The organism is Mixta theicola, from assembly GCF_002895925.1.
GTDB classification, from domain to species: Bacteria; Pseudomonadota; Gammaproteobacteria; order Enterobacterales; family Enterobacteriaceae; genus Mixta; species Mixta theicola.
The window spans coordinates 1-83,928 of the sequence record NZ_NWUO01000016.1 but is presented as its reverse complement, the minus strand read 5'-3'; the positions used below and the strand labels follow the sequence as shown (position 1 = coordinate 83,928).

Below are 83,928 nucleotides of genomic sequence, written 5' to 3'. Positions count from 1 at the left end.
GGTGCTCTACCAACTGAGCTAATCACCCATCTTTTATCATCTGTCTTACACTGCGGGCCATCTTAAAGATGGTGGGTGATGACGGGCTCGAACCGCCGACCCCCTCCTTGTAAGGGAGGTGCTCTACCAACTGAGCTAATCACCCCCGCTGTGTGGAGTCGCATTATAGGGAGAGTTGGCATCGAGTCAACGCTTTTTAAAACGAAAATGTTTGTTCGTCTTAAAATTAGGCAGCGTGTCGCGCTTTTAGCCGAAACGAGCATCCGGGCGCATGAAAATTCAGCAGCATGCCGCATCAACACCGGGTTTGCCGTTGAGGAATCAGGGGCAGATGATAGAATATGCGCACTTAAACAATGCATGAAAATCATCTTTTCTGTCATTCCGCAGAAAATCTGCGCACTAAGGCAAGCTCAATGAAAATCAAAACCCGTTTCGCGCCCAGTCCGACCGGCTATCTACACGTTGGCGGCGCTCGTACCGCGCTCTATTCCTGGCTGTTTGCTCGTAATCACGGCGGTGAATTTGTCCTGCGCATTGAAGATACCGATTTGGAACGCTCCACGCAGCAGGCCATCGATGCCATTATGGATGGCATGAACTGGCTGAATCTGGACTGGGATGAGGGTCCGTATTATCAGACCAAACGTTTCGATCGCTACAACGCGGTGATTGACGAGATGCTGGAAGCGGGTACGGCCTATAAATGCTACTGCTCTAAAGAACGTCTGGAGCAGCTGCGCGAAACGCAAATGGCGAACGGAGAAAAACCGCGCTACGACGGTCGCTGCCGTGACAGCCATGAACATCATGCTGATAATGAACCGCACGTGGTGCGTTTTTGTAACCCGCAGGAAGGTTCCGTGGTGTTTGACGATCGGATCCGTGGCCCGATCGAATTCAGTAATCAGGAGCTGGACGATCTGATTATTCGTCGTACCGATGGCTCGCCGACCTATAACTTCTGTGTGGTAATCGATGACTGGGATATGGGCATCACCCATGTGATCCGTGGCGAAGACCATATCAATAACACGCCGCGTCAGATTAATATTCTGCAGGCGATCGGCGCGCAGGTGCCGGTGTACGCGCACGTTTCCATGATCCTGGGCGACGATGGGAAAAAGCTCTCCAAGCGTCACGGCGCAGTAGGCGTAATGCAGTATCGTGACGATGGCTATCTGCCGGAAGCGCTACTTAACTATCTGGTGCGTCTGGGCTGGTCCCACGGCGATCAGGAGATTTTCACGATTGAAGAGATGAAACAGCTGTTTTCTCTGGATGCGGTCAGCAAATCCGCCAGCGCTTTCAACACCGAGAAGCTGCAGTGGCTGAACCATCACTACATTAATAGTCTGCCGCCGGAATATGTCGCTACGCATCTGCAATGGCACATTGAGCAGGCGCAAATCGATACCCGTACCGGTCCTGAACTGGCGCAGCTGGTGAAGCTGCTTGGCGAACGTTGTAAAACGCTGAAAGAAATGGCCACCAGCTGCCGCTATTTCTATGAAGACTTCGAGACCTTTGATGCGGATGCAGCGAAAAAACATCTGCGCCCGGTTGCGCGTCAGCCGCTGGAAGCGGTGCGTGATAAACTGGCGGCCATTAGCGACTGGACGGCGGAAAATATTCATCATGCTATTCAGGCGACGGCAGACGAGCTGGAAGTGGGCATGGGCAAGGTGGGGATGCCGCTGCGCGTGGCGGTAACCGGAGCAGGGCAGTCACCGGCGCTGGACGTGACGGTGCAGGCGATCGGCCGTTCCCGTGCCGTGGCGCGTATTGAAAAAGCGCTGACCTTTATTAGCGAGCGTGAAGCTCAGGGCTAAATCCCTTTCGCGAGACATAAAAAAACCGGAAGCATGCTTCCGGTTTTTTTTACTTGCTGTCAATGTCCAGCCGCTGAAGAAGTCCTTTAACACCTTCACGCAGCAGCCATTTTTCCAGGTCTTCCTGTTCTTGCGTTGTCATCTGTTGAACAAAAGAACTCAGCAGCGCGGACAGCGTATTGGATCTTGCCAGATAGGCGCCAGCCGGTTCCGCAGCATGGCGCGTATCGTCCAGAAAGGCCGTTACCCTTTCATCGATTTTTACCACGCGCGCTTTACCACCTTGTACGCCGGGCTTGGGCTTCGTTATCCAGTGCTCGCGCTTAATCCATTTGTTGATTGTCTGACGCGTATAGCCTGTCCGTTGGGCAAGCTCATCCGGCGTTAACCATTCCTCTTTCACGTTTCATTCCCTGTAAACTTAAGCAACAGGCAAATATATTACATGAAAACGTCACGCGATTAACTAACGTAGCTCACTAACGGAAAAGGTTATGTCCACCGCCCGCGGGCAGAGGACAGGTTAGATCAACGTGAAGTTGTGGCGCTTTCTACAGCAGGACGGAAAGCGAGGAAGTAGGCGAGACCGACGAAAACCGCACCGCCAACGCCATTGCCAAGAAAGACGGCGATAAAGTTCGGCACATATTCGGCCCAGCTAAGCTGACCGGCAAAGATCGCCGCCGGAACGATAAACATATTGGCAACCACGTGCTGAAAGCCGATAGCCACAAATGCCATCACCGGGAACCAGGCGCCGAAGATTTTGCCTACCATATCTTTACTGGCGAAGGCCAGCCAGATGGCAAGGCAGACCAGCCAGTTACAGCCGATGCCGGAGATAAAAGCGTGCATAAAATCTGCATTAACTTTTGCAGTGGCGATCGCCACGGTTTTATTCAGGTAATCGCCTTCGGTCATGCCAAGAACATGACCAAAAAACCAGGCAACGGCCACGCTGCCGATAAAGTTAGCGATGGTGACCCAGAACCAATTACGCAGTACGCTGAAGCCGCTTACCTGGCGGGCGAACCAGGCAATAGGTAACGCCAGCATATTGCCGGTCAGCAGCTCGCCACCGGCAAGAATAGTCAGGATCAGGCCAACCGGGAAGACGGCAGCGCCAAGGAAGCCGCCGAAAGAACCCCAGTCCGCTGGCAGCTTATTAATCACGTGTAGATCGAGCAGAAAACCGGTCGCAATAAATGCGCCAGCCATAAAGCCAAGAATTAACAGGGATGAAATGGAGAGACGGCTTTTCGCCACGCCAGACTGAATAGCAATGGCAGCGATTTCTTTAGGTGAATGCAAGGACATAATAGCTCTGGTGTTAGTCAAAAAAGAGGGATGGTGGCTTTCGCTTCTCGTCGGCGGCAGGACGCAGCCAGGGCGGATTCGATCAACCAATAAATTAATTAGCGCGCGAAGTTTTGCATAGCAGATTAACAATAACAAGCAACATTTTATAAATACATTAACGCAAAATTAACAACGGAGCGGATGTTGGCAGGTCCAGCCAGTAATAAATCTTTCCGCAACGGCAACCCACGTGATAGTCAGCAGTCAGAAGCGCATTTTAAGGAAGATTATCTGGTAGTAATGGTCCTGAACGCTGGCGAGGTTAAATCCCGTTTGACGTCTTTTTCAGCGATCAAACACAGTTTTTGAATTTGCCGTTGACACCCTGGAGGCGGTTTCATATCATGCGCTCCGTCAACACGACACGATTATCCGGTATGGGGCTATAGCTCAGCTGGGAGAGCGCTTGCATGGCATGCAAGAGGTCAGCGGTTCGATCCCGCTTAGCTCCACCAAATCTTATCCCAACAGGTTTGGTAACGGTAATCATCTGATGTGGGGGTATAGCTCAGCTGGGAGAGCGCTTGCATGGCATGCAAGAGGTCAGCGGTTCGATCCCGCTTATCTCCACCATTTTCCTTTCGGTTTTACTTTCTCTTTCTTTCCAGTTGTTATTATCTGCTTATCTGCTTATCTGCTTATCTGCTTATCTGCTTATCTGCTTATCTGCTTATCTGCTTATCTGCTTATCTGCTTATCTGCTTATCTGCTTATCGCCGTCTGTTTAAATGCCTTAACCGCGCGCATAAAAAAACCGGGCCAGGCCCGGTTTTTTATCGTAGCTGAGGCGATCAGGAAAGCACCAGCCCGGCAATGGAAGCAGACAACACGCTGACCAGCGTAGAGCCATACAGCAGCTTCAGGCCAAAGCGTGACACCACGTTGCCCTGTTCCTCATGCAAACCTTTGATCGCACCAGCAACGATACCGATAGAAGAGAAGTTAGCAAAAGAGACCAGGAACACTGAAAGAATGCCTTCACCGCGTGGAGAAAGATGTCCGGCAATTTTTTGCAGATCCATCATGGCCACAAACTCATTGGAAACCAGCTTGGTCGCCATAATACTGCCAACCTGCAGCGCTTCGCTGGCAGGTACGCCCATCACCCAGGCGAAGGGGAAGAAGACGTAGCCCAGCACGCCCTGGAAGCTGATGCCGAAAATAGCGTCAAACAGTGCGTTAATTCCGGAAATCAGCGCAATAAAGCCAATCAGCATCGCCGCAACGATAATCGCCACGCGGAAACCGGCAAGAATATATTCGCCCAGCATCTCAAAGAAGCTTTGGTCTTTATGCAGGTCGTTCAGCTGTAAATCTTCTTCGCTATCGATACGATAAGGGTTAATCAATGACAGCACGACAAAGGTACTGAACATATTCAGCACCAGCGCGGCCACCACATATTTAGGCTGCAGCATAGTCATATAGGCCCCCACGATAGACATGGAGACGGTAGACATCGCGGTTGCGGCCATGGTGTACATCCGGCGCTGCGACATCTGACCCAGAATATCCTTATAGGCGATAAAGTTTTCTGACTGTCCCAAAATCAGTGAGCTGACCGCGTTAAAGGATTCCAGCTTGCCCATGCCGTTGACTTTCGACAGTACCGTGCCGATAGCGCGAATAACGATAGGCAGAATGCGAAAATGCTGCAAAATACCAATCAGGGCGGAGATAAAGACGATAGGGCAGAGAACATTCAGGAAGAAGAACGCCAGACCTTTATCATTCATCCCACCGAATACGAAGTTGGTCCCTTCAGCAGCGTATTTCAGCAGATAATCAAACAGGCCGGCAAAGCCTTTCACGAATCCCAGGCCAGCTTCTGAGTTAAGGAAGAACCAGGCAAGCAGAACCTCAATCACCAACAGCTGTATGATAAAACGGACGCGGATACTTTTACGATCGTGGCTTACCAGCAATGCCAGTAACGTAACCACCACCAGCGCCAGAACAAAATGCAAAATGCGGGACATGTATGCTCCAAATTTGAGGCAGGTTATATTTCGCTGCGTATTCTATGTAACACCGAGCGTAAAAACGAGATCAAGTCCACAATATAACAATTGCCTGTCGTACCGCGCATCAGAAAAGTCAGTCCGATCACAACTGTAACACTGATTAAAAAAAACACATCCGTATTGTTAACATTTTCGGGTTGGCCTACAGTTAGTGGGTTGATGTTTTTTAAACAGTTGGCTATTGTGAACAAAAATATAGCCTTTGCTATACTTTATAGCGCGGGCTATCACAGCGATAACGACAACCCTATTTTACCTGGGCTTAACTCCCTTTAAGCTGTAAGGGCAACATAACTTCCAGACAGGATAATGACTATGTTAGAAAGCCGCACCGCGGAACGAGCAGCACGCGGAGCCCGTAAGATAAAGCTGGCTTTGCTGGGGCCGGCTTTTATTGCGGCAATTGGCTATATCGATCCTGGTAACTTTGCCACCAATATTCAGGCGGGCGCATCCTACGGCTATAAGCTGCTGTGGGTGGTGGTATGGGCCAATATTATGGCAACGATTATCCAGCTGATGTCCGCCAAGCTGGGCATCGCCACCGGCAAAAATCTCGCTGAACATATTCGCGATCGCTTTCCGCGCCCGGCAGTTTGGTTTTACTGGGTGCAGGCGGAAATTATCGCCATGGCGACCGATCTGGCAGAGTTTATCGGCGCCGCGCTCGGTTTTAAAATGCTGCTGGGTATCTCGCTGTTACAGGGCGCGGTACTTACCGGCATCGCCACCTTTTTAATTTTAATGCTGCAAAGTCGCGGACAAAAGCCGCTGGAACTGGTTATCGGTGGGCTGCTGCTGTTTGTTGCCGCCGCCTATATCGTTGAGCTGTTCTTTTCCCAGCCGCAAATGAGCGAGCTGGTGCGCGGAATGGCGCTGCCTTCGCTGATGTCGGCTGACGCGGTGTACCTCGCGGCGGGCGTGCTGGGCGCAACCATTATGCCGCACGTGATTTATCTGCACTCTTCCCTGACGCAAAATGGCGGACGCGGCAGCTCGCGCAGTGAGCGTTACTCCTCCACCAAGCTGGACGTGGCGATTGCCATGACCATTGCCGGTTTTGTTAATCTGGCGATGATGGCAACGGCGGCGGCGGCCTTTCATTTCAACGGTCATTTCGGCGTGGCGGATCTCGATCAGGCTTACCTGACGCTGAAGCCTTTGCTGGGCAATGCCGCGGCGTTAGTCTTTGGTCTAAGCCTGGTCGCGGCGGGTCTCTCCTCCACGGTTGTCGGGACGCTGGCGGGGCAGGTAGTGATGCAGGGCTTTATCCACTTTTATATTCCGCTGTGGCTGCGCCGGACTATCACCATGCTGCCTTCTTTTGTGGTCATCATGTTGGGCTGGGATCCCACGCGCATTCTGATCATGAGTCAGGTGCTGTTGAGCTTTGGTATTGCGCTGGCGCTGATACCGCTGCTGGTATTTACCGGCAAGCAGGAGCTGATGGGAGATATGACTAACTCACGTGCCATGCAAATCGCAGGCTGGGTGATTGTCGCGCTGGTAGTCGCACTGAATATTTACCTGCTGATCGGGGAAGCGCTGGGCCCTGGTTGAAACTAAGCGCCGTAACGACGGCGCTTATTTTTTTACAGAACCATCATCGAACCATACTTTACTGGCCGCCCGCTGAAGGGCGGCAGGCGATTAGTCATGGTGATGTTGTTTTTCCCAGCGACGATGTTCATGTTCACGGGCGCGCTCATGATGTCGCCAATCCCGCTCACGCTGCCACTGCTGGCGTTTCCAGTCATGATGGCGTCGCCATTGCTCATGACGCCACCAACGGCCCTGCTGCCACTCATAGCGATCGTGCCACCAGCGCCCGTCGCGCCAGCGTCCGCCATCCCAGTATTGACCGTGGCGATCGCGATCGCCCAGTTGCAGCGTCACGCCTGGAGCCAGGGTAATTGTGGCGCTATCGGCCCGTGCGGTGTGTGTAGCAAAAGGGGATAAGCTTGCCAGCAAAGCGGCAAAAATAATGGCACGTTTCATATTTCTCCTTATCAGTGCGCAAACAGCAGCACTGTGGCGCCAGCATATAAAGAAAGCTCTGGCATAACATCGGCGGGTTTCTGAAAAAGTTAAGGATAATCTGGATTGGGATTTTTCTGGCTGCGCTGCCGCAGCCAGAGGAGAGGTTAACGCAACAGGGACTCAATTTCCTGCAGTTCTTCCGCGCTAAGGCGGCTTTGCTGCAGCATCTGTACCGCATCGTCGATCTGGCTGGTTTTGCTGGCGCCGATCAGCACGCTGGTCATTGCTGGCTGACGCAGCACCCAGGCCAGCGCCATTTGCGCCAGTTTCTGTCCACGGCGTTGCGCGATGGCGTTGAGCTGCTGCACCTTATGCATTTTATCTGCCGTCAGCTGCCCGGCAGTCAGAAAACGGCTGCCGCTGGCGGCGCGGGAATCTTCCGGTATGCCGTGCAGATAGCGATCGGTCAATACGCCGCCGGCCAACGGTGAAAAGGCGATACAGCCTACGCCGACGCGCTGCAGCACATCCAACAGGCCTTCTTCCGGCTGACGCTCAAACAGCGAGTATTTCGGCTGATGGATCAGGCACGGCGTACCCAACTCGCGCAGAATTTTAAACGCTGCCGCCGCCTGCCCGGCGGGATAGTTAGAGATAGCGGCATACAGCGCTTTGCCCTGACGAACCACCTGATCCAGCGCCATCATCGTCTCTTCCAGCGGCGTTTCCGGATCGGGCCGATGGTGATAAAAAATATCGACATATTCCAGCCCCATGCGCTTCAGGCTTTGATCGAGGCTGGAGATCAGATATTTACGCGAACCCCAATCGCCGTACGGCCCATCCCACATGGTGTAGCCCGCTTTGGTCGAGATAATCAGCTCATCGCGCCAGGCGTGAAAATCTTCCCGTAAAATCCGGCCAAAATTTTCCTCCGCCGAACCCGGCGGCGGGCCGTAATTATTGGCCAGATCAAAATGCGTAATGCCGCAGTCAAAGGCGTGACGCAGCAGGGCGCGGCTATTGTCTGTGCGCGTGCTGTCGCCGAAGTTATGCCACAGCCCAAGGGAAATTGCGGGCAGCTTAAGGCCGCTGCGGCCAGAACGACGATACTCCATCTGCTGATAACGCTCAGCGGCGGGTTGATATTGCATGGCGGTTCCCTGAAAAAATAAGGCGTTAAACAGGCAGCTTAGCAGTGTATACGTTTACACAGGAGGAAAGGCGCGGGGCGCATCGCAATTACAGAAAAATCCTCAGGCGTAACGTGCGCTTGCCACATCGTGACATAAGATAACAATATCGTATGTCGACGCGCCGACAGAATAATCGATACTGAAATGACCTGGTTACGCAAGGAGTCTGCTATGTCTGGCTTAACGGTAAGTGATTATCTGCTACAGCGGCTGAATGAAATCGGTATCGATCATCTGTTTGGCGTGCCGGGGGATTTTAATCTGGCGTTTCTCGATCGGGTTATCGCCCATCCGCGTCTGGCATGGGTAGGCTGCGCCAATGAGCTCAACGCCGCCTACGCCGCAGATGGCTACGCGCGTAGCGGTCGTCCCGCCGCGCTGCTGACCACCTTTGGCGTGGGTGAGCTAAGCGCAATTAACGGCATCGCGGGCAGCTACGCGGAATATCTGCCGGTGATCCATATTGTCGGCGCGCCTTCTTTATCTGCGCAGCAGCGCGGCGATCTTATTCATCATTCGCTGGGCGATGGTGATTTCGGCCACTTTTTAAGGATGCAGCGAGAGGTCACGGTGGCCCAGGCGACGCTTACCGCTGAAAACGCCAGCGATGAGATTGATCGGGTCATTCGTGAAACGCTGACGCAACGGCGGCCGGGCTATTTGCTGCTGCCGGTGGATGTCGCCGGCGCGCCGCGCGTGCGCCCGATCGGCCGTTGACTATCCAGTCGCAGCCCGATGCTCAGGCGCTGCAGGCTTTCCGCAGCGCGGCGGAAACGCTGCTTTCAGGCGCGCGCAGCGTATCGCTGCTGGCAGATTTTCTGGCCGATCGCTTTGGCGTACGGCAGCAGCTGGCGCACTGGCTGGAGGCGGTTCCGCTACCGCATGCCACGCTGCTGATGGGAAAAGGCGTGCTGGATGAACAGCGCTACGGCTTTGCCGGAACCTACGCCGGGGAAGGCTGCGCCGCCGGGACGCGTCGGGTGATTGAGCAGGCGGACGTTATTCTCACTATCGGCGTACGGTTCACCGATACCATTACGGTCGGTTTTACCCAGCAAATAGAGGCGGCAAAAACGATCGACGTGCAGCCGTTTAGCGTAACGGTCGCCGGACAGACATTTGATGCGCTGCCGATGTCCAGGGTGATTGAGGAACTACAGCAGCTCTGCCAGCGTTACGCCGCCCGCTGGACGCTGGACCATTGCCAGCCCGCGCCGCTGGTCACGGACGATCGGCCTGGCCTGACGCAAAATGCGTTCTGGCAGGCGATACAGGATTTTCTGCGGCCGGGCGATCTGATTGTGGCGGAGCAGGGCACCGCAGCGTTTGGCGCGGCGGCGCTGCGTCTGCCGTCGGGCGCGAAGCTGGTGGTGCAGCCGCTATGGGGATCTATCGGCTATACTTTGCCGGCGGCCTTCGGCGCTCAAACGGCAGAACCTGAACGGCGGGTGATCCTGATTATTGGCGATGGATCTGCGCAGTTAACGGTACAGGAGCTAAGCTCGATGATGCGCGATAACCTGAACCCGCTAATTTTTATATTAAATAATGACGGCTATACCGTTGAACGCGCGATTAACGGCGCCAGCCAGCGCTATAACGATATTGCCGCCTGGAACTGGACGCAAATACCGCAGGCGCTGAGCACCGCATGTCCGGCCCAAAGCTGGCGCGTGCTGGAGACGGTGCAGCTTACGGAGGTAATGAGGCTGATTGCCGATGCGCGCCGTCTTTCACTGGTTGAAGTGGTGCTGCCGCGTCTCGATATGCCGCCTTTACTGCAGCAGGTCTCCGCCTCGCTGCATCAGCGTAACTCAGCATAATGATTTCAGAAAGATGGTGCTGTTCAGCATCGGCTTTCACGGTTATGGTATCGGGCAATTTGGTAAAGCGCTTTCGTTTTGATGAGCGTTGTTGTTTTACCGGGGGAAATTTATAGTGTCCCGTAGTGAATCGATATAAGCGGAGCAGCAGAATAATGACTAAATACGCTTTGGTGGGTGACGTTGGCGGTACCAACGCGCGCCTGGCGCTGTGTGAAACAGAAACCGGCCTGATTTCTCAGGTAATGACCTATTCCACCTCAGAGCATCGCAGTCTGGAAGAGGTGATTCGTCTGTTTCTGGAAGAACAGCAGCAGGATATAAAAGATGGATGTATCGCCATCGCCTGTCCGATTACCGAAGACTGGGTAGAAATGACCAACCATGACTGGGCGTTCTCTACCAAAGCGCTGAAAGCCAGCCTGGCATTTGACCATCTGGAAATCATTAACGATTTTACCGCAGTTTCTATGGCTATCCCGATGCTGACGGAAAAGGATGTTATCCAGTTTGGCGGCGGTTCAGCGGTAAAAGACAAACCCATCGCCGTTTATGGCGCGGGCACCGGCCTTGGCGTGGCGCATCTGGTCCATGTCGATCGCCGCTGGGTTAGCCTGCCGGGCGAAGGCGGACACGTCGATTTTGCGCCGAACAGCGTGGAGGAAGATCTCATTCTGCGCGTGCTGCGTGAAGAGCTGGGCCACGTTTCGGCAGAGCGCGTCTTGTCAGGCGCCGGTCTGGTTAACCTTTATCGCGCCATTGTTAAATCTGACAAGCGCGAGCCGGAAAACCTGAAGCCAAAAGACGTTTCTGAACGTGCGCTGGCCGATAGCTGCATCGACTGCCGCCGCGCGCTGTCGCTGTTCTGCGTGATTATGGGACGCTTCGGCGGTAACCTGGCGCTCACGTTGGGCACTTTTGGCGGCGTTTATATCGCTGGCGGTATTGTGCCGCGCTTCCTTGAGTTCTTTAAAGCCTCCGGCTTCCGCGCCGCGTTTGAAGACAAGGGCCGCTTCCACGACTACGTGCATGACATTCCGGTATATATGATCAAGCACGATCAGCCAGGGCTGCTGGGCGCCGGCGCGCATCTGCGCCAGACGCTTGGGCGTGTGCTGTAATCCCGCCTCGTTCGCGTTTTAGCCTGCGCTTGCGCAGGCTAAGCTGATCCAGGCTTGCGCGCGTTGGGTTTATATGGCTGGCCGCGCTTATAAACGCATCAGCTGGCGAAAAGCCTTTACTTTACTGCGGCTAACCGGCACCTGAAACTCCAGATCGCGCAGCCGCAAAATATAGGTGTTATTAAACCAGGGTTCGATTTCACGGATCTTGTTCAGGTTTACGCAGTAAGAGCGATGGCAGCGAAAAAACTGGCTTTCCGGTAGCCGACTGCAAAACTCGCTAATTGCCATCGACATCACATACTCCTCGCGTCGCGTATAAACGAAAGTTAGCTTTTCGTGCGCCTCCAGATAATAGATCTCATTAATATCCGTAACGATAATCCGTTCATCCCTGGTCAGATTAACGGTTTGCGCGACCGGATGAAGCGACGAGTTCCCCGGAGCGGCGGGCTGGCGCTGTTGCTGCCAGTGCGCTTCCAGCTTATGCAGCATGCTGATGATACGCGATTCGTGATAGGGCTTAAGGATGTAGTCAAACGCTTCCAGCTCAAAAGCCTGCACCGCGTGTTCTTTCCAGGCGGTGATAAAAACGATTTGCGGCTTATGGGCGAACTTACTGATGTTTTGCGCCAGCAGAACGCCATCCAGCGACGGAATATTAATATCCAGAAAGATCACGTCTGTTTCGCTGTGCTGCAAAAATTTCAGCACGTCGAGGCCGTCATCAAAGCAGGCGACAATATCGATAGTGCTGTGCTGCTTAATCATCCAGCTCAGCTCCTGCTGCGCCAAAAACTCATCTTCCACAATGATGGCTTTCACTTACATCTCTCCTTCAGGCCGTCAGCGACAGCGTTTCTTCCGGCAGTTTGTCACCGTTCTTACTGATGAAAAAGACGATTTCCGTACCCGGATGCAGCTGCGTAATCTGTAGCCCGCCGCCGTACAGCAGCTTAACGCGATGATGGACGTTTAACAGGCCAATCTTATTGCCGGGCATTTCATTACGCTGTACGCGCGCGATAACCTCATCGCTGATGCCGTTTCCCGTATCCCGTACCGCAATACGCACCCGATCGCCGACATCTTCTATCGACAGCGTCACCACGCCCTTACCGCGACAGGGCTGGATACCGTGTACGATAGCGTTTTCCACCAGCGGCTGGATCAGCAGGCTGGGCAGGGTACAGTTTATCTCTTCGTCGATGTGATAAATCATGGTCAGCTTATCGCCAAAGCGCGCCTGCTCAATGGCGATATAATCCTTAACCTGATACAGCTCTTTTTTAATATCGATCGGCTCGTCATCGTTCAGCTCAAGGTTGTAACGTAAATAGCGCGACAGATTAATAATTAGCTGGCGCGCGGTATCAGGATTGAGACGAATAGAAGAGGAGATAGCGTTCAGCGCGTTAAACAGGAAATGCGGGTTAATCTTGCTTTGCAGGGCGCGCAGTTCCGCCTTATTCGCCATTTCCCGCAGCTGTTCGGTGCGCGACACCTCCAGCTGGGTGGAGATAATTTGCGACAGGCCCACCGCCAGCTCCTTCAGCGACCAGGTAATGCGGTGCGCATGACGATAATAGATTTTCAGCGTGCCGGTAACTTCGCCTTTTTCCCACAGTGGAATAACAATCATTGAATGAATATCGCGCGTGCGATAAGCCTCATCGTTATTTTTAATAATAATTTTACCGTAGTTGATCGCCTGACGCGTGGTTGGGCTCAGGGCATCGTCGCCCTGACGATAATGCTGCTCGCCGTAGCCGACATAGGCCAGTATCTGGTGCTTATTGGTAATTGCGACGGCATCGGCGTTAATATCGTTGCGAATAATATTACACACCTGACGCAGCGACTCGCTGTTAACCTGGCGGAACAGCGGCAGGGTTTTGTTGGCAATATCCAGCGCCAGCTTGGCATGACGCGCGGCAACCGCCTCTTTTTCTCCCTCCACGCTTTGCACCAGCAGCACAATCAGGCCAATACTTACGGTGCCGAGAATCATCGGAATCGCAATTTCAGACACAATCTCCAGACCCAGCGCTGGCGGCCTTGCCCAGAGAATAATCAGCAGCATGGTCAGCGATTCGCACAGCATTCCGCCGAGAATGCCGAGCCGCCAGCGCTGTTCCTTCGCCACTTTCAGGTTAATCCAGCCGGAGACCACGCCAGCGATAATGCTGGTAAACAAACAGGGCACCGAAGAGACGCCGTGTATATCGATCAAAAAGCGGTGCAGCCCGGCGATAGTCCCGGTGGCGATGCCCACCCACGGACCAAACAGAATGCCGCCGGACATCACGGCGATGATGCGCACGTTTAGCAGTGAGCCTTCGACATTAACCGCTGACCAGGTGCTGAACAGGGCAAACAGTGAGAAAATCGCGGTTACCGTCAGCAACTCCTGGCGAGAATGCTCATCTTTCTGTAATAGCTGGCGAAAGTGGCGCGTACGCGTCAAAAAGAACAGGCAGATCAGCATCAGGGCGGCGCGATCGAACACCGCCAGCAGCATATCGAATATGGATTGCACAGGCATCTCGTGGCTTAACATAAGAAGTAACATCATAAAAAATGTGGCCTTACAGCGCCACGATCTTCGCATTTTCCGGAACCGCCCTCGACAAAAAAGTTTATTTTTTCTTTCCTGTCGACAAGCGTATCGCTGCCAGGCTATGTTCATTATTCGACCACGTCGGTGGTCAGCGTCGCTCGGACGGTCCGGGCGCTTACGTACTCTCAGAGGATGCTATGGCTGATAACAGCTCGTCTCGTCGTTTTTCTCGTATTGAACGCCTTCCCCCTTATGTTTTTAACATTACCGCTGAGCTGAAAATGGCTGCGCGTCGGCGCGGCGAAGATATTATCGATTTCAGCATGGGTAATCCGGATGGCGCGACGCCGCCGCACATCGTTGAAAAACTGTGCCAGGTCGCGCAGCGTGACGATACGCATGGCTACTCCACTTCGCGCGGGATTCCGCGTCTGCGGCGGGCGATCTCGCGCTGGTACGCCGAGCGTTATGATGTCGAAATCGATCCCGAATCGGAAGCGATTGTCACCATCGGCTCGAAAGAGGGGCTGGCGCATCTGATGCTGGCGACGCTCGATCATGGCGATACCGTGCTGGTGCCGAACCCCAGTTATCCCATCCATATTTACGGTGCGGTGATCGCTGGCGCGCAGGTGCGTTCGGTGCCGCTGGTGGCCGGCGTGGATTTTTTTAACGAGCTGGAAAGGGCGATCAGGGAAAGTTATCCAAAGCCGAAAATGATGATCCTCGGTTTCCCGTCGAATCCTACCTCCCAGTGCGTCGAGCTTGATTTTTTTGAGCGGGTGATTGCGCTGGCGAAGCAATACAACGTGCTGGTGATCCACGATCTGGCCTACGCCGATATTGTTTACGATGGCTGGAAAGCGCCATCTATTATGCAGGTGCCGGGCGCGCGCGACGTTGCGGTTGAGTTTTTCACGCTGTCGAAAAGCTACAACATGGCAGGCTGGCGCATCGGCTTTATGGTCGGCAATAAAGAACTGGTGGCCGCGCTGGCGCGCATTAAAAGCTATCACGATTACGGCACCTTTACGCCGCTGCAGGTGGCGGCAATTGCCGCGCTGGAAGGCGATCAGCAGTGCGTGCGCGATATTGCGGAGCAGTATAAACGTCGCCGCGACGTGCTGGTAAAAGGGCTACATGAGGCAGGCTGGATGGTCGAGTTACCGAAGGCTTCCATGTACGTCTGGGCAAAAATCCCTGACCACTATGCTCATCTGGGATCGCTGGAATTTGCCAAACGGCTGCTGCAGGAAGCGAAGGTGTGCGTCTCTCCGGGTATCGGCTTTGGCGACTATGGCGATACGCACGTGCGCTTTGCGCTGATTGAGAATCGCGATCGTATTCGCCAGGCGGTGCGGGGAATTAAAGCGATGTTTCGTGCCGATGGTATTCTGCCGGTCAACGGAAAAAGCAGCGACGCTGCGGAGACGGAGCAAAAAAGCGACGTCTCGCTGGGGTAAAAATAAACCGGGCGACGCATTGCGCCGCCCCATTTTCGCACGCTTACAGCATTAGCATGAAGGTGCCAACCCAGACTAACAGGAAAAAAGAGATTCCCATCAACGCATATTTCACCAGACAACTCCCCTGAGCGGTTATGTCGGTGGCGATCCCAGACCTGCATAACGCGAACAGAATAAGAACAAGGCGTGCTTTCTTTAGCGCGACGCCGTTGCTCCGGATAGTTCTGAATAACTCAGAACAGGATCGCGCGCTAATTTACGCGGATTCGATCGCAAAATAAATAGGTAAGCTCCGAGCCGCAGCCCGGCGGCATCGCCATTATTTCACGTTAATCTCCGGTATTACCGACATGCCCACCCGCAGTTGCGCCAGGCCAGGCTGACTGGCATCCAGGATGATTTTGACCGGCAGGCGCTGTACTACCTTAGTAAAGTTACCCGTGGCGTTATCCGCAGCAATGGCGGAAAAGGTCGCGCCGGTGGCGGGCGCTATGCTGTCAACGTGACCGCGAAAATGCTGGCCGGGCAGCGCATCAACGGTAATCTCTACCGCCTGGCCGGGCTGAACCTTGCCCAGCTGGGTTTCCAGATAGTTGGCGACAATATAGCTTTGATCCAGCGGCACCAGCGCCAGCAGGCGGCTACCGGCGGAGACATAGGCGCCCTGACGCAGCGCGCGCTGGCCAACCATACCGTTTACCGGTGCCACAATGCGCGTATAGGAAAGGTTTAGCTGCGCCTGATCGATCGTCGCTTTAGCTGCGGCGATATCCGCCTCCGCCTGCTTCTGGCTGGCCAGTAAAATGCCCGTCTCTTTTTCCGCTGCCAGCACCGCGGCCTGGTTTTGCTCAACCTGTGCCGCGGCGGAACGCATGGTGGAGCTGGCCTTCTGCTGTTCGTCGGCGGTGGCGGTGCCGCTCTGCAACAGGCGGCGATAGCGCTCGGCGTTTTGCCCGGCATAGCTTAACGTCGCCTGGCTGGCATTTACTGCCGCTTTATTTTGCGCAATCACCGCCTGTTGCTGCTCACGCTGGGCAATAATGCTGGCAAGCTTCGCCTCGCTCAGCTGCAGGTTCGCTTTCGCGCTCTCCAGCGCAACGCGGTAGTCGCGGTCATCCAGCGTGGCGAGTAGATCGCCCGCTTTTACCTGCTGGTTATCACGCACCATGACCTGGCTGATATAGCCGGAGATTTTCGGTGCGACCAGCGTATAGTCCGCGGTTACCCATGCGTCATCGGTGCGATAATCCGCCCGCATCATGCTGGACCAGATAAAGCAGGCGATAGCCAGTAAGACAATTAACAGCACCGCCAGCAGGCCGGTACGTTTAGCAGGAGTTAAAGACATCGTTAAATTCCCGGTTTTGTTATCACAGGTTGTTGTAATAAAGTTTGCGGCGGCCAGACGCGCTTCGGCAGCCAGGCGGTAAGCAGGATCAGCAGCAGTGCAAAGGCGATCAGCAACAGGTAGCTATCGCTGATGCTTAATATCTGCGCCTGATGCTTAACCAGCGTGGAAAAATGCGCGATATTTTCCGTAGAGCTGATGCTGCCGTCCGGCAGCAGCGGTGCGGAGGCGCTGGCTTCGCTGGCCGAACCGGCACGCATCAGCCAGCTGCGGTTGGCGGCGCCGTCCAGCAATATGTGCGAGTGAAACTGCTCGCGATGGCTGATAAACCACTCCACCAGCGTACCGGCCGCCACGCTGGAAAAACCGCGCACGGTATTAAACATCGCCGAAGCAAACGGGCCTTCCGGCGGCAACACCACCGACGTCGCGCTCATCAACACCGGCAAAATCATCATCGGCTGACCAAAGGCCTGCATTATCTGGATCAGCCAAAAGTTCTGGCGCGCCCAGTCGCTGGTGAGCTGCGATCCCATCAGGCAGGAGCTGGCCAGCAGCAGGGCACCGCAGGAGAGCACCCAGCGACAGTCGATCCAGCGCAGGTTCAGCAGCATGGCGATAAAAGGGGCAATCAGCAGCTGTGGCGCGCCAATCATTAATGCTAACGGCGCAAACTGCGCGGTGCGAAAACCTTCCACCTGCGAAAAGTAAGCCGACGGCAGCGCCGATCCGGAGAGCGCCACCAGCAGCACGCCCGCCAGCGTAAGCAAACCGTGCGTCAGATTAGGACGTGACAGCATCTGCAGGCGAAACAGCGGCAGCGGATGAAACCATTCATTAATAAAAAAGACCACCAGCAGCGCCACGCTCGCCAGCAGCATGGCGCTAATCAGTGGCGAATTCAGCCAGTCGAGGCGTTCACCGTGATTTAACACCAAAATCAGCAGCGCAATGCCGCTACAGCCGGTCAGCATGCCAAACAGATCCATCTGCCGAAAACGCTCAAAGCGCACCGGATCCTGCGGAATACCCCAGCCAATCAGCAGGATGGCGATCAGCATTGCCGGGATAATTTGCCAAAAGACAAAGGCCCAGCCCACGCTGTCGGTCCAGAACGCGGCAAGGGTGGCGGCCATATTCGGGCCAAAGGTGGCGGTTAGCGCATAGGCGCTCAGCCCGTAAAGCTTTAGCGGCGGCGGTAAGAAGCGCAGGGCAACCGTCATCAGCAACGGCGGCAGCGCGCCGCCAAAAATCCCCTGCAGCACGCGCAGCGCCAGAAACAGCGGATAGTGCGTAACAAAGGGCAGCAGCGCCGCCGTCAGGCCAAAGCCGAACGCCACGCCAAGCGCGAAGCGACGCAGCGATAGCGTGACGGCAAACCAGGGCGCTATCATCATCGCGGCGACTTCCGCCGCCTGGTAGCCAGCAATAAGCCAGCTCCCCTGGTCGTTACTGATGCCCAGCGCGGCGCGAATATCGGCCAGCGCAATATCGGTGACGCGATCGTTAAGCCCGGAGGCGAGGGCGGCAATCAGCACTCCGATCAGCCCCAGCGCCAGACGCAGGGTAAAAGGATGGGGAGCCGGTGCAGCGGCAGGCTGACCGTTCATAGCAGATACTCCATAGCGTTTTTTTATTATGGTGTTGTGTATTGTGATGCGATACAGCAAGCGCGGATCTTACATGGCGATTAAATGTATTGCAATGCGGTACAGGGTGGGAAAGCGAGATAAAACGCGTTACAGTATCGGCGCCCTTCATGGAAAGAGAACAGTAAGTTCATGTCTGAAAAACCGCATCATCGTGATGATGAGAAAACGGGCGGCATCCAGGTGATTGCACGCGCGGCGAAAATCCTTAACGCCTTAGGCGAACAGCCGGGCGGCATGAGCCTGGGAGAAATCGCGCAGGCGGTGGATTTACCTCGCTCAACGGTTCAGCGTATTGTGGCGGCGCTGGACGCGACCCAATGGTGCGTAGCCACGGCGCCGGCGGCGTGCGCCTTGGGCCAGCGCTGCTGCGTTTGATCTCCAGCGTTCATACGGACGTGGTTGAGGTCGCCCGTCCTTCGCTGCAGGCGCTGAGCGATGCCACGGGAGAAACCGTTTCGCTGGCCCGCGCCAGCGGCACCCAGCTGGCGATCGTACATTTTATCGTCGCCGATCGTGAACTGCGCGTAGTGCCGAGGATGGGGCTTAATCTGCCGCTTTTCAGCACGTCGGGCGGACGGGCCTTGCTGGCGCTGGAGAGCGATGACGACGTCCGGGCGCTGGTCGGCGAATCCTGGGATGCGATTACCGAAAACACCATTAAAACGCTGCCGGAACTGCTGCGGCAGTTAAAAGAGATCCGCAAAAGCGGCATCTCTTTCGATCGCGGTGAAACCTTAGAAGGGATCTCTACGATGGGCGTCGCGCTGGATACGTTGCTGGGACGCTTTGCCGTTTCGCTACTGGTGCCGACGGGGCGCTTTCATAAGAATGAAGCGCTCTATCGCGATGAAATACTAAGATGTAAAGAAGCGATGACGCGTGAAATTGGTAAACATCTGGCGCATGACTGAGGAATAAACAGAATGACAACCTTGCTGGTCGCAATAGATAACTCGAATCACTCGCGTAAAGTCGTTTCCCTGGCGACGGAGCAGGCGCGGGCGTTAAAGGCACAGGTCCTGGTGCTGTGCTGCATCGATCCCGCTTACGCTACCTGCGGTGAGCCGCTGGATATTACCGCAGGCGAAGATCCGGCTGATTTTGGCGCCGCGCTGGATGAGCAAAATACGGCGGAGTTGGTGATACGTCATGCGCTGGCCCAGCTGCTGGGCGCGGGGATAGCCGCGCGCGGGCGCGTGGTGGCGGGCGAATCGGCGGAAACCATTGTGGCGCAAGCCGCCGCGCTGGATGCCCAAATGATTATTATGGGACGACGCCATCTTTCGCCGCTTAATCGTCTGCTGAAAGGTTCCGTTAGCGCTGCGGTTATCGAGCGCGCGCATTGTCCGGTATTGGTGGACGTTCGCGCGCAATAGCGGAATTAACAGGAACAAAATTTTGCAGCATTTTCTTTTTATCAGCGCTCTGTTGCTGGCGGCGCTGATATTGACATTAACCGGATTGTACCGGCAAAAACGGCTTTCAGGGCGACGGGCTCTGTTGCTGGCAACGGTATCAGCGCTTATTTTTGGCGGTTGGCTGGGCTACCGCTACGTTGTGTTACCGCAAGCCCGCCTGCAGGCGCAGATTGATACGGCGCAGCAGCAGCTGACGCGTTTACAAGGCTATCGTATTTTGCAGCAGCAGGAGCCGGCGCTGTGGCGGCAGTTAAACGCTGAATTAACGGCGCAGCTGCGTGCCGGTGTCAGTCCATCGTTGGCCTTCGGCCATTTACGCGCCATGCTGACCGATCTGCTGAATCAGCGCATCGGGCGCGCCGGTGATGCCGCAATCAATAGCTATATCGCCGTGTCGCTACAGCAAATGGAAAGCCTGCGCGCTCGCAATGTACAACTCTGTTTTCGCTTTCTTTTTCCGCAGGTTAACGGCGGCGTCAATTTAATTAAGGTGCTGCCGGAAAATCTGATTCAGCAAGACAGGCAAGCCATTGAACAACTGTTACAGGACAGCACGGGATCGGAGCGAGCGGTAAATCTTCCCGCTGCGCATCAACATTTAAGCACTATCGTGCAGCAGCTATATGCTTCGTGGGGCAACGATCTGCGTTGGCTTAATGCGCCCGCGGATGCGCATGTGAATCGGCAAAAAATGTGCGATATGACAATCGATCTTTATCGCGCCATCCTCGCACTTCCTCCCACGCAATCGGCCAACGTTTTGCGTATGATGCTCAGCGCTAACGCCGGATAAGCGATAAAAAAAGCCCGCATCAAGCGGGCAATAACAGTTAATTTATTGTTATTTATAGTGGCAAATCTGGTGTTTGGCACAGACATCATGGCGTCTGAAAAGATAATCGCACTTAACGGGCAACGGCACTAAACGTTAGATTGAATCAATTCAATTGATAAAACCATCCATCGAACGTCGCGCTTTAAGCGACATTCCGATTGTGCCTTTGTTGTTGCCTGTTAAGATGCCGCACCAGCATAAGGAAGAGAGATGAAGAGTAAAATTTACGGCGTCCTGGCGCTGTTTTTATTAGCGGGCTGTACGGCCAGCAAACCAGGCGCTTTCGAACGTGTGGATGAAGATCCTGTTTCGCATACGGTGCAGTATCGTTACCATCCGCAGAAAGTGAACAAAGATGCGCTGAAGCTTGATGTGGCTAATTATTGTCACGCCCAGGGCTTTGATTTGGTTGAAGCATTACCTCCGCAGGATAGCCATATCCCAGGGTTAATCACGGCCTGGTATCAATGTAATTTCGCCATAAAAAGCTAATAAAGAAAAGGGCGAGAATATTCTCGCCCAATTTTTCCTGCCTTATTTTTATTATATTGCTGTGTGCAGGCTTTGCCCGCCAGGTATGTTGCTGTGACCTACCTGTTTAGAATCTGTTTTACCATCCGCGATGATGATGCCAGCCATTATGATAACCGCGATCGTGATGCCATCCCGGCCCGCGATCGTGAGCAATTATACAACCGCTTAGCATACTCACAATGGCCAGAACAAAAGCGCTTTTTATCATTATCCGCATGATCAACTCTCTTAATGCCTTTAATGAAGCTTACTGTAAAGGCTAAAAGTGAAGAAATAACGGCACTAATGTAGAGTTTAATAATTAAATATTTGCAAATATTTCAACGAATTTAAGAGTAGAAGAAAAGGGCCGCGCAAAAATATAGGAATGGACTGAATGGTTAGCCATAATAGCAGGAATTATCCTAAAGGCAATAGCCTCGATATTCTCATTCTCATTTACCGTCCAGTTATTCCGCTGTTTTACCGCAGGCGTTTTTCCTGGTGAAGGCTATTTCCAGATTTGTACGGGGAATTGCTGAAAATATGAAGCGAACCTTCCAGCGGATAAGCAGTGAGCCCGGAGAGGCTGTCTGGACGAATATACAGGTAAGTATTGACTGAAGGAGGTTAATAACAAACGTAATAACCTCGCGTTGGGCAAAACCGGTAAATAAAGCGAAAGTTAACGCTGCGCGCGCCAACGTGGCGCGATAAATCTGGAACGTATCGCACGCGATTAAATAACGTCGCTCGCCCGCTGACGATCGTTATCACGTTTTTATCTATAACGCATTGAGCGCTTTGGCAAAGCTGATAGAGTTGATCCGCTGAATTGTTACTGCATATGCAGGCAAAACCTGATTTTCTGGCTTGTGCCGGAGATCGGGTTTTTTATTTTGAGGGACGCATGAAGATCGCCAAGGTGCTTAATAACAACGTAGTGGTCGTTCTGGATGAACATCAGTGCGAACAGGTGATCATGGGACGTGGTCTGGGTTTCCAGAAGCGGGTCGGCGACAGCGTTGACGACAGCAAAATCGAAAAAATTTTTGCGCGTCAAAATGATGCGCTGGTGGCGCGGTTAACGGAGCTGTTAAGTCAAATTCCGCCGGAGGTGTTGACCGCCTGCGATCGTATTACTGAGCTGGCGCGTCAGCGTCTTGGTAAGCTGCAGGAAAATCTCTGTATCGCCCTTATCGATCACTGCCATTTTGCTATTGTGCGTCATAACGGCAATATTCCTTTACCTAACGCGCTGCTATGGGAAATTAAGCGGCTGTATCCTAAAGAATTTGGTCTCGGTCTGGAGGCGCTGGAAATTATTCATCAGCGGCTTGGCGTGACGCTGCCGGAAGATGAGGCGGGATTTATTGCTTTGCATCTGGTTAACGCCCAGCTTAACGGCGAAATGCCGGAGGTGATGCATATTACCCGCGTTATGCAGGAGATCCTGCATATTGTTAAATATCAGCTTCATCTGGAATATGACTGGCAATCGCTCAGCTACCAGCGCTTTATTACTCACCTGAAATTTTTCGCGCAACGCATGCTGGGGCGCTGTGTAGTGGCGGATGATGAGATGATGCTTTATCTCTCAATAAAGGATAATTATCCGCAGGCATGGCGCTGCGCTGAGAAGATTGAACAGCATTTAACCCGGCAATATCAGAGCGCGTTAACTAACGAAGAAAAAATGTTTCTCGCTATTCATATCGAACGCGTGCGCAAAGAGAGCCAGCAGCCGATCGCACACTAAATGCATCATCTGGATTGTTACTGCTGCGGCAGGCAAAACCTGAAATCAGGCCTCAATAAGAAGGGCTGCTTTCAGGTTTTTTTTTCAGCTATATGCTGCCGCCGGGCAGCCGCCATAAAAGGATTGAATATGTCGTATCAACAGTTAGCCAGGGATATTATTAGCGGAGTGGGTGGGCGCGCCAATATTATTAGCGTCATGCATTGTGCCACCCGGCTGCGGTTTAAATTAAAAGACCTTACGCTTGCGGAAAGCGAACGGCTTAAAACCCATCCGGGCATCATTATGGTGGTGGTCAGCGGCGGTCAGTTTCAGGTAGTAATCGGCAATCATGTGCATGATGTCTATAAGGAAATTTGTCTGCAAAACGGTTCAGGCGAGGATGCCGTCCCCGTGGCGAAAGCGGAAAAGTCAGGCAATCTTTTTAATCGCCTTATCGATATTATTTCCGCTATTTTTACCCCGTTCCTTGGGGTAATGGCAGGCTCCGGGATCCTGAAAGGCCTGCTGGCGCTGTGCGTGGCGTGCGGCTGGCTGACCACCGACAGCGGGACATACCAAATTTGGTACGTCGCCAGCGACGCGCTGTTTTATTTCTTCCCGCTGGTATTAGGCTATACCGCCGGTAAGAAATTTGGCGGCAGCCCGTTTCTTACCATGGCCATTGGCGGCGCGCTAACACATCCGCTGATGATCCAGGCGTTTCAGAGCAGTACCCAGCCCGATGCGGTCCTCGTCGGTTTCCTTGGGATCCCGGTTACCTTCCTTAATTACAGTTCATCGGTAATCCCGATTATTTTTGCCGCGTGGATAAGCTGCTGGCTGGAAAAACAGTGCGGCAAGGTTCTGCCCGCGGTTATCAAAAATTTCTTTACGCCGCTGATCTGTCTGATGATCACCGTGCCGCTGACGTTTCTGCTTATTGGGCCGGCGGCAACCTGGCTAAGTCAGGGGCTGGCCTACGGCTATCAGGCTATTTATCTCTTCGCGCCCTGGCTTGCCGGTCTGGTGATTGGCGGTATCTGGCAGGTTTGCGTCATATTCGGCCTGCACTGGGGGCTGGTGCCTTTGATGATGAATAACCTGGCGGTGCTGGGCCACGATACGCTGGTGCCGCTGATATTGCCGGCGGTAATGGGGCAGGTGGGTGCCAGCCTGGGCGTAATGCTGCGTACCCGCGATCCGCAGTTAAAAGTTCTGGCGGGTTCAGGCGCTACCGCGGGCGTTTTTGGCATTACCGAACCGGCGGTCTACGGCGTGACGCTACCGAATCGCCGCCCCTTTATTTTTGGCTGCGTCGGCGGCGCATTGGGCGGTGCCGTAAGCGGATTGAGCAGCGCCAGCGTTTATTCTTTCGGCCTTGCCAGTATCTTCAGCCTGGCGCAGTTTATTCCGCCAGCCGGGATGGATATTAGCGTTTGGGGCGCCGCGCTGGGCACACTGTTGGCGCTGCTGGTCGGCTGTATATTAACGCTGATTGCCGGTCTGCCGACGATCGAGACCGCCACTGTGGCGGGCGTGGCATCTTCGGCGAATGCCGCTGCGTCTTGGTTACCGACCGCTGTTGAAAACGACGATACGCTGTTTGCTCCGCTAAGCGGGAAACTGCTGGCGCTGGAAAAGGTTGCGGATACCACCTTTGCCAGCGGGCTGCTGGGTGCCGGCGCGGCGATTATACCGCACGATAACTACGTGCTGGCGCCGTTTCACGGCGAAGTCGCCTCGCTGTTTGCGACCCGCCACGCCATTGGCCTGCTGAGTCACAGTGGCATAGAGCTATTAATTCATGTCGGTATTGATACCGTCAAACTGAACGGACAGCACTTTACCGCTCACGTAAAGCCGGGCGATACCATCCAGCCGGGCGATCTTTTACTTGAGTTCGATCGCCAGGCGATCAAAAACGCCGGTTTCGATCTCACAACGCCAGTGATTATCAGCAACAGCGAAGATTATGCTGCCGTTGTTACGCTGGCCAGCGGCGAACTTATCCACCCAGGCGCGCCTTTTCTTGGCGTGCAACGTAATACAAAGGAGTCAGTATGAAACGGTTTCCGGATAATTTCTTATGGGGCGGCGCAGTGGCTGCTAATCAGGTTGAAGGCGCATGGCGGCAGGAGGGCAAAGGCTTATCAACCTCGGATGTTCAGCCGCAGGGGATCTTCGGACCGGTTGTGGAGCGCAGCGCTGGCGACGCCTCTCTGAAGGATATCGCCATCGACTTTTATCAACGGTATCCGCAGGACATCGCGTTATTTGCCGAGATGGGTTTTAGCTGCCTGCGCGTTTCCATCGCCTGGACCCGCATCTTCCCGCAGGGCGATGAAACGCAGCCCAATGAGGCCGGGCTGGCTTACTATGACCGGCTGTTTGATGAACTGGCGCAGCACCATATCCAGCCGATGGTTACCTTATCCCACTATGAAATGCCGCTGGGGCTGGTGCAAAACTACGGCGGCTGGGGAAATCGCCAGCTGATTGACTTTTTTCTGCGCTATGCCCGCACCGTTTTCCAGCGCTATCAACACAAAGTGAAGCTGTGGCTGACTTTTAATGAAATCAATATGTCGCTGCATGCGCCTTTTACCGGCGTAGGCTTGCCTGGCGACAGCAGCGAAGCCCTGATTTATCAGGCGATTCATCATCAGCTGGTGGCCAGCGCGCTGGCGGTAAAGGCGTGCCATGAACTTATCCCGGATGCGCAAATCGGCAATATGCTGCTGGGCGGCCTGATGTATCCGCTGACCTGTAAGCCGGAGGACGTTTTTGAAACGTTGCAGCAAAATCGCAGCTGGCAATTTTTTGGCGATGTGCAGTGCCGCGGCGCCTGGCCGGGCTATATGCTGCGTCACCTGCGTGAGCAGGGCATCGAACTGGATATTACCGATGAAGATCGCGTTGCGCTGCGTGAAACCGTTGATTTTATCTCTTTCAGCTATTACATGAGCGGCTGCGTCACGGCGGATGAAACGCTGAATCAGCAGGCGCGCGGCAATGTGCTCAGCATGGTGCCGAATCCGCATTTGCCCAGCTCTGAATGGGGCTGGCAGATCGATCCTGTTGGCCTGCGCACGCTGCTGAATATGCTGTGGGATCGCTACCAGAAGCCGCTATTTATTGTAGAAAATGGGCTGGGCGCGAAAGACAGTCCGCAGGCTGACGGCACCATTGAGGATGACTATCGCATCAGCTATCTGAACGATCATTTACTGCAGGTGGCAGAAGCGCTGAAGGATGGCGTTGAGATTATGGGCTATACCAGCTGGGGACCGATCGACCTCATCAGCGCCTCGAAAGCGGAAATCTCTAAGCGCTATGGCTTTATCTATGTCGATCGTCATGATAATGGCGAAGGCAGCCTGGCGCGCAGCCGCAAAAAAAGCTTTTACTGGTATCAGCAGGTGATTGCTACCCAGGGCGACAGCCTGAAACCATGATTATTTTGCCTGGCGGGTAAACCGCAGGACACCAATTTCCGCTACAGTTTATGCACTAAACCCGTAGCGAAAAGGAGCCATAATGAACTGGCAGGTGGAGCGCGTTTTACCCATTGCGGCCGAGCTGGGCGAATGCCCGCTGTGGTCAACCGCAGAGCAGGCGCTGTGGTTTGTTGATATTCTGGCCCCGGCGATTCACCGCTTCGATCCTAAAAGCGGTGAACACCGGGTTTTTCCACAGCAGGAGGAGGTGGGCTGCATCGGTTTGCGCCGTGAAGGCGGGCTGGTAGCGGCGATGCGCAGCGGCGTCTGGTTTATTGACCCGCAGGGAAAGCCGGAGCGTAAGGTGGCCGATAACCCCGGCGAAGCCAGTAAAAGCCGCTTCAACGACGGACGCGTCGATCCCTTTGGCCGTTTCTGGTGCGGCAGCCTGTGGGAGCCTCAGGATCGTAACGGCGCTAAGCTCTGCCGTCTTGATAAAAATTTACAGCTGCAGGTTATCGATGAAGATATAAAAATTTCCAACGGCCTGGCATTTTCTCCCGACAGACGCTGGATTTACCACAGCGACACGCCAAACCACATTATCTGGCGTTATCCGCTCGATCCTGTAACCGGTGAGAACGGTAAGCGCGAGCTCTTTCGTCGGTTCAGCGATGGGCTGATGCCGGACGGTGCAGCGGTGGATGCGGAAGGCTTTTATTGGTCAGCGCTGTTTGATGGCGGGCGTATTGTGCGCATCGATCCGAACACGGCCGAGATCGTTGATGAAATCCCCGTGCCGGTGCGCTGGCCGACGATGGTCGCCTTTGGCGGCGACGATTTGAAAACGCTGTATATCACGTCCAGCCGTGAAAACCGTACCGCAGAAGAACTGGCGCAATATCCGTGGTCGGGAAGCGTATTTGCGGTGCGGATGCCGGTTGCCGGTCAGCCTGAACCGCTGTTTGGTTAAAACCGTCCGGGCGGCCTGTGGCGCGCCCGAAACCTGAACGTAAGCCTGCCGGGCGCAGTGCTGCTCGCCCGGCAGGAGGATTAACTGCGCTGTAATATCTGCGGTATGCTGCGCGCCCGGTGCGGCATGCGAATGATTAACGACATCACCAGTGAGATAACCAGCAACGTCATAATCAGGCTGAATGTCACGGTAAAGCCGCCAAACAGCGAGGCGATAAGCGAACCCAGCACGCTGCCGATGCCAAAGCCCAGGTAAATTACGCCATAGTTTTTAGTCAGATTGTTCAGGCCAAAGAAATCGCTGACCAGCGAAGGATAAACGGTAATGGTGCCGCCAAAGCTAAAGGCGATACAGGCAACGGAAATAAAGAAGGTGGTTTCATTCATCCGGGTAAACAGCAAAATAGCCATGCCTGCCAGTGAAACTATCTGCGCCAGCGTAATAACCCGGATGCGCGCTATTTTATCTGACAGCACGCCTAAAATCAGGCGACCGCTCAGGTTAGCGACGGCGATGATAGTCACCGCGTTGGCTGCGGTTTGCGTACTGAGATGTACCATACCCTCACCAATATCTTTCGCTACGCCAATCACGTACAGGCCGCTCATGCAGGCCGTTAAAAACATCAGCGCCAGCATCCAGTACTGCGGCATACGCATCGATTCCGCCAAAGTGTAATCGCGTGCGGCAGTCGCTTCATTACCCTGGGAAAGGTGTTGCTGTGGTGCATCCGTCATCAGCAGCGCGCCCAGAATAACCATGCTCATGGCCAGGGCGCCCCAGATTAAAAACGTATTTTCCAGGCTAAAATGCGCCAGCAGGCTGCTGCAAATAAATTTAAAGCCGAGGCTGCCCAGCCCGTAAGCGCCGATAGCGCAGGCAGAGATGACGCCTTTACGCTCCGGAAACCATTTTACGCAGTTGGATAAGGTCATCAGATAGCCTGCGCCATCCGCCAGGCCTACCAGCACGCCTGCGCTTAGCCACAGCATCAGCAGTGAATTGGCCTGTGCCGTAAGGTAAAAGCCTACTGCCAGCAGCAGACCGGCGCCGATGGCGACGTTGCGTACGCCAAAACGTTCCTGCAGCTTACCGGCCACCGATGATGACAGCGCCAGTCCGAGACTGAGTAAGCCAAAAGAGAAGGCCACCTGGCTAACCGGCGCATCCAGTTTTTGCGACAGCTGCCCGTTAAACAGGCTCCAGGTATAAACTGAGCCGAGTGCAAACTGAGTGATAATGGTGCCGAGTAGCGTTAACCAGCGAACTGAATCTGGAGCGGGTGAGAGGTTTGTTCTGCTCATTATCTTCTCCCTGAGGGAATGCCTGAATTAGCCTGATAATAGAGCCGGTGCGTCTTATGCCGGGGCAAATTGCCATGAATAGCCAGCAACAGGGAATAAACTGCCTGTTTAACGGCATAAACGGCATTGCATTAATAAATACGGTGTTAAGCCGATCCAGATAAAACTGACGCAGCGCGTGGTTCAGCTGCTGGCGACGCGGATCTGGATAAGGGTTCAGCCAGCTAACAATAACAGGCTGACAGAGAAGAAAAGCGCGTTTATCCCTCTCCCGTGGCGTCGCGTTGCTGCCCAACTGCGGCAGAAGAGGGGCATTAAGGCAGCCGGTCATCGGATTCGACGGTGTTTACGGGTTCGCATACGTTGCCGAAATAAAACTAATAAGCCAGTGCCAGCGAGCAAATAAATCGCATTAAGCCACGCCTGATGGCTCTTTTTTCGCAATTTTACCGGTAAATCGCAAGCAAACAACAATAAGCGTTGCAATATATTTCACTGCCGAGACGGTTTCTACAGGAAACTATTATTTGTGCCAGACTTAGTTTTTACATAAGAGGAGGAAATATGAAAGACCGAGCATATGAATCCACTACCAAAGAGGATGAGATTTGTTGTCTTATCGGTCGTGCTGTTATTGAACTGAGTGATGCCACTCAGCCCTTGAACAAATCGACCCTCTCGCTGAAGCTGCTTTCTATGGCAGATGGCGAAGGCGATGATGACCGAGTACTGCTTTACTGGCTTGCAAGGAAAGCGATAAACCAGCCGCATCAGGTGGTTAATCTGAGCGCCTTCCGTCAGGCGCGTTAAGCTAAAGCGGCAGGCATGGAGGCCTGCCATAGTTTTGCCAGCGGCCGTGCATGAACAAAACCGCTAACGGACTGGTATAGAGTCGATTGCTTGCAGGGTAGCGCTTACATTGTCTAAACAGACGCTTCGGAAAGACTAACGTTACAGTAGAAAACTTAGTTAACAGGCTTACTATGTTACGGTTGATATAGCGGGTAATTGCTTTCATGGCCGTGCCCATTGGTTCTGTCAGCCAACTACCATAGTGATGAGCAGATCGCATTGCTCAGTCATTAAATGTATCGCCGCTAATACTGCTTTGAGATGCTACAACGCAGGCTGAAGTTACTTTAGACAGGTTGCCGGAAGCTGAAGTTAGTGTCTGCCGTGGAATCAGATAAGCTAAAAGAGAGACTGGCTGTCAATGTTTGTTACCGTCAGATATTGAGTAAAAAAAATTTCTTGCCCGGTCTGCGGCTATTTAATAGCAATTATCCTGTTTCCTTTCATTCTTCGATATTTTCAGTTCTTTTCCTGATATTCTGGCTCTAAAATTTAAAAGATTGTTATCAATTATATGAAAAATAAACTGTATTGATTTAAATCATCTTTAGTTTACTTCAGTAATAAATTGCCAGTGCTTCATATTCCTGAGAAATATACTTCTGTTTAATGAATATAAAATAGCCTGTTACTCCATCGCTTCAGAATATATTTCTGCTAATGGCTGGTGGAAACTTCTTAATTATTATCTTAATTCAGATCTATGATCTGAGTATTTGATTGAAATTGGCATGTTGCTCTATTATCGCGAGTGAAGGATTGTTGTCCGATAAATACCACGCAGCGATAAACAGAGGGATGGTCATATGGCTGTTAGCTTCCAGAGTGAGGTGCCGAAGGCACGTATTAATTTAAAACTTGACCTGCATACGGGCGGGGCGAGCAAGAAAACCGAATTACCGCTGAAGTTACTCGTTGCCGGTGATTTCAGTAACGGGCAGGAAACCGCACCGTTATCCGAGCGCGATAAAGTAAATATTAATAAAAATAATTTTGATAGTGTTCTTTCTGAATATTCTCCAGAAGTTAATCTCACCGTTGAAAATACCCTGGCCGGTGATGGCAGTGAAGAAAATATCAGACTGACCTTCCGGGATATGAAGGATTTCACGCCGGAACAGGTGGCACGCCAGATCCCTCAACTCAAAGCGATGCTTGCGATGCGCAATCTTCTTCGCGACCTGAAGGCCAATCTGCTGGATAACCAGGCTTTTCGAAAAGAGCTGGAAAAAATTCTGCTTGACCCTGCCCTCAGCGCTGAGCTGCGCAGCGAGCTGTCTGCTCTGGCACCAAAACAGCCATAACAGTTGCGATGTTTTAACGGATTAAATAAGGAATGTTCATGTCTGTAAAAAATGAAAATGCTGCTGCCGGAGAAAGCGTGGCGCTGGATCGCCCGGTAGCGGGCGGTGTGTATGCCTCCCTGTTTGAAAAAATTAACCTTAACCCGGTTTCAACGCTGAGCGCGCTGGATATCTGGCAGGATGCGCAGGCGATATTCAGGCGCAAACCGATGCGATGCGTTTGCAGTCCAGTAAAGCGATGGCCATTAACAGCGTGGATGGAGAAATAGTGCTTAATGCGGCTCAGGGGATCACTCTGATGAGCACGGGGGGCGCTTATATAAAAATTAAAGATGGTTCGGTGGAAATTGGTGCACCAGGAAAAATAGATTTGAAAAGTGTGAATATCCTGTGGGGAGGGACTGCTTCACTTGAACAGGCGCTAAAGCCTGCAACAGTAGCCGATCCACAGTATCAGTTTCCGGTGAGCGGCGGATTTCAGGTAGTAGATTCGGTGACCCAGAAACCTAAATCCTGGGTAGCCTACCGGATAGAGACGCCAGAGGGCAAGACGATACGCGGCAGAACCGATGAAAATGGTTATACACAAAAACACCACGGTATTGATCCGCAAAATATTAAATTCTTTTTTGAGTAATTAAGGTGACCAGGTATGGCGAAAAATGAAAAGGCGAATGCTGAATGCCAGCTGAATAAAGCAGATAATAATATCACTAAGGTTTGCCACGAATCAGGATTGCTTTATTTCCGCCCGGAAACCGAAGAGATTATTGTTGTACCACCACAGGACGCCGGGGATTTTGAGTCTCATTGTCTGGATATGCTGGGGCGAGTTGATGAATTCCATCAGGCCAATCATGCTTATTCCGCCGCACTAGAAAAGTATGGGCAGCAAAGACAACAACCAGGTACGAATATTGATTCGCCGGCTGCAGAGGTGGTCGCTGCGGAAAATACACTGGAAAAAAAGCGTGAAGCATTACTGGAAAAACTCAAAGATGGTGAAACCGGCAATATGGGATACCAGGATGTGGTTGAGCTATTACCGTTGCTCGATACCCGTCGCCGGGGAGCGGGGAACCAGCGACTGGGGCGTCGCTACGCTTACGCCAGCCAGCGCTATTATTCAGAACGTTCCGGCGGCCGCTCGCAGGCTGGCGCCAGAAAGAAATGGCGTACTGTTTCGCTGAGTAATAGAGAAACCTCGACCGGTAAGGAGAGTATCTATTCTGTTGACAGTCACGGTCGCAGGAAAATTGACACTCAGAAACTAAAGGAACAGTTAACTAAAGATCTCCTGCCGACAATAAAAGTTGAACTTAAGGACTACGTTAATCTGGATGATTATAATCTGGATAAAACATTATTTGACTGGGCGGAAAGCTGGAATGAAAGCCTGAATGGTAGCCATACTTTTGATAACGGCGTTGAAGTCTCGGGCGCAGCGCAGTTTATGCGCTATATCTCCAATGTGGGCGCAGAAGCAGAATTTAACCCTAATGAGGGGAGCGCTAAAATTAAGGGGGAGGCAAAAGCGTCTGTGTCTGTCGCATCAGGTATTGGTCGTGCCGTCTTTTATATTCCGGACAGGCTGGGCTGGGATTTAAGCTACCTTCCCGGGGATGCCAGTACCAGCCTGGTGCAGGCGGGTTTTAATATGGGTGTGATACGAATATATATTGAAAATCAGCTTATTGGCTTTGTTGGCGCTTCCGCACAGATAGAAGCTCAGCTTCAGATAATGGTTAAAGATGATGAGCAACAAATTGTAGCCGGCCAACCCCGTGGGCGCCTGCCTCGTTTTCAGGAGCGGCAGGAGGGCAGCAGTGGTCAGTTTTATCTGCAGATGAAAAAGGAAGATGAAGGGGCTTCGGTTTCTGCTGAGGTCTTTGCCGGCGCCAGAGTGGAATACTCGCTTAAGGGAGCCATCCAGTGGCTGAAGCCCACGCAGCCCCCGGCGACAGGTAGTGTTGTGGTTCCTAAAACGGTGGGTGAGTTTACCGACTTTGCGACGATTGGTGCCAGCATTGCCGGTCTGGCAGGGATTGGCGCAGGGGCGAAATTTTTATGTACTTTTATCAACGGTAAATTCTGCTTTAAGGTTGCCGCCAGCTTATGTTGTGGCGCCGGGGCTAAAGGCGCATTTATCTGCGAGGTTGGAGTGAAATCCCTGCTGGAGTTTGGTAGCTGGCTGGCCTATCAGCTATTTGCCCTGGATTATCGCTTTTTTGACCTGGTGATGAAGGCGGCATTTGAAACCTTTACGCGCTTGTGCGTGATGCAATTATCCGATTTAGCTAAAGACATATATGAGAAATACAGTAAACTTAAGTCGGATTTTTTGACTGTGGCAATTGATTTTAGACAATTCATTGTCAATATTATAGATGAAAGTCAGAAGAACATTGAAGCATCCCAAAAGCGTAATCAGTTAGCAAAAAGTATTATTACCAATCCAGAGCGGCTATTAATCTATACTCCAGAGGCTAAGGGGATATTACTCTATCTGCTAACCCGCCACGGTAAGTGGGACCATGTTGATTTGGATAACCGTGGCAGTATGGGGCTGGATATCTATTCCGAACGTAAAGAGGCGATTATTCAGGTACTAAACAGTATTCAGACCCGGCGCGAATGGCTTAAGGTGATGTGCCACCGCAGTAAAGATGGTTCCAATCTGGCTCAGGGAGGTTCGGAGCAGCAGGTAGTGGTGGAGCAGGAGCGGCAGTTGCGTGAGTTTCTCCAGGAGGGCTTTAATCGCGATCGGGATATGAATCGAAAAGCGGCTGAACTATTGGTGGCGCAAATCTATCGCCGCCTGAAAACCGAGCAGGAACTCTCATGGGGCTATGCGTTGGCGATGAATAACACTGCCTGGTATAACCTGAACCGTGCACCAAATCCTCACTTTCCGCAGCGCGGTGAGTTTGGCCCCCGTGAAGCAACCATGACGCAATTAGTTTAAGGAGATAATAATGAATAAATATGGAATCTGGTTACTGGCCCCGTTACTGATAAGCGCCTGTGATAACCCCACCTCAGCAACGCCGGCGGTAGTACCTGAACAGCGTCAACAACACAGCGCTGAACTACAGAATATGATTCGCCAGGTTAAAAATAATCTGGTGTTTGTGGAAGGCGGTGATTTTCTGATGGGCGATTTCGGTAAGGAATATGGCCCCGAAAAGCTCCGGTACGACACCAATCATGACAGCAAACCGCTGCATAAAGTTACGCTAAGCAGCTACTCCATCAGTAAATATAAAACCACCAATCAGGAATATCAGTCTTACCTGAAACTGAATGGTTTACAGTTAAAAAAATCGGATAACTTTCTGATCCAGGAAAGCTGGGATGACCTTAATAAACTGCCTGATACACCAGCGCATATAGACTGGTACGATGCAGAGAAATATTGTGCCTGGCTGGGCAAGGTCAGCGGTCTGCCATTTGCGCTACCGACTGAAGCCCAGTGGGAGTACGCAGCGCGAAGTCGTGGTCAGTTTATTATTGTTGGAACTAACAGTGGTGTGCTGGAGATGGATGGGATTCAGCGAGGTATAAATATATCTGGCTCCTGGGATCGTGAAGAGTTTGCAAGAAAAATGGGGTTAAAGAGTGGAATAGCGACTGCATTACCAGTAGACAACTATCCGCCTAACCCGTTAGGTATTTACGATATGGCGGGTAATGGTTATGACTGGATTAATGACTGGTACGATCCAGATTATTATAAATATTCAACAGCTGTTGATCCTTGGGCCCAGAAAAACCCGTGTATAAGAGCCGTGAGGGAATTTATGATACTGAAGCGAAGTATACAAAAGTAATACGTGGTGCAGATTTTTCTGGGCCTTTTAAGGGATTAACCATCGCCAGACACAGCAGTAAACCGGATACTGGTGTGACAGGTGATAAAACAGTCCGTTGCGTAGTTAACAGCCCGCAACCGGTAAAGTAACGAATCAGGAAAAATGATGAAAAAAAGGAATTTACTGTTAATAGCGCCTTTACTGATAAGCGCCTGTGATAACGCCACCTCAGCGACGTCAGCGGTAGTGCCTGAACAGCGTCAACAACACAGCGCTGAACTGCAAAATATGATTCGCCAGGTTAAAAATAATCTGGTGTTTGTGGAGGGCGGTAATTTTCTGATGGGCGACTTCGGTAAGAAATACGGCCCGGAGAAAATACAGCTTGATACTGAAAAAGACAGCAAACCGCTGCATAAAATTACGCTAAGCAGCTACTCCATCAGTAAATATAAAACCACCAATCAGGAATATCAGTTTTATCTGAAGCTGAATGGTTTACAGTTAAAAAAAGAGGATAATTCACTGAGTCAAAAGCTGTCAGATGCGCTAAATAAACTGCCGGATACACCAGCGCATATAGACTGGTACGATGCGGAGAAATACTGTGCCTGGCTGGGCAAGGTCAGTGGTCTGCCATTTGCGCTACCGACTGAAGCCCAGTGGGAGTACGCAGCGCGAAGTCGCGGCCAGTTTTTTATTGTTGGAACTAACAGTGGTGTGCTGGAGATGGATGGGATTCAGCGAGGTATAAATATATCTGGCTCCTGGGATCGTGAAGAGTTTGCAAGAAAAATGGGGCTTAGTTCAGGGATATATACCGCATTGCCGGTAGACCGCTATCCGCCTAACCCGCTGGGTATTTACGATATGGCGGGTAATGGTTATGACTGGATTAATGACTGGTACGATCCTGATTATTATAAAAACTCCCCTGCTGAAAACCCCGCAGGGCCGGAAAAGCCAGCATATAAAGATTATGAAGGGAATTATACAAAGGTAATACGTGGCGCAGATATTTCTGGACCTTTTAAGGGATTAACCATCGCCAGATATAGCAGTAAACCGGATACTGATGTGACAGGTGATAAAACAGTCCGTTGCGTAGTTAACAGTCCGCAACCGGTAAAGTAAAGAATCAGGAAAAATGATGAAAAAAAGGAATTTACTGTTAATAGCGCCTTTACTGATAAGCGCCTGTGATAACACCACCTTACATTAATCCTGCGAAATTAATGGACACGCAACTTGAGTAATGAATGTTATTCTCTGGAACTTGCCGGAAAATAATGTTATTTCCGGAAAAGGTTGAAAGCTAAATGAGATGATTAATTCTCTTTGCTCTGTTTTGTGATTTTAATTAGATTGATTTTTTTTGATAAAATAGTTATCAGTTTGACTAATGGAAACTTCTATTCTGGTAATGTTGGCGTTATTTTTTATTATGAAGAGGATGAAATATGCCCGGAGTTATTCGAGTTGGTGATACGACATCGAGTGGTGGAAAAGTTTTACAAGGGAGTAGCAACGTTAAATTTCAGGGGAAAGAGGTATCCTGCATTGGTGATAGAGTGTTATGTCCTGTCCATGGAGTAACGTCTATTGCTGAAGGCGATGAATGCTCAAAGATTAATGGTAAACCCATTGCCCTTCACGGGCATCGTTGCGGCTGCGGTTGTTCACTGATTACATCACTTCCCAATGCCGGAAGGCGTTAGTTATGCCCGTTGAATTAAATAAAATACCGGAGAGAATACGTCTCCCTGAACCGCCCTCCGTGTTCCGGTGGCTTATTGCCATTGTGCTAATTACCGTACTGGGGGGATATTGTCGCTTTATCTATGGCCGGAGAGAATGTCCACTCACTCCGCCTGGTTCTGGTTTTGCATCCTTGCGATGCCGCTTTCCATTGGTTTAATCTGTTATTCTTTTCGGCTAAGAGCTTATGAAAATGAACGCGATCGCGCGGACTACTGGAATCATCTTCATCAGGAGCAGCACAATATACAGGTGGAGAGAGGACAGCGCTCGGCAGGAGTTCTGGGGAAAGCCTATATCACCCCAATTGCCTGTAATAAACTGGCTTCCGCACTGTTAAGCTATGGCAGCCAGTTACAGTCTACGTATTTTGCGCATCTTCAGCGCATGCTCACAACGGCTCGGCTTGAGCCTTCAGCTACCCATGTCTCGAAAGAAAGTTACAGCATAAGGTTAACCGGATATATGACTCAGCTTCTTCGTATGCTGGAGCCAGATTTGTCTGCGTTGCCTGATGATGGACTGTCTGTTCGTCTCCGGCATGATGGTTCTCTGGATAATGCGCAGATAGCACAGATCTGGCGGGATATATTTCCTGCAGCGTATGTCATTGATGAGCTTGTGGCAGAGGCAGAAGGCGATGGCATGATGTGGCTTGATTCCTGGCTTGATCGGCGTGGGACAACGCTGATGCTTTCTGTTGAAATCAATCTGTTTATGGAGCCCCGGGATTATCAATCTGAGTCGGTATCGGCGCTGTTGCTGGCCTCATCGGATTGGCTTGCTCAACACAAGGTTAAACCTGAAGCGGTACGTTTTCGCCCTCATCCGGGGATGGGCTTTCCCTCCTCTGAAATTAAAGGCCTGGAAACGCATGAACATGCCCATCTGCCGCCCACCGTCCGGGTTACCTTTATGGGGCTTTATGGAGTGGAGTCGCCACTGCCGACGCACTATATCGATGATATTACTCAGCGCCGGGAAGGGCATGAAGCCACGGCAGATTTTCTTGATATCTTTAACCATCGGCTGATTGCCCAGTTCTATCGTATCTGGCGGAAGTATTCTTATCCCGCGACGTTCCAGGAAGGGGGAAAAGACAAAACCTCACAGTACCTGCTGGGACTGGCGGGGCTTGGAATCGACGGCTGTGCTGAAAATATCGCCACGCCGGTATCACGCTTTCTGGCACTGTTGCCGGTGATGCTGCTGCCGGGGCGTACTGCCGAAGGGATGGTATCGCTGGTACGCCTGCTGGCCCCGGGAACGCAGGCGAAAATATGGCACCACGATAAACGTCGTATACCGCTGAAAAAGCCGCTGACTCTGCATGTTCGCCAGCCCGCCACGCTGAAAGGCTTACCCGTCATGGGGGCATATGCGACGGATGTGAACAGCCAGGTGCTGATGCAGCTGACAACTTCTGACCCGGATGAGGCTCAGGGCTGGCTGCCCGGAGGCGATCTCCATTCTGATTTAATGGCGTTGCTGCACGTTTATCTGGGGGTCCGTCTGGATGTTCGTCTGCAGCTCTGTGTGGAGCGCGGTCTGTTACCCGATGCAACCATGAGCACTACTCCACGACCCGACGGCGTTCAACTGGGACGTACGGCGATAATGCGTCCACTCAATCCGGCTAACACAACGAAACGCCTTAAAACCATAACCATCAATCTGGGGCGCTATGAGCGCGTTCAGGAGAACATTCACCTCAGGGAGACTGATGAAGATGGCGATTACCGCTGGTAAAACCACCATGCTTGCTCTGGCGTCGGGCATCGCGATGATGCTGGCAGGCTGTGGCCTGACCCAGAAAGTCACAGATAGCACTGTCGCTGTGACCAAAGCCATTTTTTATAAGCAGGTGAAAACCCTGCACCTTGATATTCACGCCCGTGAGGCAGTCAATAACAACGCTGGTGGCGTGGCCCTGTCCACGGTGGTACGTATTTATCAGCTGAAAGACAGGAAAAGTATCGACAGCACCGACTATCTGTCACTGTTTGCTGATGACAGTCAGGTGATTAAAGCCGATCTGGTGGCAGAGAAGGATATTCGTCTGCAGCCTGGAGGAGCGGTAACGGTAGATATGCCGATGGACGAAAGCGCGCAGTATGTGGCGGTCGCCGGGATGTTTATGTCACCGGACCAGGTGAACAATACCTGGAAGGTGGTGCTTGCTCGCCAGGATCTCAATCCAAATAAGGCTCGGGTTGTTGAGGCAGGTAACAACCGCCTGACGCTGAAATCGTTAAAGGATGAATGAGATGCCACGTCCGTCACTCTATGAAACCCTCTACGGCAACTTCACCGGTAGCCTCGACCTCAACAAGGTCAGCGAACAAAACCAGGTCATCCTTTCTGTGCTCGATAACATGCAGCGCATCCTCAACTGCCGCGCCGGCACGCTGGCCCATCTGCCGGACTATGGCCTGCCGGATATGACCAAAATCCTGCAGGAAATGCCGGGGACCGCCCATCAACTGCTGGATACGCTGTCGTCCGTTTTACTGAAGTATGAGCCACGGCTGAAGAGCATTAAAGTGGTGCTGCTGGAGCAGACGCAGCCGGGTGAGCTGCATTACGCCATTGATGCGGAGCTGAAAGGCCTGGGATTGGTGCGTTACGGCACGGAATTTATGCCAGAAGGGCATGTTCTGCTGCGCCATCTGAAGCAGCAGCAATATATTGAGCATTCGACAACGTACTGACATCAGAAAGCATGAGAACGGGCAGATATTATACAGAAATGATGACAGGGAAGATTAATAAGTCCCGTATTCAGCTAGCAGAAATGCGTCATTTGTACATAAAGATGTAGATGATGAGGCGGAAGCCATCCCGGCGCTCTACGTAGCCTTCACCCGTGCAACTCGTGATTGACTGGTGACATGCTATCGGGAAAACAGCATTAGTCGCCACCTGGCGCACTTTGCAAAAATGGACTTGCAGGAGCTTCAATAGAGTGAACAGTCATAACAAGCTAAAAACGGGCGGCGATCCGCGTGCGCTGTCGGATTATGCCGCCCTGCGCAATGAACTGGCTAAGCTTTCGCATCCGGCACGCCCGGATATGGACTGGGGCCGCGTGGAGCAACTGAGCCTGGCACTGTTTCGCCAGAACGGCGTTGAACTGCAGACGGTATCCTGGTACACGCTGGCGCGCACTCGCCTCGCCGGAATCGCAGGTCTTAATGAAGGGCTGGCGATTCTGGACGCGTTGCTGACGCATCAGTGGGGGATGTTCTGGCCGCAGCCAGTCCATGCGCGGATGGAAATTCTTGCCGGATTCAGCCAGCGCCTGCAGGCGGTAATGCGTACGCTGACTCTGCAATATGCCGACCTGCCGCTGGTCTATCAGGCAGAACAGCATCTGAACGCTCTGCGTGATGTGCTGCAGCGTCTGGAACTAAAAAATGCCAGCCGGGTGGGGGAATTATGCACCTTTATGCACAATGCCGCGGCAAGGCTTGAAAATAGGGATGGAAATAACAGCGATAGTTCTGCTGTCGTTCTGCCAGCCTTATTTGCTGGGCCAACCGTCCCAGAGTTCGCCACACATTCTGAACCACTGATTTATATTGCGCGTGACGAGCCGGCGCCGCGCGTTGCTACCGTGCTGCCATCTGATACCAGACGCCCGTGGCGAACTTTTGCGGCCGGTATGCTGACTATGCTGGTAACGGGGGCCGTCGGTCTGTGGGGCTGGCAGAAAATGTATCCGATGCCAGGTAGCCCGGTGCCGGTGGCCGCAAATGAAACCTCCCTGACGGAACTGGGGCAGCTTCCGCCGTTGTGGCGACAGAACTATGGTTTTGCGCTGGCCGCCAGGGCTGAGCCTGCAAAGACAGAGAAACTGAAAGCGCAGTGGCAGCATCATATCAACGGGAACGCCCTGCCGCCTGAAGCGCTTTCCGGCTGGCAACAGGGGATGGAAGGGCTACAGGAGCTCACCCGTCGTCTGAACGCACTTGATGAGCGTAGAGGTAAGTACCTGACCGGTTCTGAACTGAAGACGATGGTATTTACCATAACGCAGAACTTCGGGCGTACGGTGCCCGTTGAGGAGCAATTGTATCAGCTGAGTCAGGCCGAAAGCGGAACACCGCTGCCGGCGGCGTTGCTGTTGCAGACGGATAGACATTTTAATCAGCTGCTGAACCGTTACGCTCTGATAAAACAGCAGGCAGAAACGCCGTGACTGATTTTTTTGCCATTGGTTTACCCACAATTTACCCAGACAAAATTAACGAACTATGGCGAACGGCAGATTAACGGGAAGCTTGCTACGGGTGGAGTTTGGCGAACTTTAGCGGAAGGTGGCGAATGATAGAATGGCGTCCCCTGCAGGAATCGAACCTACAACTAGCCCTTAGGAGGGGCTCGTTATATCCATTTAACTAAGGGGACGGCGGCGGGCAGTATAGCGCACTTTGTTTAACAGATTAACCACTTACCCGCCTGACTGCTTATTCTGTCAGCAACTTTGTCATTTACGCTGGCTTTTTTGCGCTTTTTTTTGCTCCGTTTTCGCCTGTGCGTTTTTTTCAGAACTCATATCGTTGCGAATTTGCGCATGGCTGATTAGCGCAAAAATAAAGGTCCCGCCGATAATATTGCCCGCCAGCGTTGGCAATGCGAATGGCCAGATAAACTCCTGCCACGGCAGCGCGCCGGTGAACACCAGATACCAGACCTCTACCGAGCCCACCACGATATGCGATAAATCCCCTAACGCTACCAGCCAGGTCATCAGGATAATCACCAGGATTTTAGCGTCACCTGCGGAGGGAAACATCCAGACCATTGTGGCGATAATCCAGCCGGCAATAATGGCGTTAGCAAACATCGTCGCAGGCGGGTTCGCCATCACTTTTTCACTGATATGGGTAAAGGCAAGGCGCGTGGCGTCATCAAAAACAGGCATATGGGCAAAGGCTAACGCCCCCAAACCGGTGCCGATCAGGTTCCCCAGCAGCACCATGCCCCAAAGGCGCAGCAGCAGCAGGAAATTGCCGCCGGTCGGCTTGTGCATCACCGGCAGCACTGCGGTAACGGTGTTTTCCGTAAACAGCTGCTGGCGCGCCATAATGACAATAATAAAGCCAAAGGTATAACCCAGATTCTCCAGCAAAAACGCGCCCGGCACATCGCCCAGATGCGCCTGAAAAATGCCCTTCGCCATAAGCGAAGCGCCCATAGAAAGCCCGGCGGCAATGGCTGACCACAGCAGCGCTATGCTGTCGCGTTCCAGCTCTTTTTCACCATCCTGGCGTATCTGTTCATGAATCGCCGCCGCGCGTGACGGCAACTGTTTCTCATCAATTTCAATCTCTTCGCCCTGATCTTTTTCTTCGCTTTCCACTTCTGGTTCTTTATTTTTTTGTTGTGATGTCATATTTCCCCCGGCCTTATTAAATGGTGATTTAAGCGTAGCCAGTTTTCAGTTAAGTAAAATGTGACTTAAATTTAGAATAAAAGTAACAAAGCTTTAATATCGCGGTTTTTTTCAGCAAAAGAACGAACTTCTGTAGGTTATTTGGTCATATCAGCACTTTCTAAGCGCAAGCACAGACTACGGGGTAATGCTAACTTATGTTATTATCGCGACCCGATCCAATAGCGCGATATATTCCTCTTATGCTGGAAGCCATTAATCTGACCTGCGTTCGCGATGACCGTATTTTGTTCAGCGAGCTTAATTTTACTGTGAATAGCGGTGATATTGTGCAGATTGAAGGGCCCAACGGCGCGGGTAAAACTTCGCTGTTACGTTTGCTGGCTGGCTTGAGCAGCGCTGAACAAGGCGAAGTGCGTTGGCAGGGAGAGCGGCTACAGCAGCAGCGTGAGCAATGGCACCGCAATCTGTTGTTTCTTGGACATCAGCCTGGCGTGAAAAATATTCTGTCGCCGCTGGAAAACCTCACCTTTTACCATGCTGAATGTCACGACGAGCAGCGGTTCGCTGCGCTTGAAGCGGTCGATCTCCTTGGGTTTGAAGAGGTGGCAGTAGCCCAGCTGTCGGCCGGTCAGCAGCGGCGCGTTGCGCTGGCGCGGCTGTGGTTAAGTCAGGCGCCGGTCTGGATTCTGGATGAACCTTTAACGGCGATTGATGTTCATGGCGTTAAAAAGCTTATGACGCTGTTTGTGCAGCATGCGCAACACGGCGGCATGGTGATCCTTACCACGCATCAGCCGTTACCCGCCGCCGCCTGGCCGCTGAGAAAAATTAGCCTGACGGCAGGAGAACGCATCTGATGTTATGGCGCGTTATAAGCCGCGAACTGCGCATTGCGTTTCGCAGCGGGGCGGAAATCATCAACCCGCTGTGGTTTTTTTTAATTGTCATTACGCTGTTTCCGTTGGGAATCGGACCTGAGCCGCAGCTGCTGGCGCGTATTGCGCCGGGCGTGGTGTGGGTGGCCGCCTTGCTCTCATCGCTGCTGGCGCTGGAGCGGCTGTTCCGGGATGACTTTAACGATGGTTCGCTGGAACAGCTGCTGCTGCTGCCGACGCCGCTGCCGGTGACGGTACTGGGAAAAGTTATCGCGCACTGGCTGATCACCGGCCTGCCGCTGCTGCTGCTGTCACCGCTGGCGGCGCTGCTGCTGTCGCTTAATTTTAATGGCTGGTGTGCGCTGGCGCTGACGTTATTACTGGGCACGCCGGTGCTTAGCTTGCTTGGCGCGATCGGCGTGGCGTTAACCGTCGGTCTGCGCCGGGGAGGCGTGCTGCTTAGCCTGCTGGTATTGCCGTTGGCGGTGCCGGTGCTGATTTTTGCCAGTGCCGCCATTGATGCCGCCAGCATGGGGCTGTCCATTAGCGGTTATCTGGCGATCCTGGGCGCCATGCTGGCTGCCAGCCTTTGCCTGGCGCCGTTTGCTACGGCGGCAGCGTTACGTATCAGCCTGCATTAAGACATGGCTATCGATTTATATTTTTACCGTGAGCAATAACAATGTGGAAATGGATACATCAGCTGGCGAAGCCTGAACGGCTTTATCAGTTTAGTGGTCGCCTGGTGCCGGGTTTTGCGCTGCTGGCGACCGTGGCGCTGTTTATCGGCTGGAGCTGGGGATTTGGTTTCGCGCCGGCAGATTATCAGCAGGGAGAGAGCTATCGCATCATCTATATCCACGTGCCGGCCGCAATCTGGTCGATGGGCATCTACAGCGCAATGGCCGTCGCCGCTTTTACCGGCCTGGTGTGGCAGATGAAAATGGCTGATTTAGCCGCGGCCGCGATGGCGCCGGTTGGCGCTATCTTCACCTTTATTGCCCTGATCACCGGATCGGCCTGGGGTAAACCGATGTGGGGCACCTGGTGGATCTGGGACGCGCGGTTAACCTCGGAGCTGGTGCTGCTGTTCCTCTATATGGGCGTTATCGCCCTGTACAACGCCTTTGATGACCGACGTCTCGCCGGGCGCGCCGCCAGTATTTTAATCCTGGTGGGCGTGGTGAATATCCCCATCATTCATTTCTCCGTGCAGTGGTGGAATACCCTGCACCAGGGATCGTCCGGCATGTTACAGCAGGCGATTGCGCCAGAGATGCGCGTACCGCTGCGCTGGTCGATTATCGGTTATCTGTTGTTGTTTATTACCCTGACGCTGATGCGGCTGCGCAATTTGATCTTATTGAGCGAACGTCATCGTCCCTGGGTCGCCGCACTGGTGAATAAAGGAGGACGTTCCGCATGACGCCTGCATTTTCTACCTGGCACGATTTTCTGGCCATGGGCGGCTACGGCTTTTATGTCTGGCTGGCGGTGAGCTTTACGCTACTGTCGCTGGCGGCGCTGGTGGGGCATATCTTATGGCAGCGCCGCCAGCTGTTAAAAAGCGTCCAACAGTATCAGGCGCGTGAACGTCGCATCAGGGCGGCAAAAATGAAACAGGCCGCCAGCGAAGCGGCAGGAGAGTAATGTGAATACCCGTCGTAAAAACCGCCTCTATGTCGTCGTGGCGATTCTGGTTGGCCTGAGCCTGGCAACAGCATTAGTCATGTATGCGCTGCGCTCTAATATCGATCTGTTTTATACCCCCAGCGAAATTCTGTATGGCAAGGGCGAAGCGCATACTCTGCCGGAAGCTGGCCAGCGGCTGCGCGTTGGCGGAATGGTCATGCCCGGCAGCGTTAAGCGAGATGAAAAAACGCTGCGCGTCTCTTTCAAACTGTATGACGCAAAGGGCGTGGTTAACGTCAGCTATGAAGGTATCCTGCCCGATCTGTTCCGGGAAGGGCAGGGCGTGGTGGCGCAGGGCGAACTGCAGGCGGGCAACCTGATTCAGGCGAAAGAAGTGCTGGCGAAGCACGACGAAAAATATACCCCGCCGGAAATCACCGATGCGATGAACAAAAACCATCAGGGAACAGCGGCAGCGCTGCCGCAGGGTGATCGCTCATGATGCCGGAAATAGGCCACTTTCTGCTCTGCCTTGGTCTGGCGCTGGCGCTGCTGCTGAGCCTCTATCCACTGTGGGGCGCAGCGCGTCAGGATGGCAGGCTAATGGGACTGGCGCGACCGCTCGCCTTTGGCTTGTTCTTCTGCGTGGCGGGCAGCTTTTTGCTGCTGGTGAATGCCTTTATCGTTAACGACTTTACCGTGGCCTACGTCGTCAGCAACTCTAACAGCCAGCTGCCGCTTTATTACCGCATCGCCGCCACCTGGGGAGCGCATGAGGGATCGCTGCTGTTATGGGTATTGATGCTCAGCGGCTGGACGCTGGCGGTGGCAATTTTTAGCCGTGGTATGCCGCAGGATGCGATAGCGCGCGTGCTGGCGGTTATGGGTATGATTAACTTCGGCTTTCTGCTGTTTATCATTTTCACTTCCAACCCCTTTGCCCGTACGCTGCCGGATTATCCCATTGACGGCCACGATCTGAATCCGATGCTGCAGGACATTGGACTGATTTTCCATCCGCCGCTGCTCTATATGGGCTACGTCGGTTTTTCCGTCGCCTTTGCTTTTGCTATCGCTTCGCTGATGGCTGGCCGACTGGATACAGCCTGGGCGCGCTGGTCGCGACCGTGGACGTTAGCCGCGTGGCTGTTCCTGACCATTGGCATCGTATTGGGCTCCGCCTGGGCTTATTACGAGCTGGGTTGGGGCGGCTGGTGGTTTTGGGATCCGGTTGAAAACGCCTCCTTTATGCCGTGGCTGGCTGGTACGGCGTTGATTCACTCGCTGGCGGTAACGGAAAAGCGCGGCGCCTTTAAAGCCTGGACCGTACTGCTGGCGATTGCCGCCTTTTCCCTCAGCCTGTTGGGCACGTTTCTGGTGCGCTCCGGCGTGCTGGTTTCGGTGCATGCTTTTGCCTCCGATCCGGCGCGCGGCATGTTTATCCTCGCTTTCCTGGTGATCGTTATCGGCAGCTCGCTGTTGCTGTATGCGGTTAAAGGCGGGCGGGTGCGCAGCCGGGTACAAAACGACTTCTGGTCGCGTGAATCTTTCCTGCTGGGCAACAACGTGCTGTTGATTGCCGGAATGCTGGTGGTGCTGTTGGGAACGCTGCTGCCGCTGGTGCATAAACAGCTGGGGCTGGGCACCATCTCTATCGGCGAACCCTTTTTTAATACTATGTTTACCTGGCTGATGGCGCCCTTTGCGCTGCTGCTGGGCATCGGCCCACTGGTGCGCTGGCGACGCGATGAACCGCAAAAGCTCTGGAAGCGGCTGGCGCTGGCGCTGTTGGCAACGCTGCTGCTGTCGATAATCCTGCCGTGGCTGATGCAGGATCGCATCGAGGCGATGACGGTGGTCGGGCTGATGATGGCGCTGTGGGTGATTATTTTAACGCTGCTGGAGCTGCATGAGCGCGCCACGCATCGCCATAGCCTGCTGCGTGGCCTCAGGCATCTCTCCCGTAGCCACTGGGGCATGGTGCTGGGGCATTTGGGCGTCGCGGTTACGGTGATCGGCATTGCCTTTAGCCAGAATTACAGCGTTGAGCGCGACGTGCGCATGAAAGCGGGCGACAGCGCTGATATTCATCATTATCACTTCGTCTTTCGCGACGTGCGTGAACTGAACGGCCCTAACTACAGCGGCGGCGCGGCGATTATCGATGTCACGCGTGACGGCAGGCCGGAAGCGACGCTGCGGGCGGAAAAGCGCTACTACAGCGTGGCGCGCAGTATGATGACCGAGGCGGCGATCGATGGCGGCCTGACGCGCGATCTGTACGCCGCGCTCGGCGAGGAACTGGACGACGGCTCCTGGGCAGTACGTATTTATTACAAACCTTTTGTGCGCTGGATATGGTACGGCGGCCTGTTTATGGCCTTCGGCGGCCTGCTTTGTCTGCTCGATCCGCGTTATCGCAGCCGTAAAAAAGCGCAACGGGAGCTGATATGAACAAGAAAATTTTTTATATTCCGCTGATCCTGTTTTTGCTGCTGGCGCTGGCGCTGATGTGGCAGCTGACGCGCAACGCCGGCGGTGACGATCCGACGCGGCTGGAATCGGCGTTGATCGGTAAGCCGGTGCCGCTGTTTAAGCTGGAGTCGCTTGAGAGTCCGGGTAAGGTTTACGATCAGGCGGCGCTGGCGGATGGCAAGCCGCTGCTGCTGAACGTCTGGGCGACCTGGTGTCCCACCTGTCGCGCCGAGCATCAGTACCTGAACCGGCTGGCGGAGCAGGGCGTGCGCGTGGTCGGGCTGAATTATAAGGACGATCGCGCAAAAGCGGTGAGCTGGCTAAACACCCTGGGAAACCCTTACGCGCTTAGTCTGTATGACGGCAGCGGCATGCTTGGGCTGGATCTGGGGGTTTATGGCGCGCCGGAAACGTTTCTGATCGACGGGCAGGGGATTATTCGTTATCGCCATGCGGGCGATCTTAACGCGCAGGTCTGGCAGCGGGAAGTTGCGCCGCTGTGGCAAAAATATAGCAGGGAGGCGGCACAATGAAGCAGCTGATAATGTTGCTGGCGGGGCTGTTATTCAGCCTGAGCGCGCTGGCGGCGATCGAAACCTGGCAATTTGATTCTGCCGCTCAGGAGCAGCAGTACCGCGAGCTAACCGCCTCGCTGCGCTGCCCGAAATGTCAAAATAACAGCATTGCCGACTCTAATGCGATGATCGCGGCGGATATGCGCCTGAAGGTTTATCAGCTGCTGAAGCAGGGACAGGACGAAGATCAGATTACGCAATATATGATCGACCGCTACGGCAATTTCGTCACCTATCAGCCGCCGGTTACGCCGTCAACGCTGATCCTGTGGGCGGGTCCGCTGCTGTTTATTATCGCGGGGGCGCTGGTGATTTTTTTACGCAGCCGCCGTCAGCCGGTCGCCGTCGAGCGGCTGGATGCGGATGAGCAACAGCGCCTCGACGCGCTGCTGAAAGATGACAGGAAATCGTCATGACTCTTTTTTGGATAACGCTTACCGGTCTGCTGCTGGCCGCACTGTTGTTACTGTTAACGGCGGGCTGGCGCAGCGACCGCCAGTCGCCTGTCGATCGGGATACGTTAAATAAAATTTTTTACCGGCAGCGGTTAAACGAGCTGGATCAGGATGAGGCGCAGGGCGTTATTGCCGCTCGTCAGCCGATGGTACAGGAGCTGCAGCAAACCCTGCTGACCGATATTCCCACTTCCTCCTCGCCAACGCCGGCGCGTCCGTTAAGCCGCTGGGCGCTGCTGCCTGGCGCGCTGTTGCTGGTGGCTATCAGCCTGGGCTGTTACCTGAAAACCGGCGGTCTGCCGGGCCTGATCGCCTGGCAGCAGGTGCAGGATGATTATCCCACGCTGCGCGCGCGTCTGCTGGACCCGCAGGCGAAGCCGCTGACGCTGGAGGAGCTGGCGCGCCTGGGACTGGGGCTACGCACGGCGCTTCAGCAGGATGGCAGTCAGCTGCATGACTGGCTGATCCTTGGGCGTATCGGCATGGTATTGAATAACCGCGATACCGCCATTGAGGCGTTTCAGCGCGCGTTGCAGCTGGCGCCGGATAACGAAGAGATAAAACTCAGCTATGCTGAAGTGCTGACCCGCTCCAGCGATCCGCAGGATAACCGTGAAGCGCAGGCGATGCTGAACGCCATGCAACGGCACGATCCAGCGAATCTGCGTCTGCTGAGCCTGGTCGCCTTTAATGCTTTTGAGCAGCAACAGTACCCGCGGGCGATTGAAGCCTGGCAAACCATGCTAACGCAGCTGCCGACAAACGACCCGCGGATAGCGCAGGTGCAGCGCAGCATTCAGCAGGCGAAAACCGCCGCCGGGCTGCAAAGCAGCCAGCTGTCCCTCAGCATAACGCTGGCGGCGCCTGTAGAAAAAATGTTACCGCCGGACGGAGTCATGTATATTTCTGTTTCCGATGGTGTTTCACCGGTTCCGGTGGCAGTGAAGAAACTGCCGCTGAGTCATTTTCCGCTATCGCTGACGCTGGATGACAGCAATGCCATGATGCCGGATCGTCTGCTTTCGGCGCAGCATCAGGTTAAAGTTCGCGTGCGCATTGCGCGTGACGGCAGCGCAACTCCCCGGTCCGGCGACTGGTTCGGCGAGAGTGCGTTAACGCCTTTTGATGGTCATCAGCATCTTACTGTTGAAATTAATCAACAGCAGCCCTGAAGCGGTAAGCCATTAATTATACAGGGAGAAAATTATGAACTACCGCCTGTCGGGGTTGGCGCTGGCAAGCATTTTGTTAGCAGGCTGCGCCAGTTCACAACATAGCGATGAACCGCAGGGGCGTTCCGATCCGCTGGAAGGTTTTAACCGCACGATGTTTGATTTCAACTACAACGTGCTGGATCCTTATGTGCTGCGCCCGGTAGCGGTAGCCTGGCGCGACTATTTGCCGGTTCCCGCGCGCACCGGCATCAGTAATTTCCTCGGCAACCTGGATGAGCCGGCGGCTATGGTGAACTCATTCCTGCGCGGCGATCCCTATCGCGGCATGATTCATTTTAACCGTTTCTTCCTGAATACCGTGCTGGGGCTGGGTGGTTTTATCGACGTCGCCGGCATGGCGAACGATAAACTGGCGCGTGAAGAGCCGCCGCGCTTTGGCGGCACGCTGGGCAACTGGGGCGTCGGCTATGGTCCTTATGTGGTGCTGCCGGGCTACGGCAGCGTTACGCCGCGTGAGGATGGCGGTGACTATCTTGATACGTTTTATCCGGTGCTGAGCTGGCTAAGCTGGCCGATGACCGCCGGAAAATGGGTACTGGAAGGCGTGGAAACGCGAGCACAGCTGCTGGATTCCGATGCTATTTTGCGTAACACCAGCGATCCTTACGCCTTCATACGTAACGCTTACTTCCAGCGTCATGACTTCCTGGCCAACGGCGGCAAGCTGAAGCCGGAGGAGAACCCTAACGCCCAGGCGATTCAGGGCGATCTGAATGAGATAGACGCCGAGTAACGGCACAGAAAAAAGGCGGGATATTCCCGCCTTTTTTATAACACTGTTGGTGCATGCGCAGGGCGTCCGGGCCGATCGTAAAGACGCAAAAAACGTCATTCCTGACAGCTCGGCCCGCGCCTTCCCTGGCGCGGGACGCTTTACTCTTCTGCCCGGACGCCCCGCGCCTTAAGTTCGGTGCCATAAAGGCGGGATATTCCCGCCTCTTTAGCTGGCTATCAGAAACGGTAGTTAAAGCTGGCGCCGTACAGCCAGGCTTTGCCCTCTGAATCAAACTCGTAAGGCGTAGCGGTTCCGTTGCGCGCGGTGGCTACCGGATCGATACCCTCATGCACCGTGACTTTCTGGCCGTGCATATAAGAAACGCCAACGTCTACCGACGCGTTTTCATTAAAGGCATACGACGCGCCGGCGCTTAGCCACAGACGATCCTGGTCCGGAATCGAGATGGAGCGTTTGTCGGCCGGAACCGGGCTGTCATCAAAGGCGATACCGGTGCGGAAGGTCCAGTGTTCGTCATAGAAGTAAGTGGTGCCGAGCGCAATGCGGTAGGCATCGCGATAGCTTTCATCCTTATAGAACAGCTCCTGGCTGTTGTTGCCGGTGGCTTTGAGCTCTTGGAACTGGCTCCAGCTGGTGTAGGCCAGGCTATAGTGCACCGCCCACTGCGGAGCGACTTTATGATAGCCTGAGATTTCCCACATTTCCGGCAGGTTCAGGGTCAGCGCGCCCGGAATAGTATTGCCGCTGGTGCCGTAAGGCAGATCCATTCCCAGTCCGCCAATAACCGGATTTAACTGGGCAGGAATCGAGCTTTTGTAGTCGCCGTTAAAGTCGATTTTCACTTCGGAACGGTAGGTCAGGCCGAAGCGGTTGTTTTCATCCACTTCATACAAAATACCGGCGTTCCAGCCGTAGCCCCATTCATCGCCTTTCAGGTGCGCAATCTGCGTATCCGCAGCGGCGGCTGGCAGACCGGCAGCAGGCAGCAGGCCGCCATATTCGCCCATATAGCGTTCAATTTTCGCCCGGGCATACACCGCATCGAAACCGACGCCGAAGCTGAAGTGCTGATTCATGCGCCAGGCGGTGCTGAGGTTAAGGTTAGTGGTCAGCAGATCGGTTTTGCCGCCGAAAGCGCCAGCCGCATAGTCATTATTAAATTCGGTTGCCAGGCCGTAATTAGTGGTTGCGGAAGCGCCCACCCACCACTGATCGTTAATAGGCTGCACGTAATGAACATCAGGTACCCACTGCGTTGGGGCGATATTATTAGCCTTCAGGCTATTACCCGCACCGCTGTCGCCATCAATATTCACGTCGGGATCGATAAATACGGCGCCGATAGAAAACATCGGACGATCCATTAACGCCATCGTCGCTGGGTTACGGCTGGCGGATGCTGCCGTATCGCCCATGGCACCCTCGCCAGAATAAGAACGGCCCAAACCAATCGAGGAGAATTCATTGAGCTGAAAGCCCGCTGCATAAAGATTTGAGGAAGCGATTGCCACTGCAACTGCCAAAGCTGACTTTGCACACAGGTTTTTATGGTTCATGACCACAACCTCATTATGTAATTTTTATAAATTCTGTTACGTCAAGTAACAAGGAGCCGGGGATTGTAGGGGCTGAAATACAACGAACAAATCAGACCAGTGCGCACAGTATAGGTCCGACCTGTGTGAAGGTTGCAATATTGTTTTTTAAATATTTCAAATGCGATCGATAAAATAAGATCCGCTTAACAAAAAACGCCGATTTCCTGAATAGAACCCGGCTTAATCCTGCGCCAGATCAATATTATTCGTGATTGCGTTCACATAATTTAGCGCGGATAAAAAGGCGAGGTAAAATAGCGGGCAGTTAATATTGTCTGGATAAATAACCTGGTGGGAGAAAGCGATGAGTGATGCTTTAAATAAATGTAGCGCTAACGAAACGGCGGCCTGCTGCTGCGTTGATGTCGGCACCGTAATGGATAACAGCGACTGCACGGCCTCCTGGTCACGTCTGTTTGATAACCGTCAGCAGGCAGAAGCGATGCTGGCCTCGCTAACTGAAAAAGCGCGCGGCGTTGAATCTGAACCCTGCCTCATAACCCCAACGTTCACTGATCAGCCTGACGGCGTGCGTCTGGATGTGGATTTTACCTTTAGCTGCCAGGCGGAAACCCTGATTTTCCAGCTCGGCCTGCGCTAAGGCTGCCCGTCGGCGCAGAGAAAACGGCGCCGATTTTTACCGGCTAAACGCTGTGCTCCCGCTCCCATTTCTTCTTTTCGGCAACTGTGTTGCTGCTCTCATTTTCTGGCCGCGCCACTGGCACCCTTTAACAAACCGCTTACACTGTGCAGGTCTGACCTCTTTGGCAATGATGCTGCGGTCGCGGTTAACAGGTGAGAATAATGAGCAGAGCGCTTCCTTTGCTGACGCGTCAGGGCGATCGCATCGCCATTACCCACGGACTTCGCACCCCTTTTGCCCGCCAGGCAACGGCGCTGCATGGTATCCCGGCGGTCGAGCTGGGCAGGATGGTGGTCAGCGAACTGATGGCCCGTAGCGAAATCCCGGCGGAAATCATTGAGCAGCTGGTTTTCGGGCAGGTCATCCAGATGCCCGAAGCGCCCAATATTGCGCGGGAAATTGTCTTAAGCAGCGGGCTTAACGTGCAAATCGATGCCTACAGCGTCAGCCGTGCCTGCGCCACCAGCTTTCAGGCGGTGGCTAACCTGGCGGAAAGCCTGCTGGCCGGCAGCGTAAGCGCCGGTATCGCCGGGGGCGCCGATTCCTCATCCGTTTTACCGATTGGCGTCAGCAAAAAGCTGGGCAGAACGCTGGTCGATCTCAATAAAGCCCGTACCCTGAGTAACAAGCTTAAGCTGTTCAGCCAGCTGCGTCCGCGTGACCTGTTGCCGGTGCCGCCCGCGGTGGCGGAATATTCTACCGGCCTGCGTATGGGCGATACCGCTGAACAGATGGCAAAAAGTCATGCTATCAGTCGCGAACAGCAGGACGCGCTGGCGCATCGCTCCCATCAGCGTGCGGCGCTGGCCTGGCGGGAAGGCAAGTTAACTGATGAAGTGATGACAACCTGGGTGCCGCCCTGGCGGACGGCTCTTCAACAGGATAATAACGTGCGTGAAAACAGCGCCGTTGAGGATTACGCCCGGCTGCGTCCCGCCTTTGACCGTCAACACGGCAGCGTTACGGCGGCCAACAGTACGCCGCTTACCGACGGCGCTGCCGCAGTTATCCTGATGACCGAGTCGCGGGCGCGCCAACTGGGAATTACGCCGCTGGGTTATCTGCGCAGCTACGCCTTTACCGCTACCGATGTCTGGCAGGATATGCTGCTGGGCCCTTCTTACGCTTCGCCGCTGGCGTTGGATCGCGCGGGCGCAACGCTAAACGATCTTACGCTGATTGATATGCATGAGGCGTTTGCCGCGCAAACGCTGGCTAATCTGAAAGTATTTCGTGACGAGCGCTTTGCCCGCGAGGTGCTTAATCGTCCCCAGGCGCTGGGAGAGGTGGACGAAGAAAAATTTAACGTTCTCGGTGGCTCTATCGCCTATGGACATCCTTTTGCCGCAACCGGCGCGCGCATGATTACCCAAACGCTGAATGAGCTGCGGCGGCGTGGCGGCGGTCTGGGTCTGGTCACCGCCTGTGCGGCTGGCGGTCTGGGTGCGGCAATGGTACTGGAGGTTGAATAAGGTCATGGAACAGCAATCCGCATTTCATCTGAGCGTGCGCAGCGACAATGTCGGCGTCATCGTTATTAATGTGCCCAGTGAAAAAATGAATACCCTGAAGGCGGCGTTTATTCAGCAAATTCGGGCGGTGATTAGCCAGGCGCGGCAAAATCCGGCGCTGGCCGGGCTGGTGTTTATTTCGGGTAAGCCGGACTCCTTTATTGCCGGCGCGGATATTAGCATGATTGACCAGTGCCGCAGCGCCGACGAGGCGCGCAAACTGGCCGAACAGGGGCAGCGCGTAATGTCAGAGATCGCGGCGCTGCCGGTGCCGGTGGTGGCCGCGATACACGGTGTCTGCCTTGGCGGCGGACTGGAGCTGGCGCTGGCCTGCGATCGGCGCGTTTGTACGCTGGATGATAAAACCCGGCTTGGGCTGCCGGAAGTGCAGCTGGGCCTGCTGCCCGGCAGCGGCGGCACGCAACGCCTGCCGCGTTTAATTGGCGCGTCACAGGCGTTGAACCTGATTCTTACCGGGAAAACCCTGCGGGCCAAACAGGCGCTGAGGCTGGGGCTGGTTGATGAGGCGGTGCCGCACAGCATTTTGCTGGAGGCGGCGGTTAAGCTGGCGCTGAAAGGTAAAGGTCCACGCCGCCCGCTGCCGCTGCGTGAGCGTTTGCTGAACGGGGCGGCGGGACGCGCCATTCTGTTCCGGCTGGCGGCACGCCAGAGCGAGGCGAAAACGCACGGCAATTATCCGGCCACGCGGCGTATTCTGGAGGCGGTAAGAACCGGGCTGGAACAGGGGATGCGAGCCGGTCTGGAGGCGGAAGCGCTCGCCTTTGGCGAGCTAACCATGACCTCGCAGTCCGCTTCGCTGCGCCAGCTGTTTTTTGCCAGCACCGCGCTGAAAAAAGAGTACGACGCCGAGCCAGTCACGCTGCGCAGCATCGGCGTACTGGGCGGTGGATTGATGGGCGGCGGCATTGCCGCCGTTACCGCGACCAAAGCGGAACTGCCGGTACGTATTAAAGATATTAGCGTGGAAGGGATTAACCATGCGATGAAATATAGCTGGGATCTGCTGAGTAAAAAGATTAAACGCCGTCAGATTATCGCCGCTGGACGGCAGCGGCAGATGGCGCTGATTACCGGCAGCACCAACTATCGTGGCTTTAGCCAACGCGATGTGATTATCGAAGCGGTATTCGAGGATCTCGGCTTAAAACAGCAGATGGTGGCGGAAGTGGAGCAGCACTGCGCTCCACAGACTGTTTTCGCCTCGAATACCTCTTCCTTGCCGATTGCCCAAATCGCCGCGCGGGCGCAGCGCCCGGAAAATATTATCGGCCTGCACTACTTCAGTCCGGTAGATAAAATGCCGCTGGTGGAAGTCATCCCGCATCAAACCACCTCCGCCCGCACCGTCGCCACCACCGTTGCGCTGGCGAAGCGGCAGGGTAAAACGGCGATTGTGGTGGCCGACCGCCCCGGTTTTTACGTTAACCGCATCCTGGCGCCCTATATAAATGAAGCAATGCGCTGTGTGCTGGAAGGCGAGCCCATTGACGCGGTGGATAAAGCGCTGATCAAATTCGGCTTCCCGGTTGGGCCGGTACAGCTGCTGGATGAGGTAGGGATCGATGTGGGCACGAAAATTCTGCCCATTCTGGAACAGGAATATGGTATGCGTTTCGCCGCGCCGGAGGCCTTTGCCGCCGTGCTGAACGACAACCGCAAAGGGCGTAAGAACGGACGCGGTTTTTATCGTTATGACAGCAGTAAAAAGCGGCCCGATAAAACCATCTATTCCCTGCTGCATATTCAGCCGCAGCATCGGCTGGACGGTGCGCTTATCGCTCAACGCTGCGTGATGATGATGCTGAATGAGGCGGCGCGCTGCCTGGAAGAGGGTATCGTACGCAGCCCGCGCGACGGGGATATTGGCGCGGTGTTCGGTATCGGTTTTCCACCTTTCCTCGGCGGCCCTTATCGGTATATGGATAGCCTTGGCGCTGCCAATATGGTTAACACATTAGCCAGCCTGATGCATCAATATGGCGATCGTTTTGCGCCTTGCGAAGCGCTTCGCCAACGCGCTAAGCGCGCTGAAAACTTTTACAATTCATCGCCGGAAATGAATAACCATAATGATTCAGTGGTTTAGGCAGAATGCAATTTTATTGCGGCGGGCGGCAGATCCCGACAATAGCTCGTTTAATAAACAATCGGTTGACTATACTCAAGTCATTAGGTTACAACACAACGTTCATTCGCAGAATGAAGCGTCGGACAGTCTGATGATCCGACGATTTTGTTAAACAACAGCGGTGCTTTATGCAAGTTTTTATCATGCGTCACGGCGACGCTGCACTTGAGGCGGCCAGTGATTCGGTTAGGCCTCTTACCCATTGTGGTTGTGATGAATCACGCCAGATGGCGAGCTGGCTGAACAGTCAGACTCTGGATATTGAACGGGTGCTGGTTAGCCCCTATCTGCGGGCGGAGCAGACGTTAGCCACGGTACGTGAAGCCCTGCGGCTGCCGCAGGAGCAGGAAGTTTTACCTGAGCTGACGCCGGGCGGCGATCCGGCGCTGGTGGCCTGCTATTTACAGACGCTGGCAAAAGAAGGCGTGAAATCCGTGCTGGTTATCTCGCATCTTCCACTGGTTGGCTATCTGGTTTCGGAGCTTTGTCCGCAGGAACCGCCGCCGATGTTTGCCACCTCGGCCATTGCCTGCATTGATTTTGATGCCGATGACGGCGAAGGCGCCTTAAAGTGGCAGATTAGCCCTTCTAAGCTGGCAAAGGCGATGTAGCCTTCTCTGCCGTCAGGGTAACTCTGGCGGTTGCCACTCTTCCACCTCAATCAGCACCAGCAACGCCGCATCGCCACCAAAGGCTTTGGGCGCCTGATGAAACGCCATCACATGGGGATGCTGCGCCAGCCACAGCGGCGTTTGTTGCTTCAGGATATGTTTGCCGTGACCGTGCATCACGCTGGCGCAAAAAATATGTTCGCGACGGCAGGCGGCGATCAGCGCGCCCAGCTCCTGTTTGGCCTGCTGCTGCGTTAACCCATGCAGATCGAGAAAAATTTCCGGTGAATAATCGCCGCGCCGCAGCTTTTTTAGCTCATAGTGGCTGACATTGCTGCGCACATAGCGCACCGGACCTTCCTCCGCCAGCAGCGGCTGAAACTCATCTGAGAAATAGTGGCTGTTATCCGCCTGTTCCGACAGCTGACGCTTCAGCGAAACCTCCGCTTTTTTACGCACCGGCTTATGCATCAGGGTATCCTGCTTCAGCTTGCGGGTGCCGGTCATCAGCTGACGAAACAGCGCTTTATCATCGGCGCTGAGCTGCTCTTTCTTCTTCATAATCTTCAATTTCTGATGGTTGAATGCCGCAGGATGCACGGCCTGCCGGCTACGATAACCCGCATTGTAAACAAAAGTCAGCTTTTTCACCTCGCCGCGCTGAATTCTCGCCCGCTTCATGGCAAACTACCCGCCGTAATTACGGAACGGCCTGTGGAGGGCAACGTGGACAAAATTTTCGTCGATGAGGCAGTGAATGAACTGCATACCATTCAGGACATGCTGCGCTGGGCGGTGAGCCGTTTTGCCGCCGCCAATATCTGGTATGGCCACGGCACGGATAATCCCTGGGACGAAGCTGTTCAGCTGGTTTTGCCAACCCTTTACCTGCCGCTGGATATTCCTGAAGAGATGCGCAATGCGCGCCTGACCTCCAGCGAGCGCCACCGCATCGTTGAGCGCGTCATTCGCCGCGTTAACGAGCGTATTCCGGTTGCCTATCTCACCAATAAATCCTGGTTTTGCGGCCACGAGTTTTATGTCGATGAGCGCGTGCTGGTGCCGCGTTCGCCGATTGGCGAGCTGATTAACAGCCGCTTCGCCGGGCTGGTAAACCGCACGCCGCAGCATATTCTGGATATGTGCACCGGCAGCGGCTGTATCGCCATCGCCTGCGCTTACGCCTTCCCGGAAGCGGAAGTGGACGCGGTGGATCTCTCGCTTGATGCGCTGGCGGTTGCCGAGCAGAATATCGACGAACACGGTATGATTCATCAGGTTACGCCGATCCGCTCCGACCTGTTCCGCGACCTGCCGAAGCTCCGCTACGATCTGATCGTTACCAATCCGCCCTATGTTGACGCGGATGATATGGACGACTTGCCCAGCGAATATCGGCATGAGCCGGAGCTGGGGCTGGCGGCAGGCAGCGACGGCCTGAAGCTGGTGCGCCGTATTCTCGCCTGCGCGCCGAACTATTTGCAGGAAGATGGCGTGCTGATTTGCGAAGTGGGCAACAGCATGGTGCATATGATGGAGCAATATCCTGACGTGCCCTTTACCTGGCTGGAGTTTGATAACGGCGGCGACGGCGTATTTATGCTGACCCGTCAGCAGATTATCGACGCACAGCATCATTTCAAATTCTTCAAAGATTAATCGCACAATAACGGAGCCGAGATGGCAGGCAACACGATTGGACAGATTTTTCGCGTCACCACCTTTGGTGAGTCGCATGGTATTGCGCTGGGCTGTATTGTTGACGGCGTACCGCCGGGCATTCCACTAACCGAAGCGGATTTACAGCGGGATCTTGACCGGCGGCGTCCGGGCACCTCGCGTTATACTACCCAGCGGCGTGAACCGGATCGGGTGCGCATTCTGTCCGGCGTGTTCGAAGGCGTTACCACCGGCACCAGCATTGGGTTACTGATTGAAAATACCGATCAGCGTTCGCAGGATTATGGCGCGATTAAAGATCTGTTTCGTCCGGGCCATGCTGATTATACCTACGAGCAAAAATATGGTCTGCGAGACTATCGCGGCGGCGGACGTTCCTCCGCACGCGAAACGGCGATGCGCGTAGCGGCAGGTGCCATTGCGAAAAAATATCTGCAGATGAAATTTGGCGTTCAGGTTCGCGGTTATCTGGCGCAGATCGGCGATGTCGCCTGTGAGCTGAAAGACTGGAGCCAGGTTGAGCAAAACCCGTTCTTCTGCCCCGATCCCGACAGGCTGGAAGCGCTGGACGAACTGATGCGGGCGCTGAAAAAAGAGGGCGACTCGATTGGCGCGAAGGTCACCGTGGTGGCGGAAAACGTGCCGGTCGGCCTTGGCGAGCCGGTCTTTGACCGTCTCGATGCGGATCTGGCCCATGCGCTGATGAGCATCAATGCGGTTAAAGGGATCGAAATCGGCGACGGTTTCGCCGTGGTTAACCAGCGCGGCAGCCAGCATCGCGATGAGATCCGCGCCAGCGGCTTTCAAAGCAACCACGCGGGCGGCATTCTTGGCGGCATCAGCAGCGGCCAGACGGTAATTGCCCACCTGGCGATGAAACCGACCTCAAGTATCACCGTGCCCGGAAAAACCATTACCCGCACCGGCGAAGAGGTCGAGATGATTACCAAAGGACGTCACGATCCTTGCGTGGGGATCCGCGCGGTGCCGATCGCCGAAGCGATGATGGCGATCGTGCTGATGGACCATCTGCTGCGCCATCGCGCCCAGTGCGCTGACGTTACCACCGCCATTCCCCGCTGGTGATGATGAAAAAAACGCTTCTCATGCTGGCTGCGCTGCTGGCCAGCGCGTCGGCGCTGGCGGCAACGCCGTGGCAACGCATTACCCATCCGATTCCCGGTTCGCCGCAGGCGATTGGCGCGTTTGCCAACGGCTGTATCGTCGGGGCCGAAGCGTTACCGCTTAACGCCCCCTCTTATCAGGTGATGCGCCAGGATCAGCGCCGTTACTTTGGTCATCCCGATCTGATTCTGTTTATCCAGCGTCTGACTACCCAGGTGCATAACCTGGGGCTGGGCCAGGTGCTGATTGGCGATATGGGCATGGCGGCAGGCGGGCGCTTCAGCAGCGGTCACGCCAGCCACCAGAGCGGTCTGGATGTTGATGTCTGGCTGCAGCTGCCGAAAAAACGCTGGACGCCGCAGATGCTGTTGAAGCCGCAGCCGCTTGATTTGGTTCGCGCTGACGGTAAACGCGTCGTGGCGCGCCACTGGCAGCCGGAAATCGACAGCCTGATTAAGCTGGCGGCAAAGGATGAGCAGGTAACGCGTATTTTTGTCAGCCCGGCGATCAAAAAGCAGCTCTGCGCCGATGCCGGCAGCGATCGCGACTGGCTGCGTAAGGTACGCCCGTGGTTTGGCCATCGCGCCCATATGCATGTGCGCCTGCGCTGTCCGCCGGAAAGCCTGGCGTGTCAGGACCAGGCGCCGCCGCCGCCGGGCGATGGCTGCGGCACGGAGCTGGAAAGCTGGTTTGCGCCGAAAAAACCAGGCGCCGGTGCGCCGGTGAAACGCGAACCACCGCCGTTGCCGCCGTCCTGCCAGGCGCTGCTGGATAAACATTTACTTTAGGACGTTGCATGGACTGGTTGGTTGTCACGCCGCAGATAGTAGCGGTGCTGTTTTTCGTTGCTATGCTGGCTGCGTTTATTGATTCGATTGCTGGCGGCGGCGGCCTGCTTACCGTGCCTGCGCTGCTGTCAGTCGGGCTAACGCCTGCTCAGGTGCTGGCGACTAACAAACTGCAGGCGGTCGGCGGATCTTTTTCCGCCAGCCTCTATTTTGTCAGGCGCGGGGCGGTATTGCTGCGCGAACAGCGCCTGAATATCGCGATGACCTTTATCGGCGCGGTCTGCGGTACGCTGCTGGTGCAGCATGTGCGTTCCGACTTTTTGCGGCAGGTATTGCCGCTGCTGATTATCGGCATCGGCCTCTATTTCCTGCTGATGCCGCGATTAGGCGAAGAGGATCGGCAGCGTCGTCTGCACGGCCTGCCGTTTGCGCTGGTGGCGGGCGGCACGGTCGGCTTCTACGATGGCTTCTTCGGGCCGGGGGCCGGCTCCTTTTATGCGCTGGCTTTCGTGACGCTGGCCGGTTTTAATCTGGCGAAATCCACCGCGCACGCCAAAGTGCTTAACTTCACCTCGAACTTTGCCAGCCTGCTGTTTTTTATCATGGGCGGCAAAGTGGTGTGGGGCGTTGGGCTGGTGATGCTGCTGGGATCGATTTGCGGCGCTCGTCTGGGGGCGCGTATGGTACTGTCGCGCGGACAGAAGCTGATCCGTCCGATGGTGGTTATCGTTTCGGTGGTAATGAGCAGTAAGCTGCTGTATGAAGATTACGGCGCGGCCATTGGGCACTGGCTAACGCACCTCTTTTGATAATGCTCGTCAATGCGCACGCTTAATGCGACAATTTGCGCGTTTTTTTCAGCAGACGTTTAGGTATATGAACACAACGCACCAATACCAGGACCTGATTAGCGTATTCGATCGCTGTTTCCAGGATGATTTTCAGACGCGTCTAATTAAAGGCGACGATGAACCTATTTATCTTCCGGCGGATGACGCTTCACCCTGGCATCGCGTGGTGTTTGCTCATGGCTATTACGCCAGCGCGCTGCACGAGATTTCCCACTGGTGTATTGCCGGTGCCGAACGTCGCCAACTGGTTGATTTTGGTTACTGGTATTGCCCGGACGGACGTGATGCCGTCACGCAAAACCAGTTTGAATCCGTAGAGATTAAACCGCAGGCGCTGGAGTGGATGTTCAGCGTCGCGGCGGGCTTTCCCTTCAACGTAAGTTGTGACAATCTCAATGGAGACCATGAGCCGGATCGCATTGCGTTTCAGCGTAAGGTTCATGCTCAGGTAATGCACTATCTTGAAAACGGCATTCCGGCGCGTCCGGCCCGTTTTATCGCTGAGCTACAGCGTTTTTATCACACGCCCCCGCTGACGTCGGCGCAGTTTCCCTGGCCGGAAGATCTGCGCTGAACGGAGGCGCGACTTAATGAGGAATTGAGATGATCGCAGAATTTGAAACGCGTATTCTGGCCCTGATTGACGATATGGTCGAGCATGCCAGCGATGATGAGCTATTTGCCAGTGGCTACCTGCGCGGTCACCTCACTCTGGCGGTAGTGGAGTTGGAAAAGAGCGGCGAGCATACCGCCGAAGCGTTACAAATCCAAGTGCAGAACAGCCTGCAAAACGCCATTGCCGCCGGTGAACTCTCGCCGCGCGATCAGGCGCTGGTGATCGGCATGTGGGATAATCTGTTTTTGCAGGCGCGCCAGCCCGCCTGATTTTTGTTAATAAAAGCAGCGAAGAGCAACTGACATTACACCGTGCCTGCACGGGGAGCCCAGGCCGATCGTAAAGACGCAAACAACGTCATCCCTGACAGCTCGGCCCGCGCCGTCCATGGCGCGGGACGCTTTACTCTTCTGTCTGGACTCCCCGCGCCTTGAGTTCTGAGCAGTAAAAAGCGGCCCGCAGGCCGCTTTTTTATTTTCTCATTATCGATAACGTAAGCAGAGCGTCAGCCGACCGGTTTGCCTTTTAACAGCTTGCGCACCCAGTAACGGTTGGGGTTAAGCGCCGCCAGCGTATCGCGATCCAGCGGTATCGGCTCATCACACAGCTGCGCCGCCAACGCTTCCGCCGCCAGCGGACCGCTGCATAAGCCGCGCGAACCCAGCGCGCCCAGCACAAACAATCCCGGCCACACAGGCGCTGGCGTTATCTCAGCCTGAGCGTCGCGCTGCCGCGGCAAATCGGCATAGCATTGTAAAAGAGCCGCATAATCCGGCAGGTTGCCCGCCATCGGCAGATGGTCGCGCGTCGCACAGCGTACGCCGTTGCGGGCTTCGCCCGCGCTAACATCGACCGCCGCCGTCCATTCACAGTCTGGCAGGCAGTGCTGCAGCCGTTGACGGTTCTCCTGCTGATCCTCTTCACGATAGTGGACCGAGGTATCGCCGCGATGATAGCTGGCGCCAATGCAATGCGTATTAAACTGCGGACTGACCGGCGTCAGATAACCTTCATAACACAGAACCTGCTGCAGATCGGCCAGGCCGGGAGCGCTCGGAATATGGCTGACCTGGCCGCTAACCGGATAGACCGGCAGCCTGGCGCTTTGCGCCAGCGCGGTAATGGCGTGGCCGTTCGCCAGGACCAGGTTTTGATGCTGCCTGTCCGGCGCAGCGGAAAACTGTAACCGCCAGCCGTTATCCGCCTCCTCCAGCTTCTCTAAGCGATGCTGCCAGTGAACCTGTAACCCCTGCCGTTGAGCCAGTTCAAACAGCGCCGTGGTAAGTTCCGCCGGCGCCAGCCAGCCGCCGCCAGGATAGTGAATGCCGCCGCAGCCGAGCGTCACGCCTGCAAGCCGTTCGGCCTGTTCCATATCAACGCCCTGCGCCAGGGCTTCAGGCAGCGCTATTGCCAACATTTGCTGAATTTTATCATAACTCTTTTGATCCCACGCCAGCTGCGTAACGCCGCACCAGTCATGCGCAAAGGTGACCGGCAGGCTGTCATAAAGCCGACGCGCAAAGCTGAAGGCGGCCGGGAAAAACTGCGCCAGCGCCGGATCGTGCTGGTTAAGTAAAGGATAGAGCGCGCCCTGACGGTTACCGGAGGCATTTTGCGCCGGAGCGTCGTCGGCGCAGTAGAGCGTCACGCGTTTACCACGGCGCAGCAGCGCCAGCGCCAGCAGCACGCTGGCGATACCGCCGCCGATAAGGGCAATATCTTCGCCTGCTGCGGGGAAGCGCGCATACCACGGGGCGGAGTGGGGCAGAGCGGGCGCGTCAGCCAGCGTGCCGCACAGCATTTCGCGCTTATGGCCAAACCCTTTGCGCTTCGTCACCGTGAAGCCCGCCTGCTCCAGACCGCGCCGCACAAAGCCCGCCGCAGTAAAGGTGGCGAAGCTGCCGTCGGATCGCGCCAGGCGCGCCATGGCCTCAAACAGCCCGGATGTCCACATTTCAGGATTTTTTGACGGCGCGAAACCATCAAGAAACCAGGCGTCCACGCTGCGCTGCAGGCTGTCATCAAAATGATGAATAAGCGTATTAACATCGCCAAACCACAAATCCAGCGTGACGCGCCCGCCATCTAACAGCAAACGATGACAGCCCGGCAGCGCCAGCGGCCACTGCTGACGCAGCTGTGCAGCGTACGGCTCCAGCTCCGGCCAGCGCGCATGCGCGGCCGCAAGATCGTCCAGGGCCAGCGGAAATTTTTCCATACTGATAAAGTGCAGGCGCTGCAAATTCGCCAGCGGCTGCTCCTGATGAAAGCGATCGAAAGCGCGCCACAGCGTCAGAAAATTAAGGCCGGTGCCAAATCCGGTTTCGGCAGCAACAAACAGCGCGCGCGGATGCGTAGCGAAGCGGGCAGGCAAATTATTGCCGCCCAGAAAGACATAGTGGGTCTCTTCCAGACCGTTCTGGTTAGAAAAATAGACGTCGTCAAATTCTCGGGATACAGGTGTACCCTGATCGTTCCAGTCCAGTTTTGCATGTTCTATTGGGATCTTTTTCAACGGGAATGGCTCACTTATCAGGCAGTGCCGCGATTTTAGCGAGAGCGGTCACATCAAGCAAATTTACACAAGTATTTTGCTGATCGGACTTGTTCGGCGTACAAGTGTAAGCTAGAGTGCCTGTCAAAACCTAATTATGATGATGGAAGAGGTATTTTGATGAAACGTGCAGTGATTACTGGCCTGGGGATCGTTTCCAGCATTGGCAACAACCAGGAAGAAGTCCTGGCATCTCTGCGTGAAGGCCGCTCTGGCATTACCTTCTCTCAAGAGATGAAAGATTCCGGCATGCGTAGTCACGTCTGGGGTAACGTTAAGCTCGATACCACCGGCCTCATCGATCGCAAAATTGTGCGTTTTATGAGTGATGCGTCCATTTATGCTTATCTTTCTATGGCCGAAGCGATTAAAGACGCTGGCCTGAGCGATGAAACTTACCAAAATAATCCGCGCGTGGGTCTGATTGCCGGTTCCGGCGGCGGTTCTCCGCGTTTCCAGGTATTTGGCGCTGATGCCATGCGCAGCCCGCGCGGCCTGAAAGCCGTAGGCCCGTACGTGGTGACCAAAGCGATGGCCTCCGGCGTTTCCGCCTGTCTGGCGACGCCGTTCAAAATCCACGGCGTTAACTACTCAATCAGTTCCGCCTGCGCCACTTCTGCGCACTGTATTGGTAACGCGGTAGAACAAATCCAGCTGGGTAAACAGGATATCGTTTTTGCCGGCGGCGGCGAAGAGCTGTGCTGGGAAATGGCCTGTGAATTTGATGCGATGGGCGCGCTTTCCACCCGCTATAACGAAACGCCGGAAAAAGCATCCCGTACCTATGATGCTAACCGTGACGGCTTTGTAATTGCAGGCGGCGGCGGCATGGTCGTTGTCGAAGAGTTAGAGCATGCGCTGGCGCGCGGTGCGCATATCTATGCCGAGATCGTTGGTTACGGCGCGACCTCCGACGGCGCTGATATGGTTGCGCCGTCAGGTGAAGGCGCGGTGCGCTGCATGAAAATGGCGATGCAGGGCGTAGATACCCCAATCGACTATATCAACACGCACGGGACTTCTACGCCGGTTGGCGATGCGAAAGAGCTGGGCGCGATCCGTGAAGTGTTTGGCGAAAATCAGCCGGCCATTTCCGCAACCAAAGCCATGACCGGTCACTCGCTGGGCGCGGCAGGCGTACAGGAAGCGATCTACAGTCTGCTGATGCTGGAACATGGTTTTATCGCGCCGAGCATTAACGTTGAAGAACTCGATCCGGTGGCGGAAGGGATGAATATTGTCACTATGCCGACCGAACGTAAGCTGACGACGGTAATGTCTAACAGTTTCGGCTTTGGCGGCACCAACGCAACGCTGACGCTGCGTAAATATCAGTAACAGCATGATAAACAGCCCGGCGAAAGCCGGGCTTTTTTTTATCTGTTATCCGTGGATTACTCGCTTTTTTGCGAGTCGGCGCGCACTTCTGTCGCCATAAGAAAGAAATTCGGGCGGGGCTATTGTTGCTGCGCGCCTGACTCCATTACACTGCCGACGCTGGCGGCTCTCGCGTTTAGCTTTCTGTCAGCATCCCCGTAAACAATATCGTCATGATATTACGTAAGCGTTTACGTTAACCAACGCACCCATGTCAGCGCTCTGGGCTGGCGATATGGGCGCGCATGGCTAACCGGCGTGCGCCCGCAATATTCAGGAGTTACGTGACGAATGTCTGAGACGACAGTCAACACTTCACGGGGTACGGCTTTTCTTGCCTGTACCTCCTTCGCTGTATTTTTAACCTATCTGACCGCTGGCCTGGCGCTGCCGGTTATTCCGCTATTTGTGCATCAGGAACTGGGCTACAGCAACGTTATGGTAGGCGTGGCGGTGGGCATACAGTTTTTCGCCACGCTGCTAACGCGTGGGCTGGCCGGAAAGCGGGCCGATCGCCACGGCGCAAAAATCACTACCCAGCAGGGCATGGTGGCGATCGCCTTCGTTGGCGTTGCCTATTTGCTGGCGGCTCAGCTTGCGCTGCCTGCGGCGGGGAAATTCGCTCTGCTGGTGGTGGGACGCCTGCTGTTGGGTTTTGGCGAAAGCCTGCTGTTAACCGGTAATCTGATCTGGGGACTGGGGCTGGTGGGGCCAAAGCGCTCCGGCCTGGTAATGTCCTGGAACGGCATGGCCATCTACGGCGCGCTGGCGGCTGGCGCGCCGCTGGGGCTGTGGATCCATGCCCGCTGGGGGTTTAGCGGGTTGGGCATCGTCGCGCTTATGCTGCCGTTGATTTCCCTGGCGTTGAACGGCGGGATACGCGCGGTGCCGACCCAGGCTGGCGAGCGTCCTTCGCTGTGGCGCGTAGTAGGGCAAATCCTGTCGCCGGGCAGTGCGCTGGCGCTGCAGGGCGTAGGCTTTGCGGTAATTGGCACCTTTACCTCGCTGTGGTTTGCTGAACGTCACTGGGGCAACGCGGGCTTTGCTCTGAGCGCCTTTGGCGGCGCTTTTGTATTGATGCGCATCTTTTTTGGCGGCTTACCCGATCGTCTGGGCGGGATTCGCGTTGCGGTGATTTCGCTGGCAATTGAAGCGGCTGGGCTGGTGCTGCTGGGATTCTCGGTCAACGGCTGGATGGCGCTGGCGGGTGCGGCGCTGACCGGCTGCGGCTGTTCGCTGGTGTTTCCGGCGCTGGGCGTTGAGGTGGTGAAGCGCGTAGCGCCTCAGGTGCGCGGCACGGCACTGGGGGGATTTGCCGCCTTCCAGGATATTGCTTACGGCATCAGCGGACCGCTGACCGGCCTGCTGGCGACTTCGCTGGGTTACGGCTCAGTTTATCTGGCCGCCGCCGCGTGCGCCGTGCTCGGTATGTTGCTGTCGCTGTTGATGTCGCGTCAGGCAAAAACGCAACCTGCGTAATGATACGCCGCTGCCAACGGCGCGCTGGCATTAAAAAAGGGCCGCCAGTCGGTTCACGCCGCTAATAATTTCCGCGCGTTCCAGCGCGGAAAAACCCAGCAGCCAGCCCTGCTGTTCCGGCAGATTGTTAAGCCAGCAGGGAGCCAGGCGCGGCAATATTAGCTGCGCCGCCGTCGCCCGCGCGGTTAGCTCAGCTTCATCTCCCTGGCGCAGTAAAACCGTCAACTGCAGGCCGCCACGACAGGGCAAAATATCCAGCCGTTCGGACAACAGAGCGGTAAGCCGTTCCTGCAGCAAATCACGGCGGCTGTGATAAAGCTGGCGCATCAGCCGCAGGTGCGCCGCGTAGTGGCCCTGCTCAATAAAGGCAGCGGTAACCGCCTGCGGCAGCTGCGCGCTGTGCCCATCCATCACGCTACGTAAACGGATCAGCGGCATAACCAGCGGTTCGGGCACCACCATCCATGCCAGACGCAGCGAAGGAAATAGCGATTTAGAAAAAGTGCCAAGATAGATGGTGCGCTGCGGCGCCAGCCCCTGCATTGCGGGCATCGGTTGCGCGTCGTACCAAAATTCGCTGTCATAATCATCTTCAATAATCCAGCTTTGCTGCTTTTCCGCCAGCGCCAGCCATGCCAGCCGACGCTCAAGGCTAAGCGCCGATCCGCCAGGGTACTGGTGCGAAGGCGTCAGATAAATAAGCCGTGGCGAACCGTCGCCGGGAATGGCTCCCTGCTCATCAACCGCCACGCCGGTAACGCGCGCGCCGGCGCTATGAAAAGCGTGGCGCGCGCCGGGATAGCCGGGATTTTCCATCCATATTTCTTCACCGCTGTCGAGCAGCAGCAGCGCCAGCATCTGTAACGCCTGCTGTGAGCTGGTCAACACCAGCAGCTGCTCCGGCTTACAGCGCACGCCACGCGCCTGGCCCAGATAAGTGCTTAATGCCTGGCGCAGCGGCAGCCAGCCCTGCGGATCGCCATAGCGCATCAGAGCGTTGCCGTGCAGCTTCTGCTGTCGTGCTGTGAGCCTGCGCCACAGATCGTGAGGAAAAGCGCGCAGTTCCGGCGAGCCGGCGGCAAAGGCGTAAGGAAACGGAGGATCCTGACAGCCTCCGCTGGCAACCACCGCCGCCGCACGCGCTGAAGGTGTAAAGGGTAACGCGGCGGTTTTCCTGCTGACGGAAGGCGATCGTACAGTAATGGCGACAAAGGTTCCCTGACCGGTTTTGCGGCACAGATAGCCTTCGCTTTCCAGCTGACCGTAGGCGGCTTCCGCCGTTACCCGTGAAAGCTTTAGCTCAGCGGCCAACAAACGGGAAGAGGGCAGGCGGCTTCCTGCCGGCAAACTGCCTTCGCTGATGGTCTGACGCAGCGCGCTACAGAGACGATCGCGACGGGTCGTGCCCGTTTGGACGGCGTACAGCATTGAAATTCGTGCGCTAAGCGAAGCCATAATGGGTCTTATCAGCAGAGAATAATTGGTATCAGTTATCATACCGACGTAACGGTATGATGGCAGAAAAACTACCGGAGAAAAAACATGTCAGTGACTTCCAGCGTTCTCGCTTTTCCCCCACCTGCCGCGGATGTCAGCGCCGCCTGGCTGGCGCATAAACTGGCTTATTACGCTGATGCATGGGACGTAGCCGAAGACTTAGCCAACGGCGTGACGGAGATTGTCGTGATCGATGCGCGTTCAGCGCAGGCCTGGCAGGCCGGACATATCTGCGGCGCGGTTCATTTTCCGCATCGTGATATGACGCCGGAAAGCCTGGCGCGCCTTGACCGCAGTAAGGTGTATATCACCTACTGCGATGGTATTGGCTGTAATGGTTCGACTAAGGCGGCGTGGAAGCTGGCCAGCGCCGGGCTGCGGGTAAAAGAACTGATCGGCGGACTCGATTTTTGGCGACGTGACCAGCATCCGGTTGTCACGGGAGATAGCCCCGGCGAATGGCCGCCGCAGGCTACGGCCCGTGACTGTGGCTGTTAATCAGAACAGCAGCCACAGCAGGCCGATAACCAGCAGCACGATCAGCGCCGCCAGCGCGGGCCGGTTTGCCAGCGGCTGCAGCGGAGCCGGAAGCCACGGAACCAGCGGATTATAGATGGGCTGCGGATTAATATCGCTGGCTGCCCGCTGCGTATCGCTTTCGCTGATGCGTTCGGCGCGGCGGGAAAACAGCAGGTTCAGCAGATCCTGCGCCTGGGCGGTGGTAAGGATGGACTGCGGCGTCGCCTGGAAATTCTGCTGGCTGTACTCTTCCAGCATCTGTTGTTCAACGCGATCCAGCGGATGCTTCAGCGCCGTCTCCAGCATATGCAGCGTCGGCGCATGCTGCTGGCTCAGCGTCTGGCGAACCTGCAGATATTGCGTAAGCAGCGGAAAGTGGCGTAACGGGATCGGATCGCCGCTTTTCAGGCCGACCAGCTTCAGGGCCGATGACCAAACCGTTGAGGATTGCTCGCCGGTTGCGGCCGCCAGCTTGACCACCTGCTGATTCAGCGTCTGATGTTCTGCGGGCAGCAGCGAACGATCGCTATTGCGCGTCAGCTGCGGCTGCGGAATGGTCATTTGGCCGTTCTGCAACATTGTCAGCACCTGACGCAGCTGATCCTGCGACAGCGAACTGAGTACCGTATGACCAAACTGCTGGCGAATAAAATCGCTGACGGCCTGGCGATTATTGCCCTGCGGCAGCAGCTCGGTCAGCTGCTGTAGCAGTTGACGCGTGGCGTGATTATTTTGTACCTGCGTAAGTCTGCCATTAAGAAAATTTTCGGCGACGGGGAAGTGACGCGACTGCAGCTCGGCATCGTTTTTCACCCCAACCTCGCGGCGTAACCCCGCCCACAGCTCAGGCGCCTTTAAGGTACTCAGCGACATAATGCGCACCACTAACCGTTCCAGCGTAGTGCGCTGGCCGGGCGAGAGCGGCTGCTCGCCCGGCGTGCCGCCGCCGCGAGGGGGCGGGCCGGATACAGTGGTGCGATCGCCCTGGGGCGCGCCGGGGCCAGTAAGAGGTTGCATGGCGGAATCCTTAAAACGGCAGGTCAATATCCGGGGCGCGCCGGAAAAGTAGAATAGTCGGCTATGATACCAATCCTGGCGGGGAAAATGTAGAGAGTCAGGCCGGATAATTCACCGCTGGCGGCGTTTATCGCGGACCGATGCGAAGGCTTATCGGCATCGGCCCGATGAAGTGCGGAAAAAGCGTGCAATCTCAGCCTGTCAGGCAGCCGGATCGCTGGCCGTACGACGTGCGGACATCAGCGGTATGCGCAGGCGCTGCGCCACAATCACCCCAAGCAGCGTAATGCCGCCGCCGATAAAATGATAGCTGTGCAAGGTTTCATGCAACAACAGCACGGCAATCACGGCGGTAAATATCGGCACCAGGTTCATAAAAATACTGGTGGTGCTGGCGCCCATGCGCAGTACGCCCTGGATCCACAGGAACGGCGCGATAATGGAGGCGGGAATACCGGCAAACAGCACCAGCGGAATATTCTGAGCGGTCAGGCTGACATCTGGCGCGCGTAAAAAGCCGGGGATTAACAGCAGCACGCCAAAGAAAATCTGCATATACAGGCTTTGCCAGCCCGGCAGGCTAAGCGCCCAGCGCCGGGTCAGTACGCCATACAGCGCATACGAGGCTGAAGCGGCAAACATCATCAGTTCACCTTTGCCCATGCCGTGCGTCAGCAGCTGAGCCGGGTTCCCCTGGCTTACCAGCCAGATCAGCCCGCCAAACGAGAGCAGGCTGCCCAGCAGGATGCCCACCGTCGGCGCGACGCGCAGAATAACCACGCTTAACAGTACCGTCAGCAGCGGGATCAGCGCGTTCAGGATGCCCATAAACAGGGCGGTCACGCTGTGCGCCGCGTAATAGGTCAGACACTGATACAGCACCATACCCAACAGGCCAAGCACCAGCAGCTTCCACCCTACCTGCGCCACCGCGCGGCGGTTGCGCCAGACGGCGGGCAGCACAAAGGGCGTTAGCGCCAGCAACGCCAGCAGCCAGCGATAGAAGGAAATCGCCGCCGGATCGATAGCGCCGGCGGAAAGCTTGCTGACAATGGCGTTAATCGACCAAATCAGCACCGCAAACAGGGGAAATAAAAAGCCCATGATAGTTTCATCGTCTCTGAATCGATGTTGCGCAGTGTACGCTTATCCGTTTTCAGACAGATAGTTAAAATCGGACAAAATTTATCACCGACCGGACAGTTTGTCGCCCGGCGCAAACCGGAGGAGAAATGGTTCAGCTTGTTTATCAGGAACCGGACTTTGCCAGTGATTTTCGTTTTTTCCTGCGTTATGAGCAAACCAACGCCCGCACGGAATATTTGCCGCATGCGCACCGCTGGGGGCAACTGATTTTTGTCGAGGGGAACGTGTTACAGATTGAGGTGGAAGGCAAACGCCTGCTGACGCCCGCTGCGTTTCCGGTCTGGATCCCGCCCGAACACCAACATGCCAGCTACAACCATAAGCATACCCGGCTGCTCACCTTTAATATCGCCGTTGAATGTTGTACCGGCATGCCGCAGCAGGCCTGCCTGATCCAGAGCGGCCCGATCGTTAAGGCGATTATGGCGGATTTTGCGGCGCGGCAGCTGCATCTGCCGCAGACGTCCGCTGATTTGCGCCTGTGCGAAGTGGTGCTGGAATAGGGGAAGCAGGTGCAGGATATTGCGCTGGAACTGGGCTACAGTTCATCTTCCGCGCTAATTGTCATGTTTCAGCAGCAGGCCGGCACCACGCCGGAGCGTTACCGGGCGCGCCGACGGCACGTCGCAGCATGAATTCCGTCCCTGGATATGGCAACATAACCGACAATTTTTCAGTCGATGCAGGAAAGCCGTTGTGAAAATTCTGGTAGATGAAAATATGCCTTACGCCCGCGAGCTGTTTAGCCGTACCGGGGAGGTAGTCGCAGTGCCCGGTCGGCCGGTTCCCACCAAGGCGCTGAAGGATGCCGATGCGCTGATGGTGCGCTCGGTCACCAAAGTGAATGAGGCGCTGTTGGGCGGCAAAGCGATAAAATTTGTCGGCACCGCCACTGCGGGCACCGATCATATCGATGAGGATTTTCTGGCGCGTGCCGGGATCGGCTTTTCCGCCGCGCCAGGCTGTAACGCTATCGCCGTGGTGGAGTACGTCTTTTCCGCGCTGCTGATGCTGGCGGAGCGCGACGGCTTTCAGCTCACCGATCGCACCGTGGGGATTATCGGCGTCGGCAATGTCGGCGGCCGGCTGCAAAAACGGCTGGAAGCGCTGGGTATTAAGACGCTGCTGTGCGATCCGCCGCGTGGCGATCGCGGCGACGCGGGCGATTTTTATCCGCTGGAAAAGCTGGTGGCGGAAGCGGACATACTGACATTCCATACGCCGCTGCATAAAGACGGGCCTTATCAAACGCTGCACCTGGCGGATGAGGCGCTGCTGCAGGCGCTGAAGCCGGGATCGATTTTAATCAACGCCTGCCGCGGGCCGGTGGTTGATAACGCAGCGCTGCTGCGGGTGCTGCAACAGCGCCGCGATTTAAGCGTGGTGCTGGACGTGTGGGAGCCGGAGCCGGATCTAAACGTGGCGCTGCTGGAGCGGGTGGATATTGGCACCGCACATATTGCCGGCTATACGCTGGAGGGGAAAGCGCGCGGCACCACGCAGGTTTTTGAAGCCTGGACCCGCTTTATTGGCCAGGCGCAGCAGGTGGCGCTGGAGACGCTGCTGCCCGCGCCGGAGTTTGGCCGCATTACGCTGCACGGGCCGCTCGATCAGCCAACGCTAAAACGTCTGGCGCATCTGGTGTATGATGTGCGCCGCGATGATGCGCCGCTGAGAAAAGTCGCAGGTCAGCCTGGCGAATTTGACCGCCTGCGCAAACAATATCTGGAGCGCCGCGAATGGTCATCGCTGCGGGTAGAGTGTGACAACGCTGAAGCGGCGGCGCTGCTGCAAAAGCTGGGCTTTAACGCGGTCCATCAGCCAGCATAACCCTTATTATTTCGTCGGCGCTTATCGCTGGGGAATAATCTGAATCAACGGGCGGTGAATATCACCGCCTTCTGTTTTTATGTCATTGTCTGGAGTAAACCAACATGTCTGACGGCTGGAATATTGCGCTTTTAGGCGCGACAGGCGCAGTAGGGAACGCTTTACTGGAGCTGCTGGCCGAACGCCAGTTCCCGGTTGGTGAAATGTATTTGCTGGCAAGCGAGCGCAGCGCCGGTGAAAGCGTGCGGTTTGCCGGGCAGTCATTGCGCGTTCAGGACGCCAGTGAATTTGACTGGTCGCAGGCGCAGCTGGCGTTTTTCGTTGCCGGTCGTGAGGCCTCGGCGCGCTACGCGGATGAAGCCGCCAGCGCCGGTTGTCTGGTCATCGACAGTAGCGATCTGTTTGCTCTCGAACCGGACGTGCCGCTGGTGGTGCCGGATGTCAATCCGCAGGTGCTGGCGGATTACCGTAACCGCAATATCATCAGCGTTGCGGACAGCCTGACCAGTCAGCTGCTGAGCGCCATCAAGCCGCTTACCGATCTGGCCGGCATCGGGCGACTGCAGGTGACTAATCTGCTGTCGGTATCGGCGCACGGGAAGGCGGCGGTGGATTCGCTGGCGGGCGAAAGCGCACGTCTGTTGAACGGCCTGCCTGCCGAAGAGCATTACTTTGGCCGTCAGCTGGCGTTTAACCTGCTGCCGCAGCTGCCGGACACTACGGGCAGCGTGGCAAGCGAACGTCGGCTGGTCGAACAGGTGCGTAAAGTGCTGCAGGACGAGGGATTGCCGATTGCTGTCAGCAGCGTGCAGGCCCCGGTGTTTTATGGCAATGCGCAGGTTGTGCATCTGGAAAGCCTGCGTCCGCTTTCGGCGGAAGAGGCGCGCGATGAGCTGTCGCGCATCGATGAAATCGTGCTGGCGGATGAAAACGACTATCCGACGCAGGTTACCGATGCCTCTGACAGTGCCAGCCTGAACGTGGGCTGCCTGCGTAACGATTACGGCATACCGGAGCTGCTGCAGTTCTGGTCGGTGGCCGATAACGTGCGCTTCGGTGGCGCGCTGATGGCGTTAAAAACCGCTGAGAAGCTGGTACAGGAGTATCTGTACTAATGACGCAGGCGGTTAACCCGAACGTTTATAAACTGGCGCTCGGTATTGAATATGACGGCAGCCGCTATTATGGCTGGCAGCGGCAGCAGGAGGTGCGTAGCGTACAGGCGCGTCTGGAGCAGGCGCTGTCGCAGGTGGCGAACCATGAGGTGACGGTATTTTGCGCCGGACGCACCGATGCGGGCGTACACGGCACCGGCCAGGTGGTGCATTTTGAAACCACCTCGCTACGCAAAGATGCCGCCTGGACGTTGGGCGTAAACGCGAATTTGCCGGACGATATTGCCGTGCGCTGGGTAAAGGCGGTGCCGGAAGAATTTCATGCACGCTTTAGCGCTACGGCACGGCGTTATCGCTATGTTATTTATAATCACCGGCTGCGTCCGGCGATTTTGCACGGCGGCGTCACGCATTTTCATCTGCCGCTGGACGTGGAAAAAATGCACCGCGCCGGACAGTGTCTGCTGGGCGAAAACGACTTTACCTCGTTTCGTGCGGTACAGTGCCAGTCGCGTACGCCGTGGCGTAACCTTATGCACCTTAACGTTAGCCGCCACGGCGGTTATGTCGTGGTGGATATTAAAGCCAACGCGTTTGTTCATCATATGGTGCGCAATATCGTGGGCAGCCTGCTGGAGATCGGCTGCGGCAATCAGCCCGAAGGCTGGATGGCTGAGCTGCTGGCGGCCAAAGATCGCAAGCTGGCTGCCGCGACGGCAAAAGCGGCAGGACTTTATCTGGTCGCCGTTGATTATCCGGCGCATTTTGCTTTACCCCGGCCTCCGATGGGGCCGTTGTTTCTCGAAGATTAACTTTCAGGCGCTGCCGCTCACTAAGGAAGAGTTATGGATCTAATCCGTTTTGTTGTCGATTTTATCCTGCATATTGATGTCCATATGGCCGAGCTGGTGGCGCAGTATGGCATCTGGGTATACGCCATTCTGTTTCTGATTTTGTTCTGCGAAACCGGACTGGTAGTAACGCCGTTTTTACCCGGCGATTCACTGCTGTTTGTCGCAGGCGCGCTGGCGGCGCTGCCGGATAACGGTCTCAACGTGCATATGGTGGCTGCGTTGCTGGTGGTCGCCGCGGTGCTGGGCGATGCGGTTAACTACACCATTGGACGGCTGTTTGGCGAAAAGTTATTCAGCAATCCCAATTCGCGTATCTTCCGCCGCAGCTATCTGGATAAAACCCACGCTTTTTACGAGCGTCACGGCGGAAAAACCATTATTCTGGCGCGCTTCGTGCCGATCGTTCGCACTTTTGCGCCGTTCGTCGCGGGCATGGGACATATGTCTTATCGCCATTTCGCGCTGTTTAACGTAACCGGCGCGCTGCTGTGGGTGCTGTTGTTCTCCTATGCGGGCTACTTTTTTGGCGCCTTGCCGATGGTGCAGGACAACCTGAAACTGTTGATTGTGGCTATTATCCTGGTATCGATACTGCCGGGCGTAGTGGAAGTGTGGCGTCATCGCCGTGCGGCCCGTCAGCAAAAACAGCCTTAAGCCATCGGCGCTAACGGGTATGACCAGATTTTTATCCACAGCGCGTAATGGTTATGGTTTAATAAGCGACATTTATGGTCTGCTGAAGACGGCTTCAGCAGCAACAAGAAAAACTGGTCTCACCAGGTTCAAACAGAAAGGTCATCAATGAGCTGGATTGAACGAATTCTCAATAAGAGCACAATTACCCCGTCGCGCAGAGCAAACATTCCTGAAGGGGTCTGGACAAAATGCGACAGCTGCGGGCAGGTGCTTTACCGTGCCGAGCTGGAGCGCAACCTGGAAGTTTGTCCAAAATGCGACCATCACATGCGTATGCACGCGCGCGAGCGCCTGCAGAGCCTGTTAGATCAGGGCACGCTGGTTGAGCTGGGCAGCGAACTGGAACCGAAAGACGTTCTCAAGTTCCGCGACTCCAAAAAGTATAAGGATCGTCTGGCTGCGGCGCAGAAAGAAACCGAAGAGAAAGATGCGCTGATCGTCATGAAGGGCACGCTGCACAGCATGCCCATCGTGGCCGTCGCGTTTGAGTTTGCCTTTATGGGCGGCTCAATGGGCTCAGTGGTCGGCGCGCGTTTTGTCCGTGCCGTAGAGCAGGCGCTGGAAGATAACTGCCCGCTGATCTGTTTCTCCGCCAGCGGCGGTGCCCGTATGCAGGAAGCGTTAATGTCGCTGATGCAGATGGCGAAAACCAGTGCGGCGCTGGCGAAAATGCGCGAGCGCGGTCTGCCTTATATCTCCGTATTGACCGACCCGACCATGGGCGGCGTCTCCGCCAGTTTCGCCATGCTGGGCGATCTGAACGTGGCGGAGCCGAAAGCGCTGATTGGCTTTGCCGGCCCGCGCGTTATTGAGCAGACGGTGCGTGAAAAACTGCCGCCGGGCTTCCAGCGCAGCGAGTTCCTGATTGAAAAAGGCGCGATCGATATGATTATTCGCCGTCCGGAAATGCGCTTTAAACTGGCAAGCCTGCTGGCGAAAATGCAGAATCTGCCTGCGCCGCTATCTGACAGCGATGAGCCGTCAGATCAGCCGAAAGCGGAGAGCCAAGAGGCCTGACAGATGATGGAAAGGCGCCGTTAACGGCGCCTTTCACCAATGAACCGTAACCTTGTGAACGGGATCCATGGAAAATCTTCACCTTCCTCAAGCCACGTCGCCTCTGGCCGCGTGGCTTTATTATCTTGAGCGTCTGCATACGCAGGCCATCGATCTCGGTCTGACGCGCGTTGAACGCGTAGCCCGCACGCTCGATCTGTTAAAACCCGCCCCCTTTGTTTTTACCGTTGCCGGCACTAACGGCAAGGGCACCACCTGCCGTATGCTGGAAACGCTGCTGATGGCCGCCGGTTACCGGGTTGGCGTTTATAGCTCACCGCACCTGCTGCGCTATACCGAACGGGTGCGTATCCAGGGCGATGAGCTGCCGGAAGCGGCGCATACCGCCAGCTTTGCCGCTATCGAAGCGGGGCGCGGCGAAACCTCGCTCACCTATTTTGAGTTCAGTACGCTATCGGCGCTGCAGCTGTTTAAACAGGCGGCGCTGGACGTGGTGATTCTGGAAGTGGGGCTGGGCGGCCGTCTTGACGCTACCAATATCGTTGATGCGGATGTGGCGGTGATCACCAGCATTGCGCTGGATCATACCGACTGGCTGGGCCCGGATCGTGAAAGCATTGGCCGTGAAAAGGCTGGCGTTTTCCGGGCTACCAAACCCGCGGTGGTTGGCGAGCCTGATATGCCGCAAAGCATTGCCCTGGTCGCGCAGGAAAAAGGCGCGCAGCTGCTGCAGCTGGGACGCGACTGGAGCTGGCAGCCGCAGGAGAGCGGCTGGCGTTTCAGCAACCCCAGCGTGACGCTGGAGAATCTGCCGCTGCCGCAGGTGCCGCTGCCTAACGCGGCGACGGCGCTGGCTGCGCTGAGCGCCTCCGGGCTGAACGTCAGTGAAGCGATCGTTCGTCAGCAGCTGGATAAAGCCGTGCTGCCGGGGCGTTTTCAAACCGTGGCGCAGCAGCCGCAGGTGATTCTGGACGTGGCGCATAATCCACATGCCGCAGGCTACCTGGCCGGACGGCTGGCGCAGCTGCCGAAATCGGGGCTGGTGCACGCGGTAGTAGGCATGCTGCATGATAAAGATATTGCCGGTACGCTGGCGTGTCTGGCTCCTCAGGTCGATCGTTGGTATTTAGCGCCGCTGGAAGGCCCGCGCGGCGCCAGCGCGGCGCAGCTGATGGCCGAGCTGACAACGGATCGGGCGCTCGCCTTTGGTTCTGTCACCGCAGCCTGGCAGGCCGCCATGCAGCAGGCAGCTGTACAGGATATTGTGCTGGTATGTGGCTCGTTCCATACCGTGGCACAGGTCATGGAAGCGATAGAAATGGAGAAGGGCAGTGGCAAGTAAGTTTCAGAACCGCTTAGTCGGCACGGTCATTCTGGTCGCCGTTGGCGTTATCGTACTGCCGGGCCTGCTTGACGGGAAAAAAAAGCATTATAAAGAAGAATTCGCGGCGATCCCGCTGGTGCCGAAGCCGGACGATCAGCAGGACAGCGATATGGTGCCGCCGGTCACGCAGTCGCTGCCCGCTCAGCCGCCAGAGGGCGCAGGGGCGGCGATCGGGGGCGACAGCAATCGTCCACAGCAGTCGGGCGATAACGGCGCTGCCGTACCGCAGCACAACAGCGAACCATCGGTAGTCGCACCGCCGCCGGTAGTTCAGTCGCCGCCAAAGGTGAAAACGGAACAGCCGAAGCCCAAACCGGTTGAGCAACCGAAGCCGAAACCGGCAGAAACGCCAAAACCGGTGGAAGCGCCGAAACCGGCAGAGCAAACGGCTCCGACGGGTCAGGCCTGGATGGTGCAGCTGGGCGCGCTGAAAAATGCGGCGAAGGTGAACGAGATTGTGGCGCAGCTGCGTCTCTCCGGCTATCGTGCCTGGACCGTGCCGTCAACGCCGGTGCAGGGACAGATTACCCGCATCTACGTTGGCCCGGATGCCTCAAAGGCCAAAATGCAGGCGGCGGTAGGCGAACTGAAAAGCCTCTCCGGCCTGAGCGGCGTGGTTAAACCTTACAGCGCGCGTTAAAGAACGGGTACTGCAGCGGATCCCGAACCGGGTATTGCCGCTGCGCCCGTAACCGCTGCGGTTTTTTTGCCCGCTTTTTTATTTTTATGGGATGGGGAAAACGCTACGCAAACGTTTTCTTTTTCTGTTAGAATGCGCCCCGAACTGGATGCAGGGGCATTGTCGCTGGAAGAGTTCATGGTCTGGATAGATTACGTCATCATTGGGATTGTTAGTTTTTCTGCTCTTGTCAGCCTGATCCGTGGGTTTGTTCGGGAAGCTTTATCTCTTATCGCCTGGGGATGCGCATTCTTTGTTGCCAGTCATTACTATCCCTTTCTTGCTGTCTGGTTCACCGGATTTAACGAGCCGCTGGTGCGCAACGGCATCGCCATCGCAGCGCTCTTTATTGCTACTCTGATTGTCGGAGCGATAGTGAACTATGTGATTGGCTCGCTGGTCGAAAAAACGGGTTTGTCGGGAACCGACAGAGTACTGGGTGTCTGTTTCGGGGCGCTGCGCGGCGTGCTAATCGTTTCAGCGATGCTGTTCTTCCTCGATACCTTTACCGGCTTTTCCAAAAGCCCTGACTGGCAGCAGTCTCAACTGATCCCTGAGTTCAGTTACATCATCAGATGGTTCTTTGACTATATGCAAAGCACGTCGAGTTTTTTACCCCGGTAATCGCGCCGGGTGTGCGGCTAATGAGGATATGACAACATGTGCGGTATTGTCGGTATCACCGGTTTTATGCCGGTCAACCAGTCGATTTATGACGCGTTAACGGTGCTTCAGCACCGTGGGCAGGATGCCGCAGGCATTTGTACTATCGATGCGCTGAACTGTTTCCGTCTGCGCAAGGCGAACGGGTTGGTAAACGATGTGTTCGAAGCTCGCCATATGCAGCGTTTGCAGGGCAATATGGGCATCGGTCATGTGCGTTACCCTACCGCCGGTAGCTCCAGCGCGTCCGAAGCGCAGCCCTTCTACGTCAACTCCCCGTACGGTATTACCCTGGCCCACAACGGCAACCTGACCAACGCGCATGAGCTGCGTAAACAGCTGTTTGAAAGCGGCCGTCGTCACGTTAATACCACCTCCGATTCTGAAATCCTGCTGAATATCTTTGCGCAGGAACTGGATCGCTGTCCGCATCATCCGCTGGAAGCGGACGATATTTTCTCCGCCGTTGCCGCCGTACATCAGCAGGTGCGCGGCGCCTACGCCTGCGTGGCGATGATTATCGGGCACGGCATGGTCGCCTTCCGTGATCCTAACGGTATCCGTCCGCTGGTTATGGGCAAACGTGAGCTTTCTGAAGGCCGCACCGAATATATGGTGGCCTCGGAAAGCGTGGCGCTGGATACGCTGGGCTTTGAGTTTCTGCGTGACGTGGCGCCGGGCGAAGCGGTATATATCACCGTAAACGGCCAGCTGTACACCCGTCAGTGCGCTGAAAACCCACGTAATAATCCGTGCCTGTTCGAATATGTCTATTTTGCTCGCCCGGACTCTTTCCTTGATAAGATTTCGGTCTACAGCGCCCGCGTACGCATGGGCACCAAGCTGGGAGCGAAAATCGCGCGCGAATGGGAAGATCTGGATATTGACGTGGTCATTCCGATTCCGGAAACGTCCACCGACGTGGCGCTGGAAATCGCCCGAATCCTTAATAAACCCTATCGTCAGGGCTTTGTGAAAAACCGCTACGTTGGCCGCACCTTTATCATGCCGGGCCAGCAGCTGCGCCGTAACGCGGTGCGCCGTAAGCTGAACGCCAATCGCGCCGAGTTCCGCGATAAGAATGTGCTGCTGGTGGATGATTCTATCGTGCGCGGCACCACTTCAGAGCAGATCATTGAGATGGCACGTGAAGCAGGCGCGAAGAAGGTCTATCTGGCCTCTGCGGCGCCGGAGATTCGCTTCCCGAACGTCTACGGCATCGATATGCCGAGCGCCACCGAGCTGATTGCTCACGGTCGTGAAGTAGAAGAGATTCGCCAGCTGATTAAAGCTGATGCGTTGATCTTCCAGGATCTCGACGATCTGATTGAGGCGGTACGCGAAGAGAATCCGGACATTGATCAGTTTGAATGTTCAGTGTTTAACGGCATTTACGTCACTAAAGATGTCGATCTACAATATCTGGAGTATCTGCAATCGCTGCGCAATGACGATGCCAAAGCGCTGGCGCGTCAGAATGAGGTTGAAAGCCTCGAAATGCACAACGAAGGTTAATCTTCGCAGCGGGCCGGTTATCCGGCCCGCGCTTTTTCCACCGTATCCCTTCAGTTCTGCTGCTGTTCTTATCCATGCTTTAACAGGCCGATCGTTTATATCAGGAGAAAACATGTCGGAAGGTATTGAAAGACGCGTCCCTTTGCCGCCTTTTACACGTGAGACCGCTATTGAGAAAGTGCGTCTTGCTGAAGATGGCTGGAACAGCAGAGATGCAGATAAAGTCTCGCTGGCTTACAGTAAGGATACTTACTGGAGAAATCGCGCAGAGTTTGTGACCAGTCGAGAAGAGGCGGCAGCCCTGCTGCATCGGAAATGGCGAAAAGAACTCGATTACCGATTGATTAAAGAGCTGTGGGCTTATGAAGGCAACCGGATTGCGGTGCGTTACGCCTATGAGTGGCATGACGATGCCGGCAACTGGTTCCGTTCTTACGGTAATGAAAATTGGGAATTCGATGAGAACGGTTTAATGACTCATCGCTATGCCAGCATTAATGACCTGCCTATCCGCGAAGAAGATCGCAAATATTTCTGGCCGCTTGGGCGTCGTCCTGACGATCATCCTGGCCTCAGTGAGCTCGGTTTATAACAACGTATCACAGAGCAAGAATATATTTAACGCCTCATATCATGCTGCTGACTGACAGGGCTAAAAGCCGTTTTATTGGCCCTGACCGTAGAAATAAAGCAGGTAAGCCCTTCTGATATAACTACATGAACCATTTAGTTTAGCGCATAAGTGATTGATATATATTGATTTAATCGTTGATATCAGCGCCGGGATGTGCAATCGTTCATCCAGCAATTTTCATCATAAGGATATGATGTATGAGCTTTAGCCTGCCCGGAAGCGATCTTTATTATCTGCCTCGTGACAACCTTTCCCCGGAAAAATATGAAGAGATTATCAGCCCTGTTTTTGCATGGCCGAAAATCGACAGTAAATATATTTTTGACGACAGTATGCATTTCGGTTTTCAGCTGATTAATATGCAGGAACGCGCCTTTAACGGTTATACCAATCAGCTGCCGCCGCACGGGCCGCAGGCGCGTGAAAAACTGAAAAACATGATCTACCATGGTGAAGTGGTGATGCTGGACGGTTTTTCTGGGTCAAAAGGCGGGCTGTTTTATATCAATGAGCATGGCGAACTGATTTGCCGCGATCCGCTGGCGTTTAAGTTTGACGGGGCGCAAGCCGTCATTCGTGAATATACAAGATCGGTCGCCCGCCGGGACTACAGCAACAAAGGCGGTAAACCGCGCCCCACCGCGTTACCTGAACGTTCATCCGGCATTAAACAGCCCGCTCCGCTGAGCACCATTAACAGCAAAGCCGCCGGACGGCTGCTGGCGGCTGGCGGGATCTATAACGGTAATCCTGAAGGGTTCAGACAAGCCGCACAACAGCTCGGCGGCGATGCGCCTGCCGGTTATGACCAGATGATGTCTGACCAGGCTAAAGGCTTGCTTATTGCGGGTGCTTCTGTTGCCGTTGTTTGACAATGGGGCGTGTAAATGTTGCAGTTGGTAAATCTACTGTAAAAACGAGGCTTGCTGCGGTTAATCCTTTAAAACAAATGGAAAAGGCAACCGTGCAGGTTAAAGGTTTGGGTAATGTTAATGAATTTCTCTCCTCACAATCAGCAAACATCAGTAGGAAGCTGGGGGCGAAGATTGGACAAGGACGTTTACCCTATTCGGCGAGTAAAGCTGGAGTGGAGCATGCAAAAAAACCATAAAGGAAACATTAGAAAACGCAACGCAGATCAGCACGGTAATTCCGCGTTCTTCTGTTCGGGGTAACTATGATTTAATTCATGTTTATAGTGAAAAAACGAATAGCACCGTCAGTTTAAGAGTTTTTTCTGATAATAAATATGAATTTGATACGCTAATTCCTGAAAAATCATCGAAATTTTAACGGAGTTGATATGTTGATTAATGAATTTTTTAAAGATTTCAGGTTTCGTTCTTTTTTGATCGAGAACGAGTTAGTTTGCCGGATGCTAACATTGTTTTTCCAGGTTTCATCTTCTGGCTGGGTGTCATTAACTATCGATGAAGGTATTTTGAGCTGGTCAGTTGAAGATTCAGAGCCGATGCTGTTGCATATCAAAAACATTGACGATGCGTTTGCATACCCCATAGAAACCGCTGTTGAGTTCAATAAATATCTTGGCAAGAAAATAACTAACATATCTGAGTACAGACTGGAAGGCATCGAAGAGGGTTGCGTTGGTGTTTATGTTGAATGTGATGATGAAGGATTTAGTGTTGTAGAAAAGGACGGCTGCTTGTTTTTATTTGACGGTATATACCAGAATTTTCAAGAAAAAACCTTTTTATCCAGGTTAGATATTTAACATTGGTGTTTGGGTGCCTGGTAGAGGTAGCCGGTAGTTCTTACCTTCCTTGTCTTGCCTTTTAGACGGTTAAGTTACGGTAGCTGGACAGTAGGGGAAGGAGAGGGGTTGGCAGTGGATGCGGGCCTCCTGCGGCCTGGGAAGGCACGGGCGGAGGCCCCAGGGATGGGTTTATGCCGTCCCGCCGGAACTGCCCACCCCTCGACTGACCGGCACGAACCGCCTTTAAGCTAACCGGCACGAACCGCCCTAAATATAAACGATAAAAGCTATTCTTCATAACTTTGCGAACCGCTCCACAATTTACAAAAAACTTCACAATAAAATAATAAATCCTTCTAACCCGAACCGTCTCCAACCATGGTTAAGCAATGTTTTTCATCATAAGGATATGATGTATGAAATTCAGCCTGCCCGGAATTGATGTTTATTACCTGCCTCGCGGCAATCTTGGAACGGGAAATTATGATATGGATAACGATTTTGAAATAATTTTATAGTGATTTTAATTATGAAAAAATTACCGTAGAAATTTCATTCAGAGATCACATTCTTTGTTAATTAAACAAAGATAAGGGGCCTGATAATATTGAAGTTGAGTTTTTTGCTGACGCCAGGGTATTAGCTGAACAAAATGCAATGAAATTTAATTTGAATAACTTTTTGGCCGTCCTGGTAGAAGCAACGGAAGCGCTGAAAATGACTTAGCTAATGTAAGTCAATCCTCTGAGATTTTATTGGATAAATAGCCTGTTAAATTCAAGCTGTTGGCCCAAATGGGTTCCTGACGCAGGGAACCTCACACAGTAGTAACTCTGTGCCGTATGCAGGAACGCGCCTTTAACGGTTATACCAATCAGCTGCCGCCGCACGGGCCGCAGGCGCGTGAAAAACTGAAAAACATGATCTACCATGGTGAAGTGGTGATGCTGGACGGTTTTTCTGGGTCA

The 83,928-nt window shown here is 54.7% G+C and carries 77 protein-coding genes, 4 tRNA genes and 4 pseudogenes; 65 read left to right on the top strand and 20 right to left on the bottom strand.

Annotated elements, in window-relative coordinates:
* Positions 1–69 precede the first annotated feature (69 nt).
* Positions 70–145: transfer RNA gene (locus tag COO59_RS17805), tRNA-Val, on the bottom strand.
* Positions 146–416: 271 nt separating this feature from the next.
* Here COO59_RS17805 and gltX point away from each other — a divergent pair.
* Entirely contained in the window at positions 417–1,832 is a 1,416-nt protein-coding gene (gene gltX, locus COO59_RS17795; RefSeq protein WP_103061066.1) for a glutamate--tRNA ligase, read from the top strand.
* Positions 1,833–1,881: 49 nt separating this feature from the next.
* Here the strand turns inward: gltX and COO59_RS17790 are convergent, their stop codons facing one another.
* Both COO59_RS17790 and COO59_RS17785 read right to left on the bottom strand, forming a co-directional pair.
* Complete coding sequence (locus COO59_RS17790) at positions 1,882–2,235, bottom strand: YfeC-like transcriptional regulator (RefSeq protein WP_103061065.1); 354 nt, start codon at positions 2,233–2,235, stop codon at positions 1,882–1,884.
* Between the two features lie 125 nt (positions 2,236–2,360).
* Positions 2,361–3,149: a formate/nitrite transporter family protein gene (locus tag COO59_RS17785; RefSeq protein ID WP_103061064.1), complete on the bottom strand. Its 789-nt coding sequence runs from the start codon at positions 3,147–3,149 to the stop codon at positions 2,361–2,363.
* A 421-nt stretch (positions 3,150–3,570) separates the two neighbouring features.
* Here COO59_RS17785 and COO59_RS17780 point away from each other — a divergent pair.
* Positions 3,571–3,646, top strand: a tRNA-Ala gene (locus COO59_RS17780).
* Between the two features lie 42 nt (positions 3,647–3,688).
* Positions 3,689–3,764 (top strand) — tRNA-Ala (locus tag COO59_RS17775).
* Positions 3,765–3,982: 218 nt separating this feature from the next.
* Here COO59_RS17775 and COO59_RS17770 read toward each other — a convergent pair.
* Complete coding sequence (locus COO59_RS17770; protein WP_103061063.1) at positions 3,983–5,170, bottom strand: NupC/NupG family nucleoside CNT transporter; 1,188 nt, start codon at positions 5,168–5,170, stop codon at positions 3,983–3,985.
* A 360-nt stretch (positions 5,171–5,530) separates the two neighbouring features.
* Here COO59_RS17770 and COO59_RS17765 point away from each other — a divergent pair, with 360 nt between their 5' ends.
* Entirely contained in the window at positions 5,531–6,775 is a 1,245-nt protein-coding gene (locus tag COO59_RS17765) for an Nramp family divalent metal transporter (protein ID WP_103061062.1), read from the top strand.
* A gap of 90 nt (positions 6,776–6,865) precedes the next feature.
* Here COO59_RS17765 and COO59_RS17760 read toward each other — a convergent pair whose 3' ends face one another.
* Complete coding sequence (locus COO59_RS17760) at positions 6,866–7,213, bottom strand: DUF2502 domain-containing protein (protein WP_103061061.1); 348 nt, start codon at positions 7,211–7,213, stop codon at positions 6,866–6,868.
* Between the two features lie 146 nt (positions 7,214–7,359).
* Complete coding sequence (gene mgrA, locus COO59_RS17755) at positions 7,360–8,349, bottom strand: L-glyceraldehyde 3-phosphate reductase (RefSeq protein ID WP_103061060.1); 990 nt, start codon at positions 8,347–8,349, stop codon at positions 7,360–7,362.
* A gap of 213 nt (positions 8,350–8,562) precedes the next feature.
* Between mgrA and COO59_RS17750 the strand changes: the two are divergent.
* Together COO59_RS17750 and glk are read left to right on the top strand one after the other, a co-directional pair.
* Positions 8,563–10,214: pseudogene (locus COO59_RS17750) on the top strand (alpha-keto acid decarboxylase family protein).
* A gap of 155 nt (positions 10,215–10,369) precedes the next feature.
* The gene (glk, locus tag COO59_RS17745) at positions 10,370–11,335 is read left to right on the top strand and encodes a glucokinase (protein ID WP_103061059.1); all 966 of its coding nucleotides are present in this window, start codon (positions 10,370–10,372) and stop codon (positions 11,333–11,335) included.
* An 87-nt stretch (positions 11,336–11,422) separates the two neighbouring features.
* On the opposite strand, the gene COO59_RS17740 is transcribed toward glk, so the two are convergent.
* Both COO59_RS17740 and COO59_RS17735 read right to left on the bottom strand, forming a co-directional pair.
* Complete coding sequence (locus COO59_RS17740) at positions 11,423–12,160, bottom strand: LytR/AlgR family response regulator transcription factor (RefSeq protein WP_103061058.1); 738 nt, start codon at positions 12,158–12,160, stop codon at positions 11,423–11,425.
* Positions 12,161–12,173: 13 nt separating this feature from the next.
* Positions 12,174–13,880 carry a LytS/YhcK type 5TM receptor domain-containing protein gene (locus COO59_RS17735; protein WP_409371635.1) on the bottom strand — a complete coding sequence of 569 codons (1,707 nt, stop codon included), beginning with the start codon at positions 13,878–13,880 and terminating at the stop codon, positions 12,174–12,176.
* A gap of 212 nt (positions 13,881–14,092) precedes the next feature.
* Here COO59_RS17735 and alaC point away from each other — a divergent pair, with 212 nt between their 5' ends.
* The gene (gene alaC, locus COO59_RS17730; protein ID WP_103061074.1) at positions 14,093–15,358 is read left to right on the top strand and encodes an alanine transaminase; all 1,266 of its coding nucleotides are present in this window, start codon (positions 14,093–14,095) and stop codon (positions 15,356–15,358) included.
* Positions 15,359–15,401: 43 nt separating this feature from the next.
* On the opposite strand, the gene ypdK is transcribed toward alaC, so the two are convergent.
* The 3 genes from ypdK to COO59_RS17715 form a co-directional block, all read right to left on the bottom strand.
* Entirely contained in the window at positions 15,402–15,473 is a 72-nt protein-coding gene (gene ypdK / locus COO59_RS17725) for a membrane protein YpdK (protein ID WP_103061073.1), read from the bottom strand.
* Between the two features lie 207 nt (positions 15,474–15,680).
* Positions 15,681–16,709, bottom strand: a complete 1,029-nt coding sequence (locus COO59_RS17720; protein WP_103061056.1) for an HlyD family secretion protein — start codon at positions 16,707–16,709, stop codon at positions 15,681–15,683.
* Between the two features lie 2 nt (positions 16,710–16,711).
* Positions 16,712–18,319 carry an MFS transporter gene (locus COO59_RS17715; RefSeq protein WP_103061055.1) on the bottom strand — a complete coding sequence of 536 codons (1,608 nt, stop codon included), beginning with the start codon at positions 18,317–18,319 and terminating at the stop codon, positions 16,712–16,714.
* Between the two features lie 171 nt (positions 18,320–18,490).
* On the opposite strand from COO59_RS17715, the pseudogene COO59_RS17710 reads away from it, so the two are divergent.
* The 9 genes and pseudogenes from COO59_RS17710 to COO59_RS17675 all read left to right on the top strand — a co-directional run bounded on the left by COO59_RS17710 (position 18,491) and on the right by COO59_RS17675 (position 27,278).
* A pseudogene (locus COO59_RS17710) lies at positions 18,491–19,272 on the top strand (IclR family transcriptional regulator).
* 12 nt (positions 19,273–19,284) lie between these two features.
* Positions 19,285–19,737: a universal stress protein gene (locus tag COO59_RS17705; protein WP_103061054.1), complete on the top strand. Its 453-nt coding sequence runs from the start codon at positions 19,285–19,287 to the stop codon at positions 19,735–19,737.
* A 22-nt stretch (positions 19,738–19,759) separates the two neighbouring features.
* Positions 19,760–20,572, top strand: a complete 813-nt coding sequence (locus COO59_RS17700; RefSeq protein WP_103061053.1) for a hypothetical protein — start codon at positions 19,760–19,762, stop codon at positions 20,570–20,572.
* A 252-nt stretch (positions 20,573–20,824) separates the two neighbouring features.
* The gene (locus tag COO59_RS17695) at positions 20,825–21,106 is read left to right on the top strand and encodes a putative periplasmic lipoprotein (protein ID WP_103061052.1); all 282 of its coding nucleotides are present in this window, start codon (positions 20,825–20,827) and stop codon (positions 21,104–21,106) included.
* A gap of 93 nt (positions 21,107–21,199) precedes the next feature.
* Entirely contained in the window at positions 21,200–21,367 is a 168-nt protein-coding gene (locus COO59_RS20970; RefSeq protein WP_165786537.1) for a hypothetical protein, read from the top strand.
* 670 nt (positions 21,368–22,037) lie between these two features.
* Positions 22,038–22,886, top strand: coding sequence for a BglG family transcription antiterminator LicT (gene licT, locus COO59_RS17690; protein WP_103061072.1), 849 nt, complete (start codon positions 22,038–22,040; stop codon positions 22,884–22,886).
* A gap of 129 nt (positions 22,887–23,015) precedes the next feature.
* Positions 23,016–24,932 (top strand): PTS beta-glucoside transporter subunit IIABC, encoded by a 1,917-nt coding sequence (gene bglF, locus COO59_RS17685; protein ID WP_103061051.1) that lies wholly within the window; start codon positions 23,016–23,018, stop codon positions 24,930–24,932.
* The gene (locus tag COO59_RS17680; protein WP_103061050.1) at positions 24,929–26,323 is read left to right on the top strand and encodes a glycoside hydrolase family 1 protein; all 1,395 of its coding nucleotides are present in this window, start codon (positions 24,929–24,931) and stop codon (positions 26,321–26,323) included. Before bglF ends, COO59_RS17680 begins: the two co-directional genes overlap by 4 nt.
* 82 nt (positions 26,324–26,405) lie before the next feature.
* On the top strand, positions 26,406–27,278 hold the full coding sequence (locus tag COO59_RS17675) for an SMP-30/gluconolactonase/LRE family protein (protein ID WP_103061049.1): 873 nt from the start codon (positions 26,406–26,408) through the stop codon (positions 27,276–27,278).
* Positions 27,279–27,358: 80 nt separating this feature from the next.
* Here the strand turns inward: COO59_RS17675 and COO59_RS17670 are convergent, their stop codons facing one another.
* Positions 27,359–28,585 (bottom strand): L-lactate MFS transporter, encoded by a 1,227-nt coding sequence (locus tag COO59_RS17670; protein WP_103061048.1) that lies wholly within the window; start codon positions 28,583–28,585, stop codon positions 27,359–27,361.
* A gap of 564 nt (positions 28,586–29,149) precedes the next feature.
* On the opposite strand from COO59_RS17670, the gene COO59_RS17665 reads away from it, so the two are divergent.
* The 12 genes and pseudogenes from COO59_RS17665 to COO59_RS17610 all read left to right on the top strand — a co-directional run bounded on the left by COO59_RS17665 (position 29,150) and on the right by COO59_RS17610 (position 40,512).
* On the top strand, positions 29,150–29,395 hold the full coding sequence (locus COO59_RS17665) for a hypothetical protein (protein WP_103061047.1): 246 nt from the start codon (positions 29,150–29,152) through the stop codon (positions 29,393–29,395).
* An 848-nt stretch (positions 29,396–30,243) separates the two neighbouring features.
* Positions 30,244–30,741, top strand: a complete 498-nt coding sequence (tssB, locus tag COO59_RS17660) for a type VI secretion system contractile sheath small subunit (protein WP_103061046.1) — start codon at positions 30,244–30,246, stop codon at positions 30,739–30,741.
* A 32-nt stretch (positions 30,742–30,773) separates the two neighbouring features.
* A pseudogene (locus COO59_RS17655) lies at positions 30,774–30,935 on the top strand (type VI secretion system contractile sheath large subunit); the annotation flags it as partial.
* 20 nt (positions 30,936–30,955) lie between these two features.
* Positions 30,956–31,378: a DUF2345 domain-containing protein gene (locus COO59_RS17650; protein ID WP_103061045.1), complete on the top strand. Its 423-nt coding sequence runs from the start codon at positions 30,956–30,958 to the stop codon at positions 31,376–31,378.
* A gap of 15 nt (positions 31,379–31,393) precedes the next feature.
* A complete protein-coding gene (locus tag COO59_RS17645; protein ID WP_103061044.1) occupies positions 31,394–33,706 on the top strand; it encodes an ATPase in 2,313 nt (770 codons plus the stop codon).
* A 10-nt stretch (positions 33,707–33,716) separates the two neighbouring features.
* Positions 33,717–34,571, top strand: coding sequence for a formylglycine-generating enzyme family protein (locus COO59_RS17640; protein WP_103061043.1), 855 nt, complete (start codon positions 33,717–33,719; stop codon positions 34,569–34,571).
* A 144-nt stretch (positions 34,572–34,715) separates the two neighbouring features.
* Positions 34,716–35,687, top strand: coding sequence for a formylglycine-generating enzyme family protein (locus COO59_RS17635; RefSeq protein WP_103061042.1), 972 nt, complete (start codon positions 34,716–34,718; stop codon positions 35,685–35,687).
* A 326-nt stretch (positions 35,688–36,013) separates the two neighbouring features.
* On the top strand, positions 36,014–36,271 hold the full coding sequence (locus tag COO59_RS17630; RefSeq protein WP_103061041.1) for a PAAR domain-containing protein: 258 nt from the start codon (positions 36,014–36,016) through the stop codon (positions 36,269–36,271).
* Positions 36,272–37,028: 757 nt separating this feature from the next.
* A complete protein-coding gene (tssG, locus tag COO59_RS17625) occupies positions 37,029–38,060 on the top strand; it encodes a type VI secretion system baseplate subunit TssG (protein ID WP_103061071.1) in 1,032 nt (343 codons plus the stop codon).
* Positions 38,041–38,577: a type VI secretion system lipoprotein TssJ gene (gene tssJ, locus COO59_RS17620; RefSeq protein ID WP_205960888.1), complete on the top strand. Its 537-nt coding sequence runs from the start codon at positions 38,041–38,043 to the stop codon at positions 38,575–38,577. Before tssG ends, tssJ begins: the two co-directional genes overlap by 20 nt.
* Positions 38,570–39,022: a type VI secretion system baseplate subunit TssE gene (tssE, locus tag COO59_RS17615; RefSeq protein ID WP_205960887.1), complete on the top strand. Its 453-nt coding sequence runs from the start codon at positions 38,570–38,572 to the stop codon at positions 39,020–39,022. Before tssJ ends, tssE begins: the two co-directional genes overlap by 8 nt.
* A gap of 254 nt (positions 39,023–39,276) precedes the next feature.
* Positions 39,277–40,512 carry a VasL domain-containing protein gene (locus COO59_RS17610; protein ID WP_103061038.1) on the top strand — a complete coding sequence of 412 codons (1,236 nt, stop codon included), beginning with the start codon at positions 39,277–39,279 and terminating at the stop codon, positions 40,510–40,512.
* 134 nt (positions 40,513–40,646) lie between these two features.
* Here COO59_RS17610 and COO59_RS17605 read toward each other — a convergent pair.
* Both COO59_RS17605 and COO59_RS17600 read right to left on the bottom strand, forming a co-directional pair.
* A tRNA-Arg gene (locus tag COO59_RS17605) sits at positions 40,647–40,721 on the bottom strand.
* A gap of 79 nt (positions 40,722–40,800) precedes the next feature.
* Entirely contained in the window at positions 40,801–41,709 is a 909-nt protein-coding gene (locus COO59_RS17600; protein WP_103061037.1) for a formate/nitrite transporter family protein, read from the bottom strand.
* A gap of 242 nt (positions 41,710–41,951) precedes the next feature.
* Between COO59_RS17600 and ccmA the strand changes: the two genes are divergently transcribed.
* The 10 genes from ccmA to mlaA are packed head-to-tail and all read left to right on the top strand — an operon-like array spanning position 41,952 to position 49,692.
* Positions 41,952–42,569 (top strand): cytochrome c biogenesis heme-transporting ATPase CcmA, encoded by a 618-nt coding sequence (gene ccmA / locus COO59_RS17595; RefSeq protein ID WP_103061036.1) that lies wholly within the window; start codon positions 41,952–41,954, stop codon positions 42,567–42,569.
* Complete coding sequence (ccmB, locus tag COO59_RS17590) at positions 42,569–43,228, top strand: heme exporter protein CcmB (protein ID WP_103061035.1); 660 nt, start codon at positions 42,569–42,571, stop codon at positions 43,226–43,228. The genes ccmA and ccmB overlap by 1 nt, the downstream gene beginning before the upstream one ends.
* A 41-nt stretch (positions 43,229–43,269) precedes the next feature.
* Positions 43,270–44,013 (top strand): heme ABC transporter permease, encoded by a 744-nt coding sequence (locus COO59_RS17585; RefSeq protein WP_103061034.1) that lies wholly within the window; start codon positions 43,270–43,272, stop codon positions 44,011–44,013.
* On the top strand, positions 44,010–44,237 hold the full coding sequence (ccmD, locus tag COO59_RS17580; RefSeq protein ID WP_103061033.1) for a heme exporter protein CcmD: 228 nt from the start codon (positions 44,010–44,012) through the stop codon (positions 44,235–44,237). The genes COO59_RS17585 and ccmD overlap by 4 nt, the downstream gene beginning before the upstream one ends.
* 1 nt (position 44,238) lies before the next feature.
* Positions 44,239–44,721, top strand: coding sequence for a cytochrome c maturation protein CcmE (ccmE, locus tag COO59_RS17575; RefSeq protein WP_103061032.1), 483 nt, complete (start codon positions 44,239–44,241; stop codon positions 44,719–44,721).
* Complete coding sequence (locus COO59_RS17570; RefSeq protein WP_103061031.1) at positions 44,718–46,673, top strand: heme lyase CcmF/NrfE family subunit; 1,956 nt, start codon at positions 44,718–44,720, stop codon at positions 46,671–46,673. The genes ccmE and COO59_RS17570 overlap by 4 nt, the downstream gene beginning before the upstream one ends.
* Positions 46,670–47,227 carry a DsbE family thiol:disulfide interchange protein gene (locus COO59_RS17565; protein WP_103061030.1) on the top strand — a complete coding sequence of 186 codons (558 nt, stop codon included), beginning with the start codon at positions 46,670–46,672 and terminating at the stop codon, positions 47,225–47,227. The genes COO59_RS17570 and COO59_RS17565 overlap by 4 nt, the downstream gene beginning before the upstream one ends.
* Positions 47,224–47,685 (top strand): cytochrome c-type biogenesis protein, encoded by a 462-nt coding sequence (locus COO59_RS17560; protein WP_103061029.1) that lies wholly within the window; start codon positions 47,224–47,226, stop codon positions 47,683–47,685. Before COO59_RS17565 ends, COO59_RS17560 begins: the two co-directional genes overlap by 4 nt.
* Positions 47,682–48,896, top strand: a complete 1,215-nt coding sequence (gene ccmI / locus COO59_RS17555) for a c-type cytochrome biogenesis protein CcmI (protein WP_103061028.1) — start codon at positions 47,682–47,684, stop codon at positions 48,894–48,896. Before COO59_RS17560 ends, ccmI begins: the two co-directional genes overlap by 4 nt.
* Positions 48,897–48,930: 34 nt before the next feature.
* The gene (gene mlaA / locus COO59_RS17550) at positions 48,931–49,692 is read left to right on the top strand and encodes a phospholipid-binding lipoprotein MlaA (RefSeq protein WP_103061027.1); all 762 of its coding nucleotides are present in this window, start codon (positions 48,931–48,933) and stop codon (positions 49,690–49,692) included.
* A gap of 218 nt (positions 49,693–49,910) precedes the next feature.
* Here mlaA and fadL read toward each other — a convergent pair whose 3' ends face one another.
* The gene (gene fadL, locus COO59_RS17545; protein WP_103061026.1) at positions 49,911–51,251 is read right to left on the bottom strand and encodes a long-chain fatty acid transporter FadL; all 1,341 of its coding nucleotides are present in this window, start codon (positions 51,249–51,251) and stop codon (positions 49,911–49,913) included.
* A gap of 346 nt (positions 51,252–51,597) precedes the next feature.
* Here fadL and COO59_RS17540 point away from each other — a divergent pair, with 346 nt between their 5' ends.
* The 4 genes from COO59_RS17540 (at position 51,598) to sixA (ending at position 56,207) form a co-directional block, all read left to right on the top strand.
* Positions 51,598–51,894 carry a YfcZ/YiiS family protein gene (locus COO59_RS17540; RefSeq protein ID WP_103061025.1) on the top strand — a complete coding sequence of 99 codons (297 nt, stop codon included), beginning with the start codon at positions 51,598–51,600 and terminating at the stop codon, positions 51,892–51,894.
* Between the two features lie 203 nt (positions 51,895–52,097).
* Complete coding sequence (gene fadI / locus COO59_RS17535; protein ID WP_103061024.1) at positions 52,098–53,408, top strand: acetyl-CoA C-acyltransferase FadI; 1,311 nt, start codon at positions 52,098–52,100, stop codon at positions 53,406–53,408.
* 4 nt (positions 53,409–53,412) lie between these two features.
* Positions 53,413–55,554, top strand: coding sequence for a fatty acid oxidation complex subunit alpha FadJ (fadJ, locus tag COO59_RS17530; protein WP_103061023.1), 2,142 nt, complete (start codon positions 53,413–53,415; stop codon positions 55,552–55,554).
* A 170-nt stretch (positions 55,555–55,724) separates the two neighbouring features.
* Positions 55,725–56,207, top strand: a complete 483-nt coding sequence (gene sixA / locus COO59_RS17525) for a phosphohistidine phosphatase SixA (RefSeq protein WP_103061022.1) — start codon at positions 55,725–55,727, stop codon at positions 56,205–56,207.
* A gap of 12 nt (positions 56,208–56,219) precedes the next feature.
* Here the strand turns inward: sixA and smrB are convergent, their stop codons facing one another.
* Positions 56,220–56,768 carry an endonuclease SmrB gene (gene smrB, locus COO59_RS17520; RefSeq protein ID WP_103061070.1) on the bottom strand — a complete coding sequence of 183 codons (549 nt, stop codon included), beginning with the start codon at positions 56,766–56,768 and terminating at the stop codon, positions 56,220–56,222.
* Positions 56,769–56,933: 165 nt separating this feature from the next.
* Between smrB and prmB the strand changes: the two genes are divergently transcribed.
* The 6 genes from prmB to COO59_RS17490 all read left to right on the top strand — a co-directional run bounded on the left by prmB (position 56,934) and on the right by COO59_RS17490 (position 61,536).
* A complete protein-coding gene (gene prmB, locus COO59_RS17515) occupies positions 56,934–57,866 on the top strand; it encodes a 50S ribosomal protein L3 N(5)-glutamine methyltransferase (RefSeq protein ID WP_103061069.1) in 933 nt (310 codons plus the stop codon).
* Between the two features lie 21 nt (positions 57,867–57,887).
* On the top strand, positions 57,888–58,973 hold the full coding sequence (gene aroC / locus COO59_RS17510; RefSeq protein ID WP_103061021.1) for a chorismate synthase: 1,086 nt from the start codon (positions 57,888–57,890) through the stop codon (positions 58,971–58,973).
* Between the two features lie 2 nt (positions 58,974–58,975).
* On the top strand, positions 58,976–59,800 hold the full coding sequence (gene mepA / locus COO59_RS17505; protein WP_103061020.1) for a penicillin-insensitive murein endopeptidase: 825 nt from the start codon (positions 58,976–58,978) through the stop codon (positions 59,798–59,800).
* Between the two features lie 8 nt (positions 59,801–59,808).
* Positions 59,809–60,609, top strand: a complete 801-nt coding sequence (locus COO59_RS17500; RefSeq protein WP_103061019.1) for a sulfite exporter TauE/SafE family protein — start codon at positions 59,809–59,811, stop codon at positions 60,607–60,609.
* A gap of 67 nt (positions 60,610–60,676) precedes the next feature.
* Positions 60,677–61,225, top strand: coding sequence for an elongation factor P hydroxylase (locus COO59_RS17495; protein WP_103061018.1), 549 nt, complete (start codon positions 60,677–60,679; stop codon positions 61,223–61,225).
* A gap of 29 nt (positions 61,226–61,254) precedes the next feature.
* Entirely contained in the window at positions 61,255–61,536 is a 282-nt protein-coding gene (locus tag COO59_RS17490) for a YfcL family protein (protein ID WP_085070971.1), read from the top strand.
* Positions 61,537–61,772: 236 nt separating this feature from the next.
* Here the strand turns inward: COO59_RS17490 and mnmC are convergent, their stop codons facing one another.
* On the bottom strand, positions 61,773–63,782 hold the full coding sequence (gene mnmC, locus COO59_RS17485; protein WP_103061017.1) for a bifunctional tRNA (5-methylaminomethyl-2-thiouridine)(34)-methyltransferase MnmC2/FAD-dependent 5-carboxymethylaminomethyl-2-thiouridine(34) oxidoreductase MnmC1: 2,010 nt from the start codon (positions 63,780–63,782) through the stop codon (positions 61,773–61,775).
* A gap of 159 nt (positions 63,783–63,941) precedes the next feature.
* Between mnmC and fabB the strand changes: the two genes are divergently transcribed.
* Both fabB and COO59_RS17475 read left to right on the top strand, forming a co-directional pair.
* Positions 63,942–65,159: a beta-ketoacyl-ACP synthase I gene (fabB, locus tag COO59_RS17480; RefSeq protein ID WP_103061016.1), complete on the top strand. Its 1,218-nt coding sequence runs from the start codon at positions 63,942–63,944 to the stop codon at positions 65,157–65,159.
* A gap of 330 nt (positions 65,160–65,489) precedes the next feature.
* Positions 65,490–66,677, top strand: a complete 1,188-nt coding sequence (locus tag COO59_RS17475; RefSeq protein WP_103061015.1) for an MFS transporter — start codon at positions 65,490–65,492, stop codon at positions 66,675–66,677.
* Between the two features lie 30 nt (positions 66,678–66,707).
* Here COO59_RS17475 and pdxR read toward each other — a convergent pair whose 3' ends face one another.
* Positions 66,708–68,132, bottom strand: a complete 1,425-nt coding sequence (gene pdxR, locus COO59_RS17470) for a MocR-like pyridoxine biosynthesis transcription factor PdxR (RefSeq protein ID WP_103061068.1) — start codon at positions 68,130–68,132, stop codon at positions 66,708–66,710.
* 87 nt (positions 68,133–68,219) lie between these two features.
* On the opposite strand from pdxR, the gene COO59_RS17465 reads away from it, so the two are divergent.
* A complete protein-coding gene (locus COO59_RS17465; protein WP_103061014.1) occupies positions 68,220–68,672 on the top strand; it encodes a rhodanese-like domain-containing protein in 453 nt (150 codons plus the stop codon).
* Here the strand turns inward: COO59_RS17465 and flk are convergent, their stop codons facing one another.
* Positions 68,673–69,710: a flagella biosynthesis regulator Flk gene (gene flk, locus COO59_RS17460; RefSeq protein ID WP_103061013.1), complete on the bottom strand. Its 1,038-nt coding sequence runs from the start codon at positions 69,708–69,710 to the stop codon at positions 68,673–68,675.
* A 201-nt stretch (positions 69,711–69,911) separates the two neighbouring features.
* Entirely contained in the window at positions 69,912–70,814 is a 903-nt protein-coding gene (locus tag COO59_RS17455) for a DMT family transporter (RefSeq protein WP_103061012.1), read from the bottom strand.
* Between the two features lie 128 nt (positions 70,815–70,942).
* On the opposite strand from COO59_RS17455, the pseudogene COO59_RS17450 reads away from it, so the two are divergent.
* The 14 genes and pseudogenes from COO59_RS17450 (at position 70,943) to COO59_RS17390 (ending at position 82,978) form a co-directional block, all read left to right on the top strand.
* A pseudogene (locus COO59_RS17450) lies at positions 70,943–71,491 on the top strand (AraC family transcriptional regulator).
* A 61-nt stretch (positions 71,492–71,552) separates the two neighbouring features.
* A complete protein-coding gene (gene pdxB / locus COO59_RS17445; RefSeq protein ID WP_103061011.1) occupies positions 71,553–72,686 on the top strand; it encodes a 4-phosphoerythronate dehydrogenase PdxB in 1,134 nt (377 codons plus the stop codon).
* Positions 72,687–72,790: 104 nt separating this feature from the next.
* Positions 72,791–73,801, top strand: coding sequence for an aspartate-semialdehyde dehydrogenase (locus tag COO59_RS17440; RefSeq protein WP_103061010.1), 1,011 nt, complete (start codon positions 72,791–72,793; stop codon positions 73,799–73,801).
* The gene (gene truA, locus COO59_RS17435) at positions 73,801–74,613 is read left to right on the top strand and encodes a tRNA pseudouridine(38-40) synthase TruA (protein ID WP_103061009.1); all 813 of its coding nucleotides are present in this window, start codon (positions 73,801–73,803) and stop codon (positions 74,611–74,613) included. Before COO59_RS17440 ends, truA begins: the two co-directional genes overlap by 1 nt.
* A gap of 33 nt (positions 74,614–74,646) precedes the next feature.
* Positions 74,647–75,309, top strand: a complete 663-nt coding sequence (locus tag COO59_RS17430) for a DedA family protein (protein WP_103061008.1) — start codon at positions 74,647–74,649, stop codon at positions 75,307–75,309.
* A 147-nt stretch (positions 75,310–75,456) separates the two neighbouring features.
* The gene (gene accD, locus COO59_RS17425; protein WP_103061007.1) at positions 75,457–76,368 is read left to right on the top strand and encodes an acetyl-CoA carboxylase, carboxyltransferase subunit beta; all 912 of its coding nucleotides are present in this window, start codon (positions 75,457–75,459) and stop codon (positions 76,366–76,368) included.
* Between the two features lie 67 nt (positions 76,369–76,435).
* Positions 76,436–77,710 carry a bifunctional tetrahydrofolate synthase/dihydrofolate synthase gene (folC, locus tag COO59_RS17420; RefSeq protein WP_103061006.1) on the top strand — a complete coding sequence of 425 codons (1,275 nt, stop codon included), beginning with the start codon at positions 76,436–76,438 and terminating at the stop codon, positions 77,708–77,710.
* A complete protein-coding gene (dedD, locus tag COO59_RS17415) occupies positions 77,700–78,392 on the top strand; it encodes a cell division protein DedD (RefSeq protein WP_103061005.1) in 693 nt (230 codons plus the stop codon). Before folC ends, dedD begins: the two co-directional genes overlap by 11 nt.
* 177 nt (positions 78,393–78,569) lie before the next feature.
* Positions 78,570–79,055, top strand: coding sequence for a colicin V production protein (gene cvpA / locus COO59_RS17410; RefSeq protein WP_103061004.1), 486 nt, complete (start codon positions 78,570–78,572; stop codon positions 79,053–79,055).
* Positions 79,056–79,091: 36 nt separating this feature from the next.
* Complete coding sequence (gene purF, locus COO59_RS17405) at positions 79,092–80,609, top strand: amidophosphoribosyltransferase (RefSeq protein WP_103061003.1); 1,518 nt, start codon at positions 79,092–79,094, stop codon at positions 80,607–80,609.
* A 112-nt stretch (positions 80,610–80,721) separates the two neighbouring features.
* Positions 80,722–81,201: a nuclear transport factor 2 family protein gene (locus COO59_RS17400; protein ID WP_103061002.1), complete on the top strand. Its 480-nt coding sequence runs from the start codon at positions 80,722–80,724 to the stop codon at positions 81,199–81,201.
* 239 nt (positions 81,202–81,440) lie between these two features.
* Positions 81,441–82,115: a DUF8093 domain-containing protein gene (locus COO59_RS17395; RefSeq protein WP_103061001.1), complete on the top strand. Its 675-nt coding sequence runs from the start codon at positions 81,441–81,443 to the stop codon at positions 82,113–82,115.
* Between the two features lie 2 nt (positions 82,116–82,117).
* Positions 82,118–82,354 carry a hypothetical protein gene (locus COO59_RS20805; protein ID WP_133158620.1) on the top strand — a complete coding sequence of 79 codons (237 nt, stop codon included), beginning with the start codon at positions 82,118–82,120 and terminating at the stop codon, positions 82,352–82,354.
* A 192-nt stretch (positions 82,355–82,546) separates the two neighbouring features.
* Positions 82,547–82,978 (top strand): hypothetical protein, encoded by a 432-nt coding sequence (locus tag COO59_RS17390; RefSeq protein ID WP_103061000.1) that lies wholly within the window; start codon positions 82,547–82,549, stop codon positions 82,976–82,978.
* Positions 82,979–83,928 lie beyond the last annotated feature (950 nt).

Coding starts and splice junctions, on each gene's coding strand:
- COO59_RS20805 (WP_133158620.1), top strand. CDS start 82,118: ATGGGGCGTGTAAATGTTGCAGTTGGTAAATCTACTGTAAAAACGAGG.
- mepA (WP_103061020.1), top strand. CDS start 58,976: ATGAAAAAAACGCTTCTCATGCTGGCTGCGCTGCTGGCCAGCGCGTCG.
- ccmB (WP_103061035.1), top strand. CDS start 42,569: ATGTTATGGCGCGTTATAAGCCGCGAACTGCGCATTGCGTTTCGCAGC.
- tssE (WP_205960887.1), top strand. CDS start 38,570: ATGAATGAGATGCCACGTCCGTCACTCTATGAAACCCTCTACGGCAAC.
- gltX (WP_103061066.1), top strand. CDS start 417: ATGAAAATCAAAACCCGTTTCGCGCCCAGTCCGACCGGCTATCTACAC.
- ccmD (WP_103061033.1), top strand. CDS start 44,010: ATGACGCCTGCATTTTCTACCTGGCACGATTTTCTGGCCATGGGCGGC.
- sixA (WP_103061022.1), top strand. CDS start 55,725: ATGCAAGTTTTTATCATGCGTCACGGCGACGCTGCACTTGAGGCGGCC.
- COO59_RS17640 (WP_103061043.1), top strand. CDS start 33,717: ATGAATAAATATGGAATCTGGTTACTGGCCCCGTTACTGATAAGCGCC.
- tssJ (WP_205960888.1), top strand. CDS start 38,041: ATGGCGATTACCGCTGGTAAAACCACCATGCTTGCTCTGGCGTCGGGC.
- COO59_RS17395 (WP_103061001.1), top strand. CDS start 81,441: ATGAGCTTTAGCCTGCCCGGAAGCGATCTTTATTATCTGCCTCGTGAC.
- tssG (WP_103061071.1), top strand. CDS start 37,029: ATGGAGCCCCGGGATTATCAATCTGAGTCGGTATCGGCGCTGTTGCTG.
- COO59_RS17630 (WP_103061041.1), top strand. CDS start 36,014: ATGCCCGGAGTTATTCGAGTTGGTGATACGACATCGAGTGGTGGAAAA.
- COO59_RS17440 (WP_103061010.1), top strand. CDS start 72,791: ATGTCTGACGGCTGGAATATTGCGCTTTTAGGCGCGACAGGCGCAGTA.
- COO59_RS17455 (WP_103061012.1), bottom strand. CDS start 70,814: ATGGGCTTTTTATTTCCCCTGTTTGCGGTGCTGATTTGGTCGATTAAC.
- ccmI (WP_103061028.1), top strand. CDS start 47,682: ATGACTCTTTTTTGGATAACGCTTACCGGTCTGCTGCTGGCCGCACTG.
- COO59_RS17560 (WP_103061029.1), top strand. CDS start 47,224: ATGAAGCAGCTGATAATGTTGCTGGCGGGGCTGTTATTCAGCCTGAGC.
- flk (WP_103061013.1), bottom strand. CDS start 69,710: ATGCAACCTCTTACTGGCCCCGGCGCGCCCCAGGGCGATCGCACCACT.
- bglF (WP_103061051.1), top strand. CDS start 23,016: ATGTCGTATCAACAGTTAGCCAGGGATATTATTAGCGGAGTGGGTGGG.
- aroC (WP_103061021.1), top strand. CDS start 57,888: ATGGCAGGCAACACGATTGGACAGATTTTTCGCGTCACCACCTTTGGT.
- COO59_RS17465 (WP_103061014.1), top strand. CDS start 68,220: ATGTCAGTGACTTCCAGCGTTCTCGCTTTTCCCCCACCTGCCGCGGAT.
- fabB (WP_103061016.1), top strand. CDS start 63,942: ATGAAACGTGCAGTGATTACTGGCCTGGGGATCGTTTCCAGCATTGGC.
- purF (WP_103061003.1), top strand. CDS start 79,092: ATGTGCGGTATTGTCGGTATCACCGGTTTTATGCCGGTCAACCAGTCG.
- COO59_RS17475 (WP_103061015.1), top strand. CDS start 65,490: ATGTCTGAGACGACAGTCAACACTTCACGGGGTACGGCTTTTCTTGCC.
- COO59_RS17585 (WP_103061034.1), top strand. CDS start 43,270: ATGTGGAAATGGATACATCAGCTGGCGAAGCCTGAACGGCTTTATCAG.
- accD (WP_103061007.1), top strand. CDS start 75,457: ATGAGCTGGATTGAACGAATTCTCAATAAGAGCACAATTACCCCGTCG.
- COO59_RS17600 (WP_103061037.1), bottom strand. CDS start 41,709: ATGACATCACAACAAAAAAATAAAGAACCAGAAGTGGAAAGCGAAGAA.
- COO59_RS17670 (WP_103061048.1), bottom strand. CDS start 28,585: ATGAGCAGAACAAACCTCTCACCCGCTCCAGATTCAGTTCGCTGGTTA.
- smrB (WP_103061070.1), bottom strand. CDS start 56,768: ATGAAGAAGAAAGAGCAGCTCAGCGCCGATGATAAAGCGCTGTTTCGT.
- mlaA (WP_103061027.1), top strand. CDS start 48,931: ATGAACTACCGCCTGTCGGGGTTGGCGCTGGCAAGCATTTTGTTAGCA.
- alaC (WP_103061074.1), top strand. CDS start 14,093: ATGGCTGATAACAGCTCGTCTCGTCGTTTTTCTCGTATTGAACGCCTT.
- COO59_RS17570 (WP_103061031.1), top strand. CDS start 44,718: ATGATGCCGGAAATAGGCCACTTTCTGCTCTGCCTTGGTCTGGCGCTG.
- COO59_RS17495 (WP_103061018.1), top strand. CDS start 60,677: ATGAACACAACGCACCAATACCAGGACCTGATTAGCGTATTCGATCGC.
- fadL (WP_103061026.1), bottom strand. CDS start 51,251: ATGAACCATAAAAACCTGTGTGCAAAGTCAGCTTTGGCAGTTGCAGTG.
- COO59_RS17715 (WP_103061055.1), bottom strand. CDS start 18,319: ATGAACGGTCAGCCTGCCGCTGCACCGGCTCCCCATCCTTTTACCCTG.
- COO59_RS17650 (WP_103061045.1), top strand. CDS start 30,956: ATGCGTTTGCAGTCCAGTAAAGCGATGGCCATTAACAGCGTGGATGGA.
- mgrA (WP_103061060.1), bottom strand. CDS start 8,349: ATGCAATATCAACCCGCCGCTGAGCGTTATCAGCAGATGGAGTATCGT.
- COO59_RS17565 (WP_103061030.1), top strand. CDS start 46,670: ATGAACAAGAAAATTTTTTATATTCCGCTGATCCTGTTTTTGCTGCTG.
- fadJ (WP_103061023.1), top strand. CDS start 53,413: ATGGAACAGCAATCCGCATTTCATCTGAGCGTGCGCAGCGACAATGTC.
- COO59_RS17785 (WP_103061064.1), bottom strand. CDS start 3,149: ATGTCCTTGCATTCACCTAAAGAAATCGCTGCCATTGCTATTCAGTCT.
- COO59_RS17770 (WP_103061063.1), bottom strand. CDS start 5,170: ATGTCCCGCATTTTGCATTTTGTTCTGGCGCTGGTGGTGGTTACGTTA.
- ccmA (WP_103061036.1), top strand. CDS start 41,952: ATGCTGGAAGCCATTAATCTGACCTGCGTTCGCGATGACCGTATTTTG.
- COO59_RS17635 (WP_103061042.1), top strand. CDS start 34,716: ATGATGAAAAAAAGGAATTTACTGTTAATAGCGCCTTTACTGATAAGC.
- COO59_RS17540 (WP_103061025.1), top strand. CDS start 51,598: ATGAGTGATGCTTTAAATAAATGTAGCGCTAACGAAACGGCGGCCTGC.
- COO59_RS17765 (WP_103061062.1), top strand. CDS start 5,531: ATGTTAGAAAGCCGCACCGCGGAACGAGCAGCACGCGGAGCCCGTAAG.
- COO59_RS17400 (WP_103061002.1), top strand. CDS start 80,722: ATGTCGGAAGGTATTGAAAGACGCGTCCCTTTGCCGCCTTTTACACGT.
- folC (WP_103061006.1), top strand. CDS start 76,436: ATGGAAAATCTTCACCTTCCTCAAGCCACGTCGCCTCTGGCCGCGTGG.
- tssB (WP_103061046.1), top strand. CDS start 30,244: ATGGCTGTTAGCTTCCAGAGTGAGGTGCCGAAGGCACGTATTAATTTA.
- fadI (WP_103061024.1), top strand. CDS start 52,098: ATGAGCAGAGCGCTTCCTTTGCTGACGCGTCAGGGCGATCGCATCGCC.
- COO59_RS17390 (WP_103061000.1), top strand. CDS start 82,547: ATGTTGATTAATGAATTTTTTAAAGATTTCAGGTTTCGTTCTTTTTTG.
- pdxR (WP_103061068.1), bottom strand. CDS start 68,132: ATGGCTTCGCTTAGCGCACGAATTTCAATGCTGTACGCCGTCCAAACG.
- glk (WP_103061059.1), top strand. CDS start 10,370: ATGACTAAATACGCTTTGGTGGGTGACGTTGGCGGTACCAACGCGCGC.
- COO59_RS17760 (WP_103061061.1), bottom strand. CDS start 7,213: ATGAAACGTGCCATTATTTTTGCCGCTTTGCTGGCAAGCTTATCCCCT.
- COO59_RS17735 (WP_409371635.1), bottom strand. CDS start 13,880: ATGCCTGTGCAATCCATATTCGATATGCTGCTGGCGGTGTTCGATCGC.
- COO59_RS17695 (WP_103061052.1), top strand. CDS start 20,825: ATGAAGAGTAAAATTTACGGCGTCCTGGCGCTGTTTTTATTAGCGGGC.
- COO59_RS17705 (WP_103061054.1), top strand. CDS start 19,285: ATGACAACCTTGCTGGTCGCAATAGATAACTCGAATCACTCGCGTAAA.
- cvpA (WP_103061004.1), top strand. CDS start 78,570: ATGGTCTGGATAGATTACGTCATCATTGGGATTGTTAGTTTTTCTGCT.
- licT (WP_103061072.1), top strand. CDS start 22,038: ATGAAGATCGCCAAGGTGCTTAATAACAACGTAGTGGTCGTTCTGGAT.
- truA (WP_103061009.1), top strand. CDS start 73,801: ATGACGCAGGCGGTTAACCCGAACGTTTATAAACTGGCGCTCGGTATT.
- COO59_RS17675 (WP_103061049.1), top strand. CDS start 26,406: ATGAACTGGCAGGTGGAGCGCGTTTTACCCATTGCGGCCGAGCTGGGC.
- COO59_RS17430 (WP_103061008.1), top strand. CDS start 74,647: ATGGATCTAATCCGTTTTGTTGTCGATTTTATCCTGCATATTGATGTC.
- COO59_RS17490 (WP_085070971.1), top strand. CDS start 61,255: ATGATCGCAGAATTTGAAACGCGTATTCTGGCCCTGATTGACGATATG.
- COO59_RS17645 (WP_103061044.1), top strand. CDS start 31,394: ATGGCGAAAAATGAAAAGGCGAATGCTGAATGCCAGCTGAATAAAGCA.
- COO59_RS17665 (WP_103061047.1), top strand. CDS start 29,150: ATGAAAGACCGAGCATATGAATCCACTACCAAAGAGGATGAGATTTGT.
- COO59_RS17680 (WP_103061050.1), top strand. CDS start 24,929: ATGAAACGGTTTCCGGATAATTTCTTATGGGGCGGCGCAGTGGCTGCT.
- COO59_RS17720 (WP_103061056.1), bottom strand. CDS start 16,709: ATGTCTTTAACTCCTGCTAAACGTACCGGCCTGCTGGCGGTGCTGTTA.
- COO59_RS17500 (WP_103061019.1), top strand. CDS start 59,809: ATGGACTGGTTGGTTGTCACGCCGCAGATAGTAGCGGTGCTGTTTTTC.